General features: G+C 38.4%; 104 protein-coding genes, 1 tRNA gene and 1 pseudogene (2 of these 106 only partly in view). 55 read left to right on the top strand and 51 right to left on the bottom strand.

Features of this window, described 5'->3' with window-relative positions; translation table 11 throughout:
* The 3 genes in view from leuB to leuD are tightly spaced (at most 9 nt apart) and all read left to right on the top strand, a layout consistent with a single transcriptional unit that may run on beyond the window.
* Positions 1 to 120, top strand: the end of a protein-coding gene (gene leuB, locus LT090_RS03365) for a 3-isopropylmalate dehydrogenase (protein ID WP_068544666.1). The gene continues 966 nt to the left of window position 1, outside the view; 120 of the gene's 1086 nt are visible here — the last part of the coding sequence; its start codon lies off the left edge, out of view; its stop codon occupies positions 118 to 120.
* 9 nt (positions 121 to 129) lie between these two features.
* Positions 130 to 1524, top strand: a complete 1395-nt coding sequence (gene leuC, locus LT090_RS03360; RefSeq protein WP_068544668.1) for a 3-isopropylmalate dehydratase large subunit — start codon at positions 130 to 132, stop codon at positions 1522 to 1524.
* A 9-nt stretch (positions 1525 to 1533) separates the two neighbouring features.
* Entirely contained in the window at positions 1534 to 2130 is a 597-nt protein-coding gene (leuD, locus tag LT090_RS03355) for a 3-isopropylmalate dehydratase small subunit (RefSeq protein WP_068544670.1), read from the top strand.
* A gap of 96 nt (positions 2131 to 2226) precedes the next feature.
* On the opposite strand, the gene LT090_RS03350 is transcribed toward leuD, so the two are convergent.
* The 4 genes from LT090_RS03350 to LT090_RS03335 all read right to left on the bottom strand — a co-directional run bounded on the left by LT090_RS03350 (position 2227) and on the right by LT090_RS03335 (position 7175).
* Entirely contained in the window at positions 2227 to 3258 is a 1032-nt protein-coding gene (locus LT090_RS03350; protein ID WP_068544672.1) for an NAD-dependent epimerase, read from the bottom strand.
* Between the two features lie 45 nt (positions 3259 to 3303).
* On the bottom strand, positions 3304 to 4470 hold the full coding sequence (locus LT090_RS03345; protein ID WP_068544674.1) for a nucleotide sugar dehydrogenase: 1167 nt from the start codon (positions 4468 to 4470) through the stop codon (positions 3304 to 3306).
* A 117-nt stretch (positions 4471 to 4587) separates the two neighbouring features.
* Positions 4588 to 5577, bottom strand: a complete 990-nt coding sequence (locus tag LT090_RS03340; protein WP_068544676.1) for a general secretion pathway protein GspB — start codon at positions 5575 to 5577, stop codon at positions 4588 to 4590.
* On the bottom strand, positions 5577 to 7175 hold the full coding sequence (locus LT090_RS03335) for an AAA family ATPase (RefSeq protein ID WP_068544678.1): 1599 nt from the start codon (positions 7173 to 7175) through the stop codon (positions 5577 to 5579). Before LT090_RS03335 ends, LT090_RS03340 begins: the two co-directional genes overlap by 1 nt.
* A 202-nt stretch (positions 7176 to 7377) precedes the next feature.
* Between LT090_RS03335 and LT090_RS03330 the strand changes: the two genes are divergently transcribed.
* Positions 7378 to 8631, top strand: coding sequence for a multifunctional CCA addition/repair protein (locus tag LT090_RS03330; protein WP_068544680.1), 1254 nt, complete (start codon positions 7378 to 7380; stop codon positions 8629 to 8631).
* 27 nt (positions 8632 to 8658) lie between these two features.
* Here LT090_RS03330 and LT090_RS03325 read toward each other — a convergent pair whose 3' ends face one another.
* The 3 genes from LT090_RS03325 to folB form a co-directional block, all read right to left on the bottom strand.
* Positions 8659 to 9456 carry an undecaprenyl-diphosphate phosphatase gene (locus tag LT090_RS03325; protein WP_068544682.1) on the bottom strand — a complete coding sequence of 266 codons (798 nt, stop codon included), beginning with the start codon at positions 9454 to 9456 and terminating at the stop codon, positions 8659 to 8661.
* Positions 9457 to 9534: 78 nt separating this feature from the next.
* The gene (folK, locus tag LT090_RS03320) at positions 9535 to 10038 is read right to left on the bottom strand and encodes a 2-amino-4-hydroxy-6-hydroxymethyldihydropteridine diphosphokinase (RefSeq protein WP_068544684.1); all 504 of its coding nucleotides are present in this window, start codon (positions 10036 to 10038) and stop codon (positions 9535 to 9537) included.
* The gene (gene folB / locus LT090_RS03315; RefSeq protein WP_068544686.1) at positions 10038 to 10406 is read right to left on the bottom strand and encodes a dihydroneopterin aldolase; all 369 of its coding nucleotides are present in this window, start codon (positions 10404 to 10406) and stop codon (positions 10038 to 10040) included. Before folB ends, folK begins: the two co-directional genes overlap by 1 nt.
* Positions 10407 to 10591: 185 nt before the next feature.
* On the opposite strand from folB, the gene plsY reads away from it, so the two are divergent.
* Complete coding sequence (plsY, locus tag LT090_RS03310) at positions 10592 to 11176, top strand: glycerol-3-phosphate 1-O-acyltransferase PlsY (RefSeq protein ID WP_068544688.1); 585 nt, start codon at positions 10592 to 10594, stop codon at positions 11174 to 11176.
* 100 nt (positions 11177 to 11276) lie between these two features.
* On the opposite strand, the gene tsaD is transcribed toward plsY, so the two are convergent.
* Entirely contained in the window at positions 11277 to 12302 is a 1026-nt protein-coding gene (gene tsaD, locus LT090_RS03305) for a tRNA (adenosine(37)-N6)-threonylcarbamoyltransferase complex transferase subunit TsaD (protein WP_068544691.1), read from the bottom strand.
* Between the two features lie 203 nt (positions 12303 to 12505).
* On the opposite strand from tsaD, the gene rpsU reads away from it, so the two are divergent.
* The 10 genes from rpsU to LT090_RS03255 all read left to right on the top strand — a co-directional run bounded on the left by rpsU (position 12506) and on the right by LT090_RS03255 (position 23013).
* Positions 12506 to 12721, top strand: coding sequence for a 30S ribosomal protein S21 (gene rpsU / locus LT090_RS03300; protein ID WP_068544693.1), 216 nt, complete (start codon positions 12506 to 12508; stop codon positions 12719 to 12721).
* 27 nt (positions 12722 to 12748) lie between these two features.
* Positions 12749 to 13195 carry a GatB/YqeY domain-containing protein gene (locus tag LT090_RS03295; RefSeq protein WP_068544695.1) on the top strand — a complete coding sequence of 149 codons (447 nt, stop codon included), beginning with the start codon at positions 12749 to 12751 and terminating at the stop codon, positions 13193 to 13195.
* A 162-nt stretch (positions 13196 to 13357) separates the two neighbouring features.
* Complete coding sequence (locus LT090_RS03290; RefSeq protein WP_068544696.1) at positions 13358 to 14146, top strand: hypothetical protein; 789 nt, start codon at positions 13358 to 13360, stop codon at positions 14144 to 14146.
* A 29-nt stretch (positions 14147 to 14175) separates the two neighbouring features.
* Positions 14176 to 14547 (top strand): VOC family protein, encoded by a 372-nt coding sequence (locus tag LT090_RS03285; protein ID WP_068544699.1) that lies wholly within the window; start codon positions 14176 to 14178, stop codon positions 14545 to 14547.
* 92 nt (positions 14548 to 14639) lie between these two features.
* A complete protein-coding gene (gene dnaG, locus LT090_RS03280) occupies positions 14640 to 16400 on the top strand; it encodes a DNA primase (RefSeq protein ID WP_068544700.1) in 1761 nt (586 codons plus the stop codon).
* A gap of 93 nt (positions 16401 to 16493) precedes the next feature.
* Positions 16494 to 18326 carry an RNA polymerase sigma factor RpoD gene (rpoD, locus tag LT090_RS03275; protein ID WP_068544702.1) on the top strand — a complete coding sequence of 611 codons (1833 nt, stop codon included), beginning with the start codon at positions 16494 to 16496 and terminating at the stop codon, positions 18324 to 18326.
* A 153-nt stretch (positions 18327 to 18479) separates the two neighbouring features.
* Entirely contained in the window at positions 18480 to 19109 is a 630-nt protein-coding gene (locus LT090_RS03270) for an outer membrane protein (RefSeq protein WP_068544704.1), read from the top strand.
* Positions 19110 to 19209: 100 nt separating this feature from the next.
* Positions 19210 to 21615: a choice-of-anchor B family protein gene (locus LT090_RS03265; RefSeq protein WP_068545029.1), complete on the top strand. Its 2406-nt coding sequence runs from the start codon at positions 19210 to 19212 to the stop codon at positions 21613 to 21615.
* 125 nt (positions 21616 to 21740) lie between these two features.
* Positions 21741 to 21817 (top strand) — tRNA-Ile (locus tag LT090_RS03260).
* A 344-nt stretch (positions 21818 to 22161) separates the two neighbouring features.
* A complete protein-coding gene (locus LT090_RS03255) occupies positions 22162 to 23013 on the top strand; it encodes a hypothetical protein (RefSeq protein WP_068544706.1) in 852 nt (283 codons plus the stop codon).
* 305 nt (positions 23014 to 23318) lie between these two features.
* Here the strand turns inward: LT090_RS03255 and LT090_RS03250 are convergent, their stop codons facing one another.
* From LT090_RS03250 to LT090_RS03230, 5 genes are all read right to left on the bottom strand, one after another.
* Complete coding sequence (locus LT090_RS03250) at positions 23319 to 23993, bottom strand: hypothetical protein (RefSeq protein ID WP_068544708.1); 675 nt, start codon at positions 23991 to 23993, stop codon at positions 23319 to 23321.
* 230 nt (positions 23994 to 24223) lie between these two features.
* On the bottom strand, positions 24224 to 25423 hold the full coding sequence (locus tag LT090_RS03245; protein ID WP_068544710.1) for a primase-helicase family protein: 1200 nt from the start codon (positions 25421 to 25423) through the stop codon (positions 24224 to 24226).
* Positions 25416 to 25601: a helix-turn-helix domain-containing protein gene (locus LT090_RS03240; protein WP_068544713.1), complete on the bottom strand. Its 186-nt coding sequence runs from the start codon at positions 25599 to 25601 to the stop codon at positions 25416 to 25418. The genes LT090_RS03245 and LT090_RS03240 overlap by 8 nt, the downstream gene beginning before the upstream one ends.
* A 218-nt stretch (positions 25602 to 25819) precedes the next feature.
* The gene (locus LT090_RS03235) at positions 25820 to 26998 is read right to left on the bottom strand and encodes a tyrosine-type recombinase/integrase (protein WP_068544714.1); all 1179 of its coding nucleotides are present in this window, start codon (positions 26996 to 26998) and stop codon (positions 25820 to 25822) included.
* Positions 26999 to 27522: 524 nt separating this feature from the next.
* Positions 27523 to 28173: an outer membrane beta-barrel protein gene (locus LT090_RS03230; RefSeq protein ID WP_068544716.1), complete on the bottom strand. Its 651-nt coding sequence runs from the start codon at positions 28171 to 28173 to the stop codon at positions 27523 to 27525.
* 407 nt (positions 28174 to 28580) lie between these two features.
* Here LT090_RS03230 and LT090_RS03220 point away from each other — a divergent pair, with 407 nt between their 5' ends.
* Positions 28581 to 29126: a YkvA family protein gene (locus LT090_RS03220; protein WP_068544720.1), complete on the top strand. Its 546-nt coding sequence runs from the start codon at positions 28581 to 28583 to the stop codon at positions 29124 to 29126.
* A gap of 84 nt (positions 29127 to 29210) precedes the next feature.
* Here the strand turns inward: LT090_RS03220 and LT090_RS03215 are convergent, their stop codons facing one another.
* The gene (locus LT090_RS03215; RefSeq protein ID WP_068544722.1) at positions 29211 to 29729 is read right to left on the bottom strand and encodes a DUF3016 domain-containing protein; all 519 of its coding nucleotides are present in this window, start codon (positions 29727 to 29729) and stop codon (positions 29211 to 29213) included.
* A 635-nt stretch (positions 29730 to 30364) separates the two neighbouring features.
* On the opposite strand from LT090_RS03215, the gene LT090_RS03210 reads away from it, so the two are divergent.
* The 7 genes from LT090_RS03210 to LT090_RS03180 all read left to right on the top strand — a co-directional run bounded on the left by LT090_RS03210 (position 30365) and on the right by LT090_RS03180 (position 35713).
* Positions 30365 to 30940: an LPP20 family lipoprotein gene (locus LT090_RS03210; protein WP_068544724.1), complete on the top strand. Its 576-nt coding sequence runs from the start codon at positions 30365 to 30367 to the stop codon at positions 30938 to 30940.
* Positions 30941 to 30942: 2 nt separating this feature from the next.
* Positions 30943 to 31542 (top strand): penicillin-binding protein activator LpoB, encoded by a 600-nt coding sequence (locus LT090_RS03205; protein ID WP_068544726.1) that lies wholly within the window; start codon positions 30943 to 30945, stop codon positions 31540 to 31542.
* Between the two features lies 1 nt (position 31543).
* Entirely contained in the window at positions 31544 to 32896 is a 1353-nt protein-coding gene (locus LT090_RS03200) for a COG3014 family protein (RefSeq protein ID WP_082897032.1), read from the top strand.
* 18 nt (positions 32897 to 32914) lie between these two features.
* Positions 32915 to 33913, top strand: coding sequence for an LPP20 family lipoprotein (locus LT090_RS03195; protein ID WP_068544728.1), 999 nt, complete (start codon positions 32915 to 32917; stop codon positions 33911 to 33913).
* A 186-nt stretch (positions 33914 to 34099) separates the two neighbouring features.
* On the top strand, positions 34100 to 34603 hold the full coding sequence (locus tag LT090_RS03190) for a DUF2878 domain-containing protein (RefSeq protein WP_068544730.1): 504 nt from the start codon (positions 34100 to 34102) through the stop codon (positions 34601 to 34603).
* Positions 34576 to 35133 (top strand): chalcone isomerase family protein, encoded by a 558-nt coding sequence (locus LT090_RS03185; protein ID WP_068544732.1) that lies wholly within the window; start codon positions 34576 to 34578, stop codon positions 35131 to 35133. Before LT090_RS03190 ends, LT090_RS03185 begins: the two co-directional genes overlap by 28 nt.
* Positions 35134 to 35182: 49 nt before the next feature.
* The gene (locus tag LT090_RS03180; RefSeq protein ID WP_068544734.1) at positions 35183 to 35713 is read left to right on the top strand and encodes a DUF3833 domain-containing protein; all 531 of its coding nucleotides are present in this window, start codon (positions 35183 to 35185) and stop codon (positions 35711 to 35713) included.
* Here LT090_RS03180 and LT090_RS17120 read toward each other — a convergent pair.
* From LT090_RS17120 to LT090_RS03140, 7 genes and pseudogenes are all read right to left on the bottom strand, one after another.
* Positions 35693 to 37099 (bottom strand): annotated as a pseudogene (locus tag LT090_RS17120) (PepSY domain-containing protein). The gene LT090_RS03180 and the pseudogene LT090_RS17120 overlap by 21 nt on opposite strands.
* A gap of 49 nt (positions 37100 to 37148) precedes the next feature.
* Positions 37149 to 40274: an efflux RND transporter permease subunit gene (locus LT090_RS03165; RefSeq protein ID WP_068544738.1), complete on the bottom strand. Its 3126-nt coding sequence runs from the start codon at positions 40272 to 40274 to the stop codon at positions 37149 to 37151.
* A 17-nt stretch (positions 40275 to 40291) separates the two neighbouring features.
* Positions 40292 to 41824, bottom strand: a complete 1533-nt coding sequence (locus LT090_RS03160) for an efflux RND transporter periplasmic adaptor subunit (RefSeq protein WP_068544739.1) — start codon at positions 41822 to 41824, stop codon at positions 40292 to 40294.
* The gene (locus tag LT090_RS03155) at positions 41817 to 43337 is read right to left on the bottom strand and encodes a TolC family protein (protein ID WP_082897033.1); all 1521 of its coding nucleotides are present in this window, start codon (positions 43335 to 43337) and stop codon (positions 41817 to 41819) included. The genes LT090_RS03160 and LT090_RS03155 overlap by 8 nt, the downstream gene beginning before the upstream one ends.
* A 131-nt stretch (positions 43338 to 43468) precedes the next feature.
* The gene (locus LT090_RS16805) at positions 43469 to 43807 is read right to left on the bottom strand and encodes a hypothetical protein (RefSeq protein WP_157726585.1); all 339 of its coding nucleotides are present in this window, start codon (positions 43805 to 43807) and stop codon (positions 43469 to 43471) included.
* Positions 43808 to 44031: 224 nt separating this feature from the next.
* On the bottom strand, positions 44032 to 45162 hold the full coding sequence (locus tag LT090_RS03145) for a GGDEF domain-containing protein (protein WP_082897035.1): 1131 nt from the start codon (positions 45160 to 45162) through the stop codon (positions 44032 to 44034).
* A gap of 138 nt (positions 45163 to 45300) precedes the next feature.
* Positions 45301 to 45831: a VF530 family protein gene (locus tag LT090_RS03140; protein ID WP_068545034.1), complete on the bottom strand. Its 531-nt coding sequence runs from the start codon at positions 45829 to 45831 to the stop codon at positions 45301 to 45303.
* Positions 45832 to 46054: 223 nt separating this feature from the next.
* On the opposite strand from LT090_RS03140, the gene LT090_RS03135 reads away from it, so the two are divergent.
* Positions 46055 to 48025, top strand: a complete 1971-nt coding sequence (locus LT090_RS03135) for a DNA topoisomerase III (protein WP_068544740.1) — start codon at positions 46055 to 46057, stop codon at positions 48023 to 48025.
* Between the two features lie 16 nt (positions 48026 to 48041).
* Here LT090_RS03135 and LT090_RS03130 read toward each other — a convergent pair whose 3' ends face one another.
* Both LT090_RS03130 and LT090_RS03125 read right to left on the bottom strand, forming a co-directional pair.
* The gene (locus tag LT090_RS03130) at positions 48042 to 48218 is read right to left on the bottom strand and encodes a XapX domain-containing protein (protein ID WP_068544742.1); all 177 of its coding nucleotides are present in this window, start codon (positions 48216 to 48218) and stop codon (positions 48042 to 48044) included.
* A gap of 78 nt (positions 48219 to 48296) precedes the next feature.
* Positions 48297 to 48494, bottom strand: a complete 198-nt coding sequence (locus LT090_RS03125; protein WP_068544744.1) for a DUF2986 domain-containing protein — start codon at positions 48492 to 48494, stop codon at positions 48297 to 48299.
* Positions 48495 to 48706: 212 nt separating this feature from the next.
* On the opposite strand from LT090_RS03125, the gene LT090_RS03120 reads away from it, so the two are divergent.
* From LT090_RS03120 to LT090_RS03100, 5 genes are all read left to right on the top strand, one after another.
* Positions 48707 to 48853 (top strand): DUF2496 domain-containing protein, encoded by a 147-nt coding sequence (locus LT090_RS03120; RefSeq protein ID WP_068544745.1) that lies wholly within the window; start codon positions 48707 to 48709, stop codon positions 48851 to 48853.
* A gap of 48 nt (positions 48854 to 48901) precedes the next feature.
* Positions 48902 to 49561: a lytic transglycosylase domain-containing protein gene (locus LT090_RS03115; protein WP_068544747.1), complete on the top strand. Its 660-nt coding sequence runs from the start codon at positions 48902 to 48904 to the stop codon at positions 49559 to 49561.
* A gap of 136 nt (positions 49562 to 49697) precedes the next feature.
* Positions 49698 to 50123: a DUF6491 family protein gene (locus tag LT090_RS03110; RefSeq protein WP_068544749.1), complete on the top strand. Its 426-nt coding sequence runs from the start codon at positions 49698 to 49700 to the stop codon at positions 50121 to 50123.
* A gap of 99 nt (positions 50124 to 50222) precedes the next feature.
* The gene (locus tag LT090_RS03105; protein ID WP_068544751.1) at positions 50223 to 51644 is read left to right on the top strand and encodes a sodium-dependent transporter; all 1422 of its coding nucleotides are present in this window, start codon (positions 50223 to 50225) and stop codon (positions 51642 to 51644) included.
* Between the two features lie 140 nt (positions 51645 to 51784).
* Complete coding sequence (locus LT090_RS03100) at positions 51785 to 52690, top strand: class I SAM-dependent methyltransferase (protein WP_068544753.1); 906 nt, start codon at positions 51785 to 51787, stop codon at positions 52688 to 52690.
* 50 nt (positions 52691 to 52740) lie between these two features.
* Here LT090_RS03100 and LT090_RS03095 read toward each other — a convergent pair whose 3' ends face one another.
* A complete protein-coding gene (locus tag LT090_RS03095; protein ID WP_068544755.1) occupies positions 52741 to 53625 on the bottom strand; it encodes a DNA ligase in 885 nt (294 codons plus the stop codon).
* A gap of 189 nt (positions 53626 to 53814) precedes the next feature.
* Here LT090_RS03095 and LT090_RS03090 point away from each other — a divergent pair, with 189 nt between their 5' ends.
* Positions 53815 to 54069, top strand: coding sequence for a hypothetical protein (locus LT090_RS03090; RefSeq protein WP_068544757.1), 255 nt, complete (start codon positions 53815 to 53817; stop codon positions 54067 to 54069).
* A gap of 148 nt (positions 54070 to 54217) precedes the next feature.
* Positions 54218 to 54448: a PGPGW domain-containing protein gene (locus tag LT090_RS03085; protein WP_068545035.1), complete on the top strand. Its 231-nt coding sequence runs from the start codon at positions 54218 to 54220 to the stop codon at positions 54446 to 54448.
* Between the two features lie 95 nt (positions 54449 to 54543).
* Here the strand turns inward: LT090_RS03085 and LT090_RS03080 are convergent, their stop codons facing one another.
* Both LT090_RS03080 and LT090_RS03075 read right to left on the bottom strand, forming a co-directional pair.
* Positions 54544 to 55263, bottom strand: coding sequence for a DUF3581 family protein (locus LT090_RS03080; RefSeq protein ID WP_068544759.1), 720 nt, complete (start codon positions 55261 to 55263; stop codon positions 54544 to 54546).
* A gap of 111 nt (positions 55264 to 55374) precedes the next feature.
* On the bottom strand, positions 55375 to 55641 hold the full coding sequence (locus tag LT090_RS03075) for a GIY-YIG nuclease family protein (protein ID WP_068544761.1): 267 nt from the start codon (positions 55639 to 55641) through the stop codon (positions 55375 to 55377).
* 133 nt (positions 55642 to 55774) lie between these two features.
* Between LT090_RS03075 and arfB the strand changes: the two genes are divergently transcribed.
* The 3 genes from arfB to LT090_RS03060 all read left to right on the top strand — a co-directional run bounded on the left by arfB (position 55775) and on the right by LT090_RS03060 (position 58748).
* A complete protein-coding gene (gene arfB, locus LT090_RS03070) occupies positions 55775 to 56188 on the top strand; it encodes an alternative ribosome rescue aminoacyl-tRNA hydrolase ArfB (protein ID WP_068544764.1) in 414 nt (137 codons plus the stop codon).
* Between the two features lie 102 nt (positions 56189 to 56290).
* On the top strand, positions 56291 to 57151 hold the full coding sequence (locus LT090_RS03065; protein WP_193408725.1) for a DUF2797 domain-containing protein: 861 nt from the start codon (positions 56291 to 56293) through the stop codon (positions 57149 to 57151).
* 256 nt (positions 57152 to 57407) lie between these two features.
* Positions 57408 to 58748, top strand: a complete 1341-nt coding sequence (locus LT090_RS03060; RefSeq protein ID WP_068544768.1) for a hypothetical protein — start codon at positions 57408 to 57410, stop codon at positions 58746 to 58748.
* A 121-nt stretch (positions 58749 to 58869) separates the two neighbouring features.
* Here the strand turns inward: LT090_RS03060 and LT090_RS03055 are convergent, their stop codons facing one another.
* Positions 58870 to 59292, bottom strand: a complete 423-nt coding sequence (locus tag LT090_RS03055; RefSeq protein ID WP_068544769.1) for a DUF3010 family protein — start codon at positions 59290 to 59292, stop codon at positions 58870 to 58872.
* A gap of 166 nt (positions 59293 to 59458) precedes the next feature.
* Between LT090_RS03055 and LT090_RS03050 the strand changes: the two genes are divergently transcribed.
* From LT090_RS03050 to LT090_RS03025, 6 genes are all read left to right on the top strand, one after another.
* Entirely contained in the window at positions 59459 to 61336 is a 1878-nt protein-coding gene (locus LT090_RS03050) for a DUF885 domain-containing protein (RefSeq protein ID WP_068544772.1), read from the top strand.
* Positions 61337 to 61474: 138 nt separating this feature from the next.
* The gene (locus tag LT090_RS03045) at positions 61475 to 62698 is read left to right on the top strand and encodes a threonine/serine exporter family protein (RefSeq protein WP_068544775.1); all 1224 of its coding nucleotides are present in this window, start codon (positions 61475 to 61477) and stop codon (positions 62696 to 62698) included.
* 21 nt (positions 62699 to 62719) lie between these two features.
* A complete protein-coding gene (locus tag LT090_RS03040) occupies positions 62720 to 63484 on the top strand; it encodes an NRDE family protein (protein ID WP_068544776.1) in 765 nt (254 codons plus the stop codon).
* A gap of 7 nt (positions 63485 to 63491) precedes the next feature.
* Positions 63492 to 64220, top strand: a complete 729-nt coding sequence (locus tag LT090_RS03035) for an SDR family NAD(P)-dependent oxidoreductase (RefSeq protein WP_068544778.1) — start codon at positions 63492 to 63494, stop codon at positions 64218 to 64220.
* Between the two features lie 4 nt (positions 64221 to 64224).
* A complete protein-coding gene (locus LT090_RS03030; RefSeq protein ID WP_068545036.1) occupies positions 64225 to 65088 on the top strand; it encodes an amidohydrolase family protein in 864 nt (287 codons plus the stop codon).
* Between the two features lie 27 nt (positions 65089 to 65115).
* Positions 65116 to 65706 (top strand): LysE family translocator, encoded by a 591-nt coding sequence (locus tag LT090_RS03025; RefSeq protein WP_068544779.1) that lies wholly within the window; start codon positions 65116 to 65118, stop codon positions 65704 to 65706.
* A gap of 22 nt (positions 65707 to 65728) precedes the next feature.
* Here the strand turns inward: LT090_RS03025 and LT090_RS03020 are convergent, their stop codons facing one another.
* The 4 genes from LT090_RS03020 to LT090_RS03005 all read right to left on the bottom strand — a co-directional run bounded on the left by LT090_RS03020 (position 65729) and on the right by LT090_RS03005 (position 69037).
* The gene (locus LT090_RS03020) at positions 65729 to 66229 is read right to left on the bottom strand and encodes a lipocalin family protein (protein WP_415918825.1); all 501 of its coding nucleotides are present in this window, start codon (positions 66227 to 66229) and stop codon (positions 65729 to 65731) included.
* Between the two features lie 108 nt (positions 66230 to 66337).
* Positions 66338 to 66949: a DUF502 domain-containing protein gene (locus LT090_RS03015; protein ID WP_068544783.1), complete on the bottom strand. Its 612-nt coding sequence runs from the start codon at positions 66947 to 66949 to the stop codon at positions 66338 to 66340.
* A gap of 60 nt (positions 66950 to 67009) precedes the next feature.
* Positions 67010 to 68185 carry a mandelate racemase/muconate lactonizing enzyme family protein gene (locus LT090_RS03010; RefSeq protein ID WP_068544785.1) on the bottom strand — a complete coding sequence of 392 codons (1176 nt, stop codon included), beginning with the start codon at positions 68183 to 68185 and terminating at the stop codon, positions 67010 to 67012.
* Between the two features lie 84 nt (positions 68186 to 68269).
* Complete coding sequence (locus tag LT090_RS03005; RefSeq protein ID WP_068544787.1) at positions 68270 to 69037, bottom strand: class II aldolase/adducin family protein; 768 nt, start codon at positions 69035 to 69037, stop codon at positions 68270 to 68272.
* 368 nt (positions 69038 to 69405) lie between these two features.
* Here LT090_RS03005 and LT090_RS03000 point away from each other — a divergent pair, with 368 nt between their 5' ends.
* Entirely contained in the window at positions 69406 to 70260 is an 855-nt protein-coding gene (locus LT090_RS03000; RefSeq protein WP_162272303.1) for a L,D-transpeptidase family protein, read from the top strand.
* Between the two features lie 96 nt (positions 70261 to 70356).
* Here the strand turns inward: LT090_RS03000 and LT090_RS02995 are convergent, their stop codons facing one another.
* Together LT090_RS02995 and LT090_RS02990 are read right to left on the bottom strand one after the other, a co-directional pair.
* A complete protein-coding gene (locus tag LT090_RS02995) occupies positions 70357 to 70644 on the bottom strand; it encodes an Lpp/OprI family alanine-zipper lipoprotein (protein ID WP_068544791.1) in 288 nt (95 codons plus the stop codon).
* Positions 70645 to 70783: 139 nt separating this feature from the next.
* The gene (locus tag LT090_RS02990) at positions 70784 to 71248 is read right to left on the bottom strand and encodes a winged helix-turn-helix transcriptional regulator (RefSeq protein WP_068544793.1); all 465 of its coding nucleotides are present in this window, start codon (positions 71246 to 71248) and stop codon (positions 70784 to 70786) included.
* A 146-nt stretch (positions 71249 to 71394) separates the two neighbouring features.
* Here LT090_RS02990 and putA point away from each other — a divergent pair, with 146 nt between their 5' ends.
* Positions 71395 to 75192 carry a bifunctional proline dehydrogenase/L-glutamate gamma-semialdehyde dehydrogenase PutA gene (gene putA / locus LT090_RS02985; protein WP_068544795.1) on the top strand — a complete coding sequence of 1266 codons (3798 nt, stop codon included), beginning with the start codon at positions 71395 to 71397 and terminating at the stop codon, positions 75190 to 75192.
* A gap of 111 nt (positions 75193 to 75303) precedes the next feature.
* On the opposite strand, the gene LT090_RS02980 is transcribed toward putA, so the two are convergent.
* Positions 75304 to 75771, bottom strand: a complete 468-nt coding sequence (locus tag LT090_RS02980; protein ID WP_068544797.1) for a TlpA disulfide reductase family protein — start codon at positions 75769 to 75771, stop codon at positions 75304 to 75306.
* A gap of 45 nt (positions 75772 to 75816) precedes the next feature.
* Positions 75817 to 76122 (bottom strand): hypothetical protein, encoded by a 306-nt coding sequence (locus tag LT090_RS02975; RefSeq protein WP_068544799.1) that lies wholly within the window; start codon positions 76120 to 76122, stop codon positions 75817 to 75819.
* A gap of 154 nt (positions 76123 to 76276) precedes the next feature.
* On the opposite strand from LT090_RS02975, the gene LT090_RS02970 reads away from it, so the two are divergent.
* Positions 76277 to 77110, top strand: a complete 834-nt coding sequence (locus tag LT090_RS02970) for a 2OG-Fe(II) oxygenase family protein (RefSeq protein WP_068544801.1) — start codon at positions 76277 to 76279, stop codon at positions 77108 to 77110.
* A gap of 91 nt (positions 77111 to 77201) precedes the next feature.
* Here LT090_RS02970 and LT090_RS02965 read toward each other — a convergent pair whose 3' ends face one another.
* The 6 genes from LT090_RS02965 to LT090_RS17055 all read right to left on the bottom strand — a co-directional run bounded on the left by LT090_RS02965 (position 77202) and on the right by LT090_RS17055 (position 84050).
* Positions 77202 to 80861 (bottom strand): hypothetical protein, encoded by a 3660-nt coding sequence (locus tag LT090_RS02965; protein WP_068544803.1) that lies wholly within the window; start codon positions 80859 to 80861, stop codon positions 77202 to 77204.
* A gap of 269 nt (positions 80862 to 81130) precedes the next feature.
* Positions 81131 to 82375 (bottom strand): ammonium transporter, encoded by a 1245-nt coding sequence (locus tag LT090_RS02960; RefSeq protein WP_068544805.1) that lies wholly within the window; start codon positions 82373 to 82375, stop codon positions 81131 to 81133.
* A 9-nt stretch (positions 82376 to 82384) separates the two neighbouring features.
* Entirely contained in the window at positions 82385 to 82723 is a 339-nt protein-coding gene (locus LT090_RS02955) for a P-II family nitrogen regulator (protein WP_068544807.1), read from the bottom strand.
* A 315-nt stretch (positions 82724 to 83038) separates the two neighbouring features.
* Positions 83039 to 83392, bottom strand: coding sequence for a penicillin acylase family protein (locus LT090_RS02950; protein ID WP_068544809.1), 354 nt, complete (start codon positions 83390 to 83392; stop codon positions 83039 to 83041).
* Positions 83380 to 83832, bottom strand: coding sequence for a hypothetical protein (locus LT090_RS02945; RefSeq protein WP_068544811.1), 453 nt, complete (start codon positions 83830 to 83832; stop codon positions 83380 to 83382). The genes LT090_RS02950 and LT090_RS02945 overlap by 13 nt, the downstream gene beginning before the upstream one ends.
* Positions 83833 to 83882: 50 nt before the next feature.
* Positions 83883 to 84050 (bottom strand): hypothetical protein, encoded by a 168-nt coding sequence (locus LT090_RS17055; RefSeq protein ID WP_193408716.1) that lies wholly within the window; start codon positions 84048 to 84050, stop codon positions 83883 to 83885.
* Positions 84051 to 84497: 447 nt separating this feature from the next.
* Here LT090_RS17055 and LT090_RS02940 point away from each other — a divergent pair, with 447 nt between their 5' ends.
* Positions 84498 to 86459: a BCCT family transporter gene (locus tag LT090_RS02940; RefSeq protein ID WP_068544812.1), complete on the top strand. Its 1962-nt coding sequence runs from the start codon at positions 84498 to 84500 to the stop codon at positions 86457 to 86459.
* A gap of 118 nt (positions 86460 to 86577) precedes the next feature.
* Here LT090_RS02940 and LT090_RS02935 read toward each other — a convergent pair whose 3' ends face one another.
* From LT090_RS02935 to LT090_RS02920, 4 genes are all read right to left on the bottom strand, one after another.
* The gene (locus LT090_RS02935; RefSeq protein ID WP_068544815.1) at positions 86578 to 87195 is read right to left on the bottom strand and encodes a lipase family alpha/beta hydrolase; all 618 of its coding nucleotides are present in this window, start codon (positions 87193 to 87195) and stop codon (positions 86578 to 86580) included.
* 12 nt (positions 87196 to 87207) lie between these two features.
* Positions 87208 to 90345 carry an efflux RND transporter permease subunit gene (locus tag LT090_RS02930; protein ID WP_068544817.1) on the bottom strand — a complete coding sequence of 1046 codons (3138 nt, stop codon included), beginning with the start codon at positions 90343 to 90345 and terminating at the stop codon, positions 87208 to 87210.
* A gap of 2 nt (positions 90346 to 90347) precedes the next feature.
* Positions 90348 to 91583 (bottom strand): efflux RND transporter periplasmic adaptor subunit, encoded by a 1236-nt coding sequence (locus LT090_RS02925; RefSeq protein ID WP_068544819.1) that lies wholly within the window; start codon positions 91581 to 91583, stop codon positions 90348 to 90350.
* A 116-nt stretch (positions 91584 to 91699) separates the two neighbouring features.
* Positions 91700 to 92065, bottom strand: coding sequence for a YacL family protein (locus LT090_RS02920; protein ID WP_068544821.1), 366 nt, complete (start codon positions 92063 to 92065; stop codon positions 91700 to 91702).
* A gap of 119 nt (positions 92066 to 92184) precedes the next feature.
* Between LT090_RS02920 and LT090_RS02915 the strand changes: the two genes are divergently transcribed.
* From LT090_RS02915 to LT090_RS02885, 7 genes are all read left to right on the top strand, one after another.
* Positions 92185 to 93060 (top strand): hypothetical protein, encoded by an 876-nt coding sequence (locus LT090_RS02915; protein ID WP_068544822.1) that lies wholly within the window; start codon positions 92185 to 92187, stop codon positions 93058 to 93060.
* 426 nt (positions 93061 to 93486) lie between these two features.
* On the top strand, positions 93487 to 94203 hold the full coding sequence (locus tag LT090_RS02910) for a potassium channel family protein (RefSeq protein ID WP_226996515.1): 717 nt from the start codon (positions 93487 to 93489) through the stop codon (positions 94201 to 94203).
* Complete coding sequence (locus tag LT090_RS02905) at positions 94193 to 95284, top strand: AI-2E family transporter (RefSeq protein ID WP_068544824.1); 1092 nt, start codon at positions 94193 to 94195, stop codon at positions 95282 to 95284. Before LT090_RS02910 ends, LT090_RS02905 begins: the two co-directional genes overlap by 11 nt.
* A gap of 49 nt (positions 95285 to 95333) precedes the next feature.
* On the top strand, positions 95334 to 96515 hold the full coding sequence (locus LT090_RS02900) for an HlyD family secretion protein (protein WP_082897039.1): 1182 nt from the start codon (positions 95334 to 95336) through the stop codon (positions 96513 to 96515).
* A gap of 24 nt (positions 96516 to 96539) precedes the next feature.
* Positions 96540 to 97607, top strand: a complete 1068-nt coding sequence (locus LT090_RS02895; protein ID WP_068544826.1) for a DUF2955 domain-containing protein — start codon at positions 96540 to 96542, stop codon at positions 97605 to 97607.
* A gap of 340 nt (positions 97608 to 97947) precedes the next feature.
* Entirely contained in the window at positions 97948 to 98463 is a 516-nt protein-coding gene (locus LT090_RS02890; RefSeq protein WP_226996514.1) for a hypothetical protein, read from the top strand.
* Positions 98464 to 98720: 257 nt separating this feature from the next.
* Positions 98721 to 101519 (top strand): bifunctional aconitate hydratase 2/2-methylisocitrate dehydratase, encoded by a 2799-nt coding sequence (locus LT090_RS02885; RefSeq protein ID WP_068544829.1) that lies wholly within the window; start codon positions 98721 to 98723, stop codon positions 101517 to 101519.
* Positions 101520 to 101859: 340 nt separating this feature from the next.
* Here LT090_RS02885 and lpdA read toward each other — a convergent pair whose 3' ends face one another.
* From lpdA to ampD, 6 genes are all read right to left on the bottom strand, one after another.
* Complete coding sequence (lpdA, locus tag LT090_RS02880; protein WP_068544831.1) at positions 101860 to 103290, bottom strand: dihydrolipoyl dehydrogenase; 1431 nt, start codon at positions 103288 to 103290, stop codon at positions 101860 to 101862.
* Between the two features lie 330 nt (positions 103291 to 103620).
* Positions 103621 to 105297: a pyruvate dehydrogenase complex dihydrolipoyllysine-residue acetyltransferase gene (gene aceF / locus LT090_RS02875; RefSeq protein ID WP_068544833.1), complete on the bottom strand. Its 1677-nt coding sequence runs from the start codon at positions 105295 to 105297 to the stop codon at positions 103621 to 103623.
* A gap of 22 nt (positions 105298 to 105319) precedes the next feature.
* A complete protein-coding gene (gene aceE / locus LT090_RS02870; protein WP_068544835.1) occupies positions 105320 to 107992 on the bottom strand; it encodes a pyruvate dehydrogenase (acetyl-transferring), homodimeric type in 2673 nt (890 codons plus the stop codon).
* A 159-nt stretch (positions 107993 to 108151) separates the two neighbouring features.
* Complete coding sequence (pdhR, locus tag LT090_RS02865) at positions 108152 to 108925, bottom strand: pyruvate dehydrogenase complex transcriptional repressor PdhR (protein ID WP_082897040.1); 774 nt, start codon at positions 108923 to 108925, stop codon at positions 108152 to 108154.
* Positions 108926 to 109277: 352 nt separating this feature from the next.
* Positions 109278 to 110123 carry a regulatory signaling modulator protein AmpE gene (ampE, locus tag LT090_RS02860; protein ID WP_068544838.1) on the bottom strand — a complete coding sequence of 282 codons (846 nt, stop codon included), beginning with the start codon at positions 110121 to 110123 and terminating at the stop codon, positions 109278 to 109280.
* 214 nt (positions 110124 to 110337) lie between these two features.
* Complete coding sequence (gene ampD / locus LT090_RS02855; RefSeq protein ID WP_082897041.1) at positions 110338 to 110910, bottom strand: 1,6-anhydro-N-acetylmuramyl-L-alanine amidase AmpD; 573 nt, start codon at positions 110908 to 110910, stop codon at positions 110338 to 110340.
* 255 nt (positions 110911 to 111165) lie between these two features.
* Between ampD and LT090_RS02850 the strand changes: the two genes are divergently transcribed.
* The 4 genes from LT090_RS02850 to pilB form a co-directional block, all read left to right on the top strand.
* Entirely contained in the window at positions 111166 to 111687 is a 522-nt protein-coding gene (locus tag LT090_RS02850; protein ID WP_415918824.1) for a retropepsin-like aspartic protease family protein, read from the top strand.
* A gap of 42 nt (positions 111688 to 111729) precedes the next feature.
* Positions 111730 to 112623, top strand: coding sequence for a carboxylating nicotinate-nucleotide diphosphorylase (gene nadC / locus LT090_RS02845; protein ID WP_068544840.1), 894 nt, complete (start codon positions 111730 to 111732; stop codon positions 112621 to 112623).
* Between the two features lie 597 nt (positions 112624 to 113220).
* Entirely contained in the window at positions 113221 to 113610 is a 390-nt protein-coding gene (locus LT090_RS17240; RefSeq protein ID WP_269466066.1) for a pilin, read from the top strand.
* 112 nt (positions 113611 to 113722) lie between these two features.
* Positions 113723 to 115343, top strand: partial view of a type IV-A pilus assembly ATPase PilB gene (pilB, locus tag LT090_RS02835; protein WP_415918826.1) — the 5' portion only. Its footprint extends 83 nt past the window's final position; only the first 1621 of its 1704 coding nucleotides appear in the window; the start codon lies at positions 113723 to 113725; its stop codon lies off the right edge, out of view.

The raw sequence follows: 115343 nt of genomic DNA, 5'->3' as shown, positions 1-115343 counted from the left end.
GTAGCAGATGCTCTTGATAGCAATGTGCTTACAGCAGACTTATTACCAGCCGATCAAAGACATAAAGCAAAATCAACCACTGAAGTTGGTGATTATATTTGCGCACAGATTATTAAGTAAGGGTAGAAAATGGCTCAGACATTATACGAAAAATTATGGAATCGACATTTAATCCAAGATAAAGCAGGTGAAACACCGCTTATCTTTATCGACCGCCATTTGGTTCACGAAGTTACTTCACCACAAGCGTTTGCAAACTTGAAGTTTCATAACCGCCCGGTGCATAGTCCAAAACGCACCATTGCAACAATGGATCATAATATTTCTACCAAATCTTGTGACATTGATGCAGCCGGTGAAAATGCCGCAAACCAACTTAAAACATTAGAGCAAAATTGTAAGGACTTTGGTGTAGAGCTTTTTGGTATGGGTCATAAAAACCAAGGTATTGTCCATGTAATTGGTCCTGAACTTGGTCTTACTCTACCTGGCCAAACCATCGTTTGTGGTGATTCTCATACTGCTACCCACGGCGCGTTCGGTGCTCTTGCATTTGGTATTGGTACCTCAGAAGTTGAACATGTATTGGCGACGCAAACGCTACGTCAAAATAAAGCAAAGACTATGCACGTTGTAGTTAATGGTGAAGCGAATGTCGGTATCAGTGCGAAAGATATTATTCTCGCTATCATAGGTAAAATAGGTCATGCGGGAGCCACAGGCTATGTAATTGAATATTCTGGTGATGCAATCCGCAAATTAACAATGGAAGAGCGCATGACCGTATGTAACATGAGTATTGAGTTTGGCGCTAAAGCCGGATTAATTGCTCCAGATCATACGACCTTTGATTATCTAAAAGACAAAGAATTTGCTCCTAAAGGCGATGTATTTTTACAAGCGGTAAATGATTGGCAAACGCTTGCTACTGATGAAGGCGCTGTTTTTGATAAAACGGTTGAAGTAACGGCTGAAAGTATTAAACCACAGGTAACCTGGGGCACAAACCCAGGACAAGTTACGGCTATTGATTCTGTCGTTCCTTCACCAGACGATTTCAGTGATGCGGTAGAACGAGAGTCTTGTGTTAATGCATTAAAATATATGGATTTAACTCCGGGCACTCAAATAGAAGATATTGCCATTAATAATGTGTTTATTGGCTCTTGCACCAATTCTCGTATTGAAGACCTGCGAGTAGCTGCTCAGGTAGTAAAAGGTAAAAAAGTTGCTGACTCTGTTACTGCTATTGTTGTACCAGGTTCTTATCGAGTTAAAAAACAGGCCGAAGAAGAAGGTTTGTCACAAATGTTTATCGACGCTGGTTTTGAATGGCGCTTGCCGGGTTGTTCTATGTGTTTAGGCATGAACGATGACAAATTAGGTCAAGGTGATCGTTGTGCATCAACCAGTAACCGTAACTTTGAAGGTCGACAAGGTCGAGGAGCAAGAACTCACCTAGTGAGCCCTGCTATAGCGGCTGCAGCGGCAATTGCCGGCCACTTCACCGAGCCAAAGGTTTAGGAGAATATCATGGAAAAATTTAACCAACATACAGGTACTGTCGTTCCTTTTGATCGTGCAAATATCGATACCGATCAAATTATCCCAAAACAGTTTTTACAAAAAACGACGCGCACTGGCTTTGCACAACATCTATTTCACGATTGGCGTTTTCTTGATGATGATGGTCTACAACCTGATCCAAGCTTCATTCTAAATGACGAAAAGTACAAAGGTGTAAGTATATTAATGGCTCGTGAAAACTTTGGCTGTGGTTCATCTCGTGAACACGCACCATGGGCTATTCAAGAATTTGGTTTCAAAGTGGTGATTGCTTCTAGCTTTGCCGATATCTTTTTCGGTAACTGCATCAATATAGGTGTGGTACCAGTGACATTAGATGAAGAGATCATTGACCAACTGTTTAAACAAGCCGATTCAGGTCCATTAGAATTAACCGTGGATCTTATTAATATGAAAGTGATCAATGGCAGCGAACAATATCCTTTTGAATTAACCGCATTCCAAAAATATTGTTTGGAAAATGGAGTTGATGCCGTTGGTTGGACATTGCAAATTGCTGATGAAATAGCTGAATTTGAGCAATCATTACCTGCTTGGCAATAAATATAACTAAATAAAGTTTTAGTTCTTTATTAAAAAGATAAATAGAGGCCCAGTTTAAAACTGTGTTTGCTATTTATCTTTACTTTTTCATGATTTTTACTTTTTGTAGAATTCTTTATACCAAGCGACAAAGTTCGCCACACCTTCATCAATGGCAACTGTTGCTTTATGCCCTGTCACTTTATATAAATCTTCTACTTCCGCATATGTTTGGTAAACATCACCTGGCTGCATCGGCATCAATGTTTTTTCAGCTTTAACGCCTAGCGAATCTTCCATTGACTCAATAAAATCTAATAATTTAACCGGATTGCCGTTACCAATATTATAAATACTATATGGTGCAGAACTTTTAGCAGCAGAGGCATGCTCTACTGTCCATTCAGTGTTTTTTGTAGGAACGACATCTTGAATTCGTATAATGCCTTCAACAATATCGTCAATATAAGTAAAATCACGGCGCATATCACCATGATTAAACACTTTTATCGCTCGCCCTGCAGTTATTGCATCAGCAAATAACATCGGAGCCATATCTGGGCGTCCCCAAGGGCCATAGACAGTGAAAAAGCGTAAACCTGTAGTTGGAATATCATATAAATGGGAGTATGTATGAGCCATTAACTCATTTGATTTTTTCGTTGCCGCATATAGTGATACAGGGTGATCAACACTATCCCCTGTAGAGAAAGGGACTTTAGTATTCAAGCCATATACTGATGAACTTGATGCATAAACTAAATGTTGAATATTATTATGACGACAGCCTTCTAAAATAGTTAGATGGCCAATTAAATTTGAATCCGCATAAGCAAGAGGGTTTTCAATTGAATATCGCACGCCAGCTTGAGCGGCGAGATGAATTACTCTTTCAAATTTTTGCGCTGAAAATAATTCAGCTATCCCTTCTCTATTTGCTAAATCTATCTTTACAAACTCAAATGTGCCCTTAGTCGATTCTCCCTCATCAGAGTATTGCTTTAAAATATCTAAGCGAGCATGCTTAAGGTTAACGTCATAATAGTCGTTTAAGTTATCTAAACCTACAACAGTATGTCCCTGTTCACATAATCGCTGCGCAACATAAAAACCAATAAAACCAGCCGCACCAGTTACTAAATACTTCATAATACAACCCTTCTTCTCTTGTCTTTAATTGGAGAATAATTACTTTTAATCTGAGCCAAATAAATCACGAGTATATACTTTATCAGCAACATCACTGAGCTCACTATCCATTCGGTTAGAGACAATAACATCTGATATTTTTTTGAATTCGACTAAGTCACGGTAAACCTTTGAATGGAAGAAATCATCTTCTTCTAACACCGGTTCATATATAACTACTTCAATGCCTTTAGCTTTAATTCTTTTCATAATTCCTTGGATCGAAGAAGCTCTAAAATTGTCCGAACCGGATTTCATAATTAAACGGAATATACCAACCACCTTAGGTTGTTTAGCAATGATAGAATCTGCAATAAAATCTTTTCGAGTGGTATTAGCATCAACGATAGCGCTAATTATATTATTCGGAACATCTTTATAATTGGCTCTTAATTGTTTGGTGTCCTTTGGTAAACAGTAACCACCATAACCAAAAGAAGGGTTGTTGTAGTGATTGCCGATACGCGGGTCTAAGCCAACACCTTCTATTACTTGTTTAGAATCTAACCCATGAGCTTCAGCATAAGAATCTAACTCATTAAAATAGGCGACGCGCATAGCTAAATAAGTGTTCGAAAATAATTTAACCGCTTCTGCTTCTGTTGAATTAGTGTAAAGTGTCTCAATGTTTTCCTTTACTGCACCTTGCATTAACAAAGCAGCGAACTGCTTTGCTCTACTAGACTCTTCACCAACAATAATCCTTGATGGATGTAGATTGTCGTACAGCGCTTTTCCTTCTCTTAAAAATTCGGGAGAAAATATAATATTTTCATTGTCAAATTTTTTGCGGATGTCTTCTGTATAACCTACCGGTACTGTCGACTTAATTACCATCACAGCATTTGGATTAATTTTAATGACATCTGCAATTACAGACTCAACTGAAGAAGTATTAAAATAATTGGTGATTGGATCGTAATCAGTAGGGGTTGCTATAACGATGTAATTGGCGTCTTGAAAGGCTTCATTTTTGTCAACTGTCGCTTTAAAGTTTAAACTATCTTTTCTCAAAAATTCGGTTATCTCACTGTCGACTATTGGCGACATTTTATTGTTCAGCATTTCAACTTTTTCTAGAACAATATCGACTGCAACAACTTCATTGTGTTGCGCTAGCAACATCGCATTAGACAAACCAACATAGCCGGTACCAACAATAGCAATTTTCATAAAATTAAATTCATATAATTGAAAGCCTTAAGTATATCATCAATCTTTATGCACAAAAGCAAAAAAAGAAAAATACTAATAAATCACTATTAATATTTACATCTAATAATGATTTATTTACCAAGTCGATAACGCTGGTAAACTAAAACGTTGACCTTGATATTGCAGTATAACTTTTTGCGGTAATATTGACTCAATAATCAACCCGTCATTGGTAATTGAACCAGTGTAATAATCAGTGTCATTAAGGCGCAACCAACTACTCGCTTGATCAGAGCTGTACATATGCAATGAAAAGTGCAACGGCGGTACAGAATCTTGTAACCATTTTGGCATCTGCGTTAACGGTTTTACCTGCCCTTCATCTAAACTTGAGTTAGCATTCATCAGCTCTACTTTGTCTTGCTTAGTAGAACCTTGAGTGTCCGATATTGCGGATTGAAATGCTTTTAACAATTCTGGTGAAATGCCCTCTAAATCATCTTCGTTTAAAGTTAAGTTTAACTCTTGGTCTTGATTCTCGACTATGTCTTGAGAGTTGTTTACATTATTATTAGCACTGCGATTGTTATTAGCCGTTGGTAGTTGTGAGTATTCACTCATCAACATTTGAATTTGCATTTGCATTCGCTGCTGCTCAGCCAAATCAAGTTGCTGTTGCTCTGCTAATAACGTTTGCTGTTCAAGTTCAAACTCAGCTTTTCTCAATGCAATGACGGCGTTATTGTAGTTTTCAGGCTGATCAAAATAGTTTTCTACCGAGTTTTGTTCAGCGTCATTATCTTCACTTTGATCTGTAGAGGCTTGGTTTACTTGCTGCTGATTGACCAGAACTAATGCTAACTCTTCATCGCCAATATCATCAAACTTAGGCTGTTCAAATTGGACAACTTTTTGATTGATAATATTCGCTTGGTAGCCTCCCCCTATCAAAAATCCGCTCGTTGCCGCTATAATGATTAGTAGCAAGACAATAAAGATTTGCAGCCAATAGTTCCCTTGTTTACCATTTTGATCTTCGCTAGTTAAAGAAGAATTAAATTCATCACTAAGCTCAACCTTTGATTCCTGCTCTGACTTCTTTAGGGCATCAAGAATATAAGACATTAATTATTCCTCGCTGCTTGCAGACGCTGCTCATTGGATAGTCGAATAACGGTTAAGCTATTGACCCCATTATCTGCTGCGAGTTGATTTCGCTGTTGAAACTGTTTCACTTGATTGGCAAGTAATGCGTCAAACTTGCTCATCTCTCGCATTGGCCTTTGCTGAATGGTGCTTAACTTTTGCTCAAGCCATTGCACTAATTCAATCGAGCTATTTTCATCTATGACGTCGATAAACCCCGCAGGCGGTTGCCATAAAATTGCAGCGCTACCTTGATATTGCTGCTCAAACAAATTTTTACTGATCCAGTAACTGTTACCATTTAATTGCAATTCAATTTTATTGCCATTAACGCTCGTCAAGGTGGCGTAATAATATTGATTTTTATTGTCGTTAAAGCGCAACAATGCTGGGTAGCCCAAATCAAGTAAACCTTGCATTGAGCCTTGATACCAATAACACTGTAGATCAAAATTTAACGCTGCCTGACACGGTTGCTCATTCGCTTGCCATGCTATTTTTCTATGCTTAAATAACTGCGAAAAACCTTGGCTGAAATCACGAGATTGGTTAATTAAACGGTTTGGAATGTTATTTAATTTCTTTGCTTCGTGTTTCGCCTTTGCTTGCAAAGAAGCATTTTTAAGAGCCAATAACTTGCCTTGATTAACTTGTAACTGTTGCTGACCGAAATACACACCAGCGACACTTGCACTTAGTAGCGCGATACTAAGTGCAATGGCTTTAAGTGATGTCCTTAAGCGGCTTTCAGCAGCATCAATAGTTCCAAGAGTTTCACGAGCGGCCAAATTTACTATGGCGCTATCGACCAACTTCTTTTCCTTTGCAAAAGCGCCAAGCAAGGCTCTATCACACAATAAGTTGATCAGCCTAGGGATGCCTTGAGATAACTTATGGATCTGGTTGATTGCGGAGTTTTTAAATATCGTTTCAGTTGCGCCAGCAACATTTAAGCGATGCGCAATATAGGCCTTTACCTCATTTTTATTGAGTGGCATAAGGTGATATCGAGCGGTTATACGTTGCGCCAATTGTCGCAAATCTTTGCGCTTTAACAATTCTTGTAATTCAGGTTGGCCAATTAAAATAACTTGTAACAGCTTTTTCGTATCAGTTTCTAAATTAGTCAGCAAACGCAATTGTTCCAATACTTGCGGTTGTAAGTGCTGTGCTTCGTCAATAATCAATAAGGTATGTTTACCTTGTTGATGATTCTCTAATAGTTTATTTAAAATTAAATCGGTTAACTGCTTAAGTGTCGCTTTTTCACTATCGTAATCAACGTGTAGCTCATCACATACTGTGGCTAACAATTCAATTGCCGATAATGTTGGGTTGACGATAAATGCAGCTTGCGTGTTCTCTGGTAATTCTTTTAACAAACATTTAGAGACTGTGGTTTTACCTGTACCAACTTCACCAGTTAACAAGGCAAAGCCTCCCACATCACCAAGACCATAAGTTAAGTGAGCCAAGGCTTCTTTATGCCTTGCACTCATAAACAAATAGCGTGGATTAGGTGCGATAGAAAATGGAATATCACTAAGGCCAAAATATTCGGTGTAGCCGTTATACATAGGTACTTTAAATTTTTAAGTTAACTCATCGCTGAAACTACTATTTTAGCTGTGATATGTCAAAAAACCATGCTATTTAAAACAATCTTTTTCATATACAATTATATTTTTTACAGTGCGATTTACATTGTATTCAAATAACAGGCTGTTAATGGCTTGATCCTTAACAACCTAGTTTTCAGTAATTAAAATGGCAACATAAATGACAAGCAACTCTTTGCAAGATTTAAATATTTACTTGGTTGGCGGCGCCGTGCGCGACTCTTTACTAGAGCGTCAAATAGTCGAACGAGACTATTTGGTTGTCGGAGCGACCGAGCAAAAAATGTTAGATTTAGGTTTTGTTCAAGTTGGCAAAGACTTCCCTGTTTTTTTACACCCTCAAACTAAAGAAGAATACGCACTGGCGCGTACAGAGCGCAAACAAGGTAAAGGCTACACAGGCTTTGTTTGTTACGCAGAGCCAGATGTCACCATTGAAGAAGACCTGCTACGTCGAGATCTAACTGTCAATGCAATGGCTATGGATTCAAACGGTAATATTATCGATCCATACAATGGCCAACAAGATTTAAAAGATCGGTTATTACGCCACGTATCTGCGGCATTTAGCGAAGACCCATTACGAGTGTTACGAGTAGCGCGCTTTGCCGCAAGATATCATTATTTAGGTTTTAACGTCGCCGACGAAACCATGTCTTTAATGAGCGAAATGGTAAACAATGGTGAATTAAACGACTTAACCGCCGATAGAATTTATAAAGAGTTTTCTCGGGCTCTGCTTGAACCAAGTCCAAGTGTGTTTATTGAAATTCTAAGAGCAACCGGTGCCTTAAAAGCGTTATGGCCTAGTTTAGATAAATTGTGGGGCGTGCCAAACCCTGAGCAACATCATGGTGAAATAGATAGTGGTATTCATACCTTAATGGTACTTGAACAAGCTGCCTTACTTTCTGAGCATATCGCCCCGCGTTTTGCCGCTTTATGTCATGACTTAGGTAAAGGTTTAACCGCAGAAAAATACTGGCCTAAACATCATGGTCATGAAAAATCAGGGTTGCCTTTAGTTCGTCATATATGCGACTCATTCAAAGTACCTAATCAAATCAAACGATTGTGTTTATTAGTGTGTGAATTTCATTTGCATTGTCATCGAGCATTTGACTTAAAAGCCAGTACTGTGCTGACACTATTGAATAAATTAGATGTGTGGCGCAGACCCGAAGACTTTGAACTGTTTTTACTGACCTGTGAAGCGGATCATCGCGGTCGAAAAGGCAATGAGAAAACACCCTATCCACAAGCCAGTTATTTACGCGACGTAGTCAAAGAATGTAAGCAAATAAGCCCTAAAGTGTTTGTTGAACAAGGCCTTCAGGGCAAAGCAATTAAAGCGGCTATTGATAACGAAAAACTGGTTATTATTGAATCGATAAAGGCGCAGTTAACGGAGTAACGCTTTCCTTAACTTCTAACTAAGGTTTTAAACAATAAACCAAATTAAGAATGCGCCTAGTACTAAGCGGTAAATTACAAAAGGCATCATCCCTACTTTATCAAGCAAAATCAAAAAGTAATGAATACACGCGTAAGCGCTAATAAATGCAATTGAAGCACCTAATGCAATTGCTTCCCAATCGACACCGTTTGCTTCGAGAATAAGTTTTAACGTTAAATAACTGCCTGCCATTGCGATTGCAGGAATAGACAATAAAAATGAAAAACGAGCTGCTGCGTCTCGACTTAACCCTAACATTAAGCCCATAGTCATGGTGATACCTGAACGTGATGTGCCAGGAATTAATGCGACAGCTTGTGCTAAACCAATATACATTGCCCCTTTAAAACCTAAACTGTCGATGGTTTTATTTTGTTTAGAGGTTTTATCGACAAAACCTAGCAACAAACCAAATACAATTGTGGTTAAGGCGATAACAGCGGCTGAGCGCAAGTTATCTTCAATAAAATCTTTACCGAGTAAACCGAACAATCCTGCCGGAATGGTGGCAAAAATAATCCACCAGGCCAATTTACTGTCTTGATTGTGCTGTTTCTTAACTATTGAATTGCCCCAAGCAACAAACATTGAAGATACTTCTTGGCGAAAGTAAATCATGACTGCAAGCAAGGTTCCAACGTGTACTGCGACATCAAAGGCTAAACCTTGGTCAACCCAACCAAGTAACTGAGACGGTAATATTAAATGCGCCGAACTTGATATTGGTAAAAACTCTGTTAAGCCCTGTATCAGCGCTAATATAATAGTTTCGATGGTTGACATTTTATTCCTTAAAATTGCATTTTGTTTTTATTATTAACAAGTTATCTTGGTTTTGAAGCGTTTAATGCTGAGCTTAGACTATACCTCTAAATTTGCAGGCCATTGAAATTCAATTTTTGCAATCGCTTGTTTGCTTTGGTCGTACTCTTGCCATAACTGCTGATAGGTTTTATTTATTACAGGATGAATTAAATCGGCAGCTATTTCGGCTAACGGTTTTAATACGTAGGCATTTTTAGGGATTTCATCACGAGGGACTTGTACTGGCTCATCGATGATCAGATCATCATAAAGCAGTATGTCTAAATCCATTTTTCGGGCACTGTATTTTTTAGAGAAATCGACTCGACCATGTTGTTTTTCTAATTTCTTTAACAGTTCACCAATATATTTAGGCGACTTATCCGTTTCTACAAGTGCGACTAGATTATAAAAGTTATCACCGATAAACCCGACCGGTGCACACTCATAAACAGAAGACAAAATGACATTGGCAAATTCTTGTAGCAATGAATTTACGGCAAATACAATTTGCTGTTCACGTTCAATGTTACTGCCTATGGAAATATAAACTTGTGCCATTAACAACAATCCGACTGTTTAGTACCACGTTCGATAATGACGCCGACAGCACTGGCTTCTTTTACCGCTGTTGGCTTAGAAATTTTTAAACGTAACCACTTAATACCATATTCATTCATTAAGTGAGCGGCGAGTCGTTCTGCCAATGTTTCAATCAAATCAACTGGATTGGCATTGGAGAAATCATCAATCAAGGTTGATATTTCAGCATAATCTAATGTTTTGGCTAGTTCGTCACCACTCGCAGCGCTGCGAATATCAGTACCCATTTGCAAATCAAACACTAACAATTGCTTAATTTTCTTTTCCCATTCGTAATAACCAATGGTGGTTTGCACATTCAAACCTTCAATAAATACTACATCCATAATAAAAGTGGCCAATTCACAGTAAAAATTCTAAATTTGCACGATTTTACCCCATTTGTCTGTGGAAAAACCACTAGAATGGCTGATAGAATGGCAAAAGATTGAAATTGCACGTAAAACCGGCAATTTATACTAGTATAATAGTCAAAGAATCAAATTAATCATTACCAATAAAAGGGGCCGTTTTGCTGTTATTAACCGTTAACATTGCTATTGCTGCCTATTTCTTTGGCTCTATTTCTAGTGCGATTTTAATTTGTAAGTTACGTGGTTTACCTGATCCAAGAACTCAAGGTTCAAAAAACCCGGGGGCGACTAACGTCCTTAGAATGAGCGATAGGCCTACCGCAGCTGCGGTACTCGTTTTTGATATGCTTAAAGGCGCTATCCCTGTTTATGGAGCATTTAAGTTAGGCGTTGAGCCATTGCATCTTGGTTTTATTGCAATTGCAGCCTGCTTAGGTCATATGCATCCGATCTTTTTTGGCTTTAAAGGTGGTAAAGCTGTTGCTACAGCCTTTGGTGCGCTCGCTCCGATTAGTTGGGGATTTGCCTTTGCATTAATTGCCACCTGGATAATTGTGGCAAAAGTAACAAAGTATTCATCATTGGCGGCGATTGTAACGGTTTCTCTAGCGCCAGTTTATACCTGGTTGCTTAAACCTTTGTATACAAACTCAGTAACCATGTTGTCATTATTGATACTATTTAAACATCGCAGCAATATAAAAAGATTGGTAAAAGGTACAGAGGATAAGTTGAGTAGCTAAAGTTATTTTATGCCTCAATACTCACAAATGAAAAAGCCCGAATAATTTATTCGGGCTTTTTCGTTATTAAACATAAAGATTAAACATAAACTCATTGTTTCTAATTATTCACATTGACTGACTCAAGTGAATCAAGTGACCAACGCGGGTTAGCCTTAAATGTTAATTGTTCATGAACGCCAGATTTTAGTCGCTGCATTCCAGCAAATGCAATCATTGCGCCATTGTCTGTGCAATATTCTGGTCGTGGATAATAAACTTGACCATTGAGCTTTTTCATTACAGCAGCAAGCTTTTCACGCAGCGCGGTATTCGCACTAACACCGCCGGCAATTACTAAGCGATTTAAGCCACATTGCTCAAGCGCTCTTTTACATTTTATCGCTAAGGTATCAATAACAGCGTCTTGAAAGGCATAGGCAATATCAGCTTTAGTCTGCTCACTATCATCTTCTGCTCGGACTGTATTGGCAGCAAAGGTTTTTAATCCTGAAAAACTAAAATCTAAACCTGGACGGTTAGTCATAGGACGAGGAAATTTAAATCGACCGGGAGTACCGTCTTCTGCCATTTTAGCCAAAACAGGTCCACCAGGGTAATCAAGCCCTAAAAGTTTGGCCGTTTTATCAAACGCCTCACCAGCCGCATCATCGACTGACTCACCGAGTAATTCATACTCGCCAATACCATTTACTCTAACCAACATTGTATGTCCACCTGAGACCAGTAATGCCACAAATGGAAATTCAGGTACATCATCTTCAAGCATTGGGGCTAATAAATGCCCTTCCATATGATGAACGGGTACCGCAGGTAAGTCCCAACCATAAGCAAGTGAACGTCCAATAGAACAACCAACAAGCAGAGCACCGACAAGTCCAGGTCCTGCAGTATAAGCAACACCGTCTAAATCGCTCGGTGTTAATCCTGCTTCAGTAAGCGCTTCTTGGATAAGCGGGATTGTTTTACGGACATGATCACGTGACGCTAATTCTGGTACAACACCACCATAATCGGCATGAACTTCGATTTGAGAGTATAATCGATGGGCTAATATGCCTTTTTCTTCATCATAAATGGCGATGCCAGTTTCATCACATGAGGTTTCTATACCTAAAATACGCATAAATTGATGGCTCAAACTATAATTAATAAGGGAATTTAAATGGATCATAGCGCCAGATACAAATTTTAACCACAAGTTTTCAATAAAAAGCTATTTAAAACTTTACATCGCTGCATCGTTCAGATTAAAATGCTGCACCAATTTTAATCGGCTTGGTTAAATTTTACCAAGTATCGCAGTATTCACTAGAGGTGAGGGCAAAAATGCCAGTAATTAAAGTAAGAGAAAACGAACCGTTTGACGTAGCATTACGTCGTTTTAAACGTTCATGTGAAAAAGCAGGTATCCTTTCTGAAGTTCGTCGTCGCGAATCTTTCGAAAAACCAACTTGGGAACGTAAGCGTAAGAAAGCTGCCGCTGTTAAGCGTCACGCTAAAAAAGTTTCTCGCGAGAACGCTCGTCGCGTTCGTTTATACTAATCATTTAATTAAATTTAAATATTAGTTATGAGTTTGTTTGACCAACTCAACGAAGAAATGAAGACAGCCATGCGTGCCAAAGACAAACCTCGTCTTGGCGTTATACGCATGGCCTTGTCAGCTATTAAGCAAGTGAAAATTGACAGTCAGACAGAAATGTCTGAGACAGACATCTTAGCCTTAATCACTAAAATGATTAAACAGCGCAAAGAATCTGTTGCCATGTACACCCAAGGTGGACGTGACGAATTAGCCGCTGCTGAATCAGCTGAAATAAGTGTGTTGGAAGAATTTCTTCCACAAGCGTTAACTGCTGAAGAAATATCGCAATTAATTAGCGATGCTATTGCTTCTACCGGTGCTGCATCTATGGCAGATATGGGTAAAGTGATGGGTGTTCTTAAGCCGCAAATGCAAGGCAAAGCCGATATGGGCCAAGTAAGTGGTCAGGTAAGAGCTGCACTGAACTCTTAATTTACAATTCGTAAAATATTATTAAAAACCGTACTTTCGAAAGAATGTACGGTTTTTTTATATTTACTAAAACGTACATCACATCGAAAATCGAAAAATTCATAATGTAATTTACTCAAACTGTGCTTAACTAAATGATAATTAGTTATTTTTGGGTTTTAAATGATTCTTCGTCGCTTTAGCAAACATATAAAAGAACAAAATTGGTTTGCCGTATTTCTTGATCTACTCGTTGTAGTCACTGGGATATTTTTGGGCTTGCAAGTTACCGAATGGAACGAGCAAAGAAAATTTGAAAATAGCCTCACCGTGTATTATCAACGATTAATTGACGACTTAAATGAAGATATCGCGATAATGGAAGCTTCTCGCGACTATTTTTTAGTCACAAAACAGTTTTCTGAAAATACCTTATTGGCAATACAGAATGATAATCAAAACAAAGATAGCGATTTTATTATCAAAATGTATCAAGCAACACAAATAACCACAGGGGCATTTGCCCGCTCTACTTATGATGAGCTTTTGAATAACGGCACCATTAGCAGACTACCTAACGTCAATGTAAGAAAAGCCATCGTAAACTACCACAGTACTAATTCATCAATAAGCTCTATTTTTGATATTGATTCAAACTATCGAACTGGCATTCGTAGTTATATCTCAGCATTTGTTCAAAACAAGATTAAAGACAAATGTGGTGACCAACGAACCTATATAACGCCCAATATTTCAGTAACCCATTTGCCTAAAACATGCCCAGTAGAATTCAGTAATGACGATATAAGTCAGCAATTGAGCAACCTTTCGAGATATAAATCTATTGAGCAGGATTTGAATTTTCATATTGCGCAAATTGATTATCGACTATTTGATTATAACTTAGTCATTATGTCTGCAAAAAATTTACTAGAGTTACTCAAACAAGAAAACAAAAATAGTACGAGTTAAAAAACGTACTTTCTTCAAAGGAGAAAATTATGGAATTAGGGTGTTTCTCAATCAGTTTAACGGTAAAAGACATTAAAAAGTCATTAGCGTTTTATGAGCAAATCGGCTTTAAAATTTACGCCGGAGATATCAAACAAAACTTTCTTATCCTGAAAAACGGCAATACTAATATTGGCCTATTTCAAGGAATGTTTGATAACAATATAATGACCTTTAATCCGGGTTGGGATCAAGATGCAAACAGCATCGATAACTTTGCAGATGTGAGAAACTTAAAGCAAGATTTCGAACAGCAAGGAATAGAAATCGCACACCAATCTATCAACAGCGAAAACGGACCAGCAAGTTTTTCAATTAAAGATCCAGATGGCAACATGATTTTATTTGATCAACATGTCTAGCAATGCAAAACATCTGTTTTGTATTACTTTGTCATCTGATATAGTTGAGCAGATGTTCAATAACTCTTATTTTCTGGTTTAGCTTCTAATTTATGGCCGGCATGATCCCCCGCACTTTTATCGACGATTTACTTGCTCGCACCGATATCGTTGATTTGGTCGACTCGAAAGTACAATTAAAAAAAGCTGGTAAAAACTATCAAGCGTGTTGTCCTTTTCATAGTGAAAAAAGCCCTTCATTTACAGTAAGTCGCGACAAACAGTTTTATCACTGTTTTGGTTGTGGTGCCCATGGTAATGCCATTAGTTTCATCATGGAATATGACCGCTTAGAGTTTGTGGATGCAATAGAAGAACTCGCTGGATTTAATGGCGTAGAAGTAGAGCGAGAAAAAACAAACATGACGCCAGCACAGCAGCGTCAGGCACAAATAGTTCACAAGCAAAAACAAGATGACTATGAGCTACTCGAGCAAATTGCCAAGTTTTATCTACAAAATTTAAAAACTCATGATGATTCTAAACAAGTCATTGAGTACCTGAAGAATCGCGGATTAACCGGCGAAATAGTCAAGAAATTTAGCATAGGTTACTCGGCTGATAGTTGGGATGGGATGATGTCAATGTTTGGCAAATCAACGCAAGCTTCTAGCCAGTTGGTTGATTTAGGCATGGCAATTCAAGGAGATAAAAATCGACCTTATGATCGTTTTCGTGGTCGTGTCATGTTCCCTATTCGTGATAAACGAGGACGTGTGATTGGTTTTGGTGGTCGAGTTCTAAATGATGGTACACCTAAATATCTAAACTCTCCGGAAACACGTATTTACCATAAAGGACAAGAACTTTACGGTTTATATGAGGCCCGAAAATATTGTAAAAACTTGACTCGCTTAGTCGTTGTTGAAGGCTATATGGATGTTGTCGCACTTGCCCAACATGGCATTGATTATGCGGTTGCCTCGCTTGGAACATCGACAACAGAAGAACAACTCACTACGATGTTTCGCACGGTCAAAGAAGTTATCTGTTGTTACGACGGTGATAAAGCTGGACGAGATGCGGCTTGGCGAGCAATGGATAATGCCCTGCCGCTTATTTCCGATGGTGTGTCATTAAAATTTGTATTTTTACCAGACGGTGAAGACCCTGACACCTTAGTTCGTAAGCAAGGTCAGCAAGCATTTGAAGAGATACTCGACAATGCAAAACCACTGTCACAATTTATTTTCGATCATTTACTAAGCACTGTTGATATAAATTCTTTGGAAGGTAAAGCGGCGTTAGTGGATTCATTCCAGCCGTACCTGCAAAAGTTACCCGATAGTATATTAAAAGACTCTATTTTTACGGAGTTGGCAAATAAATTTGGTGCAGGCTCAGAGCAGCAACTTGCAAAACTAAATAAAAATCAAGCAGTTAAAAAGACATCTCCAATAAAGCAACCAAAAAAAGTGACACCAGTGAGATTAGCTATTGCATTATTGCTTGAGCATCCCCATTTAGTATCTGTATTACCAGATTTATCGATTCTTGATTCTATTGAACTTAAAGGGGTCGATTTACTCAAACAACTTATGGAGCAATGCCAGCAGAACCCAAATTTGACTAGTGGTCAAATTATTGAAAGCTGGCGTGGCACTGAACAAGGTAATGTATTAGCGAAACTATTATTATGGGAGCACCATATTGATAGCAGCGCAGCAGAAGGTGTGTTTAATGACACCCTTGAAAAAATAATAAACACGTTTGTGGAAAACCGCACCGAATTATTATTGCAAAAAGCTCGTTTAGGACAATTAAACTCGTTGGAAAAACAAGAACTTCAGTCTTTAATCAATGCTCAGAGTTAATATTGCACTTAACTGGCATTTCTGAATTCCTCTTGCTATAATTTCGTCCTTTACTGTTCGTATTTTGATAGCCAAATAGGTGGACTCTCGTCAATGGATCAAGCCCCACAATCTAGACTTAAAGAACTTATCACAAAAGGTAAGGAGCAAGGGTATTTAACTTTTGCTGAGGTAAACGATCATCTCCCACAAGATATAATCGATTCTGATCAAGTTGAAGACATCGTTCGCATGATTAACGACATGGGTATTCAAGTGTTTGAAAATGCACCTGATGCCGATGACTTAATGATGAGCGAAGCAAATACTGATGAAGATGCAGCTGAAGCTGCAGCTCAAGCACTTGCTACTGTTGAAAGTGAAATCGGTCGTACTACAGACCCTGTTCGCATGTATATGCGTGAAATGGGTACAGTGGAACTTCTTACTCGTAAGGGCGAAATTGTTATCGCTAAGCGTATCGAAGAAGGTATCCGCGAAGTACAACGTAGCGTTTCTGAATACCCACCAGCAATAAATTTCTTGCTAGAACAATGGGATAATTTTGAAGCAGAAGAAGTACGTTTAAGTGACCTTATTATAGGTTTCTTAGATCCTGATGCTCCAGATGAAGTTGCGCCAACTGCGACACACGTCGGTTCTGAATTAAGCGATGATCAGCTTAAAGAAGATGACGAAGAAGATGATGAGGACGAAGAAGAGGAAGATACAGGTCCAGATCCTGAACTTGCTCGCGAAAAATTCACTGAACTTCGTGGTCTTTACGAAGCAGCTAACAAAGTTATCGAGAAGAAAGGCCGTGCACATGAAGATGCAGTAGCTGCAATCGATGCTATCGCAGAGTGCTTTAAAGAATTCCGTCTAATTCCAAAATTATTTGATCGCCTTGTTAAAAACATGCGCGATGTAATGGATAGAGTTCGTGTTCAAGAACGTCTAATTATGAAACACTGTGTTGTTGGCGCTGGTATGCCAAAAACACATTTCATAAAGATTTTCCCTGGTCATGAAACTGAAACAGAATGGTTAGAAGCTGAAATTGCAGCGGGTCATAGCTATTCTGAGAAACTGAAAATTGTTGCTTTCGATATTGAACGCTGTGTATATAAACTTACTAGCCTTGAAGAAGAAACTTACCTTTCAGTTCAAAGTATTAAAGATATCAACCGTCGTATGTCAATCGGTGAAGCAAAAGCTCGCCGTGCGAAAAAAGAAATGGTTGAAGCTAACTTACGTTTGGTAATTTCAATCGCTAAGAAATACACAAACCGTGGTTTACAATTCCTAGATTTAATCCAGGAAGGTAACATTGGTTTGATGAAAGCCGTTGATAAATTCGAATACCGCCGTGGTTATAAGTTTTCAACTTATGCAACTTGGTGGATCCGTCAAGCAATCACTCGTTCAATTGCCGATCAGGCGCGTACTATTCGTATCCCTGTTCACATGATTGAAACCATCAACAAGTTAAACCGTATCTCACGTCAAATGCTTCAGGAAATGGGTCGAGAGCCTACACCAGAAGAATTAGCAGAACGTATGGTAATGCCTGAAGATAAGATCAGAAAGGTACTTAAGATTGCTAAAGAGCCAATCTCAATGGAAACACCAATTGGCGATGATGAAGATTCGCACTTAGGTGACTTTATTGAAGACGGCAGCGGTGAACTTCCAGTAGATGCAGCAACGACTGAAAACTTGAAAGCGGCAACGCATGAAGTTCTTGCCGGTCTAACTGCTCGTGAAGCTAAAGTTTTACGTATGCGTTTCGGTATTGACATGAATACCGACCACACGTTAGAAGAAGTTGGTAAGCAATTTGATGTAACACGTGAACGTATTCGTCAAATCGAAGCCAAAGCACTTCGTAAATTGCGTCACCCTTCGCGTTCTGAGCAACTTAAGAGTTTCTTAGACGGTGAGTAAATAGTTTTCACAAGCTAATGAATAAGAGCCCTGCTAATGCGGGGCTTTTTTATGTCTTTAATTTAACCTTTTTATCGACAATTATTGCCTAGTTGGTTCCTGCAGTTTAAGATGAAGTTAATACTTCGTTAATATCTAACAAAAAGAATGTCTATGAATAAACTTATCCTACTGTGCTTATCATGTTTCCTTATCTCCATTCCTTCGCAAGCAAAAGACAAAGAGGAAGACAGTTATGAGTTAACCATCTTCGTTGGTGAAAGAACATCGAGCTCAATAGAAGATGATGAGGACCTTGAAGAAGATGAAGAACCATTTGAGGTAGACTTTCTTAACGATGCATCGGCGGGACTAATCTTAGGCTGGAATTACGATTTTAATCGCCAAGCGGAATTGTTATTCAGTCATTCTGAAACAGAGTTTGATGGTGATCTTGTGCTCGATGATATGGGTATTAGCATTAGCTATTTGCACATAGGTGGTAACGTTTTGGTTAACGATGGTAAAGTCCCAATTGTTATCAGTGGTGGTCTAGGCATTGCCCATCTTGAACCAAAAGATAAAGAGTTAGATAGTGAAACGAGACCATCGATGAATTTAGGACTTGGCGCTAGATTCCCTGTCACTGAACAATTAACAATTCGACTCGATGGCCGTGTTTACGCATCATTTTTTGATAGTAAAGGCTATGTATTTTGTTCTGGCGATAGCTGCAAAATTCGAACCGAAAGCAACGTATGGTTTCAAGGCGAATTTACTCTTGGCCTAGCTTACCAATTTTAATTGCGAAAGCAATTCATATCTTACATTGTAAAAAGTCGTAAAATACGCGGTAAAAACGATGCATTTTACGACTATAATTAGGACAAGGACGGTCATGCACATGAATATTGTTTTCAAAATTCTCACAATAAACTTACTATTGATAGCGAGCATTTATTCTACCGGTACATTTGCCCATGCAGAGCATGACAAAGCTCGATATGTTGCTGCATCAGGTGTTGACTCTGGTCGATGTGACAATCCTAAAAAGCCATGCAAAACAATTGATTATGCGGCAAAAAACGCAAACAAAGGTGATCAGATTCGGCTTGCAATAGGCAGTTACAACGTCGAAACTGCAGACACCTTATTTTACCTTCTCAGTGACTTAGTACCGGTTAAACCAAACTTTGAACTGTCAAATTCCTTTGCTACACCGTATGAAAATAGCAAAACATACTTAACCGGCGTTCCAAGTGAATATGCACAGCAGCTTAATGAGAAAGGTTTTACCATCATTGCCGATAGCAAAGGCGCTGAGATCAATAAAAACAGAACCGAAATTAAAGCTAAATTGGCAGCCTACGCTCGATTAAAACAGAAAAAAAATAATATTAGCTGTACTAATAATTATGCAGGAGATCACCCTTGTAAAAATATAGACTTGCTCGCTCATATTCCACTTTCAAGTTTTTCAACTAATCCAGCAGAAGCGAACGACATTTGGGGCCACTTTGATCTAAACGATCAAAGGGAGTACGCCATTATTGGGCTTTCGAACGGTATTGGATTTGTTGATATTAGTAAGCCGTCAGAGCCTAGAGTAGTTGACACTATCGCCAGCCAACAAACGATTTGGCGTGATATTAAAGTTTATCAATTTTTCGATGCTCAGCTTAATCGCTGGCGCTCATATGCCTATATTACCGCTGATAACGCCTCTGTTGGCTTGCTAATAGTCGACTTGTCAGGTTTACCTGAAACGGTTTCAGTCATTGCTCAAGATAAAACCGATTTGAGTGCCCATAACATTTATCTATCTAATGTTGATTACTCTACAGGGGTATCAATTACCAATATGAAGCCCTATCTGCATATTGCTGGCTCGGACAAAGACGGTGGTGGCTTCAACACTTACAGTTTAGAAGATCCTGAAAACCTAGTCAGTGTCTATAAACCGAGCCCAAATCGCAACCAATACAGTCATGACGTTTCATCTATGACCATTGAAGATCAGCGCAAAGACAGTCAATGTGTCAATGGTACTGACCATTGTGAAGTCATGTTCGATTTTAACGAAAATGATTTTCAGCTCTGGGATAAAACCGAAAATAGCTCCCCTGAAAAGCTAAGTACTACCAGTTATCAAAATGCCAGTTATGTTCACTCTGGTTGGTATACGGAAGATAAGATGCTGATGCTTGTTCATGACGAACTTGATGAGCAAGAGAAAGGTTTAAATACGACTCTACGTTTGTTTGACATTACCGACTTAACTAAGCCGAACTTACTCTCTACTTGGACCGGTACAAGTCGAGCTATCGATCACAACGGCTATGTCCGTGGCAATCGCTACTATATGTCTAACTACGAACGCGGGGTTACCGTACTCGATATTAGCGACCCAACATTACCAAGGGAAATCGGCTTCTTCGACACCTACCCTATTTCTGATAAATCAGCATTTCATGGTGCCTGGGGTGTTTATCCATTTTTACCAAGCGGCAATATCATCGTTAGTGATATCAATTCTGGATTATACGTTCTTCAAGACAACACCTTAGATAGTGAGCAAGGTTCATTTGCCTTTGATGCAAGAAACTACAATAGCGCAGAAGGCGACTCTTTCGACGTAATGGTTAGCCGAACTAATGTCGGCAATGATGAAAACCTTGCAACCACTGAAGTCTACTGGGAATTAGTCACTGGTTCTGCAGGCGTTGATGATTTTGTATTAAGCAAGGGAAAGTTGATTTGGCAAGGCAGCGATACAAGTAACAAGGCGATTAACGTTCAAATTAACAATGACGACGTTAAAGAAAATACTGAAACCTTGTTTATTCGCTTATACGATCCACAAAACGGGGCGACACTTGCACAGCCAAATTTAGCCATGATCAACATCGCCGGCTCAAATGGTAACAGTATTCCGGTTGTTAATGCTGGAGATAATTTTGAAGTCACCGATGTAGGTGATGTGTCGTTGCTGGCAACAGCAACCGACGCTGATAATGAACAGCTAACCTACTTGTGGCAGCAAATATCTGGCTCGATCGTTGAACTCAATAATTCCGATTCACTCAATGCTACATTTGTTGGGCCAAGCGTAAATGAAACCCTGACTTTTCGTTTTACAGCAACCGATAGCTCAGGTCTATCGGCTAGTGACGATGTTAGCGTGACGATCAATTATGAAATCATTACTGTAACGCCAAATGGTGATGACAGCTCAAGCGGTACACTATACCTATTACTAAGTTGCCTTGGTTTCAGCATAATCGTACGAAATCTAAAAAAACGGTTATAAATCCAACAATCAAGCTAAAAATTAGAAAAAAATTAGGCGCAAGTGGTGACAATAAAATAAAAAGTACTTATACTTGCCACCGCTTTTGGATATTATCATTAATAACTAAAGCAAGATTCCTAAATGGCCCTTTAGCTCAGTTGGTTAGAGCGCCCGACTCATAATCGGTAGGTCCGGTGTTCAAGTCACCGAAGGGCCACCATTTAGGTGATGTACAGGCGAAGTAGTTACTAACACCTATCTTATAGGTAACAAATAGGTAACAATCAAACCGAAAGGACGTTAATTCATCTAGTATTAGCGTCACTCTTTCTCATCCGTTAGTCATAATCCTATCAAAACCCTAAGCAATCCATTATTCTCTGCAAATATTCCTTTAGGGGGTACGGTGGGGACAGCTTTTTTCTACACTAGTAGTGCATATCGACTCAGGAATTTTTACAAAAACAGTATTAGTTTTAGACATTTAACTTTCTCGTAGCCTTTCTAAAATCAATTTATGCTACTCTCATGTATAGTAACCATATATAAGTCGGAAAACATAAAATGTATATATACAAAACAATTGTATTAATGCTTTCAGCTATAACTCTGCTCACTGCCTGTGAAACCACTAGTTATGTTCAACATTACAAACAAGAAGCTCCAAGAACTTACGCAGAAACGGATAACGTTTATTTATTTAATTATCAGAATATTGATATTGATGAAATTTACGAAATGTTTTATTACGACTACCTAATAATTGGACGAACCTCATTCAATGGACCTTACCAAAACCCACTATTAACTAGAGACTTTGCAAAAGAAATAGGTTCTGATGTTTTCTTAACTACCTATCAATTTGATAAGAATAAAACGTACTTTTCAAACTGGGTATTACCTACTGTAAACACAACCAATATTTCGGGCTCAAATGGATTTTCAGCAACTGCGACATCCTACGGAACAACAGTAGTGTCATCCGCCCATGAAGTCACTTTATATAATCAGGATGCTCTTTTTTTAAAGAAGATGAACACCGAGCCAGATTTTTGGGAACGTAGTGCAAGTTATTATCCTGAAACATCTGCATCCCCTTATACAGCAAATTGGGTAAGTAATGATTATAACCTTACGGTTTACGAATCTAATGGATTAATCGTAGGTATAGCAAATGATGTATCAAGCGCTGTAAGAGCTCCCTTTGTTCTGCTTAATTTAAAAGTGCCAAAACCAAAGTGGAATAAAGGGGACATTAAATTGGTTTTCGATTTCAAGTCAAGTAAAGGTGTTTTTTTGTTGGACGACAAAACCCCTACTCCAGCAAAATTTAAAATAAATAGATTTAATCATTTAGAGGTTACTACTCTCACTGCTTATGAAAAAGTCTCATTTGAAAAATCAATATCACAATAGTAAAAAGGGAGTCATAGACTCCCTTAATCTTTAATCAGTAATACCACTCCATTGCCTATCAAACCTTTGATTAATAATGCCATCGTATTAACTTAAATAATCTTGGTATTGTTGGTATTCAACTTCGGATAGTTCGTTAAGCTCCCCAATATTAATTTCACCTGAAATCAATTGAGAAAGTAAATAGGCGTGATCGTACATAGTGCATACTCCTTATGCTAAAAGTGGTTATTCCCTTAACCAAAGTTTAGTTCCTATTTGGTAAAATTCTAATTGAAATTACCGATTGAAAAGAAAGATACTAATCAGCTAACCATATAAATATTAGCTTCACCTTCACCTATTGGCCTATTGAAGTTAGGGTTAACTTCTATAGCCTTTACTCCATCAGAAGTAATAGTTAAATACTGCTTCTTTGGTGCATCAATAGCAGGTAAGAACGGACTTATGAAACCATCACCGTTGTAAGTATGATTTGCGAACCCTTCAAAGCTAGTAACCTCAGTTAAGCAGCTCTTTAATTCTAAGCACTCGCTTTCACTTATCTTAACTACATTAGGGTAGTCTTTTTTCCATTTAGCTTTAAAGTCATACGCCTTATTAGTAACAATGACGTAATAAACATTTAAAGCCCAAACTTCATTTATGTATTTTTGTATTAACCCTTTTTGATGAATTGAGTTAGACCAACTGCACTTCATGGCGTACCCGTTGTAACCTTTCTTTTTGTATTCAGCTACCTTTTTATCCGAAACACTTTTAACTGTATGACCGTTTAGTTCTCCATTTTTATGGTCAAAAATATACAGACATCCAGTGTAGTTATTTACGGCTACTGCATCAGGTATTTGACCGAATACTACTCCTTCTTTATCTAGCATCTTTCCGAAATACTTGTTGTTTGACACCTCATCATAGCCTTCAAAACCCATTGACTCTAACCACTTGATTTCAGCTTTAGTTTGATTGCATTTACTCATGATTTGTTACCTCTTATTATTATTCTAATACACAGAACAATCCGTGTAAGCTATTGATTTAATTAAACAATAAAAACAAAAAGCACACCAGAGCACACTTCAGCAATTAAAAATGTGACGCAAAAATCCTTACTAGTCAAAGACTTACGTCTACTAGCACAGATATCACACTACTGGTGAGCTTTATATTGTTTTAAGTATTTATACTGCTTAGTTTGAAACGAGTATTATTAATTGACAGCAGTTAGACTAGGCTTAGTCCACCACCTTTTACGCTGACCTTCATAGATTGATGCGTTACTAGGCTTGTTATAACCATTAGTTATAAGCGCATCTCTAATCATAGGTTGATTAAGTTTCCCTTTAAACATCTCGCATAACTCAGTTAAAGAGAAAGCTTCATGTCCAGAGCGTAATAAAGTATTAAGCTCATCTTTAAAGTCATCCCTGAGATCGTCAAAGGCTATTTTATTTTTATCTTCAGTGTCTGGAGCAATGTTGAAGTTATGCTTTTCAATATCTACAAAATGGAAATAGTCATAAGCATATTCAAGCCCACCATTATCTAGCCACTTTATAAACTTCTCACAGAACAATTGAGTCTCTTCTTTACTCTCCTTATGCTTAATAAATGTAGGAACAAACCATCTTCGGTCTTTCCCTCTTTCAATATATACAGGTACAGAATCATTACTTGAAACAATGAAGTTAGAATAGTTCTTTACCGACTTACGATCTTCTCCCTTCTCTTCAACAGATATATAGTCATCAGTTTGCTTAGTCTTAAGCGAGTCAGAAGACTTTTTCTTACCCTCATAAACTTCATCTATAGCAACTACAACCTTATCTCCTAGAAAGGAATTAAACTTGCTATTAGCATCCCTCAAAGCAATCTTAATGAAGTTAGATTCCCCAACCAAAGGACGAATTAAGCAGTCAGTAAGAACCCCTTTACCAACCCCTTGTTCGGACCTAAGCAGCAAAGTAACCTTAGTCTTAACTTCAGGTCGAATAATCCAATGAGCAATAAGCGCTATTGCATATTCTCTTTCAGAATCGACAGGAAATAATCGCTTAAAGAATTGCATCAAGTCGCTAACCTCTCCTAGATTTCTTTCTATAGTTGGCGCTTTGTAAGTATTAAGAACAAACTTACCGTTAGCCACAGGAATCAATAAAGGTTCGCTTGGTCTGTATTCAGTTCCAACTACATAGTTTAACTGCTCCCTTAAAGCGCAATAGTACCCGTTATATTCTTTCCCCCAGCTAGAATGTAAATTAGTACCTTCAATCCTTGCAGCTTCGCTAACCAATAAACCATCGCTTTGCTTTGAATTGTTATGAGGTAGGAACAATAAACCTTCAGAAGAAAATACAAAGATCTTCTTAAGCTCTTCGATTGTGCTCTCGCTATATTGTTTATTACTCATCGTTAGAAGCCTCGAATAGATTGTTGATAAACTTCTCAACATCTTCTCTTCGATACCTCACACTTCGCCCTAACTTTGCATACTTTAATTCGGGATGCGTGTTATTCGATCTCCAATTATTTAAAGTCCCTTTATCTACACCTAAAATGTCACTCACTTCATTTGTGTTCAATAGCATTCAATCACCTTTTCTCAGTTAAAATTACAACCAAATTCCGCCGCCTACGAAACTTGAAAGCGTATCCTAAAACAACATTAGGAAGAGAAATACTAAAATTTTCACAAATAATAAAAATATATATTTGTATAAAAAAGCAGCACCCTCACATTCTATGCTGCTGAGGGATAAGCCTTAATGCAAGCTTTTATTTACAGAATAATTTATTGATGTCTGTATTAAAGACTCATTATGGTTTCTTGAATTTTGTTGGAAGGTTCTCGAAGTGTTTCACTAGTTAGTATTTTATAACCATCAGTAACATCTGTTCCTAGTGCATGGTTAGAAAGTCTCTTAATAGTGTATTGTCCGATACTTAGATGTTCGGCAGTGGTAATAAAAGTGCGTCTTAAATCGTGGAAGTTACAAGCTTCTACACCTGAGATCTTTTTAACTTTAGCAACTACCTTCTTAGGCTCTTTAATTCGTCCGTAAACATTTTCAGCACCAAAGACATAGGCTGTCTGAGATCTCTCTTTACAGCGTTTTATTACTGTAGATAAGTGCTTAGTAATAGGTAACTCTAAAGGGTTGCTGTTCTTAGTTTCAGTAATAGTATAGAAGTTAGAACGCTCGTTAATGTCATCCCACCTTAGACTTAATACTTCTTCTTTTCGTAAGCCAGTAAGCAGAGCAAATAACATAGCATCGCAAACAGATTGCTCAGTTATAGTAGCATCCGACCTAACCTCTTCTAATGCTTTCTTGAACAATCCAACTTCTTCTTTTCTTAAATGGTCCTGCTTTCGCTTGGCCTTATGCCATTGGTTTCTGTGAGTTAAGATCTCAACAGGATTATCAGGGAATAAACTAACACCTTCATCTGTTAGGTACTCGTTTCTAGCGAAGTTAAAGATAGCTCTAATTACTCGCATCAGTCCGTTAGCCTGGGCAGCAGATTCAATACCGTTATGAAGTGAAGAAATAACAGGTCTAGTTATCTCTTTAAGTGGGGTGGAATACAGCTCTTCTGCATAGTTATCCATCAGGCTCTTATATCCTGTAGCTGTACTCTCTTTTATTTTCTTTGTTTCAATGTAAGCATTGTAAGCAGCTAATAGGGTAATCCCCTTAGCTTCATTGTTTCTTCTCTGCTCGTTAGGGTTAACACCTTCCATGATTTCATATAAGGTCTTAGTCGCTTGCTTCCTAGCTTGATCTGGAGTCATCTCAGGAAATGTACCTAATGTAACTTTAACTAGCTTTCCTTTAGGTATTCTCTTTTGAAGTATGAAGACTTTACGTCCTGAAGAATGCACTCTTAACTTAAGTGCCTTAACACCTTCATCAGTGTATACAATCTCTTTATCTTGAGGTTCTATCTTCTTAATACTACTAACTGTAAATTGAAACTTCATAATCTCTCAGGTAACAAATAGGTAACTTTCACCTATTATAAACATACTATTGAAATTATCTCAAATTCATTTAAACTCAGTACAAACAAGACCTACAGCATCATGGCGTTATTTAGAATTACTTAGAAAAACATAGGGCCGTAAGACTCATAATCGGTAGGTCCGGTGTTCAAGTCACCGAAGGGCCACCATTTAGGAACAATAAAGACGCATTTAAGCGTCTTTTTTTGTACCTGAAACTTTTGTTCTTAAAAGAAAAAGCCCCGCCTCGCTCTCATTACCCCGTACCAAATCCGGTGTTCAAGTCACCGAAGGGCCACCATTTAGGAACAATAAAGACGCACTTAAGCGTCTTTTTTTGTGTCTGAAAATCGATGCAGAAATTAGATTTATCACCCGACATACGACCGGGCGTTCGAGGAAATGAGTAAAAACTAGTTAGGGTAAAACTCTGTAGCCGAAAGGCGTCGAAGTATGCATGCGGGCCTAAGTTGACTTTTAGGGCCCGGTGCTTGCAAAAGCAATTAAAAGTTGTAAGTTGCCCCGATACTAATTACATCCACATCGGTATCGTCAAGCGTAAACATTTCATATTCTAGACGTACTGCAATTTTCGAGAAGTTATACTCCCCACCAACAGCAAAGAACGCGTCTTTGCCATCATCATCGTCTGACCCACTATCAGAATATCTTTCATCAATACCATCTATAGGAATCGCGATCCTTTCAGAATACTTATAAGTCCCTTCAACATCCCAAAAATTCATACCAGCTTTAGCAAACAGATTAAAACTTTCACTTAGTGGTAATTTACCAAGAATACTTAAGGTGATGCCACTAGCTTCTGCAGTCAAGCTCTCTTGATAACTCCAGCTAACAATTCCATCACTAAAAGAATTCTCATATGATGCTTTCACCTCTCCTAAGTCATTATAACTTGCCTCTATAGAGAAATTTTTATTTATATTGTATCCGCCGATAAGCTTTATTGCAGTATCGGTGTCATCTAGCTTTACTTCATCTGAAAAACCAAGCTCATCTTTGGAAATATCTGTACTTGTTTGGCCAATAGAAGCACCGACGTAAAATTTACTATTTTCAACAACTAGTTCTTCTGCAAATACGTTACTTGTTAAAGCTGAAGATACAGCGAATGCAACCAATACTTTTTTCATAATTTTCCTTAATTAATATATAGTTAAGAATACATTAAACCCGCTCCAGATATCGTTGTCAATATAATTACATTAATCAAAAATTATTAAATTTTTCTTTTATAACGGTAACTTAGCAGCTTACTTAACACAAACTCCAACATATTTAATCGACGCGTTGACCCCCTTTGAATTTCCTTAAAACAACAGCACCAATAAATGGCATTGATTTACTGGTTGAATATCCCATTCGCTCATAATCAATAAGCCAGGTGTTCAAGCCAACGAAAAGGCCGCCATTAAAAATGATAGCTTTAAGTAACGCAATAATTACCTTTGCTAAGTGGTTAAATCTCAATTCTCTGTTAAATTTAAATGGTTAATAAATTTTATAGCTTGTAGAAAAGTTCATCATAAGGAGAGTTACTATGACATTTGAAGTTAGCTTCGAATTACAGGATTCAGATTTAGAACATTTTCGCGACGTTATGCGAAAAGCCCAAGACGGCGCCAAAAACCTATCAGAGCAAGTGATTTTAGCAAATGCTAAAAATCTTATTAGAGATGTGAAAGGTAATGTGCCGCCATTTGTCAGCGATAGAATTAAAAAATTAGAAACGTTAATAGCGATGGTGGAAGACAATGAGTGGAAAATTCCTGATGAAGAACGCGCTGACGTATTGAGTGCTTTATCCTATTTTAGTGAAGCAGAAGACTTAGTTCCTGACGACATCCCTGTTTTAGGGTTTTTAGACGACGCAATCATGATCGAATTAGTTGCTCAAGACTTAAGTGATGATATCGACGCTTTTAATGAGTTCTGTGCCTATCGAATTCGAGAAAAAGATAGGGCCGGTGACGAAACAATCACTCACCAAGATTGGCTCGATGCTAAGCGACGAGAATTACACTCGCGAATGAGAAATCGTCGTTCTTCACGACGCCGAACTTCATCATTTCGTTCAATATTTTAAAAATAGGCTATGGTTAACAACCAGGGAAGATGCGCCCTATTCATCATATAAATTAAAAAAGACGCTAATAAGCGTCTTTTTTAATTAAATAGTTTTCTCAGGCTTGAGTACTTCGTCAAAATACTCAATCAACATGCGAATATCATAACCAATCAAAGAATTGGCTTCTCGACCAAATAATCTTCTATCCAGATATCCCATATCTTTTATATCGGCAGAGTCCGACACCGTGATATTACCTTCAAGATCTTTGATTACATAATCAAATTCCATACTAGGAATGTATAGGTCTTTAAGTACTCGGATTTCTTCGTTGTTAAATCGAGTCTCACCAGCTAAATCAATATCGGTGAATTCAATATCAATAGAAATACCTTTATCTTTAAAGTTTTTATTTAGTGCTTCAGCTATTTTGCTAGCTACAGATTGCTCAAAACTAGAATAGGTATTTAAGTTACCAGGCCTTAAATCAGTGAACTCACGAGGATTTACGAGTGTTACTGTCGCTTTACCTTCCGTTGCAGATACGGACTTAGGTAATTCATCTGTGCTAGAACATGCTGCGAATTGTATAGTTAAAATCAAAATTAATATTTTCTTCAAAACTATTCTCCTATATTAATATAAACATACTAGTATCAATGCTCACGGGAGTACACACTTAAATAAGTTAGCACTTATTTCTACACATCACATATAACTAGACCGCAAATACTCAGTGTAAATTTCAATATCGAAAACAAGGAAATTTATCAATACTCGAGTTTCTACAACACGCCTCGCACAATTTCCTGCAAGCGTCCTGCATCGAGAAAAAATAATCATCGTAATAGCTGCTAATTTAAATATTAAATTTTTCAGGTAGCTACATAAGACACTCAAAGTATCAATATATTATACTTTTTTTATAAAAGTGATATTTAGCTTTATAAAACAATCGATTGCGTTCACTATATATAAAAAGAAATATTATCTGGCTTTATATCTAAGATATTTCATCTCATTTATTGAAACTATTGGGTAAAAACTTAGGTCTGTATTGTCAGTAATATTGGAAAACTACTCGTTGTCCGCTTAGACATAGATACGAACTTTTTTGACTATATACAGTCAAACTGTGCTATTCAAAATCTTTGAACTATTCTAAAGTAGTTGAATCCAAATTAAATATAGGTCTAATAAAATTAAATTTTATTGTTCAAAGCTATTGAAATATAAACAGAATCAAGGAATAAACTATGAATACAGTTTCAAAGATTAAGAACGCTAAAACGGGCTTTATTGCAACATCATTGAGTGTATTATTACTCGCTTGTTCGTCAGGAACAGACATTGAAAGTGATTTAGGCATAGAAAATGCTCCTGACTGGGTAAATGAAGGCAGTGTAGCAGTGAGCGATGACGATGGTCGTTATATTCAAGGTGTCGGTATGTCGCAACCTCTAAATGACATGGCACTGCAAAAATCCACTGCTGATAATCGAGCTAGAGCCGAATTAGCACAAGTCGTTTCTTCATTTATTGATGTATCACTTGATGATTATGCCGCGAGCAATGGTGATGCTAACTCAACAAACATCGAACGAGTTATTTCGACATTTAGTAAAACATCTTTAAATGGTTCGAAAATTAAAGCTCGTTGGAAAAATCCAGAAACCAATGTTATCTACTCATTTGCGGAATTAGACTTAGAAAAAGTCGAAGAAATGATCGAGCAATCAACAGCAATGAATAAAGATATGAAAAAATATTTAGACACTGCTTTAGACACAAAATTTGACCGCTTTATTAAAGAAAGCGAAACGGAGAAATAAGAATGAAATTGAATAAATTAGTTGGCATAAGCTTAGCCTGTGCAATTGCTTTAACTGGTTGTAGCACTACCGTTGAGCGAGTTGATGCCAGTACAGTAGCTGATTTAAGTGGTGCTTGGAACGATACCGACTCGCAATTAACTGCGAAAACTATGGTGGCCGATGCATTAACTCGCCCTTGGTTTAGCAAACATTTAAAAGCAACAGGAAAATCGCCAACAGTTATCGTTGGGCGCATTAATAATTTAAGCCATGAGCATATAAACACACAAACATTCATCTCAGATATTGAACGTGAATTAATAAACTCTGGTGAGGTTGAATTTGTTGCAGACTCTACAGCGCGAAAAGAAATTCGAGAAGAACGCGGCGACCAAGACTTGAATGCAACGGAAGCAACTCGCAATGCAATGGGTCAAGAGATTGGCGCAGATTATATGATGCAAGGAAACATCAATACCATTATTGACGTGGACGGCAGTGATCAGGTTCGTTTTTACCAAGTTGATTTAGAGCTTGTTAGCATGAAAGACAATCGCAAAGTTTGGATTGGCCAGCAAAAAATCAAGAAGCTAGTTGAAAATAGCAAAATGAGAAAATAACGTGCTAAAACAGTCATCTGTGGGTAGAAAAGGCATTTTACCCACACTTTTTTGTCATCAGTTATTACTTGGGTTTGCTCTATTAATACTCACTGGTTGTGGAATTACCCAACAAAAAGTTAATACGCTTTCTCAAACCTTAAAGACCGATACACCAGAAAATCTATTAGTAAAGTTTCAAGCAATGAAACCTGACGCTAATGATCAAGTGCTATTCGATCTTAACATCGGAATGTTACAGTTTCTCAGCCAAGATTACGATGCGGCAATAGAAACTCTTACTTATGCAAAAAATGAAATGGCTGCGTTATACGCGACATCTGTAACAGAAAATATAGGTGCTGCAACGATTAATGAAACAATGCGTAGCTATACCGGTACGCCAACTGATTTGGTTATGGTTCACAATATTTTAGCTTTGTCTTATTTGTTTCGAGACGATTTACAAGGAGCCAGGGTTGAAATGTTGCAAGCCGATATCATGATGAAAAAACTGGTTAAAAGTGACTCAAATATAGGTCAACTAGCCAGCACTCATGTTATTTCCGCTATTGTCTACGAACTCTCTGGTGAAATAGACAACGCTTTTATTAGCTATAAATTTGCCGCAGATATTATGCAAAGTCATGGATTGGCTTTGCCTCGTGGAGTAAAATTAGCACTCGCTAGAATGAGTAAAAATTTAGGTCAATTAGATCAGTATGACAAATATGTCGCTGAATTTAATATGGATGAAGAGGCGTTAGATTCGTATTTAGCATCGACGATGAGCAACGTGTTTGTTTTATATTTCGACGACCTTGTAATCCATAAAAGACAACGCTCAGTTATGGCTAACCATGAAAGTTATGACAATGACAACGATAGAATAATTCGAGTGTCAGTACCGGCTTATCCGCCAGGAAACAGAATTTATTCTCATGCTCAATTAAGTGCGGGTGAAGAGGTAATTTCTACTGAGCAAGTTGAAAACGTAGATAAACTCGCTAAAGAAGACTTAAGTGCCGAATATCCAGCAATATTGCTGGCTGCAACAACTAGAGCGGTATTCAAAGATAGCATGGTCAAAAATTCTGAAAAGAAAGACTCTACTGCAGGTGTGTTAATGAATATCGTGACAGTACTAACGGAAGTCGCTGATGTAAGAAGCTGGAGTACGTTACCAGCGTCAATAGATTATGCATATTTAAGCACTGAGCAGCCATTGTTATCGATTAATGCTCCGGGAAATCAAACTCATACAATTGAGTTAACAACCGGTAGTAAACACGTGATAATGGTCACAAGCTTAACGGACAAATTATTTCACTATCAAAGTATGGATAGTCGCCCTAGCCCTATTCCATTACAATAATTGATTACAGGAAACCTTATGAAACGCCAACAAACATTATCATTTATATGTGCATCAATTTTTGCTTTGCTTGTTTCTTCCTGCAGCAGCGGTGGCAACGAAAACCCAAAACCAAGCTGGATTGATAATCCAGAAATTGAATACTCGTCACAGCAATACTTAACGGCGACAGGTTATGCTTCACAACGTGATGTTGCTGCTAATAGTGCACTAGCTAATTTAGCTAAAATATTTACCGTTGATATAAATGCTGATACCAAAGAATTTAGTAAGGCAATTACCAGTAATTCTAGTGGAACTTACACCATCGAAAATACCCAAGAATTAAGCCGAAGTGTGGTAACAACAACTGACTTGGAACTTGAAGGTGCGATCATTAAAGAAACCTGGGTTAGCCCTGTTGGCGAACATTACGCGTTAGCAATACTTGAGAAACAGCGAGCTGCAAGAAACTTGACGCAAAAAATTCGAAATGCAGATCAAAATACTACGCAGCTTCTTGCCTATAGTAAAAATACTGCGCCAAACGTGGTACTCGCATTTCACGCCTTACGCCAAGCTCGAGGTGAGCAAATTAAACGTGAAATTGCACATCAGCAACTGATACAGGTGGCAAATAAAAGTATTCCTAATAAAACCAGTAGCAAGGAAATAGAAACGCTAATCAAGCAATCTTTAGCGCAATTGAGCGTCGCAACAAGTGCCGAGAGCGATGAAAGTAACAGCGTCTTGCAGTCTGCTTTAGGACAACTTGGTATTCCACATGCAGGGCAATCAAACCTATTGTTAAAAGCAAAATTAGACACCATAGATCCAGCATTTAAAGAAGAATGGTATTGGTTACGTGGTAGCTATGATCTTAGCTTAGTAGATAATGGTACGGTAATAACCCACATGCGTTGGCCAATAAAAATATCTGCTCGTGAGGAGCAATTATTGCAGCCGCGTTTGCAAGATGAGATCAGCAAAAATTTACCGGATTATTTACTTGAGCTATTAAGTACGCCTCCAAAATAGAATTTGAGTGTTGATGTTTGATGGTTGAACTGTTTAACATAAGCCATAATTACAATAATCGGCAAAAGCCCTAACTGATGAGTTAGGGCTTTTTTATATCTTAGTACCGAGTGCTTTAACGCTAAAATGAACCGAATTCTAAAATCATACGTATATACAAGTATATGAATTTACCATGGGGTGCGTATGAACTACCCACTAATTATTAACAGTCTAATATTTAACATCATTTGGTTCTGCTGTGTATACTTTCAAGCAGCCGGTGTTGCTGCTCTGTTATTAATTATATGGGCCATTTATCAATACAAACAACTTTCATACTGGCGTTACTTTCTAACGTTAAGCGCAACTGGTATCGCCGTCGATTCTTTACTTATTCATTTCGATTGGATGTTATTTGGCGAGCCGGTCGTAATACCTAGATTTTTAGTTTTGCTATGGATTGCATTTAGCTTTTACAGCACCATTCTTTTCAAACATTTACCGTTTAACTACGGAGTCTACACAGTTATTTCTGGCATTGCCGGTGTAAGTAGTTATATCGCTGCAGAAGCGCTAGGTGCAGTAAAAATAAATTGGAACTTCGATGCATTTACTGCTGCTTTCATCGCTTTTTGGATCCTATTCCTTCCTTGCTCTCAGTTATTATATCGGAGGATGTCATGTTCAAAACAATCTGCTCATCATTAATAATCCTAGCGTTCTTAGCTTTTCAAAATCTTAGTTTTGCTGCAACGATTAATGCCGAGACTGAGGATACGCCTGCTTATAAAAAGATAAAATGGTTAAACGTTGGCAAAGCGAAATTAGAAATTCTATTTTTTGATATTTATAAAGCTCAGCTTTATACGGAAGATGGAACATTCTCAGGTATCAAAGGGCCGCTAAAATTACATTTAACCTATTATCTAGATATCGACGGAGAGGAATTAGTTGATGAAACTAAAAACCAATGGCAAGAAATGGGGATCTATGACGTAGCTGACAAGCCATGGTTAGAACAACTTCGACTTGTCTTTCCTGACATTAAGGAAGATGACTCTTTAACTTTAATTCTCGATAAGAATTCGCAAGGATTACTTGAACATAATAATAAACTCATTCATGTATTTGAAGGTAGCGAACAACTTTCTAAATTCTTCTCAATCTGGTTATCTAAAGACAGTACGCGACCTGAATTGATGCGTAAACTAACGAAAACCGCCGTGGCTAAAAACTAATGTTAGCTATTACTCACGAACAGAACACTCTCAATAGGAACTCTAATTAATGAAAGCGATTAAATCTTTCATCATTATCATTGTTTTCAGCAGTTTTCTTACTAGCTGCACCACTGATATCAATGAATATAGCAACTCTACACCTGTGTTTAAACTAGAACAATTTTTCAATGGAAAAGTAAGCGGATATGGTTTGGTCACAGGGTTTAATGATGAAGTGGTGAGACGTTTTGTCGTTGATATTGAAGCTAAATGGAATGGTAATGAAGGCGTTCTAGATGAATACTTTGTTTATGACGATGGTGAAAAACAATTTCGCCAGTGGCGAATAACAAAAACTAGCGATAACAGCTATGTAGGTAAAGCTGATGATATTATTGGTAAGGCAACGGGTGAACAGGCAGGTTCAGTATTAATCTGGCAATATTCGATGTTGTTACCGGTTGATGGAGACACCTATGAAGTTAGCTTTGACGACACTATGGCGCTGATTGACGATAAACGTATGCTTAATAGCGCAAAAATTTATAAGTTTGGTTTAAACGTAGCGAATGTGATTCTATTTTTTGAAAAACACTAGTTTATATTGACCTTTAACGCCGAGATATATCGTCCAAATTATGCCTGTCAAAGTCAACCAAAGGGTGATAAAGGCGAACAGCATTATTTGTATATTGTTGAAGCTACCTTTATTTGCATAATCCATAAAATGTAGCTTAAACATCAAATCTGCGAAACGTTTATGGTCATCACTATGACCGACAATGCGGCCAGAATTGGCTTGGATATAAACGCTGGTATTAATGTCATCGTTTAAGTTAATTCGCCAGCTAGCATTTTGCTGTTTTGGATACTCATCCAATCTACCATTGATTAAGGTGACATCAACGACTTTTCCCTTCCCCGCATATGATTCTAATGCAAGTTTTGTTGCAATCGATTTTGTCACCTTAAACTCACTGCCATTATACGCGTCAATTAAGCTATATTCATTTTTAAAATGTTTATACAATCCCTGTTTATGAGTAAGCAGATAATATGGCTTGTCGAGTAATTGCGTTTGTTCAATTGACACAACCGGCCGCTTACTTTGTTGCAATATAGCTTTTGGCTCGATAAATTTGGAGAGATCAAATTCTATGTGTTTAATTTCGGTATTTTGATAAGTCCTACCTTTCGCTTTTGCGCCATCCATCAAATTGAAAAACAGTCCACTTATCAGCCATATTAACAACTGAATCGCAACAATAACCGAAAGCCATTTATGGATTCTCCTAATTATCCCCATTTTAGAGCGTCTCCATTAAAACGACACCGGTTTAGACGACTTAAATACATGGTAATAGGTAAGAAATATTCCACTTATGGTAGCAATCATGCCAAGTATGGCGAGGATAAATAGCCACGAATTATCAATATCAGAGCCATCATCGTAGTCCATGACATGAAAGCGAAACATCCAATCAAATATGCGCCAAAACTGATGTCGCTTTCCCACAAGCTGACCAGTTTCAGCTGAGACATAGATAGTCGGGGCTGACATACCCTCAAAATCTACGCGCCATGCTGGTAATGCGCTGGCACGTAATTCAAAGGGTGGATTCTCATTGATGAGAGTAATATCGTCTATATATGGCGAACCTGAATAGTAGTGTTTGGCAGCTGATATTGCCGTAGCTTTATTAATTGGTGACAGCATTTTGCCGCTGCGGGCATCAATGACATACTGCTTATCATCTACCGAAAATGAATACACAGCAGTATCAATAAAGGTACCTAACTTTAAGTTATTGGCGTTTGGGTATTGTAACAACAACTCTGACTGTGAATATTCAATACTGTTAGCATCAATTGCTGTCTGATGATTTACAACTAAGCTGTTACCATGAATATAGTCAATATTTAAAAACACCATATAAGTGCCAGTCACTGACCAAATAACGAATTGAACACCGATAAATAACATTAGCCATTTATGGTACTTTCTTGATATTTTGGCCAGAGATGAAGACTTCTTACTTTTCATTTAGATGTTGTTTTTTCCAAAGCAAATATACTGCGGGTAACACAAGCAAGGTCAATACAACCGCGCTTACCATACCACCTACCATAGGTGCTGCTATCCTACTCATAACTTCAGATCCCGTACCTTGACCATATAGTATCGGTAACAAACCAATAATAATAGTGGCAACTGTCATCATTACCGGACGAACCCGTAATCCAGCACCAGCAGTTATCGCTTGCACTAAGGCGCGTTCATCAAACCTAGTTTTTGTCTGCTGATGCTGCTCCATCGCCTGCTGTAATGCTTGATTCAAATACACCAACATTATCACGCCTATTTCAACAGCCACGCCAGCAAGTGCAATAAAGCCGACTCCTGCGGCTACCGAGAAGTTAAAGCTTTCAATATACATTAACCATATACCGCCAATCAACGCAAAAGGCAGAGTGGCAACAATAATAACCACTTCGGTTAAATTACGAAAATTCAAATACAGCAGTACTAGGATAATCGCTAAAACTAATGGCAAAACAAATTGTAACTTCTGTTTTGCCCTTTCCATATATTCATATTGCCCGGCCCAAGATACTGAATAACCAGCGGGAAGTATCAGTTCTTTATCCAGCACTTGTTTGGCGTTAGCAACATAACTTCCGACATCGACACCTTCAATATCAATAAGGCTCCAACCATTGATACGAGCATTTTCACTTTTTATACCAGGAGGGCCATTTTCAACAAACACGTTGGCGACGTCTCCTAGCGAAATGCGCTGACCACTCGGCGTGATTATTGGCAATAAAGCGAGTTGCTCCGGTGAGTCTCTATAATCTTGTGGGTAACGCAAATTTACCGGGTAACGTTCTAAGCCTTCTATAGTTTGCGTAATATTCACACCACCAATTGCTGTAGCAACAACTTGTTGGATGTCAGCGACATTTAAGCCATAACGTGATGCTTTTAAGCGTTGAATATCGACCTTGATATAGCGCCCACCAGCGACCCGCTCAGAGTAAACTGAAGCAGTACCCTCGACAGATTTTAAAATCTGCTCTATTTGTACACCAATATCTTCAATGGTATTTAAATCGCTACCGGCAACTTTGATTCCGACAGGCGTTTTAATACCAGTAGCTAACATATCAATACGAGTTTTAATTGGCATCACCCAAGCGTTAGTAAGACCTGGGAACTTAACCAATGCGTCAAGCTCCTGCTTTAGAGTTTCTGTAGTTAAACCGTCACGCCACTCATTTTTTGGTTTCAATTGAATAAATGTTTCAATCATGGTTAACGGCGCCGGATCTGTCGCGGTTTCCGCGCGGCCAACTTTGCCAAATACATTGTCAACTTCAGGAACAGTCGCGATAAGCTTATTGGTTTGTTGTAATAACTCTCTAGCTTTGCCAATTGAAATGCCAGGAAACGTGGTAGGCATATACATTAAATCGCCTTCATCGAGCTGTGGAATAAATTCACTACCAATTTTGTCGATCGGATAAAAGCCAACCCAAGTAACAATGATTGCACTGACAATGGTAGTTTTGGGAAACCGTAAAACCGTTTTAAGAAGTGGTAGATAAACTGCAATTAGAGCTCTATTAACCGGATTCTTTTTCTCTGAAATTACTTTTCCGCGGATAAAGTACCCCATTAAGACAGGGATCAAAGTTATCGCTAAACCTGCCGATGCGGCCATTGCATAAGTCTTAGTGTACGCCAGCGGGCTAAACATACGGCCTTCCTGCGCCTCAAGAATAAATACTGGCATAAAGCTTACGGTAATGATCAGTAAACTAAAGAACAAGGCTGGACCAACTTCTGCCGCTGACTTAGCCACCAATTGCCAACGATTCTCAGGAGTTAAAGGCGTTTTCTCCATATGTTTATGCATATTTTCAATCATCACAATGGCACCATCGGTCATCGCGCCGATAGCGATGGCAATACCACCAAGGGACATAATGTTGGCATTAATCCCTTGAAAATACATGATTGAAAACGATACTAGAATGCCAATTGGCAAGGTAACAATCGCCACTAATGAAGAGCGAATATGAAACAAAAATACCATACACACTAGCGCGACCACCGCCAACTCTTCGATTAGTTTTGACCATAAATTATCTACCGCACGCTCAATTAAACCCGATCTGTCATAGACAGTGACCACTTCAACGCCGTCTGGTAAACCTTTCTTTAATTGCTCAAGTTTTTCTTTAACACCATTAATGGTTTTTTGAGCATTTTCGCCAAAACGCATAACAACAACACCACCAATGGATTCTCCTTCACCGTTTAATTCAGCTACGCCACGGCGCATTTGCGGACCAAGGCTAATATCGGCGACATCTTTTAAGCGTACCGGTACGCCTTTAACATTGACACCTAGCGGTATATTTTCCAAATCACTAATACTATTGATATAGCCTGTGGCACTAACCATATATTCTGCTTCGGCCATTTCAATAACCGAAGCACCGACTTCTTGATTGCCCTGCTTAACAGCGGTTTGAATCATACTTAACGGTATGTTGAATGCTCTTAACTTATCTGGGTTTGCAGTAATTTGATATTGTTTGACCATACCGCCTATTGGCGCGACTTCTGATACTCCCTCAACGGTTTGCAGTTCATATTTTAAAAACCAATCTTGAATAGAACGCAATTGACTAATGTCGTGTTGGCCAGTTTTATCAACCAAGGCATACAAATATACCCAGCCAACACCGGTTGCATCAGGGCCAAGCTGTGGCGTTGCATTCTTAGGGAGTCTTGGAGCAACTTGTGATAAATACTCCAATACGCGACTTCTTGCCCAATAGATGTCGGTATTATCATCAAAAATAACATAAACGTAAGAATCGCCGAAAAATGAAAACCCACGAACAGTTTTAGCCCCAGGCACTGACAACATTGCCGTTGTCATCGGATAAGTTACTTGATCTTCAACAACTTGCGGCGTTTGCCCAGGATAACTCGTTTTGATAATCACCTGAACATCGGATAAATCAGGCAAGGCATCTATTGGCGTATTTTTAATTGAAAAAATGCCGACAGCAATAATAATGAATGTCGTTAACAGTACAAAAAATCGATTTAGTACTGACCAGCGAATAATAGAAGCAATCATATGGTTTCTCCTATTCACTAATGACTTGAATGATCAATCGGTGAATGAGCATCAACAACATCCTCGCCTGATTCTTCTGCATTTGAAATATCAATAACGATAAAATCACCATCGCGGATCTCAAACGTAAAAATCACATTCATCTCACTTTGAAGTTCGGTTAAATCAATATGTTTTGCCACCAGAAAATCCATGGTGTCAGGATCTCGCCCCCACTTCTCAATGGCGCCGCGACTTATATTGACCATTCTATGTTCAACCATTACCGAATTAATGACACCTGTTGTCGTTGCTGACATTATTTTCTGATGACTTGCCATTCGTTTAAAATCTGATGATTTACTCGATTCTGAATCCAGTAAAAATTGTGCTGAGCTAACGACCTCCTCTCCCTCGGATAAGCCCGATAATATTTCAACGTGGCCATTAATTACTTGCCCAGCAATGACTTCTACGGATTTAAATCGACCACTTCCTAGCGATAAAACTACTCTATCTTGCTTACCGGTACGAATTAATGCTTCACGTGGGATCATCAGCAATTCATTGTCTTTAGAAGAATTAATCGTAACTTGTGCAAACATGTTCGGCTTTAATTTACCATCAACATTATTAAACTTCAGGCGAACTACTAAGGTACGAGTTTTCTCGGATAATTCAGGATAAACATAGTCGACTTTACCGAGCCATTTTCTGCCAGGGATATAATCTAAAGTCATAGTGACATCGTCACCAACGTTGACCAATGATGCTTGTCGTTCATACACTTCAACATTGACCCATACATTGGTTAAATCACCAATCACTAAAATGCCTTTATTAGGCTGAACGTAGTAGCCTTCGCGTATCGATAATGATTCGATCACACCACTTTTCGGCGCATAGAATGTCAGGTTTTGTTTTAATTTACGGGATGTTTTCAAGCGCTGAATTTCAGCCAATGGTACTTGCAAGGCAATAAGTCTATTCTCAGTTGCTTCGATTAAACGTTTATTGTTTCGTTGTAACGCCAGTAAAAACTCTTCTTGTGCATTTACCAATTCATGGGAATGAATATCGTATAATGGTTGCCCCTTAGTAACGAACTCGCCAACGGCTTTAACGTATAGCTTCTCTATCCAACCTTCTATTCTCGGATTAACTTGCAACAGGTTATTTTCATCGTAAGTTACATACCCTACCGTGGTGATGTTTCGCTCTGGCTTTTGCATTTTCGCAGTTGCTGTACGAACGCCTAAATTATTCACCACAGATGGCGATATTGTTACCATTCCAGCTTCTTCATCTGAGCCGCTATTATCATTTGCATAAACAGGCACTAAATCCATACCCATTGGCGATTTCCCAGGTTTATCTCGGCGATAATTTGCATCCATCGGAGCAACCCAATATAAGGGTTCCTCTTTAGCATTAGGCTCTGCGACTTGAGTGTGTACTTGCCCGGCTAACAAGAAAGTTAATACAAAATAACAGGCCGCTATACCAATAATAATGCCGATTGCTGCAGCGACAATTGGAGTCTTTATCAAGGTTTGGGTTTTATTAGTCATTAGTTGCTCCCTGGCGAGCGTATTTAGGTTTTTGCATATTGGAATGATTAAAAGCGATATGATGCTGATCAGCATTCATAAATAAATAGTTTAATTCCAATAGTAATTTTTGTTCTTCTACATTAATTGCGAGAAAGTCTATTTCTGTCTCGAGCATCGTCATTCTTGCTCTGATCACATCAGAAAAGTCACCATCATCATGGGTATATGCCATCAATGCCGCTTCTATTTGTTCATTTACTTGTGGTACCAACTTTTCATTAAACAAAGATTTTCGTTGTTGTAATGACATAAAACGACCTTTACTGCTGGCAAAGGAACTCATCATTTTTCTCAGCAGTAAAATTTTATCCGTCTTAATTACTTGCGTTTGTGATACCGCTGACTGGACTTCTTTATCCTGTTTGTTTTCGGTAAATAGAGGCAAATCAAAAGTGACGCCGATAGATAACAGATCAGAGCGTTCATTGCCCATAGGATCATCATCTCGATAGGCATAACTGGCAGTTACCCCCCACTCAGGTTGATACTTTTGTTTCGCTAATTTAATCGAACTCTTAGCGGCATGAATCTTTTTATCAAGCGCTAGTACGGAAGGATGGTTAACAAAATAAAGTGCCAGTTGCTCTTGTTTAGGCCAAGAATTTGCGAGCACAATCTGCTGTTGATTAGATTCAAGTTGAGGTATGTCCCCAGCCAAAGTTAACTGCTCAATATTGAATTTTGATGAATTACTTGTAGAGTTTTTCGCCTCTGCTTTTTCAACAGAATAGTCACTCACCCATTGAACTAAATTGCCCATTATTTGACTTTGTTGAAGGGATAACTGAACTAGCTTATCTTCTAATTGAATAAGTTCGACTTGCGCTTGCACAACATCTTGCTGCCTTGTTTTACCTTTTGCAGATGAATAATTTGATTCCGCCAACTCGACCAGTTGTTCAAATAAAGCTCTGTTCTTTTTAACCAGCACAATGGTTTGTTCAATTTTGTATGCGTCCAACCACAAACTACCAACCGTGACTGCCACTTTTGCTTTTCTATCTTGGCGTTGCAATGGGTATTGCTCACTTTCAATTTTAAGTTGTTCACTTTTGACCGATAAGCTGTCCCCCCGCGGGAACATTTGAGTAATACCAACTTTGAACTGAGTCATAGCTTCCTGTTCAAATTCAAGCGAATCTGCGGCTAGATTTCCAACACCAATTGATACTTGCGGATCAGGTAGTGAATATGACGCTTGGCTCATCGATTCTACGGATCTTTGCTTTTCTATATTTCCCGTCAACCAGGGATCATTTTGTTGAGCAATACGAATTGCTTTGCTAAATGTTAACGGAGCGGTTTCAACGTTATCGCTAGATGCGAATGCCTGTGTTGATAATATAAATGGCAGAGCACAACAAAACGCAAATCGCGCGGTAATATTATTCGCAAGAGCTTGAGAAGCACTCGCTTTTTTGTAGGCACTAGCTTTATAAGCATTAGCCTTGTAGAGATTGAAAATAAACATAGTTCACCAATAACAGCGCTCACTAGAAATCTTGATTGATCAGTGAGGTAATATAAAAGCAATTAAAAATAGCGTAAGAAAATAATCAAAACACAGCTCTAGGCCATATTTTGGACACACTTATACTGCAATTAGATCGTTATTGGTGGTCGATAAAGAGAGGTTTGGATAGGTTTGCTAATATTAAAAATACGAGCACTAATTTTTTCCAAAGAGTAATTTAGTGAGACGGAGATAAAGCTGTGCTGGCCAAATACTACAGAACTACAACTTGCCATCGTGCACGCACAATTTTGCTCACAACAATCATCAGCGCTTTGCTCTAGCTGATGATTCATATTAGCCATATCGTGGCTCATATTAGACATGTCATGATTCATATGGTCCATATCATGACTCATATTAGACATATCATGATCCATATTCGACATTGAACTTTGATCCATTTTACACTCAACAGCAGTTGGCATCGCCTGACTTAAAAAAGCCACGAATGTCAAAATCAGTGTAAAAAATTTCAATATGTTCATTAATCCTGTTACCTATTTGATCGTCTGATGATCAAATGCTTGGTCAAAAATTTCTTTATGAATCAGTGTGAAGTATAAATCACAATAAATATTTAGCACAACTATAAAATCAAATAGTTGCCATCACCTATTACCAAAACAATGCGTCGCCTTAATATATGATTTTAGCTATGAACCCTATTTCTACCAGCTTTCTTGGCCTTATACAGTGCTTGGTCGGCACACTTAATGGTTTGTTCGAAGTCTTGTTTTGCTTGTTTCTCTGCTGCGCCGATAGACACAGTAACACTGACTTTTTTGCTTACAACTTTTTGCTTAGCACGGGCATTTTTTGATTGTCGCTTTGCCTGTCTGATGACAATTTTATAATTGGCAATTAGTTTTCTAATGCGTTCAAGCTCAGACATGACTTGCTCACTGTTTTTTCGATTGAAAACAAGGGTAAATTCTTCGCCGCCATAACGAAATGCTTTTCCAGATTTTCGAACCTGCCCTATTTTACTCGCCACGAGTTTTAACACTTGATCACCTACATCATGGCCGTAGGTATCGTTAAACTTTTTAAAGTGGTCAATATCGAGCATTGCTACCGTGTACTTACCAGATAACGTTGTTGAGTATTGATTTAATGCTCTTCTTGATGGCAAAGACGTAAGTTCATCTCGGTAGGCAAGAAAATAAGACTCGATAATGACTAAAACCAAATAAAATGCCAGCAGTATAATCAACAAAATATTGAGTGGCATGGCAATTAATTTGAAATGCATTAACGCCCACGCGATCAAACTCATAAATATTGCAGATTGGGCAACAGAGGGCTTTCTGATGCTTTGATAAATGACTAATACCAAAGTGACAACGAGCGCCAATTCAACAGACAGCTGCGAGACATAGTGCTCACCCGCATAAACATAACCAAAGCTCGCTACTTGGCTTAAAGAAAATAAGGTTAACTGTATTAAGCCTGGGATGGTTGCTATGCCGCGTTCTTTAATAAATGATAACAACAATAAAGCAAACAATACGCCGACATATAATTGCTCATTGGAACTGCTAATGCCATTTAGTTGGAACAAATATACCGCTAGCAATAACAAAGTTAAAAACGATATTCGGCTTTGTTTGAAATACCAAGAAAATAAAAAACTTATAACGAATAGGCTATATAATACTGCGGATAAATTAGTTACATGGGTTTGCCAACTGGTTTGGAAGTGTAACGTAGCAAAATAAGCGGACGTCAAAAAAAGAAAACTAAACAATAAGTTTTTAGCTCCCTTAATCACATCACTCATGCTTTCTCCGCGTCATTTTTTATTATTTAACAACATTCTAACAAGCAACACAGAAAAGTACATTAGTTAAGCTGCTAACATGTTGATTGACATGTTAAATAGCAGAATGTACGAGTGCGACGTCATTGACCAGTAGGTTTAATCTTTCTTATAGGCCGCCCAAGGGTCTACAGGCTTATTCGTTGATTGTTGGCTGGAGTTGGAGCGACTTTTATTATTTGGTCTGCGACTGTTTGAACTGCGAGAATTAGAATGAACAGAACTCGCTGATTTTTTAGATTTAAAACCCTTAGCCTGAAATTCTTGCGCTTTCTTTTGCTGTATTTCACGCTTGGCTAGTAATTCTTCTACTGTTAGTACTAGCGGCTCTCTTGGCTCTAAACCAGATGAAAACCCACGTTCGCGCGGCGCAAGCTCATATTGTGCATCACTAGGCCTTGGCATACGTTTATATTCGTACAAATATAAGTTTTCTAGTTTTTCTTGAGCCCATTTGTTTTTACGAAGAAACTTTAAACTTGCTTCGATACTTGGTCTATTTTTAAAACAATTGATATTCGTTGCAGCTTCTAAAATTACCCAACCATAATGATCGACTAACTCATTTAATAACGATTCAACTTTTAGGCCATGCAAAGGGTTGTTTTGTTGTTCTTCAATTGTGCTCATAAAATTCCAAATAGTTGACTGAACAATGATGTGGTTAGCTGTTTCTATGCGAAAGCTTTCGACATTATACATCACCATCGCATTTAACAATATAAGATAGCAAAGCAAATATTAAAGTTTAACAATTGATAAATCCAATCACAGCCCCGTCTGAATAATTTACTGTATATATCATCAGTAATTTGTTATAACCTATTTTGTTCATAGTATTGCGAGTAATTAATTGAAACTCTATATTGCCGAAAAGCCAAGTTTAGGTCGTGCCATTGCCGACGCACTACCAAAACCTCATAAAAAGCATCAAGGTTATATCGAAGTTGCCAATGGCGATGTCGTAAGTTGGTGTATTGGCCATATTCTAGAGCAGCAAAATCCTGAAGACTATGATGTCGAATTTAAAAAATGGCGCATGGAACACTTACCGATAGTGCCAGAGCAATGGCAATTAAAACCTAAAAGTCAAACCCGCTCACAATTAACCGTGTTAAGAAAACTGGTTAAACAATGTGATGAAATCGTCCATGCCGGCGATCCGGATCGTGAAGGTCAGTTATTGGTCGATGAAGTAATTGATTTTCTCAAGGTTGGTAAAGGCAAAAAGCAACAAATTAAACGATTGTTGATTAGCGATCTTAATATTGCTGCCGTTAAGCGCGCTCTAAATTCGTTAAAACCTAATTCAGACTTTATCCCTCTTTCTGTTTCAGCCTTGGCACGAGCGCGTGCTGATTGGCTTTATGGCATCAATTTAACTCGTGCATATACCATTCAAGGACAAAAAGCTGGGTATCAAGGGGTATTATCAGTTGGTCGAGTGCAGACTCCATTGTTAGGACTAGTGGTAAATCGAGATATAGAAATTGATAACTTTGTCAGCAAACCGTTTTATCAGGTATTGGCAAATTTAGTTGATGAAAACGGCGCTAGCTTTAAAGCAAAATGGCAACCAAGTGAGGCATGCAAGCCTTATATGGATGATGAAGGCAGAGTGTTAAACAGAGCATTGGCAGAGAATGTCGTATCTCGAATTCATAACCAACCAGCTGCCGTTCAATCAATTAAGCACACCGATAAACAGCAAAATGCACCTTTACCTTATAATTTATCGGCCTTGCAAATAGATGCAGCAAAACGTTTCTCGATGAATGCTAAGCTTGTCTTAGATGTATGTCAGGCATTGTATGAAAAGCATAAACTTATTACCTACCCTCGCTCTGACTGTCGTTACTTGCCAAATGATCATTTCGCTCAGGCGAAAGTCATTGTTGGTCAGTTGTCACAAGGTGATAAAACATACAGCCAATGGGCAAAAAACGCCGATACCAGCCTAAAATCGAAAGCATTTAACAACAGTAAAGTGTCAGCTCATCATGCCATTGTGCCAACTGAGAAAAGTGCGTTGAAGATCAATTTGAATACCTTCGAGCAAAACATTTACCAACTCATTGTTCGTCAATATTTAGCACAATTTTATGCTGCTTATAAATATCAACAAAGTCATGTTGAAGTAAAAATTGCATCTGGATTATTTACCGCAAAGGCAACGACTCCTTTGCAAATTGGTTGGAAAAGTTTATTTGAGAATAAAAAAGCTCATCCAAATACTCATACAAATGCTCATACAAATGCTAAGCCCGATTCTGACGAGTTTAGTCAGCAACATTTACCGCCTCTAGTTAACGACCAAAAATTACAGTGTATTGAAGGCGAATTACTCGCCAAAGAAACTCAGCCACCGCAGAGTTTCAGCGATGCGACTTTACTTGCTGCAATGACTAATATTGCACGATTTGTCGATGATGGTGATATTAAAAAAATACTCAAAGATACCGATGGTTTAGGTACAGAAGCCACCCGAGCTGGCATTATTGAACTTTTATTTAAACGTGGATTCCTGGTTCGACAAGGAAAGCAGATAAAATCGACCGAGATAGGACGTTCGTTAATTATCGCTCTGCCTGCAATGGCTACAAAACCAGATATGACAGCGCAATGGGAATCGAGTTTAAATAGTATTAGTGAACAGCAGCTAAATTATCAAAGCTTTATGCGACCTCTAACTACTACCATTGCGCAAATGATTGATAATGCAAGAGCTCAGCCTCTGACTAATTTGCCAAAGAGCACAGTAAAACCAGGATACAAAAAGCGTAAATTTCGTAAAAAATACAACACTAAAAAAGCAAGTGCTTAGTCGTGATTTTCTTAACTTACGATTGCGTAAAAAAACGCTCAATAATCCATAAATAGGTGATCCCACCTAAGTACACTCCAACAATGCCCATAATGCCTGACAGCACAGGTGGCGCTGGAATTGGAAGTTTTAGAAATGAAAAGAATATACCGACTGCAAAACCAGCAATTAACGCTAAAATGACTTCTTGCATAATTTACCCCAAACTTTAACTGAATGATTAATCCTGATTTGATTATAGAATTAAATTCAGTATCAGGAGTAAATTTAGTTACTCGGTATTTTGCTCAGGATTGCTTTCTGCGGTATTACTTTGATTTTCTGGCGTAGAATTTTCAGTTTCCGCTGCAGCTAACTTCGCCCGCTCAGCTTTGGAAATATACTTAGGTTTGTTAGATTTGTGCATTTTAGCATTTTTCTTTTTGATCTGAGCTTTAAGTGTTTGTTTTACTTTCTTTTTACGATTCATATGCTGTCTATTATTGGTGTTAAATCACCGTCATTTAATTAGTTAAAAGCGATTAAGTAGGTTAAGATGTTATTCTTGTTTATTATAACTGATGATACTATTTGTGATTAAAGAGTTGTACTCTCTTCAGTGATAATTTGGCTTCAATAACAATTTAGCTTACCTTTCACTGACAAGTTGCTAATACCGTTAATCATAGTTTAGGATTTCCTATGTCGTTAGAAAAAGCCCCGGATCATATAAAACTTGCCGTCGATATTATTCAGCTGCTAGAAGAAAACGATATTGATGCCGATACTGCTTTAAAGGCACTCGCGATTGTTGTTGATGACTTTCAACATAAAAATGACAAACAATAAGCTATAATGAAAAGATAATAAAAAACGTCAATCGAATAATAATACTATATGACTATGATTTACCGCGCGACTAAACAATCAATTGAACGCAAAGCTTTAGCGAAACTGCGCTCAATATTTATTGCCCTTTCAGCAATCTGCTTATCTATACAAATCGCGAGCGCTGAAGAAACACTAGTATACAAATATTCGGAAAATGGTGTACCGAGTTTTTCTGATGTGCAACCGCGAAACGTTAAATACAAAATTGTCCAAGTTGGTTGCTATGCTTGTAATGTCGGTTCAATGGTTAACTGGTATAAAACGCCTCTGAATAAAGAGTCTTTTAAAGAAAACATTATCCAACATGCGTTTTTGAACAATGTAGACCCAGCTTTGATTCGAGCGGTTATTCATGCAGAATCACACTTTGATCCTAGCGCAATATCTAAAGTTGGTGCCCAAGGGTTAATGCAACTAATGCCGGCAACAGCAAAAGAACTAGGCGTTAAAAATGCACTCGATGCCAATGATAATATTTTTGGCGGCGTTAAACATTTAGCGAAATTGAACAGAAAATATAGAGGCAATATCGATCTTATTGCTGCAGCGTACAATGCTGGAGAAGGCGCGGTTAAAAAGTATGGAGGCATTCCTCCTTACGCTGAAACATTAGTCTATGTTGAACGTGTTAAAATTTTGCATTATCGCTACAAGAATGAGCATTAGACATTACAAGTAAATACGGTTGAACTTTTGCGAATAAATACAATCGAACCCAGCTACTATATAAATGAATCGTCATTTAAATTAAGTGTAATCATTTAACAATTTGTCGATGTGTGATCTCTTAAGAGGAGCAATTATGATTAAAAAAATATTGCCATTAATTCCTATCGTATTGGTATTAAATGCTTGTTCAACGTCAACCGATAATCCGCCCGAGAAAGTCGACATTCGCCAAGGTGAAGAAGTAAATCAAATTTGTTTTACTCGAGAACTTGATAATTGGGATACCATTGAAGACGACAATAAAGCGTTGATTGTTAAAGACCGCAATGATGTCGAATACAAGTTAGATTTGGTAGGAACGTGCGACCTTAGAAATGCGACTTTTGCGATTGGAACGGTTGCTAAAGGTCCACGCAACTGTTTAGGCAAAGGGGATAAAGTTATTACCGACATAGACACTGCAATTCCAGCTAACTGTACGGTTATGGCAATCTATCTCTGGCACCCAGAAAAACTGGAAGTGCTAACAGAAAACGCTACGACAGAAGCTGAAAAATAGCAGCGAATAATTTAATCAAGACAAATTCATTAATCCTTGTTAGCATTCAATGTTAATTAATATTAAAAATAATAATAAAATATAACTCAGGAAATTTTTATGGGTGCTCCTCGCGAACATTTTAGTTCTAAATTAGGCTTTATCCTTGCTGCAGCAGGTTCTGCTGTTGGTATTGGTAATATTGTAGGTTTTCCAGTTAACGCAGCGAAAAACGGCGGTGGTGCATTCTTATTGATGTACGCCATTTTTGTATTTGCGATTTGTTTGCCAGTCATGATGGCTGAAATGTCCGTTGGCCGTAAAACAGCAAAAAATCCAGTTGGCGCTTATGGAGCGTTAGCAGGACAAAATTCAAAATGGCGTTTAGCCGGACTGTTAAGCATCATCACACCATTTATGATTGCGGTATTTTATACGGTGCTAACTATTTGGATATTTATATACCTTGTGATGACAGTTGCTGGCCAACTTGACTACTTGGCTAGTGCCGATGGCTTTAGTGAAATAATTAACAGCCCATGGTTATTTGCTTCTATGGTAGCGGTAGGCGGTGTTGTCGCATTTATCCTTAAAGCGGGTGTTAAGCAAGGTATCGAACGTGCAGCAAAAATCATGATGCCAGCACTATTTGTCATGTTGATTTTATTGGTGATCTTTGTTCTTACATTGGACAACGCGATGGCAGGATTACAATTTTATCTAGTACCAGATTTAGATAAAATAACGCCAAGTGTTATTAGTGGAGCGCTGTCTCAAGCGTTTTTCTCACTGTCACTTGGTATGGGTATTTTAATTACTTACGGCTCTTACATTTCAAATAAAACAGACATTGAAGAGTCAGCTAAACTAGTTGCAATTACCGATACTTCGGTAGCATTTATTGCCGGCCTAATGATTTTGCCTGCAATATTCTCATTCAACCCAGAAGTAAATACTGAAGAGTTAAGTGACAGCTCTGTATCAATGATTTTTGTCTTCCTTCCTAAGATTTTCTTAGCATTGCAAGCATCGGTAGGATACTTCTTAGCAAGTGCCATCGCATCAGTATTTTTCTTATTAGTATTTTTTGCGGCAATTACTTCTTTAGTATCAATTATCGAAGTACCAGTGTCTTACTTAATCGATGAAAAAGGTCACGATCGCAAAAAAGCTTTGGCCACGATATTTATCTGGGGCGGCTTGCTTGCAGTGTTATCAACGTTATCTTTCGGTATGGTTGATTGGTTAACGTCATTAACAAGCTATGGCAGCGGCACTAAGTCTCTTTTCGATGTCATTTACGATATGTTCTACGACACCATATTACCACTGAACGGTTTATTGATTTGTTTATTTGTCAGTTTCCGCTGGAAGAAGCACAACTTAAATGCCGAGCTTAGTGAAGGTAACCCGAGCTATGGAAAATCATTCCTAGCTAAGTACGTTGATTTCTCGTTAGGAACATTTATTCCATTTATTCTTGCGGCAATATTTATTAATACTGTCGCCAAAATTTACTTTGGTTACGATGTATTTAGCTAAATAATCAATAACTGAATTAGCGATTAAACAGCCCGATTAATTTCGGGCTTTTTGTTTTTAGCTTATTTCAAAGGGTGACACTAGTAGCTAAACTGTTTTAGCCATATAATCTGTTCATTCTATTCCCTACTGTTATTTTTATGATTGAACATATAAACATCGAGCAATACCAGCCGAACGACTTAATTCAAGCACGCCGCTTATTCCATGGTCGTGGCCACGCCTATCCAGGTTTAGAGCATGTTTGTGTCGACTGGCTGCCACCAGTGGCTTTAATCACTTTATACAAAGAAGAAAGTAGCGAATGGCTAGAGCATCAGGCCTCGCAATTATTAACGATACTGCCCGAATGTAAAAGTGTGAAGGTGCAATTTCGTTGCCGTGAAAAAGCGCCTTATCAATTATTAGCGGGTGCGGATATCTGCGATATTATTGCCGACGAGCATGGATTAAAGTATCAAATTCAGCTTGGTCAAGCGCAAAACAATGGTATCTTTTTAGATATGCGAAATGGTCGTCAGTGGGTATTGGAAAATAGTGATAATAAGTCAGTGCTGAACCTATTTGCTTATACTTGTGCTTTTTCTGTCGCAGCTATTGCTGGCAATGCTAATAAAGTCGTGAACGTCGATATTAGCAAATCACCACTAGCCAAAGGCCGTGACAACCATCGTTTAAATAAACATGATTTAAGTCGAGTGAAATTTGAAGGTGTCGATATATTCAAATCTTATTCAAGACTAAAAAAACACGGTCCTTATGACTTGTTGATTGCCGATCCCCCATCATTTCAAAAAGGTAGCGTTGATATTAAACGTGACTATCCAAAAATCATCAGACGTTTACCGCAATTAATGAATAACAATGGCCTAGTTATGCTGTGCTTAAATTCACCGGATCTAAACGAGCAATTTATCTTTGATATGGTAGACACTGAATGTCCGAGCTGTGAATTTATCGAGCGCATAACACCGCCTAAGGTATATCAAGAAGCAATGCCGGGCAAAGGTTTAAAGGTTTTGGTATTTAAATTTCAAAGCCAATAAGCACACGTACTTAACCACTCGCACTTAAACACACGCATCTGAATCTCATACTATTGCGGTTGCCATACTCTCATAAACGTGGCAAACCGCGGTATCCCATTCGCGGTTTTGCCATAAAATCGATAGGTGATAAATGAACCTATGGCTGGCGGTGATTGGCGCTGTGAATCGGTAAAACCAGATCCAATTTTAAAACGTTTACCATCACTACTTTCTACCAATATAGAACCCATAACGTTTTGATATTTACCTTTACCAGGAAAATGCTCAATGACTTTAGCTTCTGCATCCTGAAAAGGCTTTAGCTTTAACAAACTGTGGTTACGGCCCTGGGTATAGAGCGCTGATTTTTTATGTAACATTACGCCCTCTCCGCCCAATGTAAGTACCTGATCTAGATATTCTATGAGTTCGGTATGGTTGACCATTTGCTTTTGTTCAATCACTTGTAGATAGCGAGATTGACTCTGCTCTACGAGTTTCTTCATTTTGCTAACACGGTCGCTAAAGACACTTGGCTGAAACGGTAAATCAAAGAGTTGATAGGTTATCTCTCGCCATCGTTCGTCAGCCTTTTGCGATCGAACAACACTCAATGTTTGCTCAAATTTACCTCTCCCTATCCACAATTCACCATCTAAAGGAATCTTAGGAAAGTCACGGGTAAACCATACTGGCGTATGAATAAGCCTACCCGTTCGAGTGCGCATTTCTGAGCCTGTCCAATAACCACGGATGCCATCGAGCTTTTCACTTACTAAATAAAGTGACACATCGATGTCTTTAATTTGCTGCTGCGAATAGGCGTTGGCATGCTGCAGTTTTACCATATCATTTGGCCTGGAATAAGGATTTTCTATTCCCATTGCATAAGCCGCAGGTAGAAAAGATATGGCGAGTATAAATGCTAAATATAGCGGGGTATTTATGTTCATATTATCGTCCTTGATAAATAAGTTATTAACTTCAACTAAAGTTAATTTCGTCGTTAACAGTAGATATTATTTCGACATGCTATTTCGACATACTAAGTTTAGCTAAAATTTCAAAATGCGCTAAGATCAGTATTAGCAAACGCTAAATAAACAAATTTAATAACCAATACTAAGATCAAGGATGATTTTATGACCACAAGCCTACTCACGTTTTTATTCATACTCAATATCTCAGCTTCGAGTTATCAACTTGCAGATTGCAAAATACTCTACAATCAATTTAAACAACAGCAAAACAAACTGCGGCTAGGTTACAGCGCTAAGCAAGAGCAGCGTCTAAAACAAAAAGAGCGCAAAGCTAGAGATCTCTGGTGGCGTTGCACCAAAAGAAAGTTAACGGCGAAAGAAATAAAGGCACTACTCAAGGTTAAATCGACTAAATAGTTGGTTAAAACACACAAATTTCATATTCTTAGGTTAGAGAAGAACCATAACCCTTTGTATATATTATGATTATTAGTTGGCACCCGAATTGCTTAACTATGTTACGAATATCATTCATAAAAAGAGCAAAGAAACTATGGGAGCTCAAATGGAAAATGTTAAAAACAAAGCAATTGCACTACTTGGCGCGGTGTTATTATTTATTGGAGTGTTATTTATTATTTTGCCAGGTCCTGCAATTTTATTTATTCCTTTAGGGCTTGTGCTACTCAGTTTTGAGTACCCAATCGCAAAACAATGGCTTAAAAAATATCAACGCTATTCTCGAAAAACAGCAGTACAAATGGACAACATGGTAAGAAAAGTTAGACGCTACTAACCATTCCAGGACGAGACACAATTAAAAACAAAAAAGCCAGTTTGAAAACTGGCTTTATAGTTCTTACTGGCGTTGTTAAAGCTAATTATTAACTTTTATTTATTAGCTAAATAAGCGTCTTTTAAACTGAAAAAGTTTTCTTGTAACGCTGCCATAGTGTCATCGCAATATTCGCGTAAACCACTCAATACCATGTACTTAATACCGTGACCAACAACTTCACCTTCGCTGATAAAGTCGAATACAAGCTTTGCTTTACCGCGCTTACCATCGACATTTAATGCAGTTTCTTGCTCATTCAACTGCAATGAAACTTCCTTTATATCTAATCTATCCAACGAAATTTCCATCTTCTCATACATCACCATAGGGCGAGCAGGATTAATCATTACGTTGTTCTTTTTCATTAACGGGTCAAGAATATGTGGGAATGTATGACCAGAAAATTCAACATAAGATTGAATTAAAGATTCAAGTAAAGTTGCACAGCGAGTGTGATCACCTGAAACATTAAAATTTAAATATTCTTTATCATTGTCATCAACAATGCTGTTTTCTAAACCTGCAGTTTCAGGAATGTTAAGTGCTACGCTATCCGTTACCATACCAGAAAAATTAAATGTCATTTTTTGGCATAAACCAGTTTTAGATACTGCTATAGCAAATAACAAGTCACCTGGAACACAAAAGCGCTTGGCATCAATATCATGGATAGGATTAAAGTCATCAGCAACGTTTTTTGCAAAATCACTTGCCTGTTGACGTGTAAAGCTAACCTTTTGATTTTTTTCACTATAAAATTGATCAATAAACATTATTTTTTACTTCCTAGTAATGTCGAAATTTAACCCGCGTAGTTTACCAGTCTATTTTATTAAAATCGAAACAATAGTAACTAATCAGACCAGATTAGCCATACTATTTTTTTACTTAGTGGCAGTTGATTTGATCAAAGCAAGCTTTTGCTTACGGGTAAGTTTTTTGATTTCGCATTCACGTTTACTTGCCATAGAGCGTGAATCGCAAGATTCACTATAGGTTAATACCACTGGCAGTCGATTTCGGGTGTACTTTGCTGATTTCGGTCCACCGCCATTATGCTCATCCATACGGCGCTCTATATCAGTAGTAATCCCAGTATATAATGAATCATCTTTACAGCGGACAACATAAACAAACCAACATTTAGTCATTTATTATTCTTCTCTATGTAGGTAGTATCTATGCAAGAATTTAATTTATTGCCAAGCAACAATCACGTTGAAGCAATAACTTTCCTTATTTTTAATATGGATTTAGTTCTAAAGAAACACAAATGGAACTCAGATGATAGTTATATCAAATCAATTAGCGATAGACGAGCAGGAAATTGAACTCCACGCTATTCGCTCGCAAGGTGCGGGCGGACAAAACGTCAATAAAGTTGCAACCGCTATTCATTTGCGCTTCGATGTGAAAGCGTCCTCGATTAATGACGATTATAAACAAAAAATTTTAGATTTGAAGGACTCACGCATCAGTAAAGATGGTGTGATCATTATTAAATCGCAATCGTTTAGAACACAAGAGAAAAATCGCACTGCGGCAATAGAGCGTTTAATAGAAATGCTGACGCCTGTCACTAAGATTGTTAAAACAAGACGTCCAACAAAGCCAACAAAGTCCTCACAGCGAAAACGCATGGACAGTAAAAATAAACGTGGGCAATTAAAGTCAACTCGCGGTAGAGTAAAAATATAAAATCAATATGTAGTACTCAAACAAAAGCGATAAGCAACTGCGATTACTAACTACATTAACCAACAAAAGCATTAACTAGAAAAGACCATTATGACAAATCAAATTACCGGCCACATTCGCAAAATGACCGCGCAACTCATCGACGGCCAAGTACAATATCAACTGCCTCTTTCAGAGCACTCTTTACCGCTTAATGATTTAATAGGAAAGCCGCTAACGTTAACTTTTACCGGCAATATTAATTGCTCACATTGTGGCGCAAAGACTAAAAAGAGTTACTCACAAGGCCATTGCTACCCTTGTATGATGCGGCTTGCAAGTTGTGATATGTGCATAATGAAACCTGAAACTTGTCATTTTGATCAAGGCACCTGTCGTGAACCTGAGTGGGGCGAGGCAAATTGCTTTGTGCCACATTACGTCTATTTAGCCAATACGACAGCCGTGAAAGTGGGTATAACACGCCATACGCAAATCCCAACCCGCTGGATTGACCAAGGTGCTAACCAAGCGTTGAAAATATTCAAAGTAAGCACTCGCTTACAAAGTGGCTTAGTTGAAACCGCGTTAGCAGAATTTATTTCAGATAAAACCAATTGGCGAAATATGCTCAAGGGCAAAGCTGAACCAATTGATTTAAAAGCAAAAGCGGCAGAATTGATTCCTCAAATAGAAGAGCGTCTAGCAGAGATAAAGCTTAAATTTGGTGAAGATGCGGTTGAGCGATTAGATGAAGAAGTCGTTGAAATTGATTTTCCTGTATTGGAATATCCAACGAAAATAAGCTCGTTGTCTTTTGATAAAAATAAAAAAGAATTGGAACAAGAAAAGCTCAATGGTGACACTGGCCATAAAGTGGTTTCAGGCACATTGATTGGCATTAAAGGCCAGTACCTTTATTTTGATACTGGTGTGATTAACATGCGTAAATTTAGTTCTTATGAAATCACAGCAAGTTTTTAGTCAACTTGAATAGTGAGTAATTAGATGAATGGTAAAAGGGAACTAATATAAACTACAGTTCCTTTTTTTGTTAAATCAACTACACCATTTTTAACTGCTCGTTTACCAAACTCAAAACATACGTTAGCGCCGATTAGGGTAATTTTTTAACAAAAAACAGCAATTATAGTTTCACCCCCTTGGTGAACAGGTTATATTAACTAACAAAGCTATGCGGTTTCTCGCAAATAAAAACAATATCGATAACGGAATAGTTATGTTTAGAAGTCCCCTAATTCCATCTCTCGCGTCAATTTTATTACTCTCTGCTTGTGGCGGCGGTGGAGGTGGCGGCGGTAATGACGACACTCAGCCTACGTCTTACACATTAAATATTTCATCAATGATTGAAAATTCATGTGGCCAAACAGCACCTTATAATGATGTCGAATTAGTTTTGCAAGACCAAGATTGGAACGTTTTAAGTACTCATACTGCAAATAGTGAAGGACTTATCAGCGTTACCACAGAGCTAAAGCAGGTCAATTATACCCTTGTCTCATCGTACAAAGGTGACAATGGCATTGAATCCTATGAAGCCGTATCTTATTTTCAAGCGAATACGAGTACTCCAGTAACTTACTATGCAACTCACTCAGACAAGGTAGACAATTCAACTTGTGAATGTGTTACTCAGGACTTAGTTTTAAACCACGTTAAACTCGAAAATATTGATAATGCCGTAAGTTCTACCGATTTTGAATCTTACGAGTCAAACGAAAATGGACTATCAACGACATTTAGCGCTGTGGAGTCGTGCCGAGTCAAAGGTGAAGATTGGCAAGACCATTCCTTTGCGGTAAGTAATTCTGAAGAAGGCTATTTAGGATTTCACCAAAGTTTTGAGAGTACTGACTCTATGACCTGGGAAGTCTATGTGGATGGTAGCGGCACGTCAGTTAGAATTGAAGACCAAAATTTTGAAATTGAAAGCTCGCAGATATTCAATGGTATACGCCATTTTTCAAAAACCATCGCTATAGACTCTGATCAGACAATAGTATTTGATAGTCATAAATACGATGGCGATACGGTCTACAGTACTTCAGCAATACGGGCGTTTAAAGATGAATCATCACCATTTGGCTCAGTTACCTTAAATAGCCAAGATTTTCGCTATAGCGCTAATTACAATACAGCGTTTGATGCTTACCCTAGCAAAGATGACGAAAATATTGACTATGTGACTTGGGCAGAAATCGACGCCTCAGGAAGCTATGATTATTCTAAAGTCAATAATCATAAAATGGCGATTATTCGCTACGTTTATGATGCTAAAAATCCTGATACCGATATAGATATGCCAGTAATGTGGACTGCCTTTGGCCCAATAGAAGGTCAACTGCCAATGAATACTGAACTCCCTATGTTGGCTAATATAATTGAGTCGGATACTAAAATTGACGAAACTAAAGTGACTCTTTTACGCCACTATTCTTTTGACAATTATCAAGAGTACATCAACTACTACGCTGAGTTAGGAAACCTGTCGGTTACTCAGCAATTAGATAAAAAAGAAGATCGTATTCATGTCTACAACATCGAGTTAGTTAAATAGTTCGACAGAACAAACAGTAAATTTTGACAACTAGTTGTGACAATAAGTTTTGCAATAAAAAAGGGCGCTAATTCAATTAGCGCCCTTTTTATTTATTGATGTTTTGTGTTCTATTTTGTCGTTAAGGATTGAAGAATGAAAACGCTGTTTCAAAGGCGTTTTGTTGAAATTGCTTTAAGCCTGTATCTCTAAAATCAATACTTACCGGCGCTTTCTTTAATCGTTCTTTTATTAGGTTAGGACGGATCATCTCAACGTTTAAATCTTCGATTAATTGGATGGCTGCTTCAATCTTGAACCCTTGTGAGCCGCCTGCAAACTTACCTTTGGTTGCTCGCTCTTTTATCACTACGGTATCAATATTGTAGTCTTCTAAAAACTTTTTAAAGGTAAACTGAAATTTGCGAATATGTTCAGCGTCGGTGCCCTTTTGCAAAGCAATTTTCGGTACACGTGCTTGCGGAAGATCATATAAATTATTTTCCAATGCCATTATACAAAGTACAGCTTCGTCTGACTTGATTTCTACACCACAAACTCTCATTTTTACTCCAAATACAATTCGATACAATTGAGGCTACGATCCTCTGTAAGGATTCATTATAATCTAAAATAACATTTTGTTTTAATGAAATTTATTTGCCAGCATCTATACTTCTTGGCAAGCTATAGTCAAATACGATTAAAACCCACAAATATTAAGGTTTTCTATGAAAAAGCATTTATTAGCCCTCGCCATTGCCTCTATTCTTATAGGTTGTCAGGATGCCAAAAAAAATGAGCAGCCAACTACATCGCCAGAACAAGAACAAAAACAAGTGGAAGTTGAAAGTCCAGATGTCCAACAACCTGAATCTATAGAGAAAAAGCAAGACGAAAAAGAGCCCGTAGTAAAAAGCAAAATAGATCCCGTAGAAAACCAAAAATTTGAACAATTTGCAGCTCAGTTAATTGAAGAATTTTGGCAGAAGAATCCTGGATATGCGGTTTACATGGGATACTATAAATATGACGATCAACTACCAATCCCTACAGAAGAAAATGTTGCCAAAGAATTAGTTTTTGTCAAAGGTAAATTAGCGGAATTAAATAACTTTGATGTCGAAAAATTAACACCGTCAAACGCTAGCGATTACTATATTTTAGAAAATACCATGCAGTCGCAAATTTTTACCACAGAAGAGTATAAATCATATCAATGGAACCCTGCGACATACAATATTGCCGGTGTTTTTGGTGTGATATTAAACACCGACTACAAACCAATGGATGAACGCCTACGAAGTATTTTCAGACGAATGGAGAATGTTCCTGCATATTATGAAGCGGCAATAGCAAACATTGGAACACCTACTCTAGCTCACACCGAATTAGCAATCCTGCAAAATAAAGGCGCAGTTGGGTTATTCAATGAAACAATGCATACAGCGATGCAAGAGTCTACCTTAACAGAGCAAGAGAAAGTTGAGTTTAATTTTCGATTGGCAAAAACTACGAGCGCAATCAACGGTTATATTAAGTGGCTTGAAGACAAACTTGCTGAAATCAAAGAGAAAGGCACAGCAAGAGATTTTCGTATCGGCGAAGAAATGTATGAGACCAAGTTTAAACTCGATATCTTTTCTAGTTTAAGCGCGAAAGAGTTGTTCCAAAAGGCATTAGACGATAAAGATCGTGTTCACAGCGAAATGATCAAAATTGCTGATAAGTTATGGCCGAAATATTTCCCTGAAACAGCGAAGCCAAAGGATGATTTAGTGGCGATTAAACAGCTAATAGATCACATTTCAGTAAAACATGTTGAACGCGAAAAATTTGTCGAAAGTATCAAAGCACAAATTCCTGAACTGGAAAAATTCGTTATCGATAATAATTTGTTAGAAATGGATCCAGACAAGCCGTTAGTTGTTCGCGAAACCCCGGTATACCAGCGCGGATTTGCAGGTGCATCAATCAATGCTCCAGGTCCATATGATGCAGAAGCAAACACCTACTACAACGTCACCCCGTTAGATAACTTTAATGCTGAGCAAGCTGAAAGTTACTTACGTGAATACAATCACTGGCTATTACAGATTCTTAATATCCATGAAGCTGTACCTGGCCATTACACTCAATTGGTTCATTCAAACAAGTCAAAATCTTTGGTTAAATCAATCTTTGGTAATGGCGCAATGATTGAAGGATGGGCTGTTTATACTGAACGTATGATGCTTGAAGAAGGTTATGGTGATTTCGAGCCAGAGCTTTGGTTGATGTATTATAAATGGAATTTGCGCGTGATCATGAACTCTATTATTGATTATTCTATTCAAGTGAAAGGCATTGGCGAAGAGGAAGCTCTTGACCTAATGATGAACCAAGCGTTTCAAGAAGAAGCAGAAGCGCGAGGAAAGTGGCGTCGAGCTACCTTGTCACAAGTTCAGTTGACGAGTTATTTCACTGGCTATTCTGAAATTTATCAATTACGCGAAGACATGAAAATAAAGCTTGGTGATAAATTCAATCTTACCGACTTCCACAATCAGTTTTTAAGTTATGGTAGTGCACCTGTACCAATTATTCGAAAATTAATGCTCAATGAATAGTCAATAATTATTCGAGATTAAAAAGGAGCATGGCTTATACCCTGCTCCTTTTATTTTTACTTTTTTTCATTAAATGTTAACGGTTTCATAAATTTAGGGGTAAAATTAACGCATTGATTGTTTTATAGAGATTTATTGGTGAAACCAGATTCGTTTACGCAAAAGCGTCACTTTATTATCACTCTTGGAAAGCTTCTCCATAAATTTGGAGCGACAGCTTATCGCCTTGAAAATCATTTAAAAAATGTGTCAAAGTTTCTCGATGTGCCAGCGTCTTTTGTCATTACTCCAACCTCTCTTACATTTGTACTTTACAATAATGTAGATCAACAAGAGCATAATTTTATTGTCAGAGTTCGTCCGGGGGATATCGATTTAGGTGCGTTATCACGCACCAACGAATTAGTCGATGAGCTCGCAGAAGGACAGCGTACTTTAAGCGAAGCAATTGAACGCCTTCAGGAAATTCCAAATAAACCACCACAGTATTCGCGTTTTGTTACATTAATAGGTTTCGGTGCTTCTGGTGGAGCCTTTGCTTTATTGATGCAAACATCGTGGGCTGAGGCGTTATGGGCTACGGTACTAGCATCGATGATATATATTCTTGTTCTGTGGGCGGAGCGCTCTAAAAGTGTAGCCAATAGTTTAGAGCCTATGTGTTCAATACTGGCTGCTATTTGTGCTAGCGCTTTAACTTTATTGGATCCAACGATAAATGCCCCTATGGTGATTCTGTCTTCGATAATTATTTTTATACCTGGTTTATCTTTAACAACAGGTTTAAGCGAACTTGCAGAACGAAACTTAATGTCGGGCACGGCGAAAATCATGGATGCAACCATGACCATGTTTAAATTGTATTTTGGTGCCGTGTTAGGTTTAGCATTTGGTAGTTTGATGTGGGGTACAGTCGACAAGGTTGATGCAATACCGGTGCCATTTTGGACAACATGGTTAGCCGTTTTAATTCTTTCTTTATCATTGGTTATTGTTTTTAAAGCAAGACCAAGACATGCGTTTTGGGGCATGTTATGTGGCTTTATTGGCTATGGTGCGAGTGTCTGGGCAGCGTCATATGTAGGTTTTGCTTTAGGTGCATTTGTAGGTGCATTTGCTATTGGTATATATTCAAATTTATTCGCTCGCTTTTTAAAAGCACCCGCTACTGTGGTTTTACTGCAAGGGTTAGTTGTTTTAGTTCCTGGGTCGAAAGTATACATTGGACTGAACTCGATGGTGACAGGATCGCAAATTATCAGTGCTGATCAGATTGGCTCACAAACCTTTCTGATCTTTATGTCTTTGGTTGCTGGGCTTATATTTGCCAATGTTGCAGTTCAACCCCGTAGTTCACTATAAAATCCTGCTCGAAAAGATTTTATGTGCATATTATTTATCGCGATTGACCGTCACCCAGAATTTCCTCTGATTGTAGTCGCCAATCGCGATGAGTTTCATCCGAGGCTAACGAAAAGTGCTCATTTTTGGCCACAGCCAAACTCAATACTGGCAGGTCTCGATTTACAGGCAGGTGGAACCTGGCTTGGTCTCAATCAAGACGGCGAATTCTCAGCGCTAACGAATATCAGAAGTGGCTTAAATCAAAATCCCGACGCCAAGTCTCGAGGCGAATTAGTGCCCTTTGCTCTTGCTAAGAATTCGAACCTAGATCATGATTGGTTAACCTTGCATGGTGATAATTACAATCCCTTTAATTTGATCTTTCAAAAACAAAACTCGTTGTTTTGTTACAACAGCATAGATAGGACGTCTACCAAACTTAGCCCTGGTTTTCATGCCATATGTAATGGCTCATTGGATGATGTTTGGCCGAAGATGGCAAAAGGTGAACAAGCGTTAGAAAAGCTGATAAGTCAAAATAAGACAATAGATATAGCGCGGTTATTCTCAATAATGCAAGACCGCACCGCTGCGCCTGACGAGCTTTTGCCTAACACAGGTATCGGCATTGAGTGGGAGCGCAAGCTCTCCAGTATTTTTATTCAATCAAAAGACTATGGCACACGCTCAACATCCGTTATGCTAAAACATAACAATGGTGACATTGATTTTTATGAACAAAGTTATACTAATGACGGCGCGATTTTTAACGAAAAAAGCTTTGAATTGACGCAGAAAGGATAATTAAAAAATGAAAAAAGTTTGTTTGGTAACAGGTGGCTCATCGGGTATTGGCCTTGCTATTGTGCAAAGTTTTTTAACAGAGGGTTATGAGGTTTTCAACCTCGATTTACAACCTAGTGCTCATGGTCACTTTATTGAGTGTAATATGACACAAACCAGTCAAGTTGCAGATGCCATTAAAGCGATTATTCAACAAACTGGCCAGATAGACGTTCTCATTTGCAATGCAGGAATCCATTGCAGTGCAAATATAGTCGATACTAGTGAAACATTATTTGATAACGTATTTGCGGTTAATGTTAAAGGCGCGTTTGCGGCGACTAAAGCTGTCATACCAGCGATGCAAAATCAAAAAGCTGGCAGTATAATCTATATCGCCTCTGATCAATCCGTTATCGCTAAAACAAATTCATTTGCCTACAATATATCAAAACATGCATTAGCATCGATGGCCAAAACCACTGCATTAGATTTTGCCAAAGATAATATCCGAGCAAATGCGATCTGCCCTGGCACGATAGAGACCCCGCTCTACCATAACGCGATCGATAAATATTGCCGAGACTCAGGCCGAGATAAAGCAGAAGTTAACCGTGAAGAGGCTGCGTTGCAACCAATTAATCGATTAGGTCAGCCAGACGAAGTAGCTGCCTTTGCGTTATTTTTAGCCAGCGACGAAGCAAGCTTTATCACGGGTAGTTTGCAAATGATTGATGGCGGTTACACTGCAGGATAAATTAATGAAAATAATCGATCCTCATTTGCATTTATTTGCCCTTGAGCACGGTCAATACCAATGGCTGAAGCCAGAAAACCCTCCCCATTGGCCGGATAAAAAACAAATAAACCGAAGCTTTGATGAGCGAGATCTTATGTTAAATTCAAACAACGAATTACATGGGTTTGTGCATATTGAGGCAGGTTTTGATAATCAATCACCAACGGCTGAGATAGAGTTTCTAGAACAAAATGTTGAAACGAATTTCAAAAGCATCGCTTTCGCCGATATCACAGCATCGACAACTTATTTTAAAAATCAAATTAATGCTCTAAAACAGTACTCTTCGGTGATTGGCATTCGCTATATACTCGAACAGCAAGCGTTAAAGATCCTTAGCCAAGAAAATATACAATTAAATTTAACTTACCTTGCCGAGCAAGAATTGATATTTGAAGCACAACTGCCGATTGACGATAAAGCGGCAGTAGACGAGTTGGTATCAATCTTGAAAAAAAATCCAACGCTAAAAATAGTGATCACTCATGCTGGATTTGGCAATATCAGTAACATTGAAGATTGGCTTGTTGGCCTGCATGCACTTGCGCAATCTAAACAATGTTGTATCAAATGTTCTGGTTGGGAAATGAATGACAGAAACTGGAATTGGCAAGATATTGAAACCCTACTCAAGCAAATGTTAGACGCTTTTGGCGAAGATAGAGTTATGCTTGCGAGTAATTTTCCAGTATCTACATTAACAATAACATATCAGCAATTATGGCAAGGATACGCAGAACTAGAATTATTTCGAACTAGGTCTAAATTGCTATCTAAACTTTGTTTTACCAATGCCAAAAATTGCTACCAAATTCAAGGGTTATAAGTTGCAGTTAATACAGAGTAGTAACACATGACTTTTGAACTAATGACGGCCCTATTAATGTATTGCTTTGCTACCTCGATAACACCTGGGCCAAACAATATTATGTTGATGAATTCAGTCGCAAACTATACTTACAAAAGTACAATACCGCATATGCTCGGCGTCAATTTAGGCTTCACTTTCATGGTGTTATTAGTAGGCTTAGGTATCATGAAATTATTTGATGCTTACCCACTTAGCTATAAAATTCTAAACGTTGTAAGTATTGCCTACTTAATTTATTTGGCGCTAAAAATAGCCCTTTCAAACTCGGCCATTAGTGACAAAATTAAGGTTGGAAAACCTCTAAGCTTTATACAAGCAGTATTGTTTCAATGGGTAAACCCGAAGGCGTGGACTATGGCCGTGACCGCCATCAGTGTTTATGCACCATCACAAAATATCGAAGCAGTCTTATATGTAACCATTGCCTTCGCTATGGTAAATCTACCCTGTATTAATTGTTGGATGTTGATAGGTCATAAATTAAAGCAATGGCTAAGCAATCAAGTTCGTCTTAAAGCATTCAATGTATCAATGGCAATATTATTATTACTATCACTAGTGCCAGCGTTATAACTCATTAAGTTTATCCTCCCCCTTAATGACTGACGTAAATTAATTCATCAGTATTAAAACCGCGTTGCTTCGATAGTTTAATGAATTTTTCAAGAATTTCAGGCTCTACTGTTGGCGTCCTCGACAATAACCATAAGTAATCCGTATTTGGGCCTGAAACAAATGCGTACTGATAATTTTCCTTTTCTAATTCAAAAATTACATAGGAGCCATAGAAAGGGCCAAAAAATGAAACTTTTAAATATCCTTGAGAATCTTCATTGACAAAATAGGCTTTGCCTTCAGCTTCTTGCCATTCATTATCCGCTTCAGAAAAGCCCTTATTAAGTACCTTCACACCGCCATCTTGTTTGATGCTATATTCTGCCGACACTTTACTTAACCCACGTTCAAATGAATGATCTAAGCGCGCTACTTCATACCACTTACCCAAGTATTGATTTAATTCAAAGTCTTCAATAGGCTCTACTTTATCTGGCATACCTAAACAACCTGTTATCAGCGAAACCATAATAAATAGCATTATTTTTTTCAAAGAGCTCTCCAACTATCGGCGTCAAAAGTTCAGGCTAAGTGGTCAAATTAATTTGGCTCTGAACTTTATCTAGACTTTAGTTTTTGGTGATTTATTTTATTCCATTTGCGAAAGTGCTTTATCGATTTGTTGTTGGCTAACGTACTTTCCGCTGCCTTGACCAAAACGTTTTAAGCTATTAATCACGCTAATAAAGTCTTTATCCACCTTGCTAATTCTATCGGCTGTGACGAAGGCGATAGCACCTGAGCGAGGGTCAGGTGCACCAGGAAAGTAGACAACCACGACATCATCTGATTGTCGCTCAACTTCAAATGCAATTTGCATCTGATCATCTAGCCTCACTAATACTGGTTTTAATCCTTTAGCATCATCAGTAACACCTGCCACTCCTTCAGTGATACTTTTGATATAGGCATAGCCCGGAATGATAATGAGTAATTTATCATCGATAGCAGTAAATATCTTTTGCCCAAAACGGCTATTTGCAGCTAACCCTGCAAAAAAACAAAACAAAATAATTGCTGCTATTGTCACAATATTTGCTATCGCAATACCGCCAACTTGCTCTAACGGTATTAAATTCCCCAATGGCTTGGCCATCTTTTCCATGACTTCATAGGCCTTGCTAAATATCATGATCATAATAATAATTGGGATCATAAATATTAAGCCACCTAAGACGGTGGTTTTAAAAAATTTAAGCATAACAGTTACCTTTGTTTTTTAGTTTCTATGTCTTAGCATAGCTGCTTTTACTCAAATGTTTTATTTTACAACAACATGAGGAGAACGCTTCACCACTTCATCATTCAACTCTATGCCTATTCCTGGCTCTTCAGAAACTTCAAAAAATCCGTTAACTGGTTGCGGATCTTGCACGCATAACTCTCTATTCCATGATTTAATCGCGTAGGTATGATGCTCATGAATTAAAAAGTTTGGAATCGCTGTTTCTAAGTGCAATGAAGCGGCCGTTGCCACTGGTCCACCGCACACATGGGCTTGAATTCTAATATCATAGACATCAGCGTAATCACAAACCTTCTTGGCTTCGGTAAAGCCACCGCATAAGCCAACATCTGGTTGTAAAACATCAATACTTTGGTCTTCAAAATATGGTCGCACATCCCAGCGATGGTATAATCGCTCACCACCAGCGATAGGTACATTGACATTATCCGACACTTTTTTATGAACAGCAGAATTAAGATAATTTACAGGCTCTTCATACATCATACATTCTACTTCTTCGATTACTTTGCCCATTTGAATGGCCGATGCTGCCCCCATTAACGAATGAGACTCAAAGATAATATCGACATCGTCACCAACGGCATTACGAATAGCTCGCAACCTATCGCCAAACAAGCGCATTTGCGGTTTGGTAAATAGCTTAGTTCGATCGAAAGATGAGCTACCATCAAGGTTATAGACGATTGGGTCGACCTTTACTGCATCATAACCTTCAGCAACAGCTTTTAACGCAGCTTCTGCATACTCTTCAGGCTGGATGAGTTTTTTGCATTCTTTGTCCCAGTCAAATTGTAATTGGCTAGCATAGGTTCTTAATTTACTATTCACCTTACCACCAAGTAATTTATATACAGGTACGCCAAAGGCCTTACCTTTGATGTCCCATAGAGCGGTATCGATTGCGCTCATTGCGGCATACAACACTGGGCCGCCACCGAGTCCCCAAAAACTTTCTCTGAGCATTCGGTGCCATAATAATTCGGTATTAATTGGGTCAAATCCGATTAGTACTGCTTCGGTAATTTCTTTTATCATTGCAGCGGCGGCGCTATGTCCCCAATCATAAGCAAGTCCAGCTTCGCCAACACCGGTAATGCCTTCATCTGTGTGAATTCTAATAAATACAGGATTCCATGGCGGACGCTCAGGACAATGGATATCAAAGATTTCTACATGAGTAACTTTCATTTTATCTATCTCGTTAATTCTATTTAATTTTAACTTTGCTTTAATTTGGCTTTATTTGGTTTTAGTTTAATTCAAAAGCACTAACTATTTGGCGAATGAAGGATCTAATCGATATGCTTTACGCATCATCGCCGGCCATGCTTTCTGACCGCCAGTTTCACCACTATGTACTATGTTGGCTTGCTTATAAATATTATCAATTATGCTTTGGGGAATAGTTGTTATTTGCTCGCCACTTGATTGCATCATTAATTGGATTTCACAGGCTCGATTTAAATCGTAAAATCGCATAAATGCATCACCAACCGTCTGACCTAGGGTTAAACCACCATGATTGCGTAACAATAAATGATTGTTGGCACCAAGATTTTGCTGCAGTCTTAATTTTTCATCAGGGTTAACAGCCAAGCCTTCATAATCGTGATAGCTTAGAGATGCCATCGAAAACATTGAATACTGACTTAATGGTAAGAGCCCTTGTTGCTGACTTGCAACAGTAATGGTCGCTGGCGTATGCAAATGAATAACACAACCGGCATCATGACGAATCTGATGAATCGCACTGTGAATTGTGAAACCCGCTGGATTAATTTCGAATTCGCCGCCATCTAATACATTACCGTCGATATCAATTTTAACTAAATTCGATGCCGTTACTTCATCAAATGCAACCCCAAAAGCATTAATTAAAAAGTGTTCGGTTTCTGGGATACGTGATGATATATGAGTGTAAATTAAATCGCCCCAGCCCATATGCTCAACCAAGCGATAACACGCGGCAAGATCTAAACGAGCTTGCCATTCGGTTGCCGATACTTTATTTTTCAAATTACGTTCAATTAAATCGTACACATTTAGCCTTTCTTTTTAACTATAAATTAATCAATATCTTAGATTGATGAAGATTTTTTACATCGATCCTTTGTTGAAGATACGAATCCAAACCGATGATTGCTTCATCACATTGCCCACAAAACATTTACACTATAACCACTATAACTATATTTTGTGATTATTAAACAGCCACTTAGCAACATTTTCCTTATAACATAGAAGATAATGACTGGCATTGTGACTTGCCTAGCAGTAAACTTAACCTTAATCGATAATATAGTTTAGTCTTTAAGCTAGGTTATCCAACTCCGTAATTTAAATGGTTTGTAGTCGCTATGTTCAATAAGATTGTGGTTTATATTATCAGTATTACTTGTATTTGTTTAATGACAAAACCAGTTTTTGCGATTGAATATTCGTTGCCACAAGGTCAGTCACGTTTAGTCGGCGAGATCACCTATCACACTGCGGTCAAAGGCGATTACTTTCAAGCATTATCACAACAATATAATGTAGGTTTTTTGGCATTAATAGAAGCAAACCCTGGGATAGACCCTTTAAGGCCAGAGCCCGGTACTATTATTACCATTCCTACGCAACTCATTTTGCCTTACGGTGATCATAATGGCATCGTCATTAATTTATCTGAATTACGACTTTATTATTTCAATCAGGAAAAGCAGACGGTTAATGTATTCCCTGTGGGTATCGGTAAGATTGGAGATATGACGCCGACACTGGTCAGCAAAATAACTGAAAAACGTACCAACCCTAATTGGTTTCCTACCGCAGATAAACGTGCTGAATATTTAGCTGAACACGGCAAAGAAATGCCAAGAATGATTGAAGCAGGGCCAAATAACCCGTTAGGTGACTACGCGATGCGAATTGGCCAAAGTGCCTACTTAATTCATGGTACCAACCAACGTTTTGGTATTGGTATGCGAGCAAGCTCTGGTTGTATCAGAATGAACCCAGAAGACATTGAGTGGTTGTTTAAACAGTCCGCCCCCGGTACTAAAGTTAAAATTATCAACGACCCGATAAAAATGACTTATCAATCACCCGATACTCGAGTTGTCGAAGTGCATTCACCATTGACGAACAATGATGGATCAGTGCCAGCTTTATTGCCTCTGGCAAAAAGTGTCGAAAACTTTGTTAATGGTGATGAGAATGCGTTAGAACAGTTAAAAAAAATCATCAACGATCCTAAAGGTTTACCCACTAAGCTTGATTAGAAAACTAACGGCTCTTTCGATTAGACATAAAAAACCGGAATCATAATTCCGGTTTTTATTGACCTTGTATTTACAAGGTAAAAATATTATTAATATTTATTTTTTGTATGAGCTCACAACGTTATCAACACGTTCATTTGCTTTAGCAGCTTCAGCTGCAGCTTCTGCTGCCATTTCTTTTGCAGCTTGTGCTTCAGCAGCCGTTTCTGCTTGAGATGCTTTTAAATCTGAAACATCAGCGGACAATGCGCTTACTTGATTAGTAAGATTATCTATCTTTGTATTCAAATCAGCAACATTCTGCTTCATCTCGTCGTTATTTGCACAACCAGTTAGACCTAACGCTAACACTGCACCAGCTAAAGTTATTAATTTTTTATTCATCTTAGTACTCCCATATACCTTAAATTACCTGCAAGGGTATCCCCTTCCAATCTCAGTATGACATATTTACTTTAAAATGCACTTTTTATTGTTAAAATTTAAATACTTAAAGCTACTCTAATAGACCTTATACGAGTTTTTAATCAATTATAGGTACGCCTAAATCTTCCTTAACATTTTCAATAACCATATAGGTATGAGTTTGTGATACGCCGGGCAACTCAACAATCATCCCTAAAACATCGCGATAATTGGCCATGTCTGAGACTCTGAGTTTTATTAAATAATCGAATCCGCCAGCAACCATATGGCATTCAGACACTTCTTTTATATTGACTACTTCATCCCGAAAGTCATTAAAAACATCGGCAGTGGTTCTATCTAAGGTCACCTGTATGAAGGCTGACATTGAATAATTAAGCAACTCTGCATCTAACACAGCACCGTATCGTTTGATGTATCCTTGAGTTTCTAGCCTTTTGACTCGATCAAGGCACGGACTTGGACTAAGATTTACTTGTTTAGCCAGTTCTACATTAGAAATGCGACCATGACGTTGCAAGGTGTCTAAAATAGTTAAATCTATACGGTCAAGTGTTTTCATTTTGTAACTCTTATAGCATTTTATAGGGTTTAAATTTACATTTACACAATATTACACTGAATTATTCCGAAATTCATCAGCACATTCTGTGGTTATTTAATTAAAATCCACGGCATTATTAAATATTATTTAAACAGGTTATTACTATGCTTTTTAACGGAAACTTAATTACCGATGATCCGATCCGTCAACAAATTCGTGATCACTATCGTGCCAACGAGAATGACGTATTAAATAATTTATTACCTTTAGCAGAAATTGGCGCCAACGCCCGTTCTCGAGCATGGGAACGAGCGCGTCAACTTGTTGTACAAATTCGTAAAGACCAAGTAGGTAAAGGCGGTGTTGATGCATTGCTTAATGAGTTTGCACTTTCTACCGAGGAAGGTGTAGTTCTAATGTGCCTAGCTGAAGCTTTGCTGCGTGTTCCTGACAAGGCTACAGCCGATAGTTTAATTCGTGATAAATTGGCAAATGGTGACTGGAGTTCACACATTGGTAATTCTGACTCTATTTTCGTTAACGCTTCGTCTTGGGGGCTTTTATTTACCGGTAAGTTAGTCAACTATTCAGACGAAAATAAGAAGCAGCAATTTGGTTTATTAAAGAAAACGATTGGCCGCTTGGGTGAGCCTGTAATTCGCAAAGCAGTTCGTTATGCTATGCAAATAATGGGGACACAATTTGTCATGGGCCGCACTATCGACGGCGCGGTTGAGCGAGCAATAAAAACTGAAGCAAAAGGCTATACCTATTCATACGATATGTTGGGAGAAGGCGCTCGAACAATGAAAGATGCTGATCGTTATTTCGATAGTTATGTCAACGCTATCGAAGTGATTGGTAAAGCGGCCGATGGTAAAGGTCCACAAAAAAGCCCCGGCATTTCAATAAAGCTTTCAGCTATTCATCCCCGTTATGAATTTTCTCATCGCGAGCGCGTAATTGAAGAATTGATCCCGCGCTTAAAAGATTTAGCTCTGCGTGCGAAAGCATACAATATTGGCTTCACCGTTGATGCTGAAGAAGCCGATCGTTTAGATATTTCGTTAGATGTTATCGGCGCAGTTTTCTTAGACAAAGATTTAGACGGCTGGGATGGCTTTGGTATTGCCCTGCAAGCCTATCAAAAACGTGCATTATATGTCGTTGAATGGGTACGAGAACAAACAATAAAAGCAAAACGTCAGATGATGGTGCGCTTGGTAAAAGGTGCTTATTGGGATGCTGAAATTAAAATCAGTCAAGTTGAAGGCTATGAAGACTTCCCAGTATTTTCTCGTAAACCTGCGACAGATGTATCTTATCACGCCTGTGCAAAACGTTTATTAAGCTACCGCGATAGTATCTATCCTCAATTCGCCACACATAACGCTTATACCGTTGCGACCATTTTAGAAATGACCGATCAATATGAAGGGTTCGAATTCCAACGTTTGCACGGTATGGGCGAGTCTTTATACGACCAAGTAGTTACCGGTGAACGTGTTCCTTGTCGTGTATATGCGCCTGTTGGTGAACACTCAGATTTATTAGCGTACTTGGTTCGTCGTCTATTAGAAAATGGCGCTAACAGTTCATTTGTGAATAATATTGTTGACGAAAATATTCCGGTTGAATCTTTATTGATTGATCCTGTTGAAGAAGTTCAAAGTTGGGTAAATAAATATAATCCAATGATCCCTCAATCAATTGCCATTTATGGCGATGAACGAGCAAACTCGAAAGGGATTGATTTAACCGACGTTGACCAAGTAACAGAAATGCGTGCTAATTTAGACAATTGGTTTGCTAAAGCTGTAACCTCTGAACAACCAGAAAATTCGCAGCCAGTGACCAACCCTGCAAATCATAATGAGATTATTGGTTACATCCAACACGCTGACGAAGCGCAAATGCAGGACATACTTGCGAGTACACAAAGTGCATTTGCTGATTGGTCTGCAACATCAGTGAATGAGCGCGCCGATTTATTATTAAAAACTGCCGATGCTTTAGAAGCTAATCGTGATGAATTGATCGCTCTTTGTATAAAAGAAGCAGGAAAAGTAGCAGTTGATGGCGTAAGTGAAGTGCGTGAAGCCGTTGATTTTTGTCGCTATTATGCCGCTCGAGCAAAAGAATTAATGACCGAATCAGACTTACAATCGCGTGGCGTTGTGCTTTGTATTAGTCCTTGGAACTTCCCACTAGCTATTTTCTTAGGACAAGTAGCCGCGGCGATCGTAACAGGTAATACTGTTGTCGCTAAGCCAGCAGAGCAAACCAGTTTAATTGCACTACGTACCATTGAATTAATGCACGAATGTGGCATGCCTGAAGGTGTAGTCGTTCCAGTTATTGCTCGTGGTAGTAAAGTTGGTGCCAACATAGTGCCAGACGAACGAGTACAAGCAGTAATGTTTACCGGTTCAACTGAGACAGGAACTTGGATTTCACAAAAACTTGCTGAGCGTACAGGCGATCCGGTTCCTCTAATTGCAGAAACTGGTGGTCAAAACTGTATGATTGTTGACTCAACTGCTCTACCAGAGCAAGTAGTTGATGACGTGATCAGTTCAGGATTCCAAAGTGCTGGTCAACGCTGTTCAGCGCTTCGCGTATTGTTTTTACAAGAAGACATTGCCGATAAAGTAATCGAGATGATCAAAGGTGCCTTAGAAGAGTTACACGTAGGTAACCCTGAATTCTTTAGCACCGATGTAGGCCCTGTTATCGACAGCAAAGCGCATCAAGCATTAACTGAGCACGTTGAATATTTAAAGGATAAAGCGACTTTGCATTACCAATGTAAAGGACCTGATATGGGTGATGTTGGTCATCACTTCTTTGAACCTCGTTTATATGAAATTGCTGACTTATCAGTATTAACCAAAGAAGTATTTGGTCCATGCGTCCACATTATCCGTTTTAAAGGTCGCGATATAGATAACGTTATTGATCAAATCAATGGTACAGGTTTTGGTTTAACTATGGGTATACATACTCGTATCGAAGAAAAGAGCAAATACTTGGCTCAACGTTCTCGTGCCGGTAACGTATATGTTAACCGTAATATGATTGGCGCTGTTGTTGGTGTGCAGCCATTTGGTGGCCGTGGTTTATCTGGTACTGGGCCAAAAGCAGGCGGGCCTATGTACTTAACTCAGCTGGTTAAAGAACCGATGTTATCTGAAGAAAACATCTTAACAGAGCAAGAAAAAACTTCGCTATTAAGTGATTTTGAGCAAAACGTTAATACTTCATGGAAGATTGGCGCAAAATTACAAACAGCAAAGAATGACGAGCGCAAGTGGCGTGACACAGACTTAACTGTACGTGTGTCAATTGCTCGCCAGTTATTGGCACAAATTGCCTCGCATAAGTTGTTTGTTTCTCAGCAAGAAAGTCTTGAACAAACATTAGTACAGGCGCGCAGTCAACTTTCTCTTATTGAAAAAGAATTGGCGACCCCTATTGAATTGCCAGGCCCAACAGGTGAGTCTAATAAACTTTACTTAGAATCTCGCGGTACTGTAGCCGTTTTAGGTGATCAAGATACTAGCTTTGAGTTTTGGCTGATTTCTGTTGTTACAGCGCTTGCCACAGGTAACAATGTAATTGCCTTAGTAAGTGACTCATTCTTAGGAGAAGCGCAAGCTTGTGAAAAGGTGCTTGCGGAAATCGGTTTAGTTGCCGGCATTTTCCAAGCAGTATCTATAGGTCATTTGCCTTCAGTACTTGAGCATCCACATCTTAGTGGTGCTGTTGTTGATAGTGCCAGTCGTTTAAAACAATTAGTTGCTCAAACACTTGCTGCTCGAAGCGGTGCAATATTGCCAGTTATTACAGCGCAGTCATATAAAAAATTAATGGATCGTCTAGTTACTGAGAAAACTATTTCTATTGATACGACGGCCGCCGGAGGTAACGCATCTCTAATGACGATGGAAGTGCCAGCTTAGTAGAAATCCCTATAGATAGTTGCTAAATAGTTTCAATTAAAAAGCCGCATTATTGATTTAATGCGGCTTTTATGTGTTTGCTTTTCAGGTATTTATAGCGATATAAAATAGTTAATTAGGGAGCTTTAGCAACGATTTGATTTCTTCTTCATATTCAGGCTTTTTATCATCAAAAAATCCAACATGAGCTGATTTGGGTTTACCATCTCTGCCAATCATAAAACTATTTGGCATTCCTTTTAATTTAAACTCTTTGGCAATACTACCTTTTGGATCGTAAATAACGGTAAAATTAGCAGAGTTTTCCTCTAGAAATTCGATAGCGTCTTTCTTGTTCACATCCAAATTAATGGTGATCACTTTAAAGCCTTGTTTATCGTACTTCTCTTGCATTTCATTCATCCAAGGAAAAGATTTACGACATGGAACGCACCAAGATGCCCAAAAATCTAGATAAATTACCTGCCCTTTGTACTCAGCTAGCATTGATTTTAACTGCTTTTGTGGTTCACTCAAGGCATAACTGTTTAAACTTAAACCCATTAATACCAAGGTAACAATTAGCTTTACTACTTTCATACTAATTCCATTTTTATTTTTTATTTCTATATAAGCATTCCCACATTAAGAGTCACTCGGTTGCTTCTCTTCTGTGGCAATTATTTCAGCATCTTTATGGATACAACGGTCATCTGTTTTATCATCACGATAATAACGAATATTTGTACAATCTTGTTCAAATCTGCGCTCTAATTCAGTGCGAATAATCGGCGAGTCTTTTGCCCTAACAATTTCACGTTGTAACTGCGTACATTGGTGCTGTTGATCGGCGGTAAATTGAATTTCCTCACAAGGATCTTCGGAGAAATACGCACAACCTGTTTGCGCCAACAATACCGTTGAGAATATGGTGCCAGTTATTATTTTCATTATACTTCCCATGAATTGTAAAATTTAGAATCAATCTTATTAATAACATAGCAGTATTAGTGATTGTATTAAAGAAGTGCTGCAATTAAATACGTTGAAAATATTATATTTGCTACACTGATTGATATTGATTCAAAAAAACTAGGAAAAATGTATGCAAGTTGTTGATTATAAAGCTGAGAACGCCGGACAACAGTTTGTGGAGTCGTTACATCAAACTGGGTTTGGTGTTTTGATTAACCACCCAATTAAACAAGAAGTGGTTGAATCGATATATCGTAATTGGTACCAATTCTTTATGTCTGAAGAGAAACACAATTTTGCTTTTGATCCGCAAAAGCAAGATGGTTTTTTCAGTAGTGAAATATCTGAAACGGCAAAAGGCCATAAACAAAAAGACATTAAAGAATATTACCATGTCTATCCATGGGGCCGTATACCAGAGTCGTTAAAACAAGAAATTCTAGACTATTATAATCTTGCCTCAGAATTAGCCGGAGAGTTACTTGATTGGGTTGAAAAATATAGTCCTGTGGAAGTAGCAAAGCTGTATTCTGAGCCACTATCAAATATGATTAAAAATACCCCTAATACCTTGCTCAGAGTATTGCACTACCCGCCGTTAGCTGGCGATGAGGAGCTTGGTGCAATTCGTGCTGCTGCGCATGAAGATATCAACTTACTTACCATTTTGCCGGCAGCGAATGAGCCTGGTTTACAAGTACAAAACAAAGATGGCAGTTGGATGGATGTGCCGTCAGATTTTGGCAACCTAATTATTAATATTGGCGATATGCTGCAAGAAGCATCGGGTGGATATTTTCCGTCGACGAGTCATAGAGTGATCAACCCTGAAGGCACTGATGCGAGTAAATCGAGAATATCACTGCCACTATTTTTACACCCTAGAAGTGAAGTGGTGTTATCAGAGCGCCATACTCAGCACAGTTACTTAATGGAACGTTTACGTGAGTTAGGCGTAATTTAAAGCCATTAATACTCCTGAGTAATCTCTTATTACAAAAACACAAAAGGAGCCATTGGCTCCTTTTGTATTAAAGACTAAAACGAATGTGCCTTTACTGCTTAATACTAATTAAACCTTTACTGCGAAACAGAACAAGCACACAAACTAATAGCCATGACATGCTACCACCTGAGCTACTTGAATCTGACTCAACCTGCTCAGCTTCATCTGACTCTTCTTGTTGCTGAGCGAGAACGGTAAAGCTGATTTTTTGCTCTGCGCTAAGCTCGCCATCAGATACAGTCACCAATAACTCAATAACAGTATCTTCATCGACTTCCGGCAACGTTATACTTATTTCACTTACCGTTAGCGAATCAAAATCAAGACTTAGACCAGACACCTGCTGCCATTGATAACTTAACTGCGAAGTTTGTGCATCTGTACCAATTGCCGTTAGCGTTATAACTGCACCACTGTCATAAGATGATTGGTACTCAGCTACCAATATTTGTGGAGCCGTATTGAGAACATCACCTGGAGTTAACGGATTTGGGTCTTCATTGTCATTAACGCCGTCACCATCGTCATCGGTATCAGCATTATTACCAATTCCGTCGCCGTCAGTATCGAGTGTTTCATCGCCATCATTAGGAAATGCATCGGTATTATCACCAACGCCATCATTATCAGAGTCCATTGTTTCAGTCGGATCTGATGGGAAAGCATCAGCGTTATCGCCTGTGCCATCGTTATCAGTATCAGCGTTTTCAGTTGCATCATTAGGGAATGTATCAATGCTATCAGGATAACCATCTAAATCAGCATCATAATCGTTAGTCATAATAATTACTGAGGCTAACGGCACATCTTGGCTATCATCGTCGCCAGCAAATACGACGTTGTGATTATCTAACTTTACGGCTTGTTTGAAATCAGAGTCGCCGTTATAGAAACTGCGAACAAAGCCAACATCATTATACTGCGTATCTAGCTCACCTAAGCTGGTGACTTGCACTAACTGTAAGCCGTTATTACCGGATTTAGAGAAGGTTGACGCGATTAAGAAAGTGCCATTGTCTTGCGCAAATAGGTTTAACCCATTAATACTTAGCTCGCCACTTGCAAAGGTAAAATACCCTTGTTCGCCAAACTCAACATCTAACTCGCCAGTTTCGCTATAAATTGTAACGTGCAAACCATTTACATCATTAACTTTACCACTATAAAGCACAGCATAACGCCCATCGGTTAATTGAATAACTTGTTTTGCTGAGCCTAAATTCAACACACCTTCGACTGCAAAATCAGTATTTAAAATGCCATCTGGGGTGAGCTCTAACATATATCGAGTATTACCTGCTCGAGTAACAAACATTATATTTCCGCTGCTTTGCTCAAATATATTTACGCCTGTTTCTACATTAAAGTTTCCTTTAAAATTAAATTCGTATTTTCCAGCACCGTCGGCAAAGCTGGTATCGCGAACACCGCTAGCACTTGCTTTTTCTATATAGCCTCGACTATTGGCACTTCCTCTATACGACGATGAAATATACAAATCACCATTTTTTGTTTGATAAGCTACTGGCGCAATACTTCTATTACCAAGACTTTTATAAATACTTGTATTACTGCGCTCAGAAAAAGCACTGGTATCTAGGGTTCCATCTTTTTTAATCGCGACTACCGCAGCACCATTAGTTCCGTAACTCAGGCTCATTAAGTAACTGCCATTGTTTAATTCGGTTATGTTATAAACGTAACTGCCGATATCGTCGCTGTTGCCGTAATAAACGCCATTTGTGGCAAATGCTTCGTCGAAACTGGCATCGCTATTAAACCTTGCCACGGCAATATAGTCATCGTCATAAGGTTCGTCATAATAATAACCACCGACCAAAAATTGATTACCATCTTGGTATAAATATCCAAACTCATAATCATCATCGCTGCCATCAGTAAAGTTATGGGTTGTTGGCACACCGCCACTAAAGTTTGGATCAAAAACGATATTATAGTCATCGGCTGAGTTAATATCTGTGCCCTGGTGTATTTCATCAAGATTCATGATGCCATCTGCATCAGCATCTAAAAACGCATCTGCTACATTTAAAGGGTCAAGTCCGTACATCAGCTCTTGCTCGTCAGTTAGACCATCATTATCATCATCAAGATCAGCATTGTTACCTAAGCCATCACTATCGGTATCGACAGTTTCGAATTCATCTTCAGGGAATGCGTCGGTGTTGTCACCAACACCATCGTTATCAGAATCTAAATACTCCGAGGCATCGTTATCAAATGCATCTTCAAATGCGTAATAACCATCAGCATCAGCGTCCCGATATAAGTTTGAATTAATGATGAGGGCTGGGTATTGATCATTTTGACCAAAGTCCCAATTGTCAGAAGACCAATTAGCATAAATATCAGCAATACAATTAGTATCATCATTTGCAGTTGGACACTGCAGGTCAGCGCTATAATAGCCTTGGCCAGTATCGTTTAAATTACTCGCAACATTGGTTTTTTCAACATCCCAATAGGCCGCCGTTGTTATTAACGTTTTGCTGTAACTATAACCTGCTAGGCCACCTAAGGTTTCATCATCAGCGATGGCGCTAACAAGTGGACCTGTAACAATAGCATTGGTTAGCGTTAAATCTGACCATAACTGTCCTGCTATGCCGCCAATATGACCGCCACTAGCACCATCATAATTACCAGAGCTTACGCTTGCCGTTACTATGACATCACTAAAACTTGAAGGTTGGCTTACTTCACCAATAATACCACCAACATTTCGATCACCAGAAATAGACCCGGTAACAAAAGCTCGTTCAATAATTACATCATCTTGTGCATCGCCTATTAGGCCGCCGATATAATCATCTGTTGCAACAATATCAACATTAGCATAACTATCGTATATGTAGGTTTCATCTGATACAGCAATAAAACCAGCCACGTATGCGTCACCTGTTAACTCACCGCTAAACGTTGATTGCGTAATAGTGACAATATTACCGCTATAGGCAAAAAAGCCGCCAACATGATCGTAAGTCGCAACAGTAGGGCTAATATCTACGTTAACGTTAACTTCATTAACTGTTGCTGAAGCAGAAATTCGCCCGGCTATCGCACCAAGATAATTATCGCCAACTAATCTGCCACTAATGTTGAGGTTATCAAACGTGTTAATCTCAGAATAAGTATCGCGCGCCGCTAAAATACCTGAGTTTGACTTACCGACAACAAACGCATTTACAATGTTCAAGTTTTTAAACGTTGCACCTCTTATTTGCCTAAATAGACCAACATCATCCGAGTCCATATTAATTACTAAATTAGAAATATTATGACCATTACCATCTAAGGTAGCGCTAAAATAAGAAGGGCCGCGCTCGGTCAATGGGGTAAACCCTGCGCCGTCATTATAGTAACTGTCATCTTCAAGATCACCGTTACCATTTTCATCAAAATCTAAATCGTTGGTAAGCTCATAGCCGAAACACGCTATGACGTCTTCGTTATTACCACAGCCGTTACTATTATCACCGCTACCGTCGTTATAAGCACTGCCAGTTAAGTTATTACGGATATTATCAAATTCAGCTAGAGTGCTGATTTCGATTAGGCCATCGCCATCTATATCTACATCGAGGCTATCAATAACACCATCATTATCGCTGTCGACTTCTTCGGCAAAGGCTGGACTAGAAAAGGAGATCGAAGTGATCAATAAACTAAGAGCTAGGTTGAACTGCATATATTACCCCTACAACATTAATTATTATTAATTAGGTTTATAGAAATACTATTTACACGAGTTAAAACTTTATTTCGCCCACATTTTTTTTGTGGAATTAATAAACAAACGAAACTTTTACCACTAAATCCAATAAAATCACAAAGATACAGGGAACAACAAAGACTAAGACTAAGAATATATTGATTAGCAAAATTCTGACAATAAAAAAGGAGCCATGCGGCTCCTTTTTACTTTATTACTTAACTAAAATTTATTGAATACTTAGATTAGCTTTTAAGAGATACGAACTCTGGGTATGCTTCGATACCACAGTCTGACTTATCAACACCGTTGTATTCATCTTCATCACTTACGCGAATGCCCATAGTTAATTTAAGTACATACCATACAGCCATACTTGCAAGGAATACCCAAGCAAAGATTACGAAAGCACCGTAAAGTTGAGCACCAAACGTCGCATCACCATTGCTAAATGGAACAGCCATTAACGCGTAGAAACCTACAACACCGTGAACTGAAATCGCACCTACAGGATCATCAATCTTAAGTTTATCTAAAGTAGTAATAGAGAACACTACTAAGATGCCACCTAAAGCGCCCACTAATGAAGCGAATAATGGTGATGGTGATAATGGATCAGCGGTAATAGCAACTAGACCAGCTAACGCACCGTTTAAGATCATGGTTAAATCTGCTTTACCCCAAATTGCTTTGTTTAAAAGTAATGCTGCTACTGCACCTGCTGCTGCTGCTGCGTTAGTGTTCAAGAAGATTTGACCAACTGCTGTTGCGTTTTCAGCATCCGATAGTAATAACTGAGAACCACCGTTAAAACCAAACCAACCCATCCATAAGATGAACGTACCTAAAGTAGCAAGTGGCATGTTAGAACCTGGGATAGGGTAAATTTCACCGTTTTTACCGTATTTACCTTTACGAGCACCTAGTAACAATACACCCGCTAATGCAGCTGCTGCACCGGCCATATGGACAATACCAGAACCAGCGAAGTCACTAAAACCAGCTTCAGATAAGAAACCGCCGCCCCAAGTCCAGTAACCTTCCATTGGGTAAATAAAACCAGTAAGAATTACAGTAAATACTAGGAAAGACCAAAGCTTCATACGCTCAGCTACCGCACCTGAAACAATCGACATAGCCGTTGCTACAAATACAACCTGGAAGAAGAAATCAGATTCTAATGAATGATCTGCGCCTTCAGCTTGGGTACCAATTAAACCAGCTATAGATGGGATAATACCGCCAGCATCGTTATCTACATACATAATGTTATAACCAACAAGTAAGAACATTACACAAGCAATCGAATACAAACAGATATTCTTCGTTAATATTTCTGTTGTGTTTTTAGAGCGAACTAAACCCGCTTCTAACATTGCAAAACCGGCTGCCATCCACATTACTAGTGCACCCGATATTAAAAAGTAAAAGGTATCTAGAGCAAAACGTAGCTCAGTTACCGTTGTTGTTAATGATGTTAACTCTTCCATTATAATCTCCTAAAGTGCCGCTACGTCTAATTCGCCAGTACGGATACGTACCACTTGATCTAAGTCATATACAAAAATCTTACCGTCACCAATTTTGCCGGTGTGAGCAGATTTAGAAATGGCTTCAACCACGCGTTCAGCATCTTCAGATTTAACTGCGATTTCTAATTTTACTTTTGGTAGGAAATCTACTTGATATTCTGCACCACGATATAATTCCGTGTGCCCCTTTTGACGACCGAAGCCTCTTACTTCTGAAACCGTTAAACCTTCAACACCCACTTCTGAAATTGCTTCACGAACATCGTCAAGTTTAAATGGCTTTATTATTGCGTTAATTATCTTCATTTTAACCCCTATTAATTAGTTGCTTATAGGGTTACAAGTTGCGTACCAACTTTATTTTTACATATTTTTCAATAACTTAATAACAACTAAGATGCATTGCACTATGAAGGTGCACCATAACAGGGCACAAGAATCACTATCAAAGGGCGTTCTTTATTGAATTCGAAGAATTGAGAAGTTTTAAAAATCAGAGCAATTAGTATTAATAAATTTAGTAATTATGGACGGTACTTTATCGTTTCATTTAACCACCCGTTAAACAAAAAAGTAGAATTAGACTGCTCTAATTCTACTTCAATAAATCAATCTAATAAGTTAATTGCCTGTGAGTACAAACGACTTTTTGGCATTAGCTTTCACATCTTCTTTTGTAAAGTAGATGTCTCGCCAATCTTTTTCAGCAAAGCGTTTTGTTTGGCTAGCATATTCAGCACTGTTTGGATTTTCTTTTTGCCCATAGGTTAAAAATGCTTGCGCTTGCGGCCCCTGCTCGGTGAATGCTAATGAATAGATAAAACTTGTACCATAAGAAATTGGATACCCCTTGTCGGTCAACTTAGACCAATCAGTAATTTGGTTACCTTCGACATAACCAACTTCGGTATTTCCGCCTCTCATCGCAATCAAATTAGCAATGCCTTCTGAGCCAAAGCCACCTATATATCCCACTGTCTAATAACAAAATATTCGGGCCAAATTTCTTTTACTTCATTTAGCCATTGTTCATCAATGCTCTCGTCGGGCATTTTTTTAAGCCAATATCTCGCCCATTTTTGTACCGTTTTTCCTGACTTTGTTAATTTTAACGGAGCACAAACACATTCATAATCATCACCTTTGAAACTGACGACTTGTCGATGTTTGTATCGTTTATAAAGGGAGTTTAATTCGTTAGTGATAATTTCAACGTCAGTAAAAGCAAGAGCACCATTGTTTTTTAGATCCAACAATATTTTCGCCTTGCAAATGGCAATTTCGTTAAAGTTATCAATATGGGGGGTGTAAACCTTGCCTGTGAGGCCAAAAATTGATTTTAACTCTCTGTCGGCAAGGTCTTTAAGCGGTGCTAGTTGTTCATTGATTTTTTCTAAATCGTCGAGTGTAAACATAAACTAGGTGACCGCTTGGGTTGTATATTAATTCATAGGTTATCGCGAATTTAACGCTTATCCAACCAATTTAAAAATACTTTGAAATCTGATGAACTTGTAAAAGTAACATCGCTTAAACCACAAGCGTGTTTAATCACCACATGGTTCTTATTAACAGAAATTGAATGCACAGGTTGCATAATACGGATCTGTTGACCGTTATAGTTGTAAGACATAATAAAACTCTAATAAATAGATCAACACAAAACTGTCGATCAAAACACAACTTCATTATCGTTTTAGCTCAAATCATGAGATTTAATGTGAGACAAATCGTTTAGGAATATGCCTAAGCGATACATTTTAGCTAATTAATAAATCAGTAAAAACTCTAAAGGTGACTAACTAGATGAGGAAAGACATAGCAATAGGACAATTTAAATTCTTGCAGCATTGAGAGGAGGAGTGCTACACAAGAGGCGGCATTATAGGGGATGTTCAAATAATAAACAACCCTTAGTTAATCTTTCGTTATTCCGTTTTAATTTGTATTAAATGCAAGCTAACGACAAATTAAAACTTAGTGAGACTAAGCTTCAATTACAAATATAAACAATTGTTTTTTATATAAATTTAAATAAATGTACTAAACTGTACTCTATACTACTTAATTATTAGAGTGCATGTTAATGCAATTGAACATCGAAAAACTAAATAAGCCGGTGTTCATATCATCGTCACTTTTTATTGTCGCGCTAATTATCTATACAGTGCTTAGTCCTACTGGTGCAAGCAACAACTTCTCAGCCTTACAAAATGCTATTGTCACTAACGGCAGTTGGTTTTACGTATTAACGGTTACAATTATTTTAGCCTTTGCCCTTTATATGAGCTTGTCTAAAATCAGCTCGGTTAAACTTGGTCCTGATCATGCTGTTCCAGATTATAGCTTTGGTACATGGCTATCAATGTTGTTCGCTGCAGGCATGGGCATAGGACTAATGTTTTTTGGCGTCGCCGAGCCGGTGATGCATTACTTATCTCCACCAACAGCTGAGCTTCACACATTAGAAGCAGCACAAGAAGCAATGAAGATCACCTTTTTCCATTGGGGGCTACATGCTTGGGCGATATATGCAATCGTTGCTTTGATCCTTTCATATTTCTGTTACCGACATAAATTACCACTAACACTTCGCTCGGCTTTACATCCTATTATCGGAGATAAAATATATGGCTGGCCTGGTCATTTTGTTGACATTTTCGCGGTAGTGAGCACTGTTTTCGGTGTTGCTACCTCACTCGGTTTGGGCGCTACACAAGTGAATTCCGGTTTGAATTACTTGTTAGGTATTGAAGTCAGTACACTAAACCAAGTGATTGTGATGGTCGTTATTACCGCCCTTGCTTCAATTTCGGTGGCGACCGGCTTAGATAAAGGCATTAAAATTTTATCGCAAACCAATATGATGCTAGCGATTGCACTTTTAACCTTAGTATTTATTCTTGGGCCAAGTGTATTTTTACTCAAAGTATACCTACAAAATATCGGCGCATATTTATCCGATATCGTTCGCAATTCATTTAATCTATTTGCCTATGATAAAAAAGATTGGATTGGTGGCTGGACCATATTCTATTGGGGCTGGTGGTTAGCTTGGGCGCCATTTGTTGGTTTATTTATCGCGCGAATTTCACGGGGAAGAACAATCCGAGAATTTATTATCGGGGTAATGTTAGTACCAACATTGTTTACCTTGTTATGGATGACCATTTTTGGCAATACCGCTATCTCTATGGTGACCGAGCCAACGTCTTCAAATTTAGCGCAAATGGTTTCCGAAAATAGTTCAGTCGCGCTATTTGTCTTCCTTGAAGGATTCCCATTTGCCACGGTATTAACCATTTTGTCAGTGGTAATGATTATTGTGTTCTTTGTCACCTCCTGTGATTCAGGGGCAATGGTTATCGATATGCTCTGCTCCAACGGAGAAAATAAAACCCCTCTATGGCAACGATTGTTTTGGGCAATCGGTGTTGGTGTAGTTGCCGCCGCTTTATCTCTTGCAGGCGGCCTAAGTGCATTGCAAACCATGACCATTGCTGCCGCTCTACCGTTCTCTATTGTGTTGTTATTTGCCATCTTTGGCTTTGTCCGAGCATTGCAAATTGAAAGTGCGAAAAAAGAGAGTTTATTGGTAAGCGCGATGCCTACAAATTACTTTCAAGATGCTGAACAATGGCGCGATAAATTAGATAACTTAGTATCGACCCCGGATAAGAAAAATGCGACAAAATACATACAATCAAAAGTGAGTAAAGCATTTAGTAAGCTAAAGGTGCAGTTTGACTCGAATGGCATTGATGCTGAGATCGTAGAAATAACCAATGGCATGAAGCTCATTGTTAATCATGGTAGTGAACAAGACTTTGTTTATGCTGTCCATAAAACACGCCATACTCAGCCTGACTTTGCCACTGACGAAGAAAGTAATATCGACGAAACATATTATCGCGCCGAAGTACATTTAATGGAAGGCGGCCAAGATTACGATATTATGGGTTGGTCAGAAATAGCGATCATCAATGATGTCATTGATCAATACCAAAAACACATGCATTTCTTGCATTTATTACGAGAGTAAAATCATAACTGTTCAAGTTTAAGTGCTGAAAAAGAGCACTTAGCTCAATACAAAAAAGCCGCTTAATAAAGTGTCCAACTTTCTGGGGTCACTTCATGCAAGCGGCTTTTTTTAATTTTTAACACTCTTTGGCAAACTTATCTATGATATCAACAACTTCCTTGGAATAGACAAGACCTGTATGGTTTTGTCGAACAATAATATGTTCTGCCATTCCTGGGATTTTGGTTTCACTGATAGCAACCGTTCCGTCGGACTCTTCGATGTTTTCTCGCCAAACTTTATCTAGTAACGGCTTTGCACCTATTTTCAGGTCGCCAGCAATAGATATAAGCTTTTGTGGTAGCGTCCAAGTTTTTTCAAAGTTCTTTGGCAATAAGCCAAACTGCAATGACGAGCCAAGTATATGATGCAAATTGAATTTGGCCATATCTTTAGTAATTTGTGCGCCTTGATGCGGTGTTCCTAAGGTAATAACCATAGGCACTTGTTCAACTGAGAGCATTCGAGATTTTAAGTAATCTTTGAAAACCAAGCCGCCTAAGGAGTGGCCGACCATGATTACAGGTCCATCTTTTACTTTTTTATCTAACGTATTAAAAAATCGACGTTTATCAGTTTTTGTACTTGGATAGGATAAGTTTTCAACTTGATGGCCAAGCTTAGTTAAGCGCTTAGCCATTGGTCTCATTATCAATGAATGCATAAACAATCCATGTAAAACAATTATCTTCATAACCCTTCCAAACTATTTAACGGTTAAATTAGAGTCGTGTCGTTTGCCTCTAAATAAGACACCAATATCTTCACGAATCAAATACATAGACGGTATTAAAAATAGTGTAATAACCGTTGCAAACACAATTCCAAAACCTAATGATATCGCCATAGGAATGATAAACTGTGCTTGTAAACTGGTTTCAAAATAAATCGGTAAGATACCAAAAAAAGTCGTCAATGAGGTTAATAATATGGCTCTAAATCGTAACATTCCCGATTCAATCACGATATCTTTTAAGCGCATACCTGTTCCCTTCGCTTTATTGATAAAATCAACCAATATAAGGGAGTCATTTACGACCACTCCAGACAATGCAATAAAACCATACATCGACATCATGTTAACGGTTTTATCAAGTAACCAGTGCCCCCATATTGCACCAATAATACCAAACGGTATTACCGACATTATCACTAATGGTTGTGAGTACGATTTAGTTGGGATAGCGATTAAACCATAAATTAGGAATAGTGCGACAAGTCCGGCTGCTGTAAGTTGCGCTAAGAAGTCTTGTTGTTCTTTACTCGCTCCTTCCATACCATATTTAACTGTAGGATAACGGCTTAAGATTTCAGGAATAATATCTGTGTTAAACTCTTCAAGTATTTTGCGAGACTCTACTTTTAAGCTATCGATATCAGCAGCAACTTTGATCGTACGTTTATTGTTGATACGGGTAATTTTAGAAAAACCATAACCTATTTCTATGTCAGCCACTTGATAAAAAGGTACTTCTTCACCATTTGGCGTGCGTATCCACATATTTTCTAAATCCGATAATGATCGACGATCTACTTGTGGATAGCGGACCATCACTTTAACTTCGTCCCGGCCACGTTGAATGCGCTGCGCCTCGTCGCCATAAAACGCCTGGCGAACCTGTCTACCTAGATCACTTAAAGTAAGCCCTAGCACTTCCGCTTCAGGCTTTATGAATAGTTTAATTTCATTACTACCTCGGCTAAATGAATTACGAATATCAAAAACGCCATCGTATTCACCAAGCTTTTGCTGAACTTCTAATGCTGCTTGTTCTAATTCAAGTTCATCAACACCATTTAATTGGAACTCTAATGCAGCGCCGCCACCGGCATTGGTACCGGCAAACAAACGAATTTCTCTTACACCTGGAATTTCGCCGACTTCTTCACGCCATAATTTTTCAATTTCAAATGCATCGAGTTCACGCATTTCGGCTTTATTTAGCTCCATCATGAAGCCGCCCCTTAAATCCCCCTGAGTGAATACCATGGTATGTTCAATAAAGCTTTCACCATTGTGTTTATGTTTTTCAGCCATGGTATATGCGGAATCCATAACCTTTTCCAGAGCTTCGTTACGATATGTTGGTGCCGTACCATCAACCATAACAACTTGCCCCTGAATAAAATCACTGGGTACCGTTGGAAAAACCTCGACCTTAACAAATGAACCGGCAATCAACCCTATTGATACCATTAACATTGAAAAGAAAATAGCCATTGTACTGTATCGGTTGGCAATCGCTGTTTTTAGCATTGGCTGATATTTATGTTTGATGACTTTATCCAACCAGGCTTTAAACCTAAGTTGAATTCGATGCACAATATGGGCATTATCAGGATCAATTTCTGTATACTTCATATGCGATAAATGAGACGGTAAAATCCACTTAGATTCAATAATTGAAAAGACTAAACATAATGCCACCACCAAGGCTATTGCTCTGAAGAACGCGGCAAAAGTAGCGTCTATAAATAACAACGGAACAAAGGCTGCAATAGTTGTTAAAACGCCGAAAGTTGCAGGCATAGCAACACGATGCGCACCGCGTATAACATTGTCTACACTATGTCCTTTATTTTGCACTTCAGTGTAAACACTTTCACCAATAACGATGGCATCATCGACGACGATACCGAGCACCATGATAAAGGCAAATAAGCTCAACATATTGACCGTAACTGACCAATCACCAAGTAATGGCATCATCATAAATGCGCCAAAAAAACAGATAGGAATACCAACCATTACCCAAAAAGCTACCCTTACTCGCAAGAACAATGTCAGTACTAAAAATACCAATGCAGCACCTGCCAATAAGTTTGTAAACATCATATCTAGCCGTTCACTTAAGTAATATGAACTATCACCAAAGACATCGACACTCACGCCTTCAGGCAGCTCTAAAGTTTTCTTATCTACATATTCTTTTACTTGCTTGGCAATCTCTAAATCGTTTTGATTACTAGTAGAACGTACACGAATACTGGTGGTTTGATTACCATCAAACTCAGCATAACCATCATCTTCAACAAAGGTATCCTTAACTGTTGCTATGTCACCTAAACGCAAATGCGTACCATCAGCGTTAGAGCGTAGCACTAAGTTAGCAAATTCAGCTCCTGTGTACGCCTGTCCTTCGGTACGCAGTTGAATATAACCACCTTTAGATTTGATTGTTCCTGCTGGTAAATCTAATGAAGAGTTGTTAATCGCCTTACTGATATCATCAAATTTTAACCCGTACTCTAGTAATTGTAATTCAGATACTTCGACCGCTATTTCGTAATCTCTAAGGCCGACTACCTCAGCAATATTTACATCCGGCAAGGCAATAATTTCATCTTTGATATCTTGTGCTAATTCTTGGCGAGTCTTGCGATCCATATCACCATTTACGGAGACCCAAAGCACATCCATCTGAAATTCTTGCTTCATTACTAATGGGCGCTCTATTTGAGCAGGAAAGGTAGTAATGGTATCAATCTGCATTTGTACTTCGGTAAGTTTTTCTTCTAGTGAATAGCCCGAGTTAATCTCAATGGTAACGCTTGCAAAACCTTCGGTCGCTTCGGAGGTAATACGTTTTAAACCTTGAATATTTTCAAGCTTTTCTTCAATTTTTAACACCACAGACTGCTCAACATCAGCAGGCGATGCACCAAGATGGGTAACACTAACTAAGATGCTATTCGGACTAAATTCAGGTAACATTTTTTTGGTGATATTTTGATAAGAGTACGCCCCCATAACCAAAATAAAAACCATTAATAAATTCGCGGCTACGCTATTTCGCGCAAACCATGCGATGAACCCTGTTAAATTCTCTTTAATATCTGACATGACTATTGTACCGCAGAAACGTTGGCTGACTGTTCTACTATTTCGTCTGCTTTAATTCTTACCGCCATTCCTGGTACTGCTGTTCTTATTGCAGTATTCACGATTTTATCACCCGGCTTAAATGTATTTTTCACATAGACAAAGTCGCCGTTTCCTCTAATCACTTCTACTTCGATAAATTTCAAAGTATTGTCATCGTTCACAACGTAAACCGTATTTACACCATGTATTACTTCTCTTGGCAAACTAACAATATTATCGATGGTTTTACCCATGATGTTGGCATTAACGAACATACCAACACGCAGTTCAGCATCTAGTTTTCCTTCAATCAAATTATAAGGATCATCAATTTTGGCAACCAAGTAGTGGACTCTAGATTCACTACTAACGACACCTTCATAACGAGAGATATAAGATTGCCATTGCAACTTTTCACCCGCGACTTCCGAAGAAATTATTACTTTTTTAGATTTGTCCGCCTCTTCATTAATTTTTGGTAAGTTTAAAAAACCGATATCAGACTGTTTAATTGGAAGGCGTACTTCAGCATAATCGATAGCAAACGTTTTCACCATTTGGCTACCGGTAGATATGTATTGGCCAATATCAACATACTTTTCCATCAATAATGCGTTGTAGGGTGCGTATATTTTTGTACGTTCTAATTTGATATTGGCTTGTTTTAAATCAGCTTCTGCTGCTTTAACATCAGCTTTTGCCTTTTGCAGTTGGGGCAAGCGCAAAGCAAGTACCGGAGCTTCTGACACCGGGCGTCCCGTCAGTCCCCACTCATCTTCTGCTTGTTGTGCTCTAGCCTCTTCTTCTATGTATGCCGCTTGCATTGACTCTAATCGTGATTCCGCCTGCAATACATCGACTTTGTATGTGATAGGGTCAACCTCAAGGATTAATTCATCCTTTTCAAAATAACCACCTACTCGAAGCTTAGGTGAGACGTAAGTTATTTGACCTGACACCTCAGAAACCAAGACCGTTTCAGTGCGCGGCATCACAGTGCCCTGACTGCTGATTTGAAATGTTAAATCTTGGGCTTGTACTTCAATGGCATTAACCAACGGCGCTTTCTTTTCAATGTCTTTCTTTTCTGGCTTTGTTGCCAGACCAGTCATAATGCTCATTATTAAAACGCCGGCTATCACGATAGTAATCGGTAATCCTATTTTAAAAATCTTGCTTTTTCTCGACGAAGAAGGTGTTGAATCAAATTGTGTCATAGTATTTCCAAAACTGCTTAGAACTATTCATATAAATATAGCTCTAATATAGCTCTAAAGTATTAATTTTGTTTAATTAATTGCACTTTCACTGCTCAAATATAAAAACCATGGATTTAGATAAAGTTCTGCCAACTCTCTAACATCTCAACAAAATCTTCCAAACCACACAGTGCAAAGCATGTTTGTTCGAAATCGTTAACATCCTCAGCAATGTTTTGCGGTACTGCCTCATCAATATTGTTGCTATTGGCGAAGACTTCTACTTCCTGATTATTAATCGTCAACGAATATTCCTTACCGACTAATGTATGTTCATTGGTAGAGAATGCTAGGCTATCAATTAGATCTAGCAATGACTGTAATTTAACTAAATCTTTACCAATTTCTTGTTCAAGCCATGGACCAAATAGTTCGTGACCAAAACTAAAGTTCGCTTGCGGTTGTTTAGTAATGAAATTGGTTTTAAACGTGTATTCCATGAAAGCTACCAAAGCGCGATGCGCAAAAACATAAGTAAATGTAAATAAGTTGTGAAACTTTTCGAGGTAAGAACTATCTTATTAGCAAAGGTGTTAAATTTCTTCAGTAACGAGATAATGTGCAACTAACCATTAAGCCTGATTATAACAGGGAAAGTGTCAACAAAACTAACATTGTAGCCAACAAAAATGGCATTAATGTAAAACATTATGTCGTTCCAGTATTTTGTGCGATTTTGGCTCACCTTTTGATTGCGCTATTTCTTTACTATCAATCTTCATTTTCTACTTCCAAGATACTAGAAAGTGAACTGACAACAGATAAACCGGTTGTGACCATAAAAAGTTATATTTATACGCCCGCTAAAACCATAACGGCTGAGGAAGAAACAACTGTCCCGCGGCCATTAAAACAGGAAAACATGGCGATAAAACCTGAGGCTATCAAACAAAAGACGCTTACCGAGCCAATAATTGAAGAAGAAAACATCACGGTAATTAATGCGCCCTTACCTTCTTCTTTGAATGAAAGTAGTGTTGCTGAAGAGACTAATTCTGAAATTATTAATCCGGTAAAAACTAGCTCTACAAGCATTACCTCAGCAAACCAGAATGTCGAAACAACAAGTTTTGATCCAATGAAAATACGACGCTCCCTTGGTAATAAATTAACTGAAAAAATGATGACTGATGTTCAGAAACAAAGATTAAATCAAGGTTTCTCGGCGATGCAAACATTACCAGCTGCCGTTTCCCATAGTGTTTTTAAAAAATCAGAATTACAAATAAAAGCCGAAGCAACGACTCAAGTTGGCAATGAAACCTTTGTAAAGTTAGATGGTACTTGCATGCAAACAACAGACTTAAGCTTTATCGATGATAATTTGGGTACAGCCACCTCATTTAGTGATTGCGGTGAAACCGATGACGAGAAATATTTCCGTGAGTTTATGGCCCAAAAGCTCGAAAAACATAAAAAGCCCCCTAAAAAATAAACTTTAAAAACAAGCAAAAAAAGCCGCTACAAAGAGTGGTTTCTAATCAATTGCTTCACCTTCTTTAGGCAACATTTTGGGCAATAACAACTTCTTTCGCTTTCTTAGAATAACTGTTCAAGGTGTGAAAGTTTAAGTAGCCATATGTATCCGCTGAGGTAGCATCTCGCTTCGCTGAGTATTACACTTTATTTGAGTAACTTACTCGCAAGATTTATTAAAGTTTGTGTTGGGATTTATAACCGTTCCCTCAAAAAAAACTGGTTCAATCGCTCTATAGTTGAATTGACATCTACTATTCAGCATATTTATAGAGGCTCTATCAAGCAATTAAATAACGCTAAATAGCCGCTAGAACTAGTTATTTTTCGATTTTTACGTTAACTTGAATGTACAAAAGTATAAAAATAACAATGGCTTAAAATCATGAAAAAAATGACTCGCCAAGATAACTTTATTTACCTAACAATTTCTTTGATATTGTTATTGCTTGGTATGGCGGTAGCACAGCAATTTCTTGACTCCTCGGCGCAACGATTAATGCAATCCGCAACCGTTGTTACCTTGCTTGTAGCAGTCTGGGGCGCTGAAGATGAGTCTTTTCTATTTCGTAAAAACATGGTCTTTCCAATTGCCATCATTCTTACCGCGTCATTTAGTTACTATCTCGACAACTTAGATTTAAACTATGCACATTTAATTCTTTTACTCATATTTTTCATTATTACAGCTAAACAAACTGCGGTTCAGGTTCTATTTACCGGCGAAGTCGACGGTAATAAGATTTTGGGTGCCATATGCCTATTCATGCTATTTGGCATGATTTGGGCGTTATTATACACCTTATTACATTTGGGCTTTGACGGCGCATTTACCGGTATTAAAGATTCTAGAAATTGGTTTGATTTACTGCCTGATTACGTATATTTTTCTTTTGTAACATTAACCACTTTAGGCTACGGTGATATTTCACCTACTATGCCACTAACTCGATTCTTAGTTTACATGCAGGCCATGGTTGGACAATTTTATATTGCAATACTGGTCGCTAGTTTAGTAGGTTCAAGAATCTCTAGTATTCACACTCACGCCCTTGAAGAAGAACTTCATTTAAATTCTGAGGATAAAAAAAATGACAAATAACACCTCGTCTGAGAAATCATTTTTCAGCGCTCAAATGATTGACGCAGCAATAAAAATAATTGCCATTGTATTAATAGGCTCATGGTGTTTTGACATCATTAAACCATTCATTTTGCCAATGGCTTGGGGTGCTATCATTGCTACAGCCCTGTTCCCACTTTACAAAAAAATGATCGGGGGATTAGGCGGACGTAGTAGCCTCGCGGCAACCTTATTCGCATTGATTGGTATTTCTATATTAGTCGTACCAACAGTGACATTTTCTTCGTCTGCAATCGAGTCAATTGGTAACGTTTCCGAACAAATACAAAGCGGCTCTTTAACAATTCCAGAGCCTGCTGAAAAAGTAAAAGATTGGCCTTTAGTTGGTGAAAAACTTTACGTTGCTTGGGATAGTGCAGCGAATAACTTAGAAACTTTTGCAGCACAATATTCAGAGCAGATTAAAAACACTTTTTCGACTGTGTTATCTGCAGTTGCAAGTTTTGGTGGCGTTATTTTGCAGTTTATTTTCTCAATGATAATTGCAGCAATGTTCTTAGCAAACTCAGAGTCCTGTATTAATGGATGTCACTCGTTCTTTAACAGACTAATGGGTGAAAAATCTGATGCAGTGCTTAAAAACACTGTAGCAACAGTTCGAAGCGTTGGTGCTGGCATATTAGGTATCGCTTTTACTCAGGCATTACTTGCCGGAGCTGGTTTAGTGATTGCTGATATCCCTGCTGCTGGTATTTGGGTGTTACTGGTATTGATGTTAGCGATTGTTCAATTGCCGCCAATTCTTATTCTTGGCCCAATTGCCGCCTATTACTTTTCAGTAGCTGATACCACACCAGCAGTTATATTCTTAATTTACTCATTGATCGTAAGCGCAAGTGATGCTTTCTTAAAGCCTCTATTTTTAGGCCGAGGGACAGACATTCCTATGCTAGTGATTTTGTTAGGTGCAATTGGCGGCATGATAGTTTCAGGCATTATTGGCTTGTTTACCGGTGCTGTTATCTTAGCGTTAGGATATCAACTGATGGTTATGTGGCTAGATCAATCTGACCAAAAAATAGTTAAAGATGATGCTTGATCGCTGTTTATTAAAGAGCGGTTAACAGCAAAGATATTTAAGGCACAATATGAGTAACAAAAGCAACGAAGCCGACACTAAGCTTGAGAGCGCTGACTCAAATATGGCGAATACAGAAGCGACTAATGCAGAAAAATTACCAGTGGTGACAACAGACGTTAAGCAAAAACCTGATTTGGCCAAGCGACTGACAAAAATCACCTTAATCTTAGCTGCACTGTATTTACTTTGGTATGTAGTCGGTGATCGACTTACGCCAATTTCTGATCAAGCCAGAGTTCGAGCGTTTGTTATTCCAATTGTGCCGCAAGTTTCAGGTCAAATTGAACAAATCTATGTTGGTGGCGATAGACGTGTAAAAAAAGGCGAGGTGTTATTTGAAATTGATTCTAGGGATTATCAATTTAAATATGACCAAGCTAAAGCTCAACTTGAAATTGCAGGACAAGACGTTGGAGCCAGTACTGCGTCCGTTGCGTCTGCAAAAGCAAGACTTGATAAAGCGCAAGCTGACTTGGTATCTAAAAATATCAATGCCGCTCGAATCTTTGCAATGGAAGAACAAGGCATTGTTTCCAGTGCTCAGGCCGATAGGACCAGAGGTGTTATTACTCAAGCCGAATTAGAAGTAATCAACGCTGAAGCAGCCTTTGATGAGGCAAAACAACGACTAGGAAAAACCGGCGCGACTAACCCAAAAGTATTATCTGCATTAGCTGACTTATCAACGGCGCAACTTAATTTAGAGCGAACCGTAGTTAAAGCACCAAGCGATGGCGTGATTTCTTATGCCAAGGTTAACGTTGGATATTATGCATCCAAGGGGCAAAAGGTTATGACCTTTATTTCCAAGCAATTCGTTTGGATTGAGGCAAGTTACCGCGAAAACAGCTTAGGTAATCTAAAACAAGGCGATCCGGTCGATATTGTTTTAGATTCTGCACCGGGGCAAGTATTTACCGGTACGGTGAGAACGATAGGCTTTGGTGTAAGTTTTGACAAAAATGAACCTGGTGCCCTTTCAAAGCCAGAAGCCCCCAAAGGATGGATGCGAGATCCACAGCGCTTTACAGTCATTATAGCTTTTGATGACAACAGTCTAATCACCTCAGGATTATTACGAGAAGGTGGGCAAGCAGATGTTATTGCTTACACTGGAGAAAGCTTTATATTCAAAGCGATTGGTAAAGCCTGGGTTTGGTTTACTAGTTATCTATCGTATTTATATTAAGCACCTTTAGATTACACTCACTATATGAGCTTGCTCCAAAATTGGATACATACGTTACATCAGCATACGGATGATACAATTCGCATCATTCGTTTTACTGTGGGTGTCACACTTGCTGTGGCTATTGCGTTTTGGTTTAATTGGCCGTTAGCTTTTATTACCCCAGTATTCGTAACAAAATTTTTAGGTAACAGAGCTGCAAAAGTACCGTTTAAGGCATTGTTATCGATCATGCTAGTCTGCACCGCAGCCTTCATTGCAGGCATATTAGTCACTCGATTTTTATTACCCTTTCCTGTCGTCTTTATTTTGATCATGACACTGATCATTTTTGGCATCTCTTATTGGGGCTATTCGGGCGTCAACGATATCGTGATCACCATGCTATTGGTTGGCTTTACCATTGTTCCAATGCTCGGGCTTTTACATCAACAAGTTGCGAGTGTGGTAACAATTAGCTTTTTATTTTCTTGTTTTATGGCGTTATTAATCACCATGGTGATACATGAAATAGTGCCAGATAAGACCAATGTGAAGTCGGAACAAAAAAAGCAAAAAATGGACATCACTAGTAAAGAGATTCGATTTCAATTAGCACTATTAAGCACCATCATTATCATGCCGGTTCTCATTTTCTTTTTCTATTTTTCATTAACTGATGCAATCTTGGTATTAATATTTGTCGCGATTCTCGCTCAAAAGCCAGATTTATTGATGGGAATGCAAGGTACAAAAGCTTTATTGGTCGGCAATACACTTGGTGGTATTTTCGCGATTATTATGTTTAATGTGTTAACCATTGCGCCAACTTACCTATTTTTAATCTTGGTATTTTCATTCGTTAATATCTACTTTGCCCGCTTGGTATTTTCTAGTTCGCCGTTGTCGCCCATCTATGCCATGGCACTTACCACGATAATCGTTTTAATCTCTATGGGAAGCTTAGGTGAAGCGAACACTGGTGAGAAATTTTATACTCGAATATTTCAAATAGCGTGTGCTTGTGGTTACGTTATTTTCGCCACTTATATCAGCAGTCCTTGGTTAAGCGAAATAAAAAATAAATATATTCAAACAACTGATAACACCTAATTCAAAAAGCACAAAATAGAACCTAATTTAGATGTACCCTTTAAATTAAAATCTTCGTTTACAAGTTCACACACTTTTTTGCTATTGATAGGCGCTATTAAGATCTACAATTAGATATCGTAGCGAGTGTCACTCTAACAATAATTGGCAATAGCTCCATAGCTAAGACACAAATAAAGAATATAGCTACACCGCTGATCTTTTCAGTTTTTATACGCATTAAATGATGTTCATGAATTCAAACATTTCGTTTGAAACATCCTTAAAAATTATGGCTTTAGTGAGTTTTTTTACTAAGCTTAAAATGTATTTTATCGATATTAGATTTAAGGTAATTAATATGATCAAAAAATTAATGATCGCTTCCGTTGCTATTGCAGCAACTTTGGCCTTTAGCGGCAATGCACAAGCATCTGACAAGAAACACTTTCCAGGTTTATTTTTAGGTGCCACCACCATAGATAGTGAAACAGATTTTTCCTACGGGTTAGAATACGAGTACAAATTCTCTCATAAATGGGGAGCTGGTTTTACTTGGGAAAATACCGAAGATGCACATGCGGGAGCCGGTGTTGAAGTGATGCTTGCCTCAGTATATTTTCACCCGACCGAACATTTACGATTAGGCCTTGGCTTTGGTCAAGAAGAGGTTGGAGCAGTTAGTGCGCCAGCGGAGCATCACATTCAGTCAGGAGATGCACATGGCCACCCTAGCCATGAAGAAGACTTATATCGAATATCTGCTAGCTATGCTATTCCTTTAGGGAATTTTGAAATCGAACCAACTATCGCTGCGGATTTTGTCGATGACGAAACATCTACCGTTGTTGGCGTTGCTATAGTTTACCCATTTTAAATAGAGTTTCAGCTTAGCTTTAAAACAATAACTGGGCATAATAATTTCAATTATGCCTAGCTTTCTCCCTCCATAAATTAAGCTTTTAGTTAATCACTCGATAAGTAATATAATCACTTATCATACCTACTATAAATTTCATGAATAGTGTTTATTGAACTAAATGATTAGTTGTGACATAAAAATAAGGTAAACTATGCAAAATTTTTCTGCTAATTGAAGTTCGATTAGCAATAATAACGCAAAAGAGAGGCCGCATGAGTCTATATATAAAGTACCTAACAGAAATTGAAACTCGTAAAAACGAACTAGGATTGGCTCCACTGCCGATCGATTCTGCTGATTTATTATCTGAAATTATCGCGCAAATTAAAGATACATCTAATGAATACCGTGAAGATTCACTTAACTTCTTTATTTATAACACTTTACCGGGTACGACTAGTGCTGCTGGCGCGAAAGCCGCCTTCCTAAAAGAAATCATTTTAGGCGAATCTAGCGTAGCTGAAATCACCCCAGCATTTGCGTTTGAATTGTTATCTCATATGAAAGGTGGTCCTTCAATTGAGGTACTTCTTGATTTAGCACTTTCTAATGATGCAACAATTGCAAACCAAGCTGCTGACGTATTAAAAACACAGGTTTTCCTTTACGACGCAGATATGGCTCGTATAGAAGCTGCATTTAAAGCTGATAATGCAATTGCTAAAGACCTTTTAGAAAGCTACGCACAAGCAGAATTCTTCACAAAACTACCTGACGTTGAAGAAAAAATCGACGTAGTTACGTACATTGCTGGTGAAGGTGATATCTCAACTGATTTACTTTCTCCAGGGCATCAAGCGCATTCTCGTGCTGACCGTGAATTACACGGCAAGTGTATGATAACCGAAGAAGCACAAAAAGAAATTCAAGAATTGCAAGCTAAACACCCTACTGCAAAAGTAATGCTAATCGCTGAAAAAGGTACCATGGGTGTTGGCTCATCACGTATGTCTGGTGTTAACAACGTTGCACTTTGGGCAGGTAAACAAGCAAGTCCATACGTTCCATTTATTAACATTGCTCCAGTTGTTGCAGGTACTAATGGTATTGCTCCTATTTTCTTAACGACTGTTGATGTAACCGGTGGTATTGGCCTTGACCTTAAAAACTGGGTAAATAAAGTTGATGCCAACGGCAACAATGCTGTTGACGAAAATGGCGATCCAGTATTAGAAGAGGCATATTCTGTTGCAACTGGTACGGTATTAACAATCGATACTAAAGCAAAGAAATTATTTAATGGCAACGAAGAGCTAGCTGACATTTCATCCGCATTTACTCCGCAAAAAGTAGAGTTCATGAAAGCCGGTGGTTCGTACGCAGTTACATTCGGCAAAAAGCTACAAACATTTGCAGCTGAAACGCTAGGTGTTGCACCGGCAAGCGTATATGCAGCTTCCAAAGAAATTTCTCATGAAGGCCAAGGTTTAACTGCTGTTGAAAAGATATTTAACCGTAATGCAGTTGGCGTTGTATCTGACTCATCTTTACATGCAGGTTCAAACGTACGCGTTAAAGTAAATATTGTAGGTTCACAAGATACGACAGGTCCTATGACTTGTCAGGAATTAGAAGCTATGGCTGCTTCAACGATATCTCCAATTGTTGATGGTGCATACCAGTCAGGTTGTCACACAGCATCAGTATGGGATAGCAAAGCACAAGCGAATATTCCTAAATTAATGAGCTTTATGAATAAATTCGGCCTTATCACTGCACGTGATCCTAAAGGTGAATACCATGCAATGACTGATGTTATCCATAAAGTATTAAATGACATTACCGTTGACGATCGCGCCATCATCATTGGTGGTGACTCACATACTCGTATGTCTAAAGGTGTAGCCTTTGGTGCCGATTCAGGCACAGTTGCTATTGCACTTGCAACAGGTGAGTCTGCAATGCCAATCCCTGAATCTGTAAAAGTTACTTTTAAAGGTAATATGAAAGGTCACATGGATTTCCGTGATGTGGTTCACTCAACACAAGCACAAATGCTTAAGCAATTTGGCGGCGAGAATGTATTCCAAGGTCGTATTATTGAAGTACATATTGGTACATTGATGGCTGACCAAGCGTTTACATTTACTGATTGGTCTGCAGAAATGAAAGCTAAAGCTTCAATCTGTATTTCAAACGATGAAACGTTAGTTAAATCTATCGAGCTTGCTAAGAGCCGTATCCAAATAATGATCAATAAGGGGATGGAAAACGAAGCAGGTACATTAGCAGGGTTAATTGCTTTAGCTGATAAACGTATCGAAGAAGTTAAATCAGGCGCTCAACCTGCGCTAGCACCAGACGAGAATGCTAAGTATTACGCAGAAGTTGTTGTAGATCTTGATTCAATAGACGAACCAATGATTGCTGACCCTGATGTAAACAACGAAGACGTATCTAAGCGTTACACTCACGATGTAATTCGTCCAGTATCTTATTACGCGGATAAATCTGTAGATTTAGGTTTTGTTGGTTCATGTATGGTTCACAAAGGTGATATGCAAATTATCGCGCAAATGTTCCGTAATATTGAAAAACAAAACGGTAGTATTTCATTTAAAGCACCACTAGTTGTTGCGCCACCAACATACAATATTGTTGATGAGCTTAAAGCTGAGGGTGACTGGGAAATTTTACAAAAATATTCAGGTTTTGAATTTGATGATGCCGCACCTAAAAATGCTGCACGTACTAAGTACGAAAACATCATGTATCTTGAACGCCCTGGTTGTAACTTATGTATGGGTAACCAAGAAAAAGCGGAACCTGGTGACACTGTAATTGCTACATCAACACGCTTGTTCCAAGGTCGTGTTGTTGCAGATACTGCAGAGAAGAAAGGTGAATCACTACTTGGTTCAACGCCTCTAGTTGTACTTTCAACTATGCTAGGTCGCTTCCCAACAATGGATGAGTACAAGTCTGCAGTAGAAGGCATCGACTTAACTAAGTTCACTCCTCCTACAGAAGAGATGACGACTAAGTTCGAAGTACCAATTAAAATGGTATAAACGCTGATACTTTAGATATTAAAGTTGAATAGAAAAAAGGGTTACTTCGGTAACCCTTTTTTTGCCCCACAGGATGTGGGGTATGCCGAAACAACATGGATGTTGTAGTTTCGGTAGTGAAGGATGAAAGTATGCAAACCGCCATGGACGGCTTTAGGTTTGTACCACCAATTTACATAGCCACAGCACGCTGCAGGAGGTTCCATCCAAAAGCACGATGGAATGACGGTACATCTTTTTTACTTTAGTGGGTGTTACAAAGCTATTTATCGATAGATTAAATTCTAAAAACAAAAACGCCAGCAGATGCTGGCGTTTTTAATATTCGTTTGAAAAGTTTTTACTTTTTCTTCTTAACGGCTTTTGCGTTAGGTAAGTCGGTAATTGAACCTTCAAAGATTTCCGCTGCTAAGCCGATTGACTCGTTAAGCGTTGGGTGAGCGTGGATAGTTAAACCAACGTCTTCTGCATCAGCGCCCATTTCTACCGCTAAACAGATTTCACCAAGCATTTCACCAGCATTGATACCAACAATAGCACCACCGAGTACACGGCCAGTTTCTTTTTCGAAGATCATCTTCGTTTTACCTTCAGTACGAGCTGAAGCGATAGCACGACCAGATGCTGCCCATGGGAAGTTAGCAACTTCAATGTTCAAACCTTCTTCTTTCGCTTCACGCTCTGTAACACCAACCCAAGCCATTTCAGGATCAGTATAAGCGATTGAAGGAATACAACGTGGATCAAATACGTGCTTCTTACCAGAGATAACTTCAGCAGCACAATGTGCTTCATGTACCGCTTTGTGCGCAAGCATAGGTTGACCAACAACATCACCGATAGCGAAGATGTGAGGTACGTTAGTACGTAATTCGTTAGATACGTTGATAAAGCCACGCTCATCAACGTTAACGCCCGCTTTATCAGCAGCAACTAAGTGACCGTTAGGCTTACGACCTACAGCAACTAAGATCTTGTCGTAACGAACTTGACCTTCAGGAGCTTTTTTACCTTCAAAAGATACATATAAACCGTCATCTTTTGCTTCAACTGCAACAACTTTAGTAGACAACATAATGTTGAACTTCTTCTTGTTGTAGTTAGTGTAAACTTTAACGATGTCTTTATCAGCTGCTGGAACTAATTGGTCTGCAAATTCAACAACAGAGACGTTAGAACCTAATGCTGAGTATACCGTACCCATTTCAAGACCAATGATACCACCACCAAGAACAAGCATTTCTTCTGGAACGTCTTGTAACTCAAGAGCACCAGTTGAATCGATAACACGTGGGTCATCGTTTGGAATAAATGGTAAATCGATTACTGAAGAACCGGCAGCGATAATTGCGTTGTCAAAAGTAATGTTAGTAACACCATCTGCACCTTCAACTGCGATAGTTTTGTCTGAAGTGAATTTACCGTAACCCGTTACAGTTTTAACTTTACGCGCTTTAGACATACCGCCTAAACCACCAGTTAACTGACCAATAACGCTCTCTTTCCAGTCACGGATTTTATCTAAATCAATTTTTGGCGTACCAAAAGTAACACCGTGAGACGCCATTGCTGCCGCATCATCAATTACTTTCGCAACATGTAGTAATGCTTTCGAAGGGATACAACCAACGTTCAAACAAACACCACCTAGTGTTTCGCGGCTTTCTACTAATACAACATCTAAACCTAGATCAGCAGCACGAAAAGCTGCAGAATAACCACCAGGGCCAGCACCTAAAACTACGACTTGAGTTTTAATATCGTTACTCATGTTTACCTCAAATTAAAAAAATAGTTGGCTTCAAAACGATTCGTCTCTAGCCAATAAAATGTCACGCTGTTAGCAGCCTGACATCAAAAATATGTTCATTTAAAAATTATGCCTAAGACAAAATTTTTAACGCCTTGCTAATTCGGTCGCAAGTTTACATTGTGTGACAATAAATCGCCAACTTTTAGCGAACAAATTCCACTAAAGTCGCATTAAATTTTCACTCCTTTGTAATCTTCAATGCACAGTCGCTTAAAAAAGCGAATACAGTAGACTCAAATTAGAACTTTAATTGCGGATAAATCCTTTTACCCGCATTGTCTTTATCAACTATAAAATGAGTTGACGAATATCCGTCATCATCGATGATAAGTAGACAGTGAAGCGTGCTGCTAAAGCACCGTCAATTACGCGATGATCGTAAGACATTGATAGTGGCAACATTAGTTTAGGCTCAAAATCTTTACCGTTCCACTTAGGTTTCATTTCAGATTTAGAAACACCTAAAATAGCAACCTCTGGCGCGTTAACGATTGGCGTAAATGCCGTACCACCGATACCACCAAGAGATGAAATGGTAAAACAGCCACCTTGCATATCTTGAGCAGTTAACTTACCGTCACGAGCTTTCATTGAAATTTCTAATAATTCTTTTGATAGCTCGTAAATGCCTTTCTTGTTCACATCTTTAACAACAGGAACAACTAGGCCATTTGGCGTATCTACAGCAACACCAATGTTGATGTATTTCTTCAGGATCAGACTCTCACCATCTTCACTCAAACTTGAGTTAAATACTGGGAACTCTTCAAGTGCCGCAGCTGCAGCTTTCAAGATAAATACTAGAGGCGTGATCTTAAAACCAAGCTTACGCTTTTCAGCAAGAACGTTTTGCTCTTTACGGAATGCTTCAACGTTGGTGATATCAGCTTCATCAAATTGTGTAACGTGTGGAATAGTTACCCAGTTACGGTGTAAGAATGGACCTGAAATCTTTTGAATACGACTTAGTGGTTTAGTTTCGATTTCACCAAATTTAGAGAAATCAATCGCTTTAGCACTTACAACTTGTAAACCACCTTCACCGCCAGCAACAGATGTATTCGCTGTTGCTTTAGGACGAGATAATTCGTATTTAACATAAGACTGAACATCTTCTTTTAAGATACGCCCTTTGTTACCAGTACCTTTAACAAGAGTTAAGTCAACGCCAAATTCGCGTGCAATACGGCGAATAGATGGTGAAGCATAAATACTACCTTGGCTTTGTTTAGTACCGGCACTTGGGTGATGTGGTACAGGCGCAGCCTTTGGTGCAGCAGGTGCAGCAGGAGCAACAACAGTCGCTTCTTTTGCTGGTGCTGGTGCAGCAGGAGCTTCGGCAACTGGTGCTGGAGCCGCAGCGCCAGCTGAAGTTTCAAGCATGACAACTAAACTGCCCTGCTTAACTTTATCACCAGCGGCAACGTTAACTTCAACAACGGTACCGGCTTCTGGACATGGTACATCCATAGTAGCTTTGTCAGTTTCTAAAGTAATTAAACCATCTTCTGCTTCAATGACGTCGCCTGCTGCAACTAATACTTCGATAACGTCAACTTCGCCATCTTCGCCAATATCAGGTACAACAACTTCAATAACAGCGCTAGCTGCTGCAGGAGCCGCCGCAGGGGCTGCTTCAACAACAGGAGCTGCTTCAACAACTGGAGCTGGTTCTTCTGCAACTGGTGCAGCAGGTGCTTCTGCTTCAGCAGCTGGCGCATCATCGCCAGCAGCTTCAATCATAACAACCAAATCACCTTCATTAATTTTATCGCCAACAGCAACTTTAATTTCAGTGATAGTTCCTGCAAATGGTGCAGGAATATCCATTGACGCTTTGTCAGTTTCAACACTAACTAGTGCATCTTCAGCTTCTACAGTGTCACCAACGGCAACACATAATTCAATGATTTCTACTTCATCGCCACCTACATCAGGGACTAGAACTTGTTTAATATCAGACATCTGTATTTTCCTTTCCAGTCAATTATGCGTATAGCGGGTTAATTTTATCTGCGTCGATACCAAAGTCTTTAATTGCTTTAGTAACTACAGCCATTTTGATTTCGCCACGCTGTGCCAATTCGTAAAGTGAAGCAACAACAATGTAGTTGTGATCAACTTCGAAATGACGACGTAAGTTAGCGCGTGAATCACTGCGACCGAAACCATCGGTACCTAATACACGGTAATCAGTATCGATGAACGCTCGTAGTTGGTCAGAGTATGCTTTAACGTAATCTGTTGCAGAAATCGCAGGACCATTATCGCTAGTAATTACTTGGCTGATGTATGGAACTTTTTGCTCTGCTTCAGGGTGAAGCATGTTGTAACGCGCTACTTCTTGACCTTCACGTGCTAATTCATTGTATGAAGTAACAGAGTAGACATCAGAAGAAATACCAAAGTCATTGGCAAGAATCTGTGCAGCTTCTCTTACTTGTAGCAAGATAGTACCTGAACCCATGAGCTGAACATTAGCTTTTGCTTTTTTGCTTGGCGTAACAGTTTCTAACTTGTAAATACCTTTAATGATTGCTTCTTCAGCATCTTGTGGCATTTCAGGATGTTGGTAGTTCTCATTCATTAACGTTAAGTAGTAGAAGATGTTTTCGTTTTCTTCGTACATTCTACGTAAACCTTCACGAACAATAACTGCAACTTCGTAGCCGTACGTTGGATCGTAAGTTACACAGTTTGGAATAAGGTTTGCTTGAATATGCGAATGACCATCTTGGTGTTGTAGACCTTCACCATTTAGCGTTGTACGACCTGCAGTTGCACCTAATAGGAAACCACGAGCCTGGCTGTCAGCTGCTGCCCATGCTAAATCGCCAACACGTTGGAAACCAAACATTGAGTAGTAGATGTAGAATGGAATAGTTGTCGCGTTACAAGTTGAGTATGACGTACCAGAAGCAACCCATGATGCCATTGCACCTAGCTCGTTAATACCTTCTTGTAATACTTGGCCTTTTTTATCTTCACGATAATAAGCAACTTGGTCAGCATCTTGAGGAACGTATTTTTGACCTTCGTTAGCATAAATACCAACTTGACGGAATAAACCTTCCATACCGAATGTACGTGCTTCATCAGGAATGATAGGAACGATACGTTTACCGATTTTCTTGTCTTTTAATAAGCTGTTAAGTACACGAACAAATTGCATTGTTGATGATACTTGACGCTCACCTGAACCTTTTAAGATTGCATCAAAGATTTTCATTTGCGGAATTTCTAATGCTTCTTCAGGTTGCTCTAAACGAGCAGGTAAAGAACCGCCAAGTGCTTCACGGCGTGCTGCCATGTACTTGTATTCGTCACTATCTTCAGGGAATTTATAGAATGGTAAATCTGCAATATCTTCATCGCTAACAGGGATGTTAAAACGATCGCGGTATTGTTTAATTGACTCAACGTCCATTTTCTTAACGTTGTGAGCAATATTTAACGCTTCACCAGATGCACCTAAACCAAAACCTTTAACTGTTTTAGCAAGGATTACTGTAGGACGACCTTTGGTTTCCATTGCTTTTTTGTATGCCGCGTAAACTTTAACAGGATCGTGACCACCACGGTTTAAGCGGTAGATGTCTTCGTCTGACATATTTGCAACAAGTGCTGCAGTTTCAGGATACTTATTAAAGAAGTTTTCGCGAGTGTACTTACCACCTTTCGCTTTACAGTTTTGGTATTCACCATCAACTGTTTCACTCATAAGTTGTAATAACTTACCAGAAGTATCACGAGCGATAAGAGCATCCCAGTATGAACCCCAGATAACTTTTACAACTTCCCAACCAGCACCACGGAAGGTACCTTCAAGTTCTTGGATGATTTTGCCGTTACCACGTACCGGACCATCAAGACGTTGTAAGTTACAGTTGATCACGAACGTTAAGTTATCTAAACCTTCACGAGATGCTAAGCCGATAGCGCCTAATGATTCTGGCTCATCCGTTTCACCATCACCTAAGTAACAGTATACACGTTGACCTGAACAGTCTTTAATACCACGATCCGTTAAGTACTTTAAGAAACGAGCTGTATAAATAGCTTGTAGTGGACCTAGACCCATAGATACTGTTGGGAACTGCCAAAAGTCTGGCATTAAGTGTGGGTGTGGGTAAGAAGATAAACCGTTACCATCAACTTCTTGACGGAAATTGTTCATTTGTTCTTCAGTTAAACGACCTTCTAAGAAAGCGCGAGAATAAATACCTGGAGAAATATGACCTTGAGCGAAAATGAAATCGCCACTGCCTTTTTCAGAAGCACCTTTAAAGAAGTGGTTAAAACCTACATCATAAAGCATTGCCGAAGACGCGAAAGAACCGATGTGACCACCAAGCTCTAAATCTTTTTTAGACGCTCGTAATACTAATACTAATGCGTTCCAACGAATTGCAGCACGGATGCGCGCTTCAATTGTTTGGTCAGCTGGCATGTGCGGTTCTTGGTTAACCGGGATAGTATTTACGTAAGCAGTTTTTGCTTCAAACGGTAAATGTGTACCACCGCGGCGAGCGCGATCAATTAGTGATTCCAATAATTGGTGTGCACGATGCGGACCTTCTTGTTCAAGAACAGCTTCTAAAGACTCTAACCATTCTTGCGTTTCTTGTGGATCAATATCGTGATTGAGAATATCAGTCATGTTGATTATTAACTCCAGTTATCTACAAATTAATTTAAAATTTTGTGTGTTAAAGATAGTTCAAAAATCAAACAATCTTCAGTTATCTTTGCCTTAAAAAGGCTTTTTATTGCGCTTAACGATATTTCAGTTTGTTTTATAATGCTTATAAAACGACTTCTATACCGATTGAAAGCGTCTTAGTGAACGAGTTACACGGGTATTTTCTTTACCCAGCTTAAGCATAACTTCTTCGATATAAGCGAGGTTTTTATGACTTGCGCCCCATGCTTTATTCGGTTCACCACTTAAAATACATTCCATTAATTGCTTTCTATAATGAGCAATACGTCCTGGTACTTCAGGACGTTTGGAAAGTACTTGTAAATTCTTTTCTATGTTTTCAATTAATAGCTCTGACATTGCTCGCGCTAAATGCAAAATTACTGCATTGTGCGACGCTTCACAGATGGCCAGATAAAAATCAAAAACCGTTTCCGCTTCACGGCGGAAATTTTCACTGATTTTGGTGTTCTCAATTTGAGCGACTTCAATCGCTTCATATTTTTGATTGATAACTTCAAAATCATTTTTGGTGCCTCGCATCGCTGCATAATACGCAGCCATACCTTGAACACCGTGACGAAATTCTAATAAATCAAATTGTGATTCATCTTTACTCGCCATTAATGCAAACAAAGGGTCTGAAAAACCTGAAAGCAGTTTTTCCTGTACAAACGTTCCACCACCCTGCTTGCGATGTACTAAACCTTTAGTCTCTAGTTTTTGTATCGCTTCGCGTAAACTAGGTCTCGATACTTCAAATTGTTCGGCAAGTTCGCGCTCTGGCAATAGTTTTTGCCCAGGCTTTAACGTGCCTTCAAGTATCATGGTTTCTAATTGATGCATAATTACATCAGATAGTTTTGCTTGTTGAATTTTTTTAAATGCCAAAACAATTCTCTTATTTAAAAAGGAAAGTTTACGGTAAAATGGTCTTACCAATTAATCAAAAACTCAAGCTAAACTAACAGATAATTTTACAAAAGTAAAATTTTGATGATTCACAAGATATGAATGACAAATTAACAATTGATAAAAAAATGTTCCAAAATACAGATTGGTCTTACCAATTAATAATTTCCTTTAGTGGTTTTTCCAATGGTTAAAATAGATATAGAATTAAAAAACATGCACAAAAAAGCCCGTAACTTAAATTACAGGCTTTAAGGATTTTTAGCTTTTATAAAGTGGGGATAGAGCTAAATTAAAGAGCCAAATTAAAGAATTAACTTAAAGAATTAAATTAACTAACCACACCCGCTAATGTCATAAATGCAATTGACGCTAATAACAATAAAACGTTACGTTTCGCTAAACGAACTAAAAGCGCAGGTTCAGCAGTTAAGTCTCCATCTTCAATTTTGTACTCTTCTGACTCTTTGGCTACTTCACAAAGGTATTTTCTCGGTGTGATATTGAAATTTAGCAATCCTTCTAACCATAGTGTTGATGCTCGAGAAAAGTGGCCAACTAACATATAACCAAATGCAGCAAAACGGGAAGGAATATAATCGATATAGAATAATAATTGGCGACCATGCTGTACCGCCGTATCCGGTAAATAAGACTCGCCTTCATCGTTTTTCGCATCATTAGCTAAGGCAACAAGAATTCGGTAAACCAATGCACCTTCAATTCCAACTATGACAAACACCAACATGATTGCTACGTAGTATTGGTAGTTTAGCCATACTAACGTTTGACCAAACGATTCACCTTCAAAATCTTGGCCTTGTTGTAACTCCATTTGATGATGACTAACCGCAACTTCATCGCCTCGCATCGCCGCATTTAAAAATGCTTTGTACGATACACGAGCTGCTGTACAACCAATACACATCACTAATATCGCTGTCGAGACGATAAACTCTATAAATAGACCATCAAAAATCAACAACACGAACCAAACTACAATTGCTGGTATTAACGCAAATAAAAATGTATTCACAGTGTTCTTGCTAATTTCGCCTTTTGACACAAAAGAGCGAACCAACTTTATATAGTGACTGTAAAAGTAATTGAAGCGCCAAAATCTAGATTGCAACATGCGTTCGCAGCTTAGGGCGATTAATAAGCTTATTAGACTCATCGGTGATCCTGTTATTAGTTAAATAATTCCTTTCCTACGAATCGCAGGTAATAAAGCTTAAATAGCAAAGCCTTAGGAAAAAACGACTTAATTAAAATATTACTCCCAGTACTCTAGGATTGCCAGAAAATTTAGGCATCTCAAAGCTTTTTTCTATCATTAACTTTAACCGGGGTTCAATCTGAGAGTATTTTTGCCAATGCTACCACCCTAGCTAACGATTAATCATTAAGCTTTTTAAGTATCTATCCCACTCAAACGAAGCGCCCGGATCAGTTTTACGTCCGGGTGCTATATCACTGTGCCCTGTTATTTGACTGCCTATATCTGGGTAGGTTTGGATAATACAGTCACTTAATTGCGTCAGTGTTATATATTGTTCATCGGTATAGTTAATATCATCGGTGCCTTCCATCTCGATACCAATGGAAAAATCATTGCACTTTTCTCTGCCACAATAATCAGAAACGCCTGCATGCCAGGCTCGTTTATCAAAGGGTACGTATTGGATCACACTGCCGTCACGGCGCACTAAACAATGAGCGGATACTCTTAACTTATATATGTCGGCAAAGTATTCATCTTCATCAGGATTTAACTGACCAAGAAAAAGATCGGTTATGTGGTTCGAACCGAACTTACCTGGTGGCAGTGAAATATTGTGAATAACCAACAAACTGATGTCTTCACATTCACGATTATCGCAATGTGGTGACGGTTTAATTTCAAATGGGAACTCAGCAGTACCGTCTAACCATCCGTTTTTTATTGAAAATTTACTTGTCATACTATTTATCGTTACGCTTTTTCATTAACATAGAAGCTCTGCTTATATAGCAACCTTTTTAAATGCATATATAAAGCAGAGCTCGATACATGTATTAATTACATATAACATCTTATTTAGCATCAGGTATTTATCCAATTGAAAGATTGAGTTAAAGCCAGAGCTAGAATCGAGATTAAAAAACACATTAAAAACCATATTAAAACCTAAATTAAAAACCTAAATTAAAAACAGGGTTAACAATAGAGTAGCACTATGTCGGAAATGGATGACAGTAAAAAAATCGGAAAAGCAATGCTGTGGATGACATGGTTAATATTGTTTTGTTTACTTGTGTGGTTTTTCCAAGATGTTTTAGATAAACAATGGAATCCAAATACAGCGCCTGAAATTGGTTTATCCGAAGATGGCAATGCAACAGTGACACTAGAGCAAAACAAATATGGTCATTACGTCACCATGGGTTCAATTAATGATACCAATGTCATTTTTCTGCTCGACACCGGTGCTACCCATGTATCGATACCAGAGCAAGTAGCGCAGCACTTAGATTTACCAGTGCAAGGCAGTCATTATGTACAAACCGCTAATGGCAGCGTCAAAGTATATGAAACCGTGATTGAACAATTGAGTATTGGCAATATAATCCTTTATAATGTGCGCGCTAATATTAACCCTGGTATGAAGTCTAATGAAATATTGTTAGGCATGAGCGCATTAAAGCAACTAGAATTTCATCAATCAGGCAAATACTTACATTTATCTGAGCAGCGATAATTAGCAAACACATTTTATTTTCATATTAAACAGAGATCAGTGATGCATAACTCACAAATTCAAGTAAGCGATGAACTATTAAAAGACATTGAAAGCACAGTAACTTGGGCACTTGCCGAAGATCTTGGCGCCAAACCAGGTGAAGCACCGATTGCTAGCAATGATATTACCGCTGAATTAATTCCAAGTGATGCTCGCGCCGTTGCAACGGTTATCTGTCGTGAAGATTGTGTTATTTCAGGTGTTGCATGGGTTAATGAAGTATTTAAACAATTAGATGCGTCCGCTAATGACACCACACAAATCACTTGGTTTGTGCAAGATGGTCAGTCAGTAAAAGCAAACAGTACGTTATTTGAATTAAACGGCAACGCTCGTTTACTTCTTACTGGCGAGCGCACTGCCCTTAACTTTTTACAAAGCTTATCGGGCACTGCAACACTAACTCAACAGTACGTACAAGAGTTAGAAGGCTCTGAAACTAAATTGCTTGATACTCGCAAAACAATCCCAGGCATGCGCAGCGCACAAAAATACGCAGTAACCTGTGGCGGCGGTCATAACCACAGAATTGGTTTATTCGACGCCTACCTTATTAAAGAAAACCACGTGAATGCCTGTGGCGGTATCGATAACGCCGTAGCACAAGCTAAAGCAAACCACCCAGGTAAAACGGTAGAAGTTGAAGTTGAATCACTCAATGAACTTGAGCAAGCACTTAACGCTGGTGCCGATATCATTATGTTAGATAACTTCACACCTGAGATGATTGATACTGCGGTAGTGCTGACTCGCGGCAAAGCAAAGCTTGAAGTATCAGGTAATATGACCATTGAAAAGTTAAAAGCTTATACGGCAGCGAAAGTAGATTTCATTTCAGTTGGCGCATTAACCAAACACGTACAAGCAATTGATTTGTCAATGCGCTTTGCTTAATCGCTAGCTAAACTCGATTCCCCGTAACAAATTAATGCGATTTCCTGTAACCAATTAGCGCGATTCCCTGTAACAAATTAACTCGACTCCCTGAATTTATTTCAGGGTCTCCAATACTGGTAAACGCCTAAAAACTACAAATCGACTTCCTCTGGTAAATAAACTCTACACCTTAAATACAAAATTCGACTTCCTGAACAACATACTCGACTTCCTGAACAACACATTCGACTTCCTAAACAACATACTTGACTTCCTGAACAACATACTCGACTTCCTGAACGAGTTTCAGGATCTCATATGTATATAAAAAGCAGTTAAATCATCCAAAAAATGCTCCATTTCTATATGATTTCAAAAGAAATGTATGAATAAATACATAGATTAAGCGTCAAAGCTAACTGAAATTAAACAACAAAACACATCCATAACGGCAAAAAATCGCCGCATTTTTATGCAAAAAGGCAAATATTTGCCGAAAAATGGTTAAAAACAGCTAATTTCGTGAAAAAATGTTTTACTTTTGTAACGAAGTGTTCCATATTTGTCTGTAGCCCCCAATAATAACAATCAAATTATATATAATGGATGTTTAATATGAAAAATATGAAATCAAACCAAGGTTTTACCTTAATCGAGCTAATGATCGTTGTTGCGATCATCGGTATTCTTGCTTCAGTAGCATTACCTGCATACAAAGATTACACTGATAAAGCAAAAGTTGGTAACGCTGTTGCCGCTGCAGCCGGTTATAAAGTAATCGTTTCTGAAAACTTCAGTACTTTAACTAACGGTAATTTATGTACAGGTATCACTAATGTTGTGGGTACACTTACATGTGATGGTGGTACATTAGAAGGGACTTACGATGGCGTTACTGCTACTTTAGTTCCTAACACAGATAACAACCCTATTACATGGACATGTAGCCACGATGTTGAAGATCTTATTGTAAATACATGTAACGATGCGCCACCAGCTGAATAAAAAATAATTATTACAAAAAAACCAGCTAACTAGCTGGTTTTTTTATATCTAAATTTTGTCTTTTCTATTAAAACTAGGTAGACTGAATTATAACTAATAACAATAATGAAACATTGCTATGAAAGGAATTCATCGACAATCTAGTTTGCTCTCTGCTGTCGTGCGCAGTGAACTGATTGCAAAAGACAAAGCCGCTGATATATTTTCTTTTTGTCAAAAAAAGCAAACGTCTATTGTCTCCCACTTAATTGAAAAAGAAAAAATCTCATCGAAAGAGATTACTAAAGTACTATCGAAAAGCTTTGGTTATCCAATTATTGAACTGAAATCTCTAGATTTGACTGCATTGCCAGACGGTCTTCGTAATGAAAAACTCATTCAAAAACACAATGCTCTGCCACTATATTTACGTGGCAATATCTTATTTATTGCGGTATCCGATCCAACTAATATTGATGCCCTCGAAGAATTCCAATTTAATACCGGTTATAGCACAGAAATGGTGCTTGCTGACGAAGTTCAATTAAAATCCGTAATTGAAAATTTACTTGAAGATGAAAGTTCAGCACTCGAGCTCACCGACCTCGATGAAGATGAGCTTGGCGATATCGATGTTCAAGATTCAGAAAAAAAAGAAGAAGAATCTAACGGTGAAAATGATGCACCGATTGTTGTTTACATCAATAAAATACTACTCGATGCGATTAAAAAAGGCGCATCTGATTTGCATTTTGAGCCGTTCGAGAAAAAGTTCCGCGTACGTTTCCGAGTTGATGGCATATTAGCCGAAGTCGCGTCTCCGCCAGTCAATTTGGCAAGCCGTATGACTGCCAGATTAAAAGTTATGTCAAAACTCGATATTGCCGAGCGTCGAGTACCACAAGATGGTCGTATAAAACTTAATGTATCAAAAACGAAATCCATCGATTTTCGTGTATCAACTCTTCCTACGATGTGGGGCGAAAAAGTAGTAATGCGTATACTTGACTCCTCAAGTGCCCAGTTGGGGATTGATATCCTTGGTTACGAAGATGAGCAGAAAAAGCTTTATATGGACGCCTTGTCTAAACCACAAGGCATGATTCTGGTAACCGGCCCTACCGGCTCTGGTAAAACCGTATCACTGTATACTGGCCTAAACATTCTCAATACTGAAGAGCGCAATATTTCTACCGCCGAAGACCCAGTTGAGATTAACCTCGAAGGCGTTAACCAGGTACAAATTAATAACCGCGCAGGATTAACTTTTGCTGAAGCGTTAAAGTCTTTTTTACGTCAAGATCCCGATATCGTTATGGTTGGTGAGATCCGAGATTTGGAAACCGCTGAAATTGCCATAAAGGCCGCGCAAACTGGTCACTTGGTATTATCAACTCTGCATACCAACTCTGCTGCTGAGACATTGACGCGATTATTAAACATGGGCGTACCATCGTATAACGTTGCAAGCTCGGTAAGTTTAATCATTGCCCAACGTCTTGCCCGCCGTTTATGTAACCATTGTAAAACCGTCGATGACGTGTCTCCCCATGCATTGGTTGAATTGGGGTTTGAGGCAAGTGAAGCCAATGATATTACAATCTATAAACCTGTGGGCTGTGATGAATGTACCAAAGGCTATAAAGGTCGTGTTGGTATCTACGAAGTAATGCAAATTAGCCAAGAAACTGCCACTATTATTATGGAAGGTGGAAGTTCTTTAGATATAGCTAAACAAGCGCAAAGTGAAGGTT

Source organism: Thalassotalea crassostreae (assembly GCF_001831495.1).
GTDB classification, from domain to species: Bacteria; Pseudomonadota; Gammaproteobacteria; order Enterobacterales; family Alteromonadaceae; genus Thalassotalea_A; species Thalassotalea_A crassostreae.
The sequence above is the reverse complement of the archived record's forward strand: the minus strand, read 5'-3'. Positions and strand labels throughout refer to the sequence as shown.

What these genes read in the sequence shown, in the direction of transcription:
- LT090_RS03335 (WP_068544678.1), bottom strand. Translation starts at nt 7,175, where the DNA reads ATGTATAACGGCTACACCGAATATTTTGGCCTTAGTGATATTCCATTT.
- LT090_RS03100 (WP_068544753.1), top strand. Translation starts at nt 51,785, where the DNA reads ATGATTGAACATATAAACATCGAGCAATACCAGCCGAACGACTTAATT.
- LT090_RS03350 (WP_068544672.1), bottom strand. Translation starts at nt 3,258, where the DNA reads ATGAAGTATTTAGTAACTGGTGCGGCTGGTTTTATTGGTTTTTATGTT.
- LT090_RS03210 (WP_068544724.1), top strand. Translation starts at nt 30,365, where the DNA reads ATGAATACAGTTTCAAAGATTAAGAACGCTAAAACGGGCTTTATTGCA.
- LT090_RS03020 (WP_415918825.1), bottom strand. Translation starts at nt 66,229, where the DNA reads ATGCTATTTATTATGGTTTCGCTGATAACAGGTTGTTTAGGTATGCCA.
- LT090_RS03190 (WP_068544730.1), top strand. Translation starts at nt 34,100, where the DNA reads ATGAACTACCCACTAATTATTAACAGTCTAATATTTAACATCATTTGG.
- LT090_RS02980 (WP_068544797.1), bottom strand. Translation starts at nt 75,771, where the DNA reads ATGAAAGTAGTAAAGCTAATTGTTACCTTGGTATTAATGGGTTTAAGT.
- ampE (WP_068544838.1), bottom strand. Translation starts at nt 110,123, where the DNA reads ATGAGTCTAATAAGCTTATTAATCGCCCTAAGCTGCGAACGCATGTTG.
- LT090_RS02955 (WP_068544807.1), bottom strand. Translation starts at nt 82,723, where the DNA reads ATGAAGATAATTAACGCAATAATAAAGCCATTTAAACTTGACGATGTT.
- LT090_RS03000 (WP_162272303.1), top strand. Translation starts at nt 69,406, where the DNA reads ATGACAAAACCAGTTTTTGCGATTGAATATTCGTTGCCACAAGGTCAG.
- LT090_RS03050 (WP_068544772.1), top strand. Translation starts at nt 59,459, where the DNA reads ATGAAAAAGCATTTATTAGCCCTCGCCATTGCCTCTATTCTTATAGGT.
- LT090_RS03290 (WP_068544696.1), top strand. Translation starts at nt 13,358, where the DNA reads ATGATTCTTCGTCGCTTTAGCAAACATATAAAAGAACAAAATTGGTTT.
- LT090_RS02975 (WP_068544799.1), bottom strand. Translation starts at nt 76,122, where the DNA reads ATGAAAATAATAACTGGCACCATATTCTCAACGGTATTGTTGGCGCAA.
- LT090_RS02935 (WP_068544815.1), bottom strand. Translation starts at nt 87,195, where the DNA reads ATGAAGATAATTGTTTTACATGGATTGTTTATGCATTCATTGATAATG.
- LT090_RS16805 (WP_157726585.1), bottom strand. Translation starts at nt 43,807, where the DNA reads ATGCCAACTGCTGTTGAGTGTAAAATGGATCAAAGTTCAATGTCGAAT.
- LT090_RS03270 (WP_068544704.1), top strand. Translation starts at nt 18,480, where the DNA reads ATGAATAAACTTATCCTACTGTGCTTATCATGTTTCCTTATCTCCATT.
- LT090_RS03165 (WP_068544738.1), bottom strand. Translation starts at nt 40,274, where the DNA reads ATGATTGCTTCTATTATTCGCTGGTCAGTACTAAATCGATTTTTTGTA.
- LT090_RS03155 (WP_082897033.1), bottom strand. Translation starts at nt 43,337, where the DNA reads ATGTTTATTTTCAATCTCTACAAGGCTAATGCTTATAAAGCTAGTGCC.
- LT090_RS03255 (WP_068544706.1), top strand. Translation starts at nt 22,162, where the DNA reads ATGTATATATACAAAACAATTGTATTAATGCTTTCAGCTATAACTCTG.
- LT090_RS03060 (WP_068544768.1), top strand. Translation starts at nt 57,408, where the DNA reads ATGTTTAGAAGTCCCCTAATTCCATCTCTCGCGTCAATTTTATTACTC.
- LT090_RS03185 (WP_068544732.1), top strand. Translation starts at nt 34,576, where the DNA reads ATGTTCAAAACAATCTGCTCATCATTAATAATCCTAGCGTTCTTAGCT.
- LT090_RS02970 (WP_068544801.1), top strand. Translation starts at nt 76,277, where the DNA reads ATGCAAGTTGTTGATTATAAAGCTGAGAACGCCGGACAACAGTTTGTG.
- LT090_RS03025 (WP_068544779.1), top strand. Translation starts at nt 65,116, where the DNA reads ATGACTTTTGAACTAATGACGGCCCTATTAATGTATTGCTTTGCTACC.
- rpoD (WP_068544702.1), top strand. Translation starts at nt 16,494, where the DNA reads ATGGATCAAGCCCCACAATCTAGACTTAAAGAACTTATCACAAAAGGT.
- LT090_RS02920 (WP_068544821.1), bottom strand. Translation starts at nt 92,065, where the DNA reads ATGGAATACACGTTTAAAACCAATTTCATTACTAAACAACCGCAAGCG.
- LT090_RS03115 (WP_068544747.1), top strand. Translation starts at nt 48,902, where the DNA reads ATGACTATGATTTACCGCGCGACTAAACAATCAATTGAACGCAAAGCT.
- LT090_RS03145 (WP_082897035.1), bottom strand. Translation starts at nt 45,162, where the DNA reads ATGAGTGATGTGATTAAGGGAGCTAAAAACTTATTGTTTAGTTTTCTT.
- LT090_RS03180 (WP_068544734.1), top strand. Translation starts at nt 35,183, where the DNA reads ATGAAAGCGATTAAATCTTTCATCATTATCATTGTTTTCAGCAGTTTT.
- LT090_RS03295 (WP_068544695.1), top strand. Translation starts at nt 12,749, where the DNA reads ATGAGTTTGTTTGACCAACTCAACGAAGAAATGAAGACAGCCATGCGT.
- LT090_RS02905 (WP_068544824.1), top strand. Translation starts at nt 94,193, where the DNA reads ATGACAAATAACACCTCGTCTGAGAAATCATTTTTCAGCGCTCAAATG.
- LT090_RS02965 (WP_068544803.1), bottom strand. Translation starts at nt 80,861, where the DNA reads ATGCAGTTCAACCTAGCTCTTAGTTTATTGATCACTTCGATCTCCTTT.
- LT090_RS02990 (WP_068544793.1), bottom strand. Translation starts at nt 71,248, where the DNA reads ATGAAAACACTTGACCGTATAGATTTAACTATTTTAGACACCTTGCAA.
- LT090_RS03030 (WP_068545036.1), top strand. Translation starts at nt 64,225, where the DNA reads ATGAAAATAATCGATCCTCATTTGCATTTATTTGCCCTTGAGCACGGT.
- nadC (WP_068544840.1), top strand. Translation starts at nt 111,730, where the DNA reads ATGCATAACTCACAAATTCAAGTAAGCGATGAACTATTAAAAGACATT.
- LT090_RS03250 (WP_068544708.1), bottom strand. Translation starts at nt 23,993, where the DNA reads ATGAGTAAATGCAATCAAACTAAAGCTGAAATCAAGTGGTTAGAGTCA.
- LT090_RS03195 (WP_068544728.1), top strand. Translation starts at nt 32,915, where the DNA reads ATGAAACGCCAACAAACATTATCATTTATATGTGCATCAATTTTTGCT.
- LT090_RS03340 (WP_068544676.1), bottom strand. Translation starts at nt 5,577, where the DNA reads ATGTCTTATATTCTTGATGCCCTAAAGAAGTCAGAGCAGGAATCAAAG.
- LT090_RS03120 (WP_068544745.1), top strand. Translation starts at nt 48,707, where the DNA reads ATGTCGTTAGAAAAAGCCCCGGATCATATAAAACTTGCCGTCGATATT.
- LT090_RS02850 (WP_415918824.1), top strand. Translation starts at nt 111,166, where the DNA reads ATGTCGGAAATGGATGACAGTAAAAAAATCGGAAAAGCAATGCTGTGG.
- LT090_RS03285 (WP_068544699.1), top strand. Translation starts at nt 14,176, where the DNA reads ATGGAATTAGGGTGTTTCTCAATCAGTTTAACGGTAAAAGACATTAAA.
- aceE (WP_068544835.1), bottom strand. Translation starts at nt 107,992, where the DNA reads ATGACTGATATTCTCAATCACGATATTGATCCACAAGAAACGCAAGAA.
- leuD (WP_068544670.1), top strand. Translation starts at nt 1,534, where the DNA reads ATGGAAAAATTTAACCAACATACAGGTACTGTCGTTCCTTTTGATCGT.
- LT090_RS03125 (WP_068544744.1), bottom strand. Translation starts at nt 48,494, where the DNA reads ATGAATCGTAAAAAGAAAGTAAAACAAACACTTAAAGCTCAGATCAAA.
- LT090_RS03110 (WP_068544749.1), top strand. Translation starts at nt 49,698, where the DNA reads ATGATTAAAAAAATATTGCCATTAATTCCTATCGTATTGGTATTAAAT.
- tsaD (WP_068544691.1), bottom strand. Translation starts at nt 12,302, where the DNA reads ATGCGTATTTTAGGTATAGAAACCTCATGTGATGAAACTGGCATCGCC.
- LT090_RS03325 (WP_068544682.1), bottom strand. Translation starts at nt 9,456, where the DNA reads ATGTCAACCATCGAAACTATTATATTAGCGCTGATACAGGGCTTAACA.
- folB (WP_068544686.1), bottom strand. Translation starts at nt 10,406, where the DNA reads ATGGATGTAGTATTTATTGAAGGTTTGAATGTGCAAACCACCATTGGT.
- LT090_RS02925 (WP_068544819.1), bottom strand. Translation starts at nt 91,583, where the DNA reads ATGACACAATTTGATTCAACACCTTCTTCGTCGAGAAAAAGCAAGATT.
- LT090_RS03035 (WP_068544778.1), top strand. Translation starts at nt 63,492, where the DNA reads ATGAAAAAAGTTTGTTTGGTAACAGGTGGCTCATCGGGTATTGGCCTT.
- aceF (WP_068544833.1), bottom strand. Translation starts at nt 105,297, where the DNA reads ATGTCTGATATTAAACAAGTTCTAGTCCCTGATGTAGGTGGCGATGAA.
- LT090_RS03095 (WP_068544755.1), bottom strand. Translation starts at nt 53,625, where the DNA reads ATGAACATAAATACCCCGCTATATTTAGCATTTATACTCGCCATATCT.
- LT090_RS17240 (WP_269466066.1), top strand. Translation starts at nt 113,221, where the DNA reads ATGAAAAATATGAAATCAAACCAAGGTTTTACCTTAATCGAGCTAATG.
- LT090_RS03245 (WP_068544710.1), bottom strand. Translation starts at nt 25,423, where the DNA reads ATGAGTAATAAACAATATAGCGAGAGCACAATCGAAGAGCTTAAGAAG.
- rpsU (WP_068544693.1), top strand. Translation starts at nt 12,506, where the DNA reads ATGCCAGTAATTAAAGTAAGAGAAAACGAACCGTTTGACGTAGCATTA.
- LT090_RS03040 (WP_068544776.1), top strand. Translation starts at nt 62,720, where the DNA reads ATGTGCATATTATTTATCGCGATTGACCGTCACCCAGAATTTCCTCTG.
- ampD (WP_082897041.1), bottom strand. Translation starts at nt 110,910, where the DNA reads ATGACAAGTAAATTTTCAATAAAAAACGGATGGTTAGACGGTACTGCT.
- LT090_RS02885 (WP_068544829.1), top strand. Translation starts at nt 98,721, where the DNA reads ATGAGTCTATATATAAAGTACCTAACAGAAATTGAAACTCGTAAAAAC.
- leuC (WP_068544668.1), top strand. Translation starts at nt 130, where the DNA reads ATGGCTCAGACATTATACGAAAAATTATGGAATCGACATTTAATCCAA.
- arfB (WP_068544764.1), top strand. Translation starts at nt 55,775, where the DNA reads ATGATAGTTATATCAAATCAATTAGCGATAGACGAGCAGGAAATTGAA.
- folK (WP_068544684.1), bottom strand. Translation starts at nt 10,038, where the DNA reads ATGGCACAAGTTTATATTTCCATAGGCAGTAACATTGAACGTGAACAG.
- LT090_RS03015 (WP_068544783.1), bottom strand. Translation starts at nt 66,949, where the DNA reads ATGCTTAAATTTTTTAAAACCACCGTCTTAGGTGGCTTAATATTTATG.
- LT090_RS03345 (WP_068544674.1), bottom strand. Translation starts at nt 4,470, where the DNA reads ATGAAAATTGCTATTGTTGGTACCGGCTATGTTGGTTTGTCTAATGCG.
- LT090_RS03265 (WP_068545029.1), top strand. Translation starts at nt 19,210, where the DNA reads ATGAATATTGTTTTCAAAATTCTCACAATAAACTTACTATTGATAGCG.
- LT090_RS02995 (WP_068544791.1), bottom strand. Translation starts at nt 70,644, where the DNA reads ATGAATAAAAAATTAATAACTTTAGCTGGTGCAGTGTTAGCGTTAGGT.
- LT090_RS03205 (WP_068544726.1), top strand. Translation starts at nt 30,943, where the DNA reads ATGAAATTGAATAAATTAGTTGGCATAAGCTTAGCCTGTGCAATTGCT.
- LT090_RS03080 (WP_068544759.1), bottom strand. Translation starts at nt 55,263, where the DNA reads ATGTTTATTGATCAATTTTATAGTGAAAAAAATCAAAAGGTTAGCTTT.
- LT090_RS02930 (WP_068544817.1), bottom strand. Translation starts at nt 90,345, where the DNA reads ATGTCAGATATTAAAGAGAATTTAACAGGGTTCATCGCATGGTTTGCG.
- LT090_RS03230 (WP_068544716.1), bottom strand. Translation starts at nt 28,173, where the DNA reads ATGAAAAAAGTATTGGTTGCATTCGCTGTATCTTCAGCTTTAACAAGT.
- LT090_RS02895 (WP_068544826.1), top strand. Translation starts at nt 96,540, where the DNA reads ATGAGCTTGCTCCAAAATTGGATACATACGTTACATCAGCATACGGAT.
- LT090_RS03130 (WP_068544742.1), bottom strand. Translation starts at nt 48,218, where the DNA reads ATGCAAGAAGTCATTTTAGCGTTAATTGCTGGTTTTGCAGTCGGTATA.
- dnaG (WP_068544700.1), top strand. Translation starts at nt 14,640, where the DNA reads ATGGCCGGCATGATCCCCCGCACTTTTATCGACGATTTACTTGCTCGC.
- LT090_RS02910 (WP_226996515.1), top strand. Translation starts at nt 93,487, where the DNA reads ATGAAAAAAATGACTCGCCAAGATAACTTTATTTACCTAACAATTTCT.
- LT090_RS03140 (WP_068545034.1), bottom strand. Translation starts at nt 45,831, where the DNA reads ATGAGCACAATTGAAGAACAACAAAACAACCCTTTGCATGGCCTAAAA.
- LT090_RS03010 (WP_068544785.1), bottom strand. Translation starts at nt 68,185, where the DNA reads ATGAAAGTTACTCATGTAGAAATCTTTGATATCCATTGTCCTGAGCGT.
- LT090_RS03220 (WP_068544720.1), top strand. Translation starts at nt 28,581, where the DNA reads ATGACATTTGAAGTTAGCTTCGAATTACAGGATTCAGATTTAGAACAT.
- LT090_RS02945 (WP_068544811.1), bottom strand. Translation starts at nt 83,832, where the DNA reads ATGTTTACACTCGACGATTTAGAAAAAATCAATGAACAACTAGCACCG.
- LT090_RS03330 (WP_068544680.1), top strand. Translation starts at nt 7,378, where the DNA reads ATGACAAGCAACTCTTTGCAAGATTTAAATATTTACTTGGTTGGCGGC.
- LT090_RS03105 (WP_068544751.1), top strand. Translation starts at nt 50,223, where the DNA reads ATGGGTGCTCCTCGCGAACATTTTAGTTCTAAATTAGGCTTTATCCTT.
- lpdA (WP_068544831.1), bottom strand. Translation starts at nt 103,290, where the DNA reads ATGAGTAACGATATTAAAACTCAAGTCGTAGTTTTAGGTGCTGGCCCT.
- LT090_RS02890 (WP_226996514.1), top strand. Translation starts at nt 97,948, where the DNA reads ATGATCAAAAAATTAATGATCGCTTCCGTTGCTATTGCAGCAACTTTG.
- LT090_RS02940 (WP_068544812.1), top strand. Translation starts at nt 84,498, where the DNA reads ATGTTAATGCAATTGAACATCGAAAAACTAAATAAGCCGGTGTTCATA.
- LT090_RS03160 (WP_068544739.1), bottom strand. Translation starts at nt 41,824, where the DNA reads ATGACTAATAAAACCCAAACCTTGATAAAGACTCCAATTGTCGCTGCA.
- LT090_RS02960 (WP_068544805.1), bottom strand. Translation starts at nt 82,375, where the DNA reads ATGGAAGAGTTAACATCATTAACAACAACGGTAACTGAGCTACGTTTT.
- putA (WP_068544795.1), top strand. Translation starts at nt 71,395, where the DNA reads ATGCTTTTTAACGGAAACTTAATTACCGATGATCCGATCCGTCAACAA.
- LT090_RS03055 (WP_068544769.1), bottom strand. Translation starts at nt 59,292, where the DNA reads ATGAGAGTTTGTGGTGTAGAAATCAAGTCAGACGAAGCTGTACTTTGT.
- LT090_RS02900 (WP_082897039.1), top strand. Translation starts at nt 95,334, where the DNA reads ATGAGTAACAAAAGCAACGAAGCCGACACTAAGCTTGAGAGCGCTGAC.
- LT090_RS03235 (WP_068544714.1), bottom strand. Translation starts at nt 26,998, where the DNA reads ATGAAGTTTCAATTTACAGTTAGTAGTATTAAGAAGATAGAACCTCAA.
- LT090_RS03085 (WP_068545035.1), top strand. Translation starts at nt 54,218, where the DNA reads ATGGAAAATGTTAAAAACAAAGCAATTGCACTACTTGGCGCGGTGTTA.
- LT090_RS17055 (WP_193408716.1), bottom strand. Translation starts at nt 84,050, where the DNA reads ATGTCTTACAACTATAACGGTCAACAGATCCGTATTATGCAACCTGTG.
- LT090_RS03075 (WP_068544761.1), bottom strand. Translation starts at nt 55,641, where the DNA reads ATGACTAAATGTTGGTTTGTTTATGTTGTCCGCTGTAAAGATGATTCA.
- LT090_RS03090 (WP_068544757.1), top strand. Translation starts at nt 53,815, where the DNA reads ATGACCACAAGCCTACTCACGTTTTTATTCATACTCAATATCTCAGCT.
- LT090_RS03240 (WP_068544713.1), bottom strand. Translation starts at nt 25,601, where the DNA reads ATGCTATTGAACACAAATGAAGTGAGTGACATTTTAGGTGTAGATAAA.